Consider the following 111,905-nt stretch of genomic DNA (forward strand, 5'->3'; position numbering starts at 1 on the left):
GACAGCGCGTTTTACACGTGGCTTTACCGCATCGCCATCAACACGGCGAAGAACTATCTGGTTTCACGCGGCCGTCGGCCGCCGGATAGCGATGTCAGTTCCGAAGATGCAGAGTTCTACGATGGCGATCATGGCCTCAAGGATCTCGAGTCGCCAGAACGTGCGTTGCTGCGGGATGAGATCGAAGGCACCGTCCATCGAACCATTCAGCAACTGCCAGAAGATTTGCGTACGGCTTTAACTTTACGTGAATTCGATGGTCTGAGTTACGAGGACATTGCGAGCGTCATGCAATGTCCGGTGGGCACCGTGCGCTCCCGGATTTTCCGCGCTCGGGAGGCCATCGATAAAGCCCTGCAGCCGTTGTTGCAGGAAAACTGAGACAGCGGCGACAGCCAAGAGAGGAACGCCATGAGTCGTGAAGCCCTGCAGGAATCGCTGTCCGCAGTGATGGATAACGAAGCGGACGAATTGGAATTGCGTCGGGTGTTGAATGCCTTCGACGATGTTGAAACCCGTGATACATGGGCTCGTTATCAGATCGCTCGGGCAGTGATGCACAAGGATCTGCTGCTTCCACGCCTGGACATCGCCGCGGCAGTTTCCGCTGCGCTGGCTGACGAAGCCGTACCGGCAAAAGCTTCCCGTGGTCCATGGCGCAGCCTGGGTCGTCTGGCAGTTGCAGCTTCGGTTACCGTTGCCGTACTGGCAGGTGTCCGTCTGTACAACCAGGACGAAATCGCGGGTGTGGAGCTGGCTCAGCAATCCAGCCAACCAGGTCTGGCCGTTCCTCAGGTCAAGGGCCCAGCTGTATTGGCAGGCTATAATGAGAGTTCGGAAGCCACTGGCCCTATGGCCAACGGCGTATTGCAAGGGCAGCCAGGCTGGCATGATCAGCGTTTGCCAGGCTACTTGCGCCAACATGCTCAACAGGCTGCAATGAAAGGTACTGAGAGCGCTCTGCCTTACGCTCGTGCCGCAAGCCTGGAAAACCGTTAAGGAGGATCATGCGCGCCATACCTCTACTTTCGCTTCTGCTCAGTGGCTGGTTCATTGTTCCAGCCCACGCCGATGAAGCCCAAGACTGGTTGATCCGTCTTGGTCAGGCCGAGCAACAGCAAAGCTTTCACGGTACTTTTGTCTACGAGCGAAACGGTAGTTTTTCTACCCATAACATCTGGCACCGCGTCCAGGATGGCAAAGTCAGCGAGCGTTTGCTCCAGCTCGATGGCTCTGCGCAGGAAGTCGTGCGCATTGATGGGCATACTCAATGCGTCAGCGGCGCCCTGATCGCCGGGCTTGGGGACTCCCCCAACTCCGCTGCTCGTGCACTCGATCCCCAAAAGCTCAAGAATTGGTACGACCTTGCCGTCATCGGCAAGTCGCGCGTGGCCGGACGTGCGGCCGTCATTGTTTCCCTGACGCCTCGCGATCAACACCGCTATGGTTTTGAATTGCATCTGGACAAAGAAACCGGTTTGCCGCTGAAGTCTCTGCTCCTGAATGACAAAGGGCAGCTTCTGGAGCGCTTCCAGTTCACCCAGCTGAATACGTCCGACGTCCCTTCTGAAAAGGATCTGCAGCCGGGCAGCGATTGCAAAGCCGTTGTTCTCGAAAGTGACAAGGCTTCAGCCGTCAAGACTGCGCAGGCCTGGCATTCGGACTGGTTGCCCGCAGGCTTTGAGCTTACGAGCAGTTCGTCGCGCAAGGATCCGGAAACCAAAATCCAGGTCAACAGCCTGATGTATGACGATGGCCTGGCCCGTTTCTCGGTGTTCCTTGAGCCGCTGAACGGTGCCCCCCTCACCGATACCCGTACTCAGCTGGGGCCGACCGTTGCCGTATCCCGACGCCTGACCACGCCTCAGGGCGACATGATGGTCACTGTGGTCGGTGAGATCCCTGTAGGTACTGCTGAACGGATTGCGCTGTCCATGCGCACCGATGCCACTGCCACCCAGTAGTGAGCTGATATCGAAATGTTTGGTGAGCATTTCAATTTGCAAATACCCCCGATTTTTTTTATAGGTCAGAGCCCCTCGGCTCTGGCCTTGTTTGTTGTTCCCGGAACAAAAATACCGGCGTATCGTTCCCGGTGTTCCTTGCTCCATATCGCTTAACCATGCTCGTCGTAACGGGAGCCGTATGTCGATACCACGCTTGAAGTCTTATCTCTCTATTTTCGCCACTGTACTGGTGCTCGGTCAGGCGGTCGCTGCTCAAGCAGTCGAGCTGCCTGACTTTACGCAACTGGTCGAGCAGGCCTCGCCTGCGGTGGTGAACATCAGTACCACGCAGAAACTGCCGGATCGCAAAGTCAGCGATCAGATGCCCGATCTAGAAGGGCTGCCGCCGATGTTGCGCGAGTTCTTCGAGCGCGGCATGCCGCCACAGCCGCGATCGCCACGCGGTGATCGTCAGCGTGAAGCCCAATCCCTGGGTTCGGGCTTCATCATCTCGTCTGACGGCTACATCCTCACCAACAACCACGTGATTGCCGATGCCGATGAAATTCTCGTTCGTCTCGCCGATCGCAGCGAGTTGAAAGCCAAGCTGGTCGGCACCGATCCGCGTTCCGACGTGGCCTTGCTGAAAATCGAAGGCAAGGATCTGCCGGTCCTGAAGCTGGGTAAATCCCAGGACCTGAAGGCCGGCCAATGGGTCGTCGCCATCGGCTCGCCGTTCGGTTTCGACCATACCGTGACCCAAGGTATCGTCAGCGCCATCGGTCGCAGCCTGCCGAACGAAAACTATGTCCCGTTCATCCAGACTGATGTGCCGATCAACCCGGGGAATTCCGGTGGGCCGCTGTTCAACCTGGCGGGCGAAGTGGTGGGGATCAACTCGCAGATCTACACCCGTTCCGGCGGCTTCATGGGCGTATCGTTCGCCATCCCTATCGACGTGGCCATGGATGTTTCCAATCAGCTGAAAAGCGGTGGCAAGGTCAGCCGAGGCTGGTTGGGCGTGGTCATTCAGGAAGTGAACAAGGACCTGGCCGAGTCGTTCGGTCTCGAGAAACCGGCCGGTGCGCTGGTCGCCCAGATCCAGGATGATGGCCCGGCGGCCAAGGGTGGCCTGCAAGTAGGCGACGTGATCCTGAGCATGAACGGTCAACCGATCGTCATGTCCGCCGATCTTCCACATCTTGTGGGCGCGCTGAAAGCCGGTTCGAAAGCCAATCTGGAAGTGATCCGTGAAGGCAAGCGCAAGAACGTCGAGTTGACGGTCGGCGCGATCCCTGAAGAGGGCAAGGAGCTGGATTCCCTGGCGAAATCGAACACCGAGCGCAGCAGCAATCGCCTGGGTGTTTCCGTCGCCGAGCTGACTGACGAGCAGAAGAAAACCTACGACCTCAAAGGTGGTGTGGTGATCAAGGAAGTGCAGGACGGTCCTGCTTCCCTGATCGGTCTGCAGCCAGGCGATGTCATCACTCACCTGAACAATCAGGCGATTGGTTCCGCCAAGGAATTCACCGATATTGCCAAGGCGCTGCCGAAGAATCGTTCGGTGTCGATGCGAGTCCTGCGTCAAAACCGCGCCAGCTTCATCACCTTCAAACTGGCTGAATAAACCGGTTGTCGGCTGAATAAAAAACCGCCTCGAAAGAGGCGGTTTTTTTGTGCCTGCCGAAAAGCGTCAGCCCATCATGTCCTTGATCATGCGCTCTTGCTCCATCAGCTCTCGCTGCCGGGCGTCGATGCGCGAGGACAGTGGGAAGTTGGTGCCGGCCTTGCGTTTGGCAAAGTCCAGTTGCTGGATGGCCTGACGGTAATCGCCGACCAGCGCGAAGTACTCGGCGCGAGCCTGATGCAGGCCAATGATGTTGCCGGACAGGCCACGGGTCTCCGCCACCATGTACCAGACGTCCGGGTCATCCGGACGACTCTTGAGCAGGTTCTCCAGGGCTTTTTCCGCTTCCGGCGCACGGTTCTGCTTGAGCAGCAAATCGACGCGCACCTGATTCAGCGGATAGTTGCCCGGATACTGGGTCAGCATCTTGTCGACCCGGGTCTGGGCGTCCGGCAGGCGATTGTTGGTAATGTCGAGATCAATCTGTGCGAGGTTGTAGATGATCTCGTTTGGCGATTTGGCCAGCAGCTGCTTGAGGTTTTCCCGCGCCTCGTTCAACTGGCCGCCCTTGATCTGGGCGATGGCCAGGCCATAGCGAGCGACATCGTTTTTCGGGTTTTCATCCAGCTGAGCGCGAAAGCGCTTGGCGCCCAGGCCTGGGGTTTCTTCGTAGATCAGCTGGACTCGCGCGCGAATCAGCTGATAACGCATGGAGTCTTCGATACCGCCCTGCGGTGCTTGCTCGGCACGGTTGCGGGTGTCGGCGATCCGGGATTCGGTCACCGGGTGCGTCAGCAGGAATTCCGGGGGCTTGGCGTCGAAACGGTACTGGCGCGCCAGCCGCTCGAACATGGTCGGCATCGAGCGTGGATCGTAACCGGCCTTCTCCAGGTTGAGGATGCCGATGCGATCGGCTTCCTGTTCGTTCTGGCGCGAGAAACGACGTTGTTCCTGAATCGCCGCCGCCTGTGTGCCCGCAATCGCCGCGATACCGGCATCACCGGCACCGGCGGCGGCAATCACGATCCCGGCCAGCAGCGCGGCCATCATCGGCACCTGCATGCGTTGTTGCGCTTCGACGCCACGAGCAAAGTGGCGCTGCGACAAGTGAGCCAGTTCGTGAGCGAGTACCGAGGCGTATTCGCCTTCGGTCTGGGCGTTGAGGAACAAACCGCCGTTAACCCCGACAATCCCGCCCGGCGCCGCAAAGGCGTTGAGCTGCGGGCTGTTGATCAGGATGAATTCAAGGCGCCGGTCATTGACCTGGCTGGTCTCTACCAGGCGGTAGACGCTGGACTCGACATAGTCCTTGAGCTGCGGGTCATTGAGTTGGTCAACCTGACTGCGCAACAGCGCCAGCCAGGCACGACCCAACTGGTATTCCTGCTGTGGCGAGACAATGGCAGAACTGGCGTCGCCGAGTGACGGCAAGTCGTCGGCGAAGCTCGGAGAGGCGAGCAGGCAAGCGAGCGTCAGCAGGGTAGGGCGCAAAAAAGTCATGCACAAAGCCTTGAGTCGACAAAGACCTTACTGTAGCCGGACAGTACGCTTCGGACCAGATATTCTAAGCCGCTCGAACACCAGACCCGGAGTGACGCAATGACCGACGCTGTAGCCCATGACGCCGAACTGGACGCCAGTGGCCTGAATTGTCCGTTGCCGCTGCTCAAGGCCAAGCTGGAACTCAATCGCATGGCCAGCGGTGCGGTGCTCAAGGTGATCGCCACCGATGCGGGCTCGCAACGTGACTTCCGCACCTTTGCCCGATTGGCCGGTCACACGCTGCTGCGTGAAGAAGATGAAGCGGGCGTGTACCGCTACTGGTTGAAAAAAGCCTGAAAACTGCTGCGTTCGTTTCTAAGGATTATTGATGTTCAAAGTGTTACGCGACTGGATTCAGCGCTATTTCTCCGATGAAGAAGCGGTGGTATTGGCAGTCCTGCTGTTTCTGGCGTTCACCGCCGTGCTCACCCTTGGCGGCATGCTCGCGCCGGTGCTCGCGGGGATGGTGCTGGCGTACCTGATGCAAGGCCTGGTGGTGACACTTGAGCGGCTGCGGGTGCCGGGCGGGGTGGCCGTGGGAGCGGTCTTTGCCTTGTTCATGGGCGTTTTGCTGGTGTTTATCATCGTGGTGGTGCCGTTGCTCTGGCACCAGTTGATCACCTTGTTCAACGAGTTGCCCGGCATGCTTGCCAAGTGGCAATCGTTGTTGCTGTTACTGCCTGAGCGTTATCCGCATCTGGTGTCTGACGAGCAAGTGTTGCAGGCCATTGAGGTGGCGCGCGGCGAAATCGGCAAGTTCGGTCAATGGGCGCTGACGTTCTCGCTATCGAGCCTGCCGCTGCTGGTCAACATCATGATTTACCTGGTGCTGGTGCCGATCCTGGTGTTCTTCTTTCTCAAGGACCGGGAAATGATCGGCCAGTGGGTTCGCGGCTATCTGCCACGCGAGCGCGCGTTGATCACCCGTGTCGCCCACGAAATGAACCGGCAGATTGCCAACTACATTCGCGGCAAGGTCATCGAGATTTTCATTTGTGGTGGCGTGACCTACATCGCCTTTGTCGTGCTGGGACTCAACTACGCGGCGCTGCTGGCGTTGCTGGTGGGCGTGTCGGTGGTGGTGCCGTATGTCGGGGCCGTGGTGGTGACCGTGCCGGTGCTGTTGATTGCGCTGTTCCAGTGGGGCTGGAGTGATCAGTTCATCTATTTGATGGCGGTCTACGGGATCATCCAGACACTCGACGGCAACGTGCTGGTGCCGCTGTTGTTCTCGGAAGCGGTCAACCTGCACCCGGTGGCGATCATCTGCGCGGTGCTGTTGTTTGGCGGGTTGTGGGGATTCTGGGGTGTGTTCTTCGCGATTCCGTTGGCGACGCTGTTCAAGGCGGTGCTCGACGCATGGCCGCGCAAGGAGCCCGTGGTGGCGCCTCTGCTTTAACAGCCGGATTTCACGGTGAGGCGCGAGGCCTCATCGCTGGCAAGCCAGCTCCCACAGGATTGATGCGGCCCCTGTGGGAGCGAGCCTGCTCGCGAAAGCGTCCGAAAGGACGCTAAAAATGTCAGGCCTTGTTCAATGCCTGCGCCGCAGCCAGCACAGCATCCACATGCCCCGGCACCTTCACGCCGCGCCATTCCTGACGCAGCACGCCATCCTTGTCGATCAGGAAGGTGCTGCGATCAACGCCCATGTATTCCTTGCCATAAAGCTTCTTCAGCTTGATCACATCAAACAACTGGCACAGCGCTTCTTCCTTGTCGCTGATCAGCTCGAAGGTGAACGCTTGCTTGGCCTTGAAGTTCTCGTGGGATTTCAGGCTGTCACGGGACACGCCGAAGACTTCGGTGTTGGCCGCTTTGAAGGCGTCCAACTGATCACGAAAGCCCTGGCCCTGGGTCGTGCAACCCGGCGTGCTGTCCTTCGGATAGAAGTAGATCACCACTTGCTTGCCTTTGAGGCTCGCGAGGCTGACGGTCTGCCCGCTGGTGGCGGGTGCTTCGAAATCGGCAACCGGTTGGTCGATGGCAACAGCCATGAAAGCTTCCTTACATTGGGTTTTGTGGACGCCACGGTTCGATCAGGGCATCCAGGTTCAGCGCATCGGCGAAATCCAGGAACTGATCGCGCAACCAGCTGATCTGCACGCCGGCCGGCAAGGTCACGGTGAACGTGGCGTTAAGCATGGTGCCGCCGGTTTGCGGCGCCTGATACGTATCGCAGGTCAGGTTTTCCAGTTCAACGTTGTGGTCCATGAAGAACTGGCACAGCTCGTTGATGATGTCCGAGCGATACGCCGAGCTGACATAGGCAACGTACGGCAGTGCCTGAGGACGGTTCTCCAGCGCCGCGCTACGCACCACGTTGACCGTGAAGGCGTGCTTCTTGGCGAGGGTCGGCAAGCTGCCTTCCAGGCGTGCCAGGGCGTCCCAGCTACCGGAGATTTCGAGGACCAGCGCACTGCACTCGCCATGACGGGTCAGGCGAGAGGTAACCACGGCGCAGCGGTTTTCATGGCTGGCGCGGCACAGGACGTTAGTCAGCTCCATGGGGTTGGCGCCGAGGGCACTGATGACAAGGAATTGTTCGCGAACTGTGGGGGTGGACATGCAGCATTCCTAAAGCGATGAGCGGTCGGTACTTCTATCGGCTTGTTTTACCGGGTGCGAGCCTGCGGATGCGAATTCAGAAAGCCCCGGGCGCAGGTTGCAACGTGCTCCAGTACGGCAGGAGCGAGTGATATCAACGCTGGAATGGGGCTTGTGATGCCGAAAATGGAGGCTGAAACCCGACGTACGAGCTTATCAGTATCGATCAAAGTCTGAAGGGTAGCGAAAAGCAGCGCCAAGGGGAATGGCGGCAGCGCAGTACTTCGCTTGTGCAAGCATCTTGGCGCCAGTACCATTACGGCTCTCTTTTTCCGGCAGGAGCGGTTGCATGATTGCGGGCAGTATGGTGGCACTGGTCACACCCATGGATGCACAAGGTCGTCTCGACTGGGACAGCCTGAGCAAACTGGTGGACTTTCACCTGCAAAACGGCACCCACGCCATCGTGGCGGTCGGCACTACAGGTGAATCGGCCACGCTAGACGTGAACGAGCACATCGAAGTGATTCGTTATGTAGTCAAGCAGGTGGCAGGGCGCATTCCGGTGATCGCCGGTACCGGCGCCAACTCGACGCGCGAAGCCATCGAGCTGACCACCAATGCGAAGACTGCCGGCGCCGATGCCTGCCTGCTGGTGACGCCGTACTACAACAAGCCGACCCAGGAAGGCTTGTACCAGCACTTCAAGGCCATCGCAGAAGCCGTCGACATCCCGCAGATCCTTTATAACGTGCCTGGCCGTACCGCATGCGACATGCTGGCCGAGACCGTGATCCGCCTGTCGACCGTGAAAAACATCATCGGCGTCAAGGAAGCCACCGGCGACCTGGATCGTGCCAAAGCGATCATCGACGGCGTCAGCGAAGACTTCCTGGTGCTCTCCGGTGACGACGCCACAGCCGTTGAACTGATCCTGCTGGGCGGCAAAGGCAATATCTCGGTGACCGCCAACGTTGCCCCGCGCGACATGGCCGACCTGTGCAACGCTGCCCTGAAAGGCGACGCCGTCACGGCTCGCGCGATTCATGAAAAGCTGATGCCGCTCAATAAAACCCTGTTTATCGAATCCAACCCTATCCCCGTGAAATGGGCACTGCATGAAATGGGCTTGATGCCGGACGGTATCCGTCTGCCGCTCACCTGGCTCAGTGCTGCCTGTCACGAACCGCTGCGGCAGGCCCTGCGCCAGTCCGGCGTCCTGGTTTAATTGAGGAAGCACTACGCATGAAGCGATTGGCCGGACTTTCCGCACTTGCCTTGATTATCTCCAGCACCAGTGGCTGTGGATGGGTCTGGGGCCCGGAAGGTTATTTCCGCGACCGTGGTAGCGATTACCTGGAAGCGCAACAGACTGCACCTATGCAATTGCCACCGGACGTCAGCACTTCCAAGCACCTGGATCCGCTGCTGCCGATTCCGCGCAACGTGGCCGACGACACCGCCAAGGGCGAGTACATCGTGCCGCGTCCGCAGCCTCTGTCTGCCGCCGCCGACGCCAGTGCTTACTCGCTGCAGAAAACCGGTGACTCGCGCTGGATCGTGGCCCAGAACCCACCGGCCGAAGTCTGGCCTGTGGCCGTGCAGTTCTTCCAGGACAACGGTTTCCGTCTGGACGAACAGCGTCCGCAAACCGGCGAATTCACCACCACCTGGCAGCATTCGGATGAACTGTCCGCCGCCATGGCCAAGCGCCTGAGCGCCGCCGGCGTCAGCACCGACAGCGAAACCCGCGTGCGGGTGCGCATCGAGCCGGGCGTGCAGCGCAACACCAGCGAAGTCTACGTGGTCAGCGCCGAACGTCCTGCCGGCAGCACCGCCGATGTGGCCTTCACCAACCGTTCGGTCAACACTGGCCTGGACGCGGCACTGGTCGACGACATGCTGGCGAGCATGAGCCGTATCTCCGAGAAGGGCGGTTCGGTCTCCATGCTGGCTTCCCGTGATTTCGACACGCCGAGCCGTGTCAGCCTGAGCGAAGACGGTAGCGGCAACCCGGTTCTGAACGTCGGCAACGACCTGGACCGTGCCTGGTCGAGCGTCGGTCGTGCGCTGGAGCAAGGCGAATGGCGCGTTGAAGACATCAACCGCAGCCTGGGCCTGTACTACATCAACCTGTCTGAAAAAGCCGAGAAGAAAGACGACAAGCCTGGCTTCTTCGGCAGCCTGTTCGGCAGCGCGCCGAGCAAGGAAGAAGTTGAAGCCCGTGCCGAGCGTTATCAGGTTCGCCTGAGCAAGGTGGGTGACAGCGTCCAGGTCACCGTCGAGAAAAACATCAACACCGTGGCGCCGGCTGACGTGGCGCGCAAAGTGTTGAGCGTGATTCAGGACAACCTGGGCTGATCACATGCGTTTTGCCGTTCTCGGCAGCGGTAGCCAAGGGAACGGCACGCTGATAGCCAGTGCTGACACGTATGTGCTGGTGGATTGTGGTTTCTCCCTGCGGGAAACCGAAAAACGCCTGTTGCGTCTGGGTGTGAACCCGACGCAACTGAGCGCGATACTCGTAACCCACGAACATGCCGACCACGTGCATGGCGTGGGTTTGCTGTCTCGGCGCTACAATCTGCCTGTCTACCTCAGTCGCGGCACCCTGCGCGGGATGCGAAAACCGATTGAACCGGCCGGCCTTCTGGCGGACGGCGAGCAATTGCAGATCGGCGCACTGAGCATCGGCGTCATTGCCGTGGCCCACGATGCACAGGAGCCGACGCAGTATGTCTTCAGCGATGGTGAGCGGCGCTTCGGCCTGTTGACCGACCTGGGTTCGTATTGCGACAAGGTGCTGGACGGCTATCGTGATCTCGATGCATTGATGATCGAGTCCAACCATTGCCGTGACCTGCTGGCTCGCGGTCACTACCCGTACTTTCTCAAGCAGCGGGTGGGTGGTGAACTGGGACATTTGAACAACCACCAGGCGGCATTCCTGGTGTCCGAGTTGGGCTGGCAAGGCCTGCAACACCTGGTCCTGGCCCATCTGAGCAGCAAGAACAACCTGCCGCAGCTGGCCCGGCAATGTTTTGTCGACACCCTCGGGTGCGACCCGGACTGGCTGCAACTGGCCGATCAAGATTCAGGGCTCGACTGGCGACACATCGCCTAGCCCACCTACTTAGCAAGCGGAGCCCATCATGGAAAAACGTGAAGAACTCTACCGCGGCAAAGCCAAATCGGTTTTCAAGACCGACGACGCTGACCGCTTGATCCTGCTGTTTCGCAACGACACTTCGGCGTTCGACGGCAAGCGCATCGAGCAGCTCGACCGCAAAGGCATGGTGAACAACAAGTTCAACGCCTTCATCATGCAGAAACTCGAAGCCGCCGGCGTGCCGACCCAATTCGACAAACTGCTGGGCGACAACGAATGCCTGGTGAAAAAGCTCGACATGATCCCGGTCGAGTGCGTCGTGCGTAACTACGCCGCCGGCAGCCTGGTCAAGCGCCTGGGCGTCGAAGAGGGCATGAAGCTCAACCCTTACACCTTCGAACTGTTCCTGAAGGACGACGCCAAGGGCGACCCGTTCATCAACGAATCCCACGTCGTGGCCTTCGGCTGGGGCACCGCCGAGCAACTGGTTCGCATGAAAGAACTGTCGCTCAAGGTCAATGAAGTCCTGAGCAAACTGTTCGACGACGCCGGCTTGCTGCTGGTCGACTTCAAACTGGAGTTCGGCGTGTTCTCCGACGGCTCCATCGTCTTGGGCGACGAATTCAGCCCGGACGGCTGCCGTCTGTGGGACAAGGCCACCGGCAAGAAAATGGACAAGGATCGCTTCCGCCAGGGCCTCGGTGACGTCATCGAAGCTTACGAAGAAGTCGCCAATCGTCTGGGCGTACCGCTTTAATCGACGCAAGCATCTGATAGCACAGAAATATTTCGCCTAGGGGGTTCGCTTCCAGCAAAAGTGTTGTTATGATGCGCGCCGTTGGAGAGATGCCAGAGTGGCCGAATGGGACGGATTCGAAATCCGTTGTACCTTCACCGGTACCTAGGGTTCGAATCCCTATCTCTCCGCCATTACATAGAAAAAGCCCCGTAGCTGAATAAGCTACGGGGCTTTTTCGTTTGTATGGATTTTTAAGCAGTGAAGCTGCTCAATCAGAGCAGCTTCGTATCAGCCCGCAAATCCTACGGCTGCGAATGCCCCAGTTTCCGCTTGATCAGCTCGTACACATCCTTGTGGGTGGAGTTGTGCAGGGTTTTGTCCTTGCAGGCTGAAGCCAGGAATGTTTTGACCTCTTCCTTCGCATGAGGGTATAGGCCTGCGACGTAGTCGGTTTCATGGGCCTGGGTGCAATTGAAGTGTTTGTCGTCTTTCGCTTTGTCTCTAGCCATTGCAGAGGCTCCTTTTGAGTTTGCATGATTGTCGAGGGGCAGGACCTTCCACCCCGCTCGTTGCAGAGCTTAGGGGGCAAGCCTGATACCGCCAGGGGGTTGGACAAATCAGGAAGGGACTGTCAGACCATGCCGGAGTCTGCTGCTGAACTAAACAAGCGCTTCACCCGGCAAACTCAGCTCATTGACTATCATCCAATACAGCGCATTGATCGAATGACGGGTGATGGGATGAGCAGATGGCGGCGTCTTTGGTTGTCCGTGAAGCTGGTAGCAGCCGCTGCGGCGTGCGTGGCGGTGGCTGTTCAGGCTTTTCTATACATGCTGGACAGCCAGGACGCCGTGCAAATTCATCCGCTGAGTATCATGGTCGCAGGGTTGATTTTTGGCTTTGTCAGCTATGGACTGCTGTCGCTGATCGAAAGGGGAGTAAAGCGTCTCGTGGCTCGTTTTGACACAGCCGCCCCCGAACCTCAGGCAGAACTTGAGGCCGATGTGGAGCTGACACTGGACGAGCCGCTAACCCCGTTATCTGACGCCCCAGTTCATCAGAAAAATCTGTGAGCAGAACTTTTTTGTGAGAATCGTCAGGGTTCCTCCGTAAGAAAAATAAGCCTGTACAGAGGAAAAATTACCCAGCCAAGTAGCTCGAATTACCGCCCTCCGAATTCGCTGGCCGCCCCGGTATTCAAGGCTTTTACCTCGAAATATTCCCTGACACTCAAAAATATCACCGCCAAAAATCCTCCTCTACTCTGGTTTCGCAGGTCACTGATCTGCGGTTATCAGCCATCGCAAGGAGCGATCAATGTATTTTGAGATTTACAGGCAAACCCGTGGCACCCCACAAACCGGCAAGGGTCAATGGCGGTGGCGCTTGCGGGCAGGAAACAACGAAACGATTGCCAGCGGAGAGGCCTACGTCAACAAGGCGGATTGCGTGCATGCCATCAGCTTGATCAAGGGCACTCAGGAACTGACCCCGGTGAAGGAAATCTAGGATTGCAAACAGTGAAGCTGCTCGATCAGGGCGGCTTCGTTTCGATCAGTTGGTTTGATCTGACGCTATCTGCTTCAGTCGCATAGACGCCATTCGCGACAGCTACCTAAACTGTCGGCAGAAATGGAGACCGGGGGCAGTGGATGAATCGTAACGAACTACGCAAGGCAGACATCAACCTGATGGTGGTGTTTGAAACCTTGATGCTCGAACGCAACGTGACCCGGGTGGCGGAGAAGTTGTTTCTCGGGCAGCCGACCATCAGCTCGGCACTCAACCGCTTGCGCACGATGTTCAACGATCCGCTGTTCATTCGGGTTGGCCATCGGATGGAGCCAACGGCTCGGGCCGAAGAGCTGATCCAGTACCTGTCGCCAGCGCTGGATTCGCTGTCAGTCGCCTTGAGCCTGACCCATGATTTCGACCCTGCCAGCAGCACCATGACCTTTCGCATCGGGCTGTCGGACGATGTCGAGTTTGGTTTGCTGCCGCCCTTGCTGCGCGCGCTGCGCCAGGAAGCGCCGAAAGTGGTGTTTGTGGTGCAGCATGTCGATTACTGGCGCATTCCGGATTTGCTGGCCTCCGGCGATATCACCGTCGGCATCAGCCAGACCCGCGGCCTTCCGGCCAATGCCAAGCGTAAATTGCTGCGACACATTCAGCCCAGTATCTTGCGTGCCGATGCCTCTGACACGCCGTTGACCCTCGATGAGTACTGCTCGCGTCCTCACGTGCTGGTGTCGCATACCGCCAATGTCAGTGGCTACGCCGATGAGTGGCTGGCTGAGATTGGTCGTACGCGCCAGGTGGTGCTTTCCGTACCGCAATACAGCTCGCTACCGGCCTTGCTCGCCGGAACCGATCTGATCGCCAGCCTGCCGGATTACACCGCCGAGGCGATGGCCGCCTCCGGGCAGCTGTTCACCGAGCCATTTCCGTTCAAGACACCAACCCTGGATTTGTCCATGGTCTGGCTCAGTCATGTCGACACCGATCCCGCCGAACGCTGGTTGCGCTCACGACTCGAGGCGTTCATGAGTGAGCGTTTAGGGGCGACGCCGGCCCCGTAAGCAGGACCACTCTGTGTTATATGTACGATCTTTCCGCCAACCTTGAGGATCCGCGTCATGCCCCACCTGCACATGGAATACACCGCCAATCTGCCCGAGTTAAACGCCGATGTGGCTCTGATCCGGCTGAACAACACGCTGGTGGCTTCCGGTCAGTTTGCTGCCGAATACGACATCAAGAGCCGTGCGGTGAAGGTTGAGACGTTCAAGGTCGGTACGGCAATGAGCGAGCGGGCGTTCGTGCATGTGAAGCTGGCGTTGTTGAGCGGCCGCTCGCCGGCGATCAAAAAACAGTTGTCCGAAAGCCTGCTCGCGGTGGTGCAGGACCTGTGTGAATGGCCGAAGGATATTGAAGTCCAGCTGGCCGTTGAACTGCTCGACATTGATCGAGAGTCCTACAGCAAGGTCGCCATCAATAACTGAAGCTCAAGCCATTTCCTGCTCGACGCAGGCCTGCACGACCTGCTCGCGCAGCCAGGTGTTGGCGCAGTCCTGATCGGCGATTTGGCTCCACTGCATGTCGAGGGTGAAACCCGGCAAGCCGCTGGGTGCTTCGCAGTGATTGAAGTTGCCCTCGCCGGCCAGCAACTGCTGGATGCGGCGGGGCAGGGTGACGATGAAATCGGTGCCGGTGATCATTTTCAGTGCCGCGCTGTAGCTGTTGGAACGCGCGACGATCTGCCGGCTCAGCGCTTGTTGCGCGAGCCAGCCATCGACCATGTTAGTGGTGGACGTCCAGGGTGTCGGAAACACATGCCGGCGTTCGGCAAAGGCTTGCAGGCTAAGGCGCGGCTCCAGGGGTGTGGCGCGTTTGTCGAAGACACAGACCAGATCATCTTCCAACAGTATTCGGGATTTGAAGTCGGTGTGAGTGCGATGAAAGTTCGGACCGAAGCAAATCACCAGGTCGAAGCTGCCATCGCGCAGCTCCTCGGCGGGGATATCGGTTTCGAACTTGTGCATGTTGACCATCACTGGCCAGTCGGCGAAACCAAAACGTTGCAACAGGCGCGGCAGGATCAGTTGCTCGAAGTATTCCGGTGCGCAGATGTTGAAGGTGACTGGTTGCAGGCTGGGGTCGAACGTTGGTGCGCCGGCGTGGCACAGGTTGACGCTTTCGAGGATCTTCAGCACGTGGGTGTACATGGTGCTGGCTTTGTAGGTGGGCCGCATGCCGGCCCGTGTATTGATGAACAACTCGTCCTCGAACCCGGTGCGCAGCTTTTTCAGGCAGTAACTCACGGTGGACTGGCTGACGCAGAGGGTTTCCGATACGGCGGTGACACTGCTTTGTTCATACACGGCGATAAACACCATGAGGTCCTGCATGTCGAGTTTTCGAAGCAAGTTACTGTTCAGCATCCATTCGTCTCGCTGTGATCCATGCACTGATTGAGCGCAAACTCGTGCGAATGATCCTAGCGGAACGATGGTGCCAGGAGAATGGCTTGTAAGAAGTTTCAACAATAGTTGTGAGGCAATGCTGGTGGACTTCAGCCCTGCACGGTAGCCGGCAATGCGCGGCGACTGGACATCAATAATGTCAGCATGCCGATGCCAACGAGCACTGCGCCGATGATTTCCAGTGGCAAGGGCGGCTGATGCAACCAGAGCCAGTGAAACAGCGTGATGAACAACGTGCTCAGGTAAATGTAGGAAATGACCGAGGACGGGGCGATGACGCCGATGGCCCGGTGCAACAGCCAGAAGGTTGCGAGAGTGGCAAACAGCGCCAGGTAGATCAGCCAGTAGAAGTCGTTCAGGGTCAGCGACAGGCCTGATCGCCAACCACCGCTGAAACCGCAGAACACCAGCAGGAACAGCGCGCCGAACAGCATGTTCCAGAAAGTCATGCCCACCGGTCCGCGGCCCTTGAGGCTGTTGGCCTTGAGTCGCTGGCTCAAGGGTGAGTACAGCGCCATCGCCAGGCAACCGACCCCAAACACCGACACAGCGTAGGGCGACGGCAACTCTTCTGGTCCCGCGCCTTTCAGTACCAGCAACACGGCACCCGCAGCGGCGATCAGCATTGGCAACAGTCGTTTTCTCAGGCTGCTGTCCGGCAGCAGCACGGTTTCAAACAGCATCGTCAGCAACGGCACCAGGGTGAACATCGTCCCGGTGTTGGCGGCGGAGGTGTAGCGCAGCGCCTCGAACAATGAGCCGAAATAGGTCGCCAGTAGCAAGCCGAGTACGGCATGGCCGAGCAGCCCGTTGCGGGTCATGGCGGTATCACCCTTGAGCAGCAGCAACGGCAGAAACACCAGGGCGCAAAACAACAGGCGCAAACCGGTCAGCAGGATCGGGTCGATGGTCTGGCTGACTTGCGCCGCCGCGGAAAACGAAGCGGCGACCAACAATGCCCAGAGCAGCATGCCGAGGTGGGCGGTGGCGAAACCGGTGTGTTTCATGAGGGCTGTTCCGGATCAGTGAAGAGGGCGGGTGGCAAGGAGCCGATTAGGCCCGGGAGGGTTGGAAGCCCGCAAATCAGAAAGTCCGGTGCGGTATCTAAAAATCAAATACCTCTGTCACGACGCAGACCCCCTGTGGGAGCGAGCCTGCTCGCGAAGAGATCTTTCAGTCATCCTTGTTTTTGACTGTCATACCGCCTTCGCGAGCAGGCTCGCTCCTACAGGGGTTCCCCGTTTGGTCTTGTAGAATGTTTAGCCAATCTACAACCAAAGTTCTTCAAATCCCGATTTAACGACTTTTCCAGCCATGTGACGCTGCTGCCCATCTGTTTACTGCGGTCTTCTTTATGGACGGTTGTCCGGTCGCACTTCCTTCTGAACTTGCCTTCTGGGCGTTGTGGCATTGCCGTCACGCGCGCCCGCCGGACTCCTGCCTTTCCCGTCGATAATTCCTTACAGGTCCCGCGCTGTGCGCCGGGATCAAAACGGCAGCGCCTGCGCGTTTGCCTGACGCGGAAACAAGAGAATTCCCATGAGTTGTGCTACGACCTCCTTCGCCACGCAGCAAGAAGCCCTGACGTTTCTGGAACAGAACCCTGATATCGAGATGTTCGAGCTGTTTATCCTCGACAACAACGGCGTGCCTCGGGGCAAGTTGTTGCATCGTGATGAATTGCTGGCGGTGTACCAAAGCGGTCGTCCGCTGCCGAGCACCATCCTGGGCCTGACCATCAACGGCGATGACGTGGAAAACTCCGGGCTGGTCTGGGACGTGGGCGATATCGATTGCCGGGCCTACCCGATCAGCGGCAGCTTGACGCGCATGCCGTGGCGATTGATTCCGACCGCAGCGGTGCAAGTCAGCATGCACCCGACGGAGGGCATGCCGGCGACCATCGCCGATCCTCGGCACTTGCTGGCGAAGGTCATCGAAGGCTTGCAGGCCGACGGTTATTACCCGGTGATGGCGGCGGAGCTGGAGTTCTACCTGCTGGACCAACAGCGCGACAGCAACGGCCGGCCGCAACCGGCGCGAGACGTTGACGGTGGTCGCCCACGCGGTACTCAGGTCTACGGTTTGCGCGAACTGGAGCAGATCGAGCCGTTCCTCGCCGACCTGTACAGCGCCTGCAAACTTCAGGGTATTCCGGCACGCACGGCGATCTCCGAATACGCGCCGGGGCAGGTGGAAATCACCCTCGAACATCGCGCCGATGCCCTACAAGCGATGGATGAAGCCGTGCGCTACAAACGGCTGGTCAAAGGCGTGGCGCACAAACACGGGATGACCGCGTGCTTCATGGCCAAGCCCTTCGACGACCTGGCCGGCACCGGTATGCACATGCACGTCAGTCTGGCGGACAAGGAGGGCAACAACCTGTTCGCCAGCGAAGCCACGGACGGTACGCCGCTGCTGAGGCAAGCGGTTGGCGGGATGCTCAGCACCTTGCTCGATTCGTTGCTGCTGTTCTGCCCGAACGCCAACTCCTACCGACGCTTCCAGACCAACAGCTACGCGCCGCTGGCCGCCACCTGGGGCGTGGACAATCGCACCGTGAGTTTGCGTGTGCCAGGCGGGCCGGCGTTCTCGCGGCACATCGAACATCGCATTTGCGGTGCCGACGCCAACCCGTACCTGGCGGCGGCAGCGATCCTGGCCGGTATCCATCGCGGCATTCGTGAACGCCTTGATCCGGGAGCGCCGGTTGAGGGCAACGGTTACGCCCAAGCCACGGAATTGCTGCCCACCGACTGGCTGACCACCTTGCGCGCACTGGAAGGTTCGAGCTGGGCGCGGGATGCGTTCGGCAGCGAGTTTCTTGGCGTTTACCTCGCGGTAAAACGTGCCGAGTATCGACAGTTCATGGGCGAAGTCGGTGAGCAGGATTGGCGTTGGTACCTGAACCAGGCCTGAACCATTCTCAAATACAACTTAAGTTTTCTTAATAAACTACAAGCCAACTAATCGTTGGCTTCTTTTTCACAAAAAATTGATGGTTGGCTGCCTAAAGTTAGTGCTGTCGCGATTAATGAAATTTTCACATTTATCGACGGCACTTCTTTTCAGGAACAGCCGATCATCATGTTGAAGTTCAAACCCGTGCGCCCCGAGTGGGTGACGCTGATTGCCAGCGCCTTTCTATTAATCGGTTTCAATCTGGTGCTCTGGCAGCACCTGTTCGAGATCACGGCATCCGACGCTAAAGGCGTGGCCATGCGTGTGGCGTTTGGCTTGATGACCCTGGCTGCCTTCAACATTGTGCTGACACTGCTGGCGTTCCGGCCGGTACTGAAACCGCTCTTGACTCTGATCTTCATGATCAGCGCCGGCGTGGCGTATTTCATGGGTCAATACGGTGTGCTGATCGACACCGGCATGTTGCGTAACTTTGCGCAGACCAATGCCACGGAAGTGCGTGACTTACTTTCTATAAAGATGCTTGTTTATATTCTGCTGCTCGGTGTGTTGCCATCGTGGTTGTTGTGGAAAACTCCGGTTAGTTATCGTCGCTGGCACCGTGAGTTGTTAAGTAAAGTGCTGGTGAGTGTTGCCTCGGTTGCTGTTATCGGTGGCGTAGCGCTGGTTAACTATCAAGGTCTTTCGTCGTTGTTTCGCAATCACCATGAATTGCGTTTGATGGTGGTGCCCAGCAACTACATTGGTGCGTCGGTCAGCTACCTGCGCGAGCAAGTCGCTTCGGCCCAGCAACCCTTCGTCAAGATTGGTGAAGACGCCGAGCGCAATCCCGCCTGGCAAACCCACGGCCGCAAATCCCTGACCGTGCTGGTGGTGGGGGAAAGTGCCCGGGCCGAGAACTTTGGCGTGTTGGGTTACGACCGTGACACCACGCCAAAGCTGGACAAGGAATCGGGTCTGATCGCCTTTACCGATGTGCACTCCTGCGGCACGGAAACCGCCGTGTCGGTGCCGTGCATGTTTTCCAACATGGGCCGCAAGGACTACAACGCGAGCAAGGCAAAGAATGAAGAAGGCTTGCTGGATGTGCTCAAGCGGGCGGGGCTGGATGTCATCTGGCGTGATAACCAGTCGGGCTGCAAAGGCACGTGCGACCGGGTCACCCTCGACGATGTCAGCAACCTGAAAGACCCGGTGCTCTGCGCCAACAGCGAATGCCGCGACGAGATTCTCCTGCAAGGCTTGCAGCACTTTATCGACAACCTCGATAAAGACACGGTGCTGGTGTTGCACCAGATGGGCAGTCACGGCCCGGAATACTTCAAGCGCTACCCGAAAGAATACGAACGCTTTACCCCGGTTTGCGAAAGTAACGCCCTGAACAATTGCAGTCGCGAAAGTATCGTCAACGGTTACGACAACACGCTGGTGTATACCGATCATGTGCTGTCGACCCTGATCGACCTGTTGCGCAGCAACCAGGACAAAGTTGATACCGCGATGTTGTACCTGTCGGACCACGGCGAATCACTGGGCGAATACAACCTGTTCCTTCACGGCACGCCTTACATGATGGCGCCCGATCAACAAAAGCATGTCGCCATGCTGGCCTGGTTCTCCGACAGCTATCAGAAGTCGTTTTCGGTAGACACCCATTGCCTGCAAATGAGCCGTGACAAACCGTTGAGCCAGGACAACCTGTTCCATTCGATGCTCGGATTGCTGGAAGTGAACAGCAAGGTCTACAACCAGGACCTGGATATGTTCGCGGGTTGCCGTGGCGCCGTGATTGACGGTGTGTTGGCCAAAGAGTGAGGCCCACGACCTTTTTTTCACCTGGTGGCCGCTAACCTGCGGCCCGTTGGATTTTTCCCTGCAAGAGCCATCGTCCATGTCTGCTCAGCCTCCATCCGCCATCGAGCTTGAGTTCGCCCGGCGCCACGATCAGGAACACGCCCGCGTCTGTCTGCAACCGCGCCCGCGTGGTCTCGGCGGGCGCCTGGCATTCTGGCGCGACGAGCAGTTGGTGCGCCATGCGCTCAAAGTGGCGGGCGAGCCGGGGCTGATTCTCGACGTCGCCTGCGGTGCGGGGCGTTTCTGGCCGGTGCTGGCCGAGCACGCAAACCGGGTGATCCTGGCGTCTGACCCATCGCAGGAAATGCTCGATCACGCCCCGACGCACCACCCGCAACACCTGTTGAGTCGGGTCAAGACCTTTCAGAGTTCGGCGTTCACACTCGGCTTGTCGGCCAATGCGGTGGACTGCATTTTTTGCATGCAGCTGTTTCAGCACATCGCCAGCCCCGAGCATCGACTGGCCATGCTCGGCGAGTTCCATCGGGTCAGCCGCGATACGGTGATTGTCGCGGTGCGGGTCGATGCCGGTTTAAAGCGTCGGCAGCCGATTGTGGATGGCGCTGCACCTCAGCCGCTGGCCGCGAAGGCGCAAGTGGAGGCCGAGTTCAAACAGGCGGGGTTTCGTGTACTCAGCCATCAGGATTTCCTGCCGGGCTGCGCGCGAATGCGTGTCTACGTGTTGCGTAAGGCCCGATAACCTCCCTCCGTCAGACAATTCTTGCTATCAGGCAGGTGTTTTCGCTAAAGCTCTTGTTCAGTGGATGCGCGGAAATCGCCGGGGGCGATATATACTGCGCGCCATTCTTCAAGGGAGAGCCGTGTGGCCATCGATATTCACTGGATTCGCGACAACGATAGCCTCGGCCGGTTTTGCGCCGAATGGCAGCAGCTGCCCTACGTTGCCCTCGACACCGAATTCATGCGGGTCGACACCTTTTATCCGATTGCAGGCCTGCTGCAGATCGGCGATGGCGTACGCGCTTACCTGATTGACCCGCTGACCATCGACAACTGGCAGCCTCTGGCCGCGTTGCTGGAAAACCCGGCCGTGGTCAAAGTCGTCCACGCCTGCAGCGAAGACCTCGAAGTGTTGCTGCGCCTGACCGGCAGCCTGCCGGCGCCGCTGTTCGACACGCAACTGGCCGCCGCTTACCTGAACCTGGGTTTTTCCATGGGCTACTCGCGGCTGGTGCAGGAAGTGCTCGGCATCGACCTGCCCAAGGGCGAGACCCGTTCCGACTGGCTGCAACGCCCGCTGTCCGACACCCAGATCAGCTACGCCGCCGAAGACGCCTTGCACCTTGCGGAAGTTTTCGTACGGCTTCGTCCGAAGCTGTCTGACGACAAATACGCCTGGGTCCTGGAAGACGGCGCCGAACTGGTGGCCAACCTGCGCCGTGAGGTGGATCCGTACGAGGTCTATCGCGAAGCCAAGCTGGCCTGGAAACTTTCCCGCGCGCAACTCGCCGTGCTGCGTGAACTCTGCGCCTGGCGCGAGCGCGAAGCCCGTGCCCGCGACCTGCCGCGCAATCGCATCATCCGCGAGCACTCCCTGTGGCCGCTGGCCCGGACGCAACCGGACAACCTCGGCGCGTTGGCGAAAATCGAAGACATGCACCCGCGTACCGTGCGTCAGGACGGCGAATTTCTGCTTGATCTGATCAAGCGCTCTGGCAGTGTGTCGCCAGACCAATGGCCGCCCGCCGTGCCGGAGCCGTTGCCGGTGGATGCTGCCGCGCTGATCAAACAGTTGCGTGCACTCGGCCAGGCCGAAGCCGAACGACTGAACGTTGCGCCGGAACTCATGCTGCGCAAGAAAACCCTGGAAGCGCTGCTCAAGAGCGGCTTCCCCAACGGTCCTTACCAATTGCCTGATTCGCTGCGTGGCTGGCGCCGCGAATTGATGGGCCAGGCGCTGCTCGACAGCCTGGCCACCGCCGGAGAACAGCCTTGAAACGTATTTGCTCCATCTATCGCAGCTCGAAGAAAAACGAAATGTACCTCTATGTGCTCAAAAGTGATGCACTGGAGCGCGTGCCCGAAACTCTGATGGCGGCCTTCGGCAAAGCCATCCACGCCTTCGATCTGGTGCTGAGCCCGGAGCGCAAGCTGTCGCGCGAGGACATTACCGTGGTCCTGGAAAACCTCGACAAGCAGGGCTATCACCTGCAGATGCCGCCGGCCGAGGACGAGTACATCGAACACTTGCCGGAAGAGTTGCTGCGTCGCAACGATCCGATGTGATCGGCAGACAGGCTCTGTTCAGAGTCTGCATGAAACACTGGAATGATTTTGGCGATGGCCGCGACGAGGGAGCGATACTCCTTCGGCGGCTGTCTGCCCTGCTTTTGAAAGGTTTGAAACATGCGCGTTCTGATTGCTGAACACGACCACCCTGTCTATGCCCAATTGTTGCGTCAGGCAGCGCCCGATCTGGAGGTGCTGACCAGCGGCGATTCGGCCGAACTGGCCCGTCAGGCTGCCGATTGCCCGATCTGGCTGGGTCAGCCGGACCTTCTGGCCACCCTGTTGCGTCAGGGCCATCAGCCGCAATGGCTGCAATCGACCTGGGCTGGCATCACGCCGCTGCTGGCCGACGGCCTGCCACGGCACTATCGCCTGACCCGCGCGGTAGGGATTTTCGGTCAGGTCATGGCCGAATACGTGTTGACCTACATGCTCGGTCACGAACGCGAGGTGTTGCCGCGCCTGGTCAGCCAGGTCGAGCGCAAATGGGACAGTCGCCAGGGCCAAAGCCTGGCGGGACGCAAAGTATTGATCGTTGGCACCGGCGATATCGGCCAGACCGTGGCGCAGTTCCTGCTGCCGTTTGGCGTCGAGTTGTATGGCATTGCCAGCGAAGCCCGTACTCAGGCGCCATTCATCGAAGTGGCCGCCCTGGCGGACTTGCCGCGTCTGGTGGGTGAAGTGGATTACGTGATCAATCTGCTGCCAAACACTCCGACGACCCACGATCTGTACGACGCGGCGTTGTTCAAGCAGTTCAAGTCGACCGGGTTGTTCATCAACGTCGGGCGCGGCGTGGCGGTGGTCGATGCGGATCTGGTGGAGGCCCTGAAGGAAGGGCATCTGGCGGGGGCGGTGATCGACGTCTGCCGTCAGGAGCCATTGCCGCAACGTCATCCGTTCTGGACGGCCTGGGGCTTGCTGCTGACCGGGCACAGCTCGGCACCGACTTCGCCGACGATGATGGTCAAATTGTTCGTCGAGAACCTGCGGGCGTATCAGGCGGGAGAGGGGTTGCGCGGGGAAGTGGATTTCAATCGCGGGTACTGAACCCACTGCAATAAAAAATGTGGGAGCGAGCCTGCTCGCGAAAGCGGTCTGTCAGTCAACAGTGATGTTGAACGTGACGGCCCTATCGCGAGCAGGCTCGCTCCCACATTGGTTTCTATGTATGGCTTAGAGAGTGAAATCGCCTTCCGCCGCCAGCTCGCTCAACGGACGACGCGGGCTCGGTTCTTCACGGGCTTGCAGGTAGTCGGCCAGTGTCGCTTTATCCCCCAGCTTGCCCACGGCAACCGCTGCGTGCAGCGCGTAGCCTTCAGGAATGTTCAGCTCTTTGCGGGTCAGTTCCTGGTCGAAACCGGCCATGCCATGGGTGTGCCAGCCGCTGATGCTCGCTTGCAGCGCCAGATGGCCCCAGGCGGAACCGGTGTCGAAGGTGTGCCACAGCGCCGGAGTTTCTTCGGTGGCGCCCGGCACCGCGAAGGTGGTTTTCGAAATCACGATCACCAGCGCCGAGGCGTGTTGCGCCCAGCTGCGGTTGAACTCGTTCAGCAGGCCCAGGTAACGCTCCCAGTTCGGCGTATCGCGGCGCGCGTAGAGAAACCGCCAAGGCTGCGAGTTGTAGGCCGATGGCGCCCAGCGTGCGGCTTCGAAAAAGCTCAGCAGGGTTTCTTCTGGGATCGCTTCGCCGGTGAAGGCGCGAGGCGACCAGCGATCGGTGAATTGCGGGTGGATGGCATATTCGGCAACGCGGGGATTGGCACTCATGCAGAGATTCCTTGCGACGTTTAAGTGAGAGATTCGATTGAAAACCGGCGGGCACAGTTAGGCTGGGCGATGAGGTTTTTCGTGAGCCTGGCACTTCATCTGAATGCAACGCAGTGGGGCGTTAATGGCATGCAGGTCTGGCTCCTTGCGACTGGCAAAGCTACTGGGCGGCGCCATTTCTGACAAGTCCCGTTCTACCGGCAGTCGCCAATGCTTGGCCCACAAGGGGCTTGGCACTAGACTGGCGGCCTTTTCACCACCTGATGTTGATACTCGAGCCATGGCCGCCAAAGTCGAACCGTTCTGGATACGCAAAACCCTCGATCAACTCGATCAGCAGGAATGGGAATCGCTGTGCGACGGTTGTGGCCTGTGCTGCCTGCAAAAGCTCGAGGATGAAGAGGACAACAGCGTTTACTACACGCGCATCGCCTGCAAGTTGCTGGACCTGAAAACCTGCCAGTGCACGGATTACCCTAACCGCCGCGAGTTCGTGCCGGACTGCATTCAGCTCACGCCGGGCAAGGCCGATGAGTTCAAATGGCTGCCGCCGACCTGCGGGTATCGCCTGGTCAGCGAAGGCAAGGATTTGCCCCTGTGGCACCACCTGGTGTGCGGGGATCGCGACGCCGTGCATCATGAACGCATCTCCCAGTCCGGGCGCATGCTCGCCGAAGGCAGCGTGCCCGAGGACGATTGGGAAGATCATCTGATTTTCCGCGCAGGTTAGTTTTACAAAGGAGTGTGTATGGCTGTAGGACAGCGGCTGGCGTTGGCCTTTGGGTTGTTGGCCCTGAGTTCCTCGGTGTGGGCGGCGAAGAAAGTCGATCTGGATTATCACGTGCGCCTGTTGCCGCAGAGCGATCAGGCGGAAGTACGCCTGACTTTGGCCCAGGGTTCGGCGGTACGCAGCCTGGATTTCGACCTCGGCGACGGCAGCCACTACAGCGATTTCAAGGCTGACGGCCAATGGCAACTCACGCCGGGCGCGCAGGCTCGCGGTGTCTGGCACCCGGCTGCCGACAAGGCCAGCCTGACCTACCGCGTGCGCATCAGCCATGGCCGCAAGAACGGCAGCTTCGACACGCGCATGACGCCGACCTGGGCGCTGATGCGCGGTGACGATCTGGTGCCCGCCGCCAAGCTCGACCAGCAGGACGGCATCGAGCTGGTGTCACGCCTCGAATTCGAATTGCCCAGCGGCTGGAAAAGCGTCGAGACCGCCTGGCCGCGGATCGGCAAGAACAAATTCCGCATCGACAACGTCTCGCGCCTGTTCGACCGGCCCACGGGCTGGATGCTCGCCGGTCACCTCGGCAGCCGTCGTACCCGGCTTGGGGAAACCGAAGTCACCGTCGCCTCGCCTCAGGGCCAGGGCATGCGTCGCATGGACGTGCTGACGCTGCTGACGTTCGTCTGGCCGCAAGTGCAGGCGGTGTTTCCGCGTCATCCCGCCAAACTGCTGATTGTCGGTGCCAACGACCCGATGTGGCGGGGCAGCCTGGGTGCTCGGGAGTCGATCTACCTGAATACGCGTTTGCCGCTGGTCAGCGAAAGCGGCAGCAGCGCGCTGGTGCGTGAGCTGGCCCAGGTGTTCGGGCGGATCAACGACAAGCAGCGCAGCGACTGGATCAGCGAAGGGTTTGCCGAGTATTACGCGATCGAACTGGTGCGGCGTGCAGGCGGGATGAGTGACGAGCGGTACGCGAGCTTGCAGAAGAAACTGGCCAAGGACAGCCAGAAGGTCACGACGTTGCGGGGCGAGCAGATCAGCCCGGCGCAGATTGGCAAAGCGGTATTGTTACTGGGTGAGCTGGATCAGGAAATCCGTATCAAGACCCGCAACAAGCGCTCACTGGATGATGTGTTGCGCGGGGCGATGCACCTGGAGAGCGTGGATACCAAGGAGTTTGTCCAGCTGGCCGAGAGTGTGATCGGCGAGTCTTCCAAGGTGCTCGATACCGGGTTGCTTCAGTAACACCGCTATCGTCGGAACGCCGCCCGCAGCAAGCCGGCTCCTACAATTTGGAATGCATTCCCCTGTAGGAGCCGGCTTGCCGGCGATGAGGCCCTCAGCCGCAACACAAATCCCGGATCAAACCCCGGCTTTCGGCGACTTCAACGAATCATTCCCGGTCACGGTGGCGGTTTTGGTCGCCGCCTCGGCATTCGCTTTCAACCGTGCCAGATCTTCCCCGGCACGCTCGATCTTCGCCCGCACGTTGTCCATGTCCTGACGGCTTTTTTCCAGCAGACTCTTGGCCGAGCTGTGGCCGGTAATGCCACGGGCGAGCGCCACGCCGCCGATGGCCACCTGGATCAAGCCGAAAATCCCGCCGCGACGCAGGCCTTTGCCGACCATCACCAGGCCACCGGCCAGTGAGCCGGCACGTTCCCAGCCATGGACGTTATGGTCGGAATGGCTCTGGAACGGGGTGGATTCGATGCGCTCGACGCGTTTGAGTTCGCTCATGATCTGTCTCCTGTCGGGTATGACGGCTTCAAGAATAGATAATTAAGCTGACTGCCGAGGCGGGCGGCTTGTTCCATCGAATGTGTGTCGGTTCAGCGGAATTTCGGGCCGGAGCGGGTGTTGAGCCCTTTGGCCATGCGGTCGTAAAGCACGACGTTGACCGTGGCGGCGAGGTTCATGCAACCAGTGGTCGGGATGTAGACCACGTCTTCGCACCAGTCGCGAATCTCTTTATCCAGCGAACCGTCTTCCGGACCGAAGATGTACAGGGCGCGATCCGGGTGGGTGTATTCGGGCAGTGGCCGCGCGCCTTCTACCAGTTCCACGGCGACAGGGACGCAGTTGAGCGGCAGGATTTTCTTCAGGTCGTCGATGCCGATCAGCGGAATGTCGTAGTGAACGCGCTTGGTGTCGGTGACGAAATCGGCGGCGCGTTCATAGCGCTTGCCGGTGTAGAACACGGACGCCACGTTGTAGCAGCCGGCGGCGCGCATGACCGAGCCGACGTTTTCCGGTGATTTGGGGTTGAACAAACCAATGCAGCTGTACCGTTTGTCTGCCACGAGCGGGGTGCCTTCGGGGGAAAAACGGCGATTATACGGGGATTGGGGGAGGGGGTGTCTGGTTTGAGATTGGTGGTGTTCGGGCGATTGCTATCGCGAGCAGGCTCGCTCCCACAAGGTTTTTCAGTGACTACAGTATTTGTGATCGCCGTAAATCAACTGTGGGAGCGAGCCTGCTCGCGATGAGGCCAGATCAGTCGCTATGACTATTCGTCTTTCTTCATCAACCCTGCCAACGCCGCAAACGGGTTGTGCGTCGCCTTGGCAATTTTCGGCGTGCTCAACGAGCCTTCATCGAAATACTGCTGGTCGGTATACCGCGAGTGTTCGTTATCGTGGCAATACAGGCACAACAATTCCCAGTTCGAACCGTCCTGGGGGTTGTTGTCGTGGTTGTGGTCGCGGTGGTGCACGGTCAGCTCGCTCAGGCGCTTGCCGGAGAATTCACGGGCGCAGCGGCCGCATACGTGCGGGTACATTTTCAGGGCCTTGTCGCGGTAACCCATTTCCTTGTCGCGCTGGTTGTCGGCGAGGATGCGGTCCAGCTTCGAGGTGTTGGTCGGTGTTGACGAACTCATGGGTTCACCTTTGTAAAAGACTGATGACGGTTATGGCACAAGTTTAGCCTAGCCCTTGAGCTTCTCGGCAATCCAGATGGTGTGGCGGGTGCCCTTGTTGCCGTGGGCGAAGACCTGGACTTCCTCGGCCTTGAAGCCGGCTTTCTTCAGTTTGTCGGAAAACTGCTTGTCGGCGCTGGCCGACCAGACGGCGAGCACGCCTTTTGGCCGCAGGGCTTTGGCGCAGGCACTCAGGCCGCCGGCGGAGTACAGCCAGCTGTTGGCCCGCTGGGTCAGGCCTTCGGGGCCGTTGTCGACGTCGAGCATGATCGCGTCAAAACCTTGCGGTTCGGCCTGCAGCACCTTGGCCACGTCTTCCATGCGAATCACCGTGCGCGGGTCGAGCAGCGGGTTGCCGGCTTTCTCGCCCAACGGCCCGCGATTCCACTCGACCACGCCGGGCACCAGTTCGGCGACCACCACTTCAGCGGTTTTACCCAGATGCTTGAGCGCCGAGGCGAGGGTGAAGCCCATGCCCAGGCCGCCAATCAGCACCCGTGAATTCGGTCGCCCGGCGACCTTTCGGCAGGGGATCTCGGCCAGTGCATCTTCGGAGCCGTGCATGCGCGTGTTCATCAGCTGCCCGCCGTCGCCGCCCTGGATCTTGATGACGAAATCCTCGCCGTATTCGAACAGGCACAGGGCACCGCCGTTTTCAGGGATAGGCGCGGTGTCGAGCAGAACGAAACGTTTCATGGGGTTCTCTTGAGGACGATGGGCAGGGGGGAGGCAAACGAACGCAGTTGGGAGTAGCCTGCAAACAGACAACAAGGCCAACGGAGCCATTGATGAAGCGCACCATTCTAACGGTCATTGCCTTGGCCGCGCTCTCGATAACTGCAGGGCAGGCTCAAGAGCTGCAAACCATTCCGACCAGCCCGGCGCCGCTGCCCGGTTCGCCCGGCACGGCAACGCCGACGCCGTACCCGCAAATCACCCCCAACAGCGTGCCCAAGGTCGGGCCTGGAAGTGGCGGGCCACCGCTGTTGCCGCCGATCGAAGTGCCCAGCCCGCCCAAGGACCAGACCCTGCCGGGGCTTGAACAGAACAGCACGAAGATCAAGTCGCCGGGCGGTTAAACCTGCTGCAGCGCCAGTTGCCCATCGGCCATGCGCAGGCGCTTGGACAGCGAGACGGCGAGGGCACGAATGATCTTGGCGGCGATTTTCGGCGCGTCGTTGAGCATCTTTTCCAGCGAGTCCTTGCCCAGGTTCAGCAACTGGCAATGGCTCGCGGCCACGCAACTGGCGGAACGGCGTTCGCCATCGAGCACGGCCATTTCGCCGAACGCCCGACCGCTGCGCAAGGTGGCCATGGTCACCAGTTGCCCGTCGCCGTTGGTTTTCTGCACCGCCACCTGACCGCTGTGGATGATGCACATGAAGCTGCCGGCATCGCCTTCGTGGAAAATCTCTTCGCCTTCGGCCACCGAGGTGATACTGAAGTAGCCTGACGCTGCGGCGAAGTCGGCGGGCAGCAGTTGATCGAACAGGCCGCAGTCCATCAGCCAGTCACGGATTTCGTTGTTCAGCAGGGTCGGTTCTGACATGTCGGCACGGTCTTTTTCTTGTGTCTGGTTCCGGTTTTTTGGGGTGTCCCCAATCCCCTGTGGGAGCGAGCAGGCTCGCTCCCACATGGAAATGATGTACAGCTTATGACCGAGCCATTAGCCCAAGTTCCTCAAGCAATCCCCAAAACCTTAAAAACAAATGCATATTCGAGTGCTACGTCACGCAATCCCTGGTACCGGCCGCTCATCCCGCCATGGCCGGCGCCCAGTTCGGTCTTGAGCAACAGCGGGTTGTCGTCGGTTTTGGTCGCACGCAATTTCGCCACCCATTTCGCCGCTTCCCAGTACTGCACGCGACTGTCGTTGTAGCCGGCGATCACCAGCGTCGCGGGATAGGCCTGGGCGGTCACGTTTTCGTACGGGGCGTAGGCCTTGATCCGATCATAAACGTCCGGTTCTTCAGGATTGCCCCATTCGTCGTATTCCGTGACGGTCAGCGGCAGGTCCGGGTCGAGCATGGTGTTCAACACATCGACGAACGGCACTTCGGCAATCGCCGCGCCGAACAGCTCCGGGCGCATGTTGAGCACCGCGCCGATCAGCAAGCCACCGGCGCTGCCGCCGCTGATCGCCAGTTGCTTCGATGTGGTGAAACCATGGGCGATCAGGTGCTCGGCGCAGGCGATGAAGTCGCTGAAGGTGTTGTGCTTGTGTTCCTGCTTGCCGGCGCGATACCAGGCTTCGCCCAGTTCACCGCCGCCGCGCACGTGGGCGATGGCAAACGCCACGCCGCGATCCAGCAGGCTCAGGCGCGCGTGGGAGAACCACGGGTCGAGGCTTTCGCCATAGGCGCCGTAGCCGTACAGATAAAGCGGCGTTGGTTTGCCGAGGGCTTCGCGTTTGACCACCAGGCTGATCGGCACCTGCGTGCCGTCCGGCGCAGTCGCCCAAAGCCGTTGGCTGACGTAGGCATCGGCGTCGAACGGGCCGAGTACCGGGGTTTCCTTGAGCACTTTCTGCTCACCGCTGACCAGCTCCAGTTGGCGGATTTGCGCCGGGCGGTTCAACGCCTCGTAACGCAGGCGGATCCGCTCGCTGACGAACTCCAGGCTGTTTTGCACGTGCAGGCTGTAGGCCGCGTCCGGCAATTGCACACGGTAGCTCGGCAGGTCTTGCGGGTGGACTTCGATGATCGGCAAGCCGCCTTCACGCAGGCTCAACGTCATGGCGCCGGCGTTGAGGCTCATGCCGTCGATCATGGTCGCGTCGCGATGGGGAATCAGGTTCTGCCAGTTGGCCTCGGTCGGCGCGACGCCGGTATCGACGGCCGTGTACAGGGCAAAGTTGATGCCGTCGCGGTTGGTGCGAATGAACCAGGTCCACTGGCCATCGAGCGCGCCGTGATCGACGTCGTACTCGTGGTCCTCAACCCGCGGCGCGATGCAGGTAAACGCCTGCTGCGGCTGGTAGGCGTCGAGCACCCAGACTTCGCTGGTGGTCTTGCTGCCCAGGGCCAGGAGCAATTGCTGCTCCGAACTCGACCGATAGCAATGCATGAAGAATCGACCGTCCGGCTCATGGAACACTTCTTCGGCCGCCGTGCCGTCCAGCCGATAGCGGAACAGTTTGTGCGGACGGTGGGTGTCGTCCAGCTCGCCGAAGAACAGCGTCAGGCTGTCGTTGGCCCAGGTCATGCTGCCGTCGCAATCGGCGAATTCCAGTTCGCTGACACGACCGCTGGATAATTCCTTCACGAACAGGGTGTAAATCTCGTCGCCGGTCGAGTCGATGCTGTAGGCCAGACGCTGGTGGTCCGGGCTGATGCTGAACGCGCCGAGGGAAAAGAAGCCACCATTGGCCAGTTCGTTCGGGTCCAGCAGCAGTTGTTCGCGGGTTTCATCGAGTTGCAGGCTGTCATCCGCCGGGCGCGGGCAGCGGTAGTGACGGGCGTATTCGTCACCAGCGGTGGTGCGCGTGTAATACAGGTACGGCCCCCACGGCGAGGGCAACGACAGGTCGGTTTCGAGAATCCGGCCCTTGATCTCTTCGAACAGGGTTTCGCGCAGCCCGGCCTGATCGGCGGTTTGCGCCTCCTGGTAGCTGTTTTCAGCCTTGAGGTAATCGAGCACCGCGTCGGTGTCGCGTTCCTGCAGCCAGGCATACGGGTCAGAACCTTCAGCCTTGCGGGCAATCGGGGCGCTGGTGATGTTGGCGGATTCGGGCATGAATGGCTCTCGGGCGATATTCGGAATAAAGGGCTTCGCAGACTTTTGGCAAATACGCAAATCCCTGTAGGAGCGAGCCTGCTCGCGAAAGCGGTGTGTCAGTCGCCTTCGATGTTGCCTGACAGGACGCTTCGCGAGCAGGCTCGCTCCTACAGGGGTTATGCATAGCCGGCCGGCATTGGGGCAAGCCTGATGTGCGAAAAGTCGTTACTATAAGCGCCTCTTTGCCTGCCTTGCCATGGACACCATGACCGAGAACGACTATCTGATCGCCTGGGGCCTCTACGCCTTCGCCGCTTTAGGCTGCCTGTTGGTGTGGATGCGCATGACCCGCTGGATGTGGCGCTGGCTGCGCGAGCCGCTGCGGCTGCTGGTTGCGGTGTTGCTGTTCAGCCCGACGATCATCGATCCGGTGAAGGAAAAGGTCGCCCCGGCCATCGCCATTACCGCCCTGGACCTCGCGTTCAAGGTCGGCAACAACGCCTGGCGGGCGATTTCCGACCTGTTCATGTACGGCATGATCGCCTTCGGTATTTATCTGGTGCTGGTGGCGATCCGGTTCCCGATCGAACGTGCCGCCAATGCCCGCAAGGAACGCACGGCCGCCGCCAAGGCTGCGGCCAAGGCCGACGACCCTGACGAGGAACATCCCTTCGGCGGTGCCGGCGATGATCGCTACGGTCGTCCGCCGGTTCCGAGCAACCCTCAGCGGATGCGCGTCGAACCGCGTTTGTAACCTTGCCCCTGCCTTACAGAGAGTCCGAGCATGTGTGAGTTATTGGGCATGAGCGCCAATGTGCCGACCGATATCGTGTTCAGCTTCACCGGGCTGATGCAGCGCGGCGGCCGTACCGGTCCGCACCGTGACGGTTGGGGCATCGCCTTCTATGAGGGCCGTGGCCTGCGCCTGTTCCAGGACCCGGCGGCGAGCAGCGAGTCGGAAGTCGCGAACCTGGTGCAGCGTTATCCGATCAAGAGCGAAGTGGTGATCGGGCATATCCGCCAGGCCAACGTCGGCAAGGTCTGCCTGTCCAACACCCACCCGTTCGTGCGCGAACTGTGGGGGCGCAACTGGTGTTTCGCCCACAACGGCCAACTGGCGGACTTTCAACCGATCAACAGTTTTTACCGCCCGGTCGGCGATACCGACAGTGAAGCGGCGTTCTGCGATCTGCTGAACCGTGTGCGCGCAGCGTTTCCCGAACCGGTAGAGATCGAGGAACTGTTGCCGGACCTGGTGGCCGCCTGCGCCGAATACCGCAGCAAAGGCGTGTTCAACTGCCTGCTCAGCGACGGCGACTGGCTGTTCTGCTATTGCTCGACCAAACTGGCGCAGATTACCCGTCGCGCGCCGTTCGGCCCGGCGCGCTTGAAGGATGTCGACGTGATCGTCGATTTCCAGGCCGAAACCACGCCCAACGACGTGGTCACGGTAATCGCCACCGAACCCCTGACCGAAAACGAAACCTGGACCCGCTACGAACCGGGCCAATGGAGCCTGTGGCGACGCGGTGAATGCGTCAGCCAGGGCAAGACCGAATAAGGATTCTCCCCCATGTTGCTCAGTTATCTACGGCTGGTGTTGTTCGCGGCGGGCCTGTTGATCGGCGTCCAGGTGCCGGGGTTCATCAATGACTACGCCCAGCGGGTCGAAGCGCACCTGATCGAGGCGCAGACCGGCCTGAGCGGTTTTCAGGGCACCGCCAATCAATTCTTCAAGGGCGACATGCAGGCGCTGGTCGCCCATTACCGCGCCAGCGAAGACCCGATCTTTCGCAGCGATGCCGACAGCCTGAGCAACCTGCTCACCCGTCAACTGGCCCTCGATAAGCAGTACCAGGCCATGCAAGGCCCGTGGTACATCCGTTTCCTGCAAGTGGTGCTGGCCGCCGACCCGGATATCCGCAAGGAAACCTGGAACGGCTACAGCTACCAGATCCTGCTGACGCCGGAAGCGATGATCTGGGGCATGAGCGGCGCGCTGCTGTTGTCGTTCGGGATTGAATGCCTGTTCCGCCTGATCGACTGGGTGGTGCTGGGCGGCAAACGCCTGCGCCAGAGCCGGCCGATCGAAGACCGGGACGTACGCGGGTTGTAAGTGATCAGCGCGCAAGGACGATGTAGTTTTCGCCGACCTTGCGCGCATACCCCGCCAGCACCTGCTGACACAACGCCACAATCTCCTCGACCCACTCCACCCCCGTCCGCCAGGACACCACCACCTGCAGATCCGGCGGCCGTTGATCAATGGCCAGCAAGGTCAGCTCACCACGTGCCAGCTCCTCGGCCACCAGCACCGGTGGCAGCGCGCCAATGCCGAAACCGTCGCGCAGCAAACGGGTAATCGCCGACACCGAATTCACGCAGTTCAGCCGTGGCGCCATGACGCCGTTGGCCTGCATCAGCGCGAGCACTTCCTGATGCGGGTGTGAGTTTTTCGAGTAGGTAATGATCCGTTCCCGCGCCAGATCGGCGACGCCTGCGTACTCACGGTTGTAGATCGAATTGCTGGCCGCGATCCAGCCCATGGGGTGGCTGGCCAGCTCCAGGCTGCGCACGCTTTCCTGACGCAGCAGATCGGTTTGCAGGATCAGGTCGAGGAAGCCTTTTTGCAGCTGATCGCAGAGGTTGAGCGAGGTATCCGCCACCAGCTCGATTTCCACCAAGGGATAGTGATCGGTCATCTGCGCCACCAGCGGGCTCAGCCAGGTATGAATCACCGTGTCCATCACGCCGATCCGCACTCGCCCGACCTTGCTGGAGCGGGTCTCGATCGACTGCTTGAGCGCTTGCATGGTGTCCAGCATCTGCTCGGCGTGTTCGAGCACTCTCAAGCCTTCGGGCGTCAGGCTCACGCCACGGGAATCACGCAGGAACAGCTTCACCCCCAGCTCGCCTTCGAGCACGGCGATGCGGCTGGAAATAGACGCCTGGGTGGTGAAAAGCTTGTCGGCGGTCAGGCGAAAACTTTTGAGTCGGGCGACCCAGACGAAGGTTTCGAGAAACTTCAGGTTCATATGATCGGCTTGTGTGACAAAGTTTTCTTATGCCTAAGGCGGGTTTTTATTAGTTGGACGCAATAGGGCCCAGCGCCCAAAAATCAGGCCATCCGGTTCCCACGATAGGCGTCGTCGGGGCTCAGAACAATACCAATAAATTTGTACGGAGAGTTGCCATGAGTGCGCCCGACACCACTGCCATCCCGAAAGCCACGGCTCGCCCGGGACCTTTCGACTGGTACCGCAACATCAATCAGCAGGAGCGCCGCACGTTCTGGAGTTGCAAGATCGGCTACGGCCTGGACGGCATGGACACCCAGATGCTCAGCTTCGTGGTGCCGACCCTGATTGCGATGTGGGGCATTACCACTGGCGAGGCCGGGCTGATTCACACCAGCACCCTGATCGCCTCGGCCATCGGCGGCTGGGTCGCGGGCATTCTCTCCGACCGCATTGGCCGCGTGCGCACCCTGCAACTGACGGTGCTGTGGTTCGCCTTCTTCACGTTCCTCTGCGGCTTCGCGCAAAACTATGAACAATTGCTGATCAGCCGCACCTTGATGGGCTTCGGTTTCGGTGGCGAATGGACCGCCGGCGCAGTGCTGATGGGCGAAGTGATTCGCGCCAAGGACCGTGGCAAAGCGGTAGGCATGGTGCAGTCGGGCTGGGCGCTGGGCTGGGGACTGACCGCGATCCTCTATGCGTTGCTGTTCTCGGTGTTGCCACCGGAAGACGCCTGGCGTGCACTGTTCATCCTCGGCATCGTCCCGGCGATTTTCGTGATCTTCGTTCGTCGCCTGGTCAAGGACCCGGAAATCTACCGTGAAGCCAAGGCCAAACAGGAGCCGAGCAACCCGGCGAAGTTCTACGAGATCTTTGCCCCCGGCATCCTGTTCACCACGATTCGCGCGTCGATACTGACCACCGGCGCGCTCGGCGGTTACTACGCGATTACCTCCTGGCTGCCGACGTTCCTGAAGAACGAGCGCGGTTTGAGCGTACTCGGCACGGGCGGTTATCTGGCGATGGTGATCATCGGTTCCTACGTCGGTTACGTCATCAGCGCGTATCTGACTGACATCCTTGGCCGTAAGAAGAATTTCATTCTGTTCGCGGTCGGCTCGTTCACGATCGTGCTGCTTTACACCCAATTGCCGGTCAGTAATGGCGTGATGCTGTGGCTGGGCTTTCCCTTGGGCTTCTTTGCCTCGGGGATCTTCAGCGGCATGGGGGCGTTTCTGACCGAGCTGTTTCCGACGCGGATTCGCGGTTCGGGCCAGGGCTTTTGCTACAACATCGGTCGGGCGCTGGCGGCGTTGTTTCCGCTGTTGATCGGTCTGCTCAGCCAGAAAGTGCCTTTGAGCGTCGGCATCGGGGCGTTTGCGGCGGTGTCCTACGGGGTGGTGATCCTGGCGGCGTTGAGCCTGCCGGAAACCCGTGGCAAACAACTGGATGCGCAGTAATCTGCTCACATCTGACAAGAACAAAACCTACAGGAGTGTTCACCGTGAGCCGCCTGCTATTGAACTGCGACATCGGCGAGAGCTACGGCAACTGGACCATGGGTCTGGACGCCGAGGTCATGCCCTTCATTGATTGCGCCAACATCGCCTGCGGCTTCCATGCCGGCGACCCGAGCATCATGCGCAAGACGGTCAGCCTGGCGCTGAGCAACGGCGTAAAGATCGGCGCGCATCCGGCCTATCAGGACCTGGTGGGGTTTGGCCGTCGTTCCATGGCGTACACCGCCCAGGAACTTCAGGACATTCTGCATTACCAGATCGGCGCCCTCGACGGCCTTTGCCGGGCCCAGGGCGGGCGTGTCAGCTACGTCAAACCCCACGGCGCGATGTACAACGACATGATGGCCAACCCGGCGCAATTGCGCGCCGTCCTGCAAGCCGTGGCGTCCTATGACCGGACGTTGCCGCTGATGCTGATGGCCACCCGCGACAACAGCGCCGCACAGCGACTGGGCGAGGAGTACGGTGTCACGCTGTGGTTCGAGGCCTTCGCCGACCGCGCTTACGACAGCGCCGGCATGCTGGTTTCGCGGCAACTGCCGGGTGCGGTGCATCACGATCCGGAAAAAATCATCGAGCAAGCGCTGACCATCGCCCGTGGCGATCACCTCACCGCCAGCGACGGCAGCGCCCTGCGCCTTGAAGCCAACACCCTGTGTGTGCACGGCGACAACGCCAGTTCGGTCGCGGCAGTGCGACGGATTCGCGAAGCCCTCGACCAGCAGAGTGCACCATGAAACCGCGCGTTGAAGTGGTCGCACTGGATTGCCTGATGGTGCGCTTGTTCGATGAGATTGCCGAGGCCAACATGCCATGGATGCTCGCGGCCAGCGAAAACCTGCGGGCGGCGTTTGGTGCACATCTGATTGATCTGGTGCCGTCCTACACGACGTTGATGGTGCATTACGATCTGAGCGCATTGAGCCCGGCCCAGGCCCGGGAATTGATCGCCCTGGCCTTGATTGATCTCACCCCCAACGCCCGTGCCGGCGGCAAATGCCATGTGCTGCCGGTCTGGTATGACCTGAGCGTCGGCCCGGAACTGAGCCTGTTGTCCCGTCGCAGCGGGCTGGCGGTGGATGACGTGATCCGCTGCCACAGCGAGCGCGAGTATCAGGTGTTCGCCCTGGGCTTCGCGCCAGGGTTCGCCTTCATGGGGCTGGTGGAGGAGGTGCTCGCTGCACCGCGCCTGAATACCCCGCGCAAGAAGGTGGCGGCCGGCAGTGTCGGCATTGCCGAGCGGCAGACGGCGGCGTATCCGGTGGTGTCTCCCGGCGGCTGGAACCTGATCGGCCGCACGCCGGCCAGGCTGTTCGACCGCGAGCGCGACGGCTACAGCCTGATGCAACCGGGCGATACGGTGCGTTTCGAAGCGGTCAGCCACGCCGAGTTCATCAACCTGGGCGGTGACGACACGCCACTGGAGGCGCAGGCATGAGCCGTCTATTGATTGAAGCAAGTACCCCGTTGTGCCTGTTGCAGGACGCGGGCCGATTTGGCGTGCGGCATCTGGGCGTGACCCAGGGCGGCGGGCTGGACTGGCGCTCGATGTCCTGGGCCAACTGGTTGCTGGGCAATGGCCTCGACGCCGCCGTGATCGAAATCGCCTTGGGCGGGTTCAGCGTTGTCGCCGAAGAGGATTGCCTGCTCGCGTTGGCGGGGGCGGACCTTGGCGCGCAACTGGACGGTCAGGCGCTGGCGCCGTGGCGCAGTTTCAAGCTGCGCAAAGGCCAGCGTTTGCAATTCACTCAGCCGCTGCTAGGCGCGCGTGCTTACCTGGCGGCGCCGGGCGGTTTTGATGCGCCGAAAGTGTTGGGCAGCAGTGCGACGGTGGTGCGTGAGGAGCTGGGTGGGCTGGACGGCATGGGGCGTGCGTTGGCCAAAGGCGCTTCGTTGAGTTACTCGGCGGATACGCCGTTGCTGGTGCGGGCGCTGCCTGATGAACATGTCCCCGACTTCACGCTCGATGCGCCTCTGGACCTGGTGTTGGGCGCGCAGATCGGCGAATTCAGCGGGCAGAGCCTGTTCGATGCGTTCAACAGCGCCTGGACCCTCGACAGCCGCGCGGATCGCATGGGCATCCGTTTGCTGGGGACGCCGTTGGCGTACCAGGGCAAACCGATGATTTCCGAAGGTATCCCGCTGGGCGCGGTGCAGGTGCCGCCGGACGGGCAGCCGATTGTGCTGCTCAATGATCGGCAGACCATTGGCGGTTATCCACGATTGGGGGCGTTGACGCCGTTGGCGCTGGCGCGGCTGGCGCAGTGTCTACCGGGAGCGACGGTGCGGTTGCGGCCGGTGGTGCAGGAGGTTGCGCATCGGGAGCAGGTCGAGTATCTGCGGCGTTTTCAAAACCGCTAAAAGCATCGCGAGCAGGCTCGCTCCCACAGGTGATCTTCTGCGAACACATAGTTTGTGTGCACGGAAAATCCAGTGTGGGAGCGAGCCTGCTCGCGATTGCGCCCGGACAGGCAACGAAGATTACTTGGAGAGAAACCTCATCCCTTCCTCAAGCCCCCGCAACGTCAGCGGGTACATCTGGTCATCGATCAGATCCCGCACGATATTGGTCGACGACGTATAGCCCCACGTATCTTTCGGGTACGGATTGATCCAGATGAGCTTCTTGTACTTCTCCTTGAACCGTTGCATCCACACGTAACCGGCTTCCTCGTTCCAGTGCTCGACGCTGCCGCCGGCCTGGGTGATTTCATACGGCGCCATCGCCGCGTCGCCAATGAAGATCACTTTGTAGTCGGCGCCATACTTGTGCAGCAGGTCCTGGGTGGAAGTGCGTTCGGAAGTGCGGCGCATGTTGTTCTTCCACACCGATTCGTAAATGAAGTTGTGGAAGTAGAAGTACTCCAGGTGCTTGAACTCGGTCTTGCAGGCCGAGAACAACTCCTCGCAGATCTTCACGTGCGCATCCATCGAACCGCCGATGTCGAACAGCAGCAACAGCTTGACGGTGTTACGCCGCTCGGGGCGCATCTGGATACTCAGCAGCCCGGCATCCTTCGCGGTGTGGTCGATGGTGCCATCGATGTCCAGCTCTTCCGCCGCACCCTGGCGTGCGAACTTGCGCAAGCGACGCAGGGCGACCTTGATGTTGCGCGTGCCCAGTTCCACCGAATCGTCGAGGTTCTTGTATTCGCGCTGGTCCCAGACCTTGACCGCCTTGCCCTGGCGCTTGCCGGCGTCGCCGACCCGGATGCCTTCCGGGTTGAAGCCGCCGGAGCCGAACGGGCTGGTGCCGCCGGTGCCGATCCACTTGTTGCCGCCGGCGTGGCGTTCCTTCTGTTCTTCCAGGCGTTTCTTGAATTCTTCGATCAGCTTGTCCAGACCGCCCAGGGACTGGATCGCCGCCCGTTCTTCATCGGTCAGCGAGCGCTCGAATTCCTTGCGCAGCCAATCTTCGGGAATCAATGCCTGAAGGTGATCGTCGAGTTTTTCCAGGCCGTTGAAATACGCCCCGAAGGCCCGGTCGAATTTGTCGAAATGCTTTTCGTCCTTCACCAGAATCGCCCGGGACAGGTAGTAGAACTCGTCCATGTCGGCGAAGGTCACGCGCTGTTTCAGCGCGTTGATCAGGTCCAGCAGTTCGCGCACCGAGACAGGCACCTTGGCTGCGCGCATTTCATTGAACAGGTTGAGCAGCATGGCGTTAGCCCCTACTTGATCAGCGCTTAGCGGGTGCCGCGACGGCTCATGAACGCCAGACGCTCAAGCAATTGCACGTCCTGTTCGTTCTTCACCAGCGCCCCGGCCAGCGGCGGAATCGCCTTGGTCGGATCGCGCTCGCGCAGCACCGCTTCGCCGATGTTGTCGGCCATCAGCAGCTTCAGCCAGTCCACCAGTTCGGACGTCGATGGCTTCTTCTTCAGGCCGGGCACCTTGCGCACGTCGAAGAACACGTCCAGCGCTTCGCTGACCAGGTCTTTCTTGATGTTCGGGTAGTGCACGTCGACGATCTTCTGCAGCGTGACGCGATCCGGGAAGGCGATGTAGTGGAAGAAGCAGCGGCGCAGGAACGCGTCCGGCAGCTCTTTTTCGTTGTTGGAGGTAATGATGATGATCGGGCGCTTCTTGGCCTTGATGGTCTCGTCGATCTCGTAAACGTAGAACTCCATCTTGTCGAGTTCTTGCAGCAGGTCGTTCGGGAATTCGATGTCGGCCTTGTCGATTTCGTCGATCAGCAGGATCACCCGCTCTTCAGACTCGAAAGCCTCCCAGAGCTTGCCCTTTTTCAGGTAGTTGCGAACGTCGTGGACCTTTTCCGTGCCCAGCTGCGAATCGCGCAGGCGACTGACCGCGTCGTACTCGTACAGGCCCTGATGCGCCTTGGTGGTGGACTTGATGTGCCAGGTGATCAGCTTGGCGCCGAAGGACTCTGCCAATTGCTCGGCCAGCATGGTCTTGCCGGTGCCCGGCTCGCCCTTGACCAGCAATGGACGCTCCAGGGTGATGGCGGCGTTGACCGCCAGCTTCAGGTCATCGGTGGCGACGTAGGCCTGGGTGCCTTCGAACTTCATCTGCTAATCCTCGAACGGTAACACCGACCTGACGGGGCAGGGCGGGGCGGGCGAATTGATGTTGATGCCCGACTATAACGCGCAGCCCCGTCGACTGTGAACGCAGACGGCTTATTCAGTCTCTGAATGGAGCGTCACATCTTGACTCAGTCTTGGCGGCTGGCCAGTATTGAGCTATCGCCATTTTGGCGATAGCTTGCGGAGCATGTCTACTAAATACCGATTTCGCGATACGTACCGCATTCAGTTGCGTGAAAAGGATCATCCGCCGCCCCACGTTCACCTGACCGGTGGCGGGCTCGATGTGATGCTCAGCCTGGAGACCGTCGAGGTGATGGTCGGCAAGGCGCCACCGCTGATTATCAAGGAGGCACTGGAATGGGTCAGGGCCCATCAGGTGCAACTGCTGGAGGACTGGAAACGATGCTACCCATGAAAAGACCGCGGCTATCAGACGTACAGGTGTTGGCGGATTATCGTTTGCTATTGAGCTTTATCGACGGCCAACAACTGACCCTTGATCTGAGCCACGACCTGCAAGCCTATCCGGGGTTGCAACCGTTGCGCGAGGCGCGTGCTTTCAAGGGTGCAACCCTCGGTGATGACGGCTGGAGCGTCGAGTGGCCTGAACAGGACATCCAGATCGGTGCCGATACGTTGTACCTGGACGCACTCGCGCAAAACGCAGCGGATGAAAACACGCGGATCTTCATCGACTGGCGGGCGCGTACCGGGTTGCCGCTCAATCAGGCAGCCGAAGCGTTGGGGGTGAGCACTCGCAGCATCACGCGCTACAGCAGTGGCCGTGAGGCCGTACCCCGATCGCTGGCCCTGGCCTGTCTCGGCTGGGATTTTCTGCAACAGCAGGCGAACCCGGCACGGGCCGCCGAAGATACCGGGCGCTATACGGTCACGCGCAAACCCTAACCGGCTTCCGGCTTCGGCCGTTCATAACGGGCATTGAACGCCTGAATGAAACCATTACGTAAAATCTGCAAAAACGCCTGGAACGCGCTGATATCTTGCCGGTGCACGCTGCCACTCAGCTCCACGCGCGTCGCAAACTGGTTCTTGCCCTGGTTTTTCAGTACGGTTTCGGAGCCACCGACAATGGCTTCCCAAATGGACCGGAACAGCCCTTTATCCTTGTTTTCGACATCCTGTTGCCAGTTGAACACGTCGACGTCTTTCAGCAGCGGCTTGATGTAACCGGTCAACTGAGCCTTCTTGGCCTGGGCTTCGATGACCACATCACCATGCCCGGCATTGAAGTCGAACTTGCCGTAAGCCGAGGCGAAATCATTCATGCGCTTGAGTTCGATGTCCTTGGCACGTAGACGGAACTGGAAGTCTTCGAAGTTGCTCAAGGGATCGAATGTTGCGCTGGTTTCCAGTGGCGCGTGGCCCAGTAACAGCGCTTTGCCATCGAAACGTGCATCGCGCTTGCCTTCCTTGTCGACGACGTTGGTCAGGTTGTAGATGCTTGCGTTGACCTGGGTGGCGTTCATGTTGACGGGCGGCTTGGAATTGAAATTCCGAAAGCTGATCTTGCCGTCGAAGATTCGCACCTCATCGAGAGTGATCGGTGCCAGTTTGCCCAATTGTGCACGCCAGTCGGTGCCCTGACCGGTCTGCGAGTTCTGCTTGTTGGCGCCACCGTCGACGAAGTTCACTTCTGGGTTGAAGAACTGCACCTTGGCCACCACCGCATGGTCGTACAACAGTGAGTGCCAACTGACTGACAAGTCGATCAGCGGTGCGTTGACGAAGGGCACCGGGACCTTGCCGTCGACCTTGACGATTTTCAGCCCGTTGATTTTGTAGGCGCCGCGCCACCAGGCCAGGTCGACGTCGGCGATCTGGCCACGGTAGTCGCCCATGTCGGCGAGCTTTTCGTTCAGGTAGTCACGCACCATGTAGGGCAGGGCAATGTGCAAGGTAATCAGCAGAACAACGAGACCGACGAAGATCCAAAGGGGCCAGCTGTATCGACGTTTCATGGTGGCAAATCTCTGGCGATGTAAACCATTGACTGCGGTGGTCAGCGGACGTTCGACCTGACTGGACGAGCACGGGCAACAGGCATACCGTGGAGGGCTAATTCAATGCTGCATAAGGACCCAGCCATGAGTCGTATTTTCGCTGACAACGCCCATTCCATTGGCAATACGCCGCTGGTGCAGATCAACCGCATCGCCCCGCGCGGGGTCACCATCCTGGCCAAGATCGAGGGGCGCAACCCCGGTTATTCGGTCAAGTGCCGGATCGGCGCGAACATGATCTGGGATGCTGAAAGCACTGGTAAACTCAAGCCGGGCATGACCATCGTCGAACCGACCTCCGGTAACACCGGCATTGGCCTGGCGTTCGTCGCCGCTGCTCGGGGTTACAAGCTGATGCTGACCATGCCGTCGTCCATGAGCATCGAACGTCGCAAGGTGCTCAAGGCGCTAGGTGCCGAGCTGGTGCTGACCGAGCCGGCGAAAGGCATGAAGGGCGCGATCGAAAAGGCTACCGAGATCGTCGCCAGCGATCCGTCCCTCTATTTCATGCCAGCGCAGTTCGAAAACCCGGCCAACCCGGCCATTCACGAGAAAACCACCGGTCCGGAAATCTGGAACGATACCGACGGTGCTGTCGACGTATTGGTGGCGGGTGTCGGAACAGGCGGAACCATTACCGGGGTTTCGCGGTATATCAAGAATACCCAGGGCAAACCGATCCTTTCGGTGGCGGTCGAGCCCGTGGTTTCGCCGGTGATTACCCAGGCGTTGGCGGGTGAGGAGATCAAGCCGAGTCCGCATAAAATCCAGGGTATCGGCGCCGGTTTTGTGCCGAAGAACCTGGACCTGTCGATCGTCGATCGGGTTGAACTGGTCACCGACGACGAATCGAAGGCGATGGCCCTGCGCTTGATGCAGGAAGAAGGGATTTTGTGCGGCATTTCCTGTGGTGCTGCGATGTCGGTGGCTGTACGTCTGGCGGAAACACCGGAAATGCAGGGCAAGACGATCGTGGTGATTTTGCCTGACTCAGGCGAGCGTTACCTGTCGAGCATGCTGTTCAGCGACCTGTTTACCGAGCAGGAAAATCAGGCGTAAACGACCAGGGTTTTTGGGTCTTGTTTTTGAGGGGGGAATGGGGCTGATTCAGGTCAGCCGCCGTTCAGGAGACTTATGGTAAGAAGTGCTTTATTGCACAATCGTCAACACTGAATGTTGAGTTATGCGGGTTTTTCCCGAGGCCGGTAATGTTTATCATGGCGGCCTGCCACGTCGGGTAAATGGCGTTGTGCAAAGTTGTTTATTCTCAAGGAGTTGTGGATGACCTTTTCCTTTGCCGCGAAGGCCTCGCTGTTGCTGCTGTTCCTCGGCAGTACCCTCTATGTGCATTTGCGTGGCAAGGCGCGTTTGCCGGTCCTGCGTCAGTTCGTCAACCACTCGGCGCTGTTCGCGCCCTACAACGCCTTGATGTACCTGTTCTCCAGCGTGCCCTCCAGGCCGTATCTGGACCGCAGCAAATTTCCTGAGCTGGATGTGCTCAAGGACAATTGGGAAGTCATTCGCGACGAAGCGATGCACCTGTTCGATGAGGGCTACATCCGCGCCGCCGAAAAGAACAACGACGCCGGATTCGGCTCGTTCTTCAAGAAAGGCTGGAAGCGTTTCTACCTCAAGTGGTACGACAAACCACTGCCTTCGGCCGAAACCCTGTGCCCGAGAACCGTGGCACTGGTCAGCAGCATTCCCAACGTCAAAGGCGCCATGTTCGCCTTGTTGCCGGGCGGCAGCCATCTCAACCCGCACCGCGATCCATTCGCCGGATCCCTGCGTTATCACCTGGGGTTGTCGACCCCTAATTCCGATGATTGCCGGATCTTCGTCGATGGTCAGGTCTACGCCTGGCGCGATGGTGAGGATGTGATGTTCGACGAGACCTATGTGCACTGGGTCAAGAACGAAACCGAGAAAACCCGGGTGATCCTGTTCTGCGACATCGAACGTCCGTTGAGCAACCGCCTGATGACGCGCATCAACCGCTGGATCAGCGGCTGGCTGGGCCGTGCTACCGCACCGCAGAATCTCGATGATGAACGGGTTGGCGGGATTAACAGAGCCTACGCCTGGAGCAAGAATTCCAGTGACAAGGTCAGCGGTGTGGTCAAACAGTGGAAGCGTCGCAATCCGAAGGCTTACCGCGTGCTGCGGCCGGTGCTGGCGGTGGTGGTGCTGACGTTGTTGGGGTATTGGTTGTTTGGGTGAGGTCGTTCCCCGAGGAAAAAACCGCTCTTTATCGAGCGGTTTTTTTTGCCCCGACTTTCATCGACGTCTGGCGAGCACGTCAGGTTGTTCAGCGTTGATTCCCGTCGCGACTGTCGTTGTCCAGGTCGTTGCAATTTATGTCGGGCGCTGGTTATAGTCGGCGCTCGGTGATGTCCATTCACCGTCCACCTCATCAAAAAAGATCAGCCCATGCCAGCTTCTCTCATCAACGCGGTAGTCGATTCAGCGGTCAACGCTGGCGTCGTGCCGTGCGGGAATCAGCAGCCTGTGCAGATCAGTCATTACCCCCCACCTGTCCGTAGCACGCCGGTGTACGCAGTCGTATCACCGCCGGGCGTTGGCGTTTCGGGCTGATCAGCTTTCTCTGCTGTTCCCTGCCTGACGTTCGCCTGAAAAAACTACTGGATTTCAGCTTCGGCTGAGTTGGCTTTTTGCCTGACTACAGGTGGTCTTCATGTTTGTCCTTTCGAAAAAATCCGCGCTCGCGGCGGCGTCCACGAGCCTGTTTGTCCTGCTGTGGAGCAGCGGGGCGATCTTCTCAAAATGGGGCCTGGCCCACGCGTCACCGTTTGCCTTTCTGCTGATCCGCTTCGCCATCGCGTTGTGCGGGCTGGTGCTGCTGGTGCCGTTACTCAAGCTGAAACTGCCCAAGCGCGGCAAACCGATGCTGTATGCCCTGGCCACGGGGGTGGTGTTGCTGGGGGCTTATCAGATTTTTTATCTGCTGGCCCTGGACCTGAAAGTTACGCCGGGTGTGATGGCCACCATCATGGGGGTGCAGCCGATTCTCACGGTGGTGATCATAGAGCGACAGCGATCCGCCAGTCGTTTGTTTGGCCTGATGCTGGGGCTGGCTGGGCTAATCATGGTGGTTTACCAGGGGATTGGTTTGGCTGGCATGTCTCTGGCTGGGATGCTCTTTGGTTTGCTGGCGCTGGGGAGCATGACGCTGGGTTCAATCATGCAGAAACGCATCACGGAAAATCCCCTTGGCACGTTGCCGGTGCAGTACCTCGCGGGGATGTTGCTGTGTGGGGTCTTTGTGCCGTTCCAGCCTTTTCATTTCGAGCACAGCAGTGGCTTTATCGTGCCGGTGTTGTGGATGGGGTTGGTGGTGTCGGTGTTGGCGACGTTGTTGCTGTACCGGTTGATTGCTCGGGGCAATCTGGTGAATGTCACCAGTCTGTTCTACCTGGTGCCAGCGGTGACGGCGGTGATGGATTATCTGTTTTTCGGGAATCGGCTGGCGGTGTTGAGCATGCTTGGGATGGTGTTGATCATTGTTGGGTTGGTGTTTGTTTTTCGTAAGAGTGGGTGAGGTGGTTGGGGGGGCATATCCGTTTTTGGGGTGATGGCTGAGATTGTTTTCGCCCTTACGGCGAGTTACTTGGAGAAACGGAACGCCGCCCGGCGCCAAGTAACCAAGCGCTTTTGCCCCTTTCGTTCGGTGCCTCGCTAATGCTCGGCATGCCCTCGTTCCGGTCCTGCTCCGTGGGCCCGCCGCCATCGGCCATCCATGGCCGGGGGCGGCTACCGCGGCATCCCTGCCGCGGTGCCCACTGCGCAGAACCTCCACTCGGCCTCTCGAGGGGGCGACCACCGCCACAGCCGCCGAGGCGGCCTTAAAGCCGACCTGGCTCTTCGGTGTCCGCGTTCCCCTCCGGATCTGTACACCAATCCCCTGTAGGAGCCGGCTTGCTGGCGATGGACGTCAACGATGTCGCGGGCTGTCTGGATGAACGCGGTGCCTGGGCGTTTTTCGCCAGCAAGCTGACTCCTACAGGGGATCGGGTTCGCACGGTCAAAACTGTAGGAGCCGGCTTGCTGGCGATGGACGTCAACGATGTCGCGTGCGGTCTGGATGAACGCGGTGTCCGGGCGTTTTTCGCCAGCAAGCCGGCTCCTACACGGGGATTGGGTTCACACGATTCAAAACTGTAGGAGTCAGCTTGCTGGCGATGGACGTCAACGATGTCGCGGGCTGTCTGGATGAACGCGGTGTCTGGGCGTTTTTCGCCAGCAAGCTGGCTCCTACAGGGAATCGCGTACGCTTTTGATCTCCACCACTCATCAGGCCGAGCGTTAGCTCGCCTTGGCTTTTGATCTTGCGATGCACGCCCCCTCGAGAGGCCGAGTGGAGGTTCTGCGTAGTGGGCAACCCGGCATGGATGCCGGGTTAGCCGCCCCCGGCCATGGATGGCCGATGGCGGCGGGCCCACGGAGCAGGACCGGAGCGCGGGAACCCTGAGCGTTAGCGAAGGGCCGAACGAAAGGGGCAAGAGCCCTTGGTTACTTGGGGCTTTTCCAAGTGACTCGCCGTAAGGGCGAAACCAATAGCCGCCGTTACCGAAACAACGGATATGTACACAGACCCAAAGGCCTACTTGCCAAGCGCATGCTCAGCCCGCACCGAATTCATGAACGCCTGCATCGCCGATGACTGAATACGATGCCGCCGGGTAATCAACCCATACGGCGGCAACCGCGCTTCAAACTTGATCGGCAATACCGCCAGCAAATCACGCCCCGGATAATCCTCGACCACCGACACCGGCGTGACGCCAAGCATGTCGGTCTGCTGGATCAACGACAGCAAGGTCATGATCGATGTGGTCTCGACGATGCTGCTGGGAATGTCGACCCGCGCATTGTGGAACACCTGATTGATGATCGCGCGCATCGGGCTCGGTTGCTGTTGCAGCACCCAGGTCATGTTCTGCAGTTCCGCCCAACTCAGGTTTTTCTCCTTTGCCAACGGATTATGCGCACCGGAAATCACGCACAGCGCTTCCTCGCCCAGGCTGTCGAACAGCAATTCTTCCGCCCGCGCGCCCGCTGGAATCCGCCCCAACACGATGTCGAGTTGGTCCTGCAAAAGTGCCTGGACCAGCACGTCGCTGGTGTCGACCTGGATGCTCATCGATAACCGTGGGTGGCTCTGTTTCAAGGTGGCGATGGTGCGGGTCAACAACCCCGAGGCCAGCGCCGGAATCGCCCCGACCGCAACCCGCCCGAGGTTGCCGGATTCGAGCGCAACCAGTTCTTCACGCATGCCGCTGAGTTCGGCAAACACCATGCGCGCGTAGTAGATGACCGTCTCGCCGAACGGGGTGGAGCGCATGCCCCGCGGCAGGCGTTCGAAGAGTTCGACGCCGAGCAGATCCTCGGCCTCGTGCAGCATTTTGGTCGCCGCCGGTTGGGTCATGCCGATGTGATCGGCGGCGCGGCGCAAGGAGCCGAATTCCTGCAGCGCCAGCATCAGCCGTAATTGGCGCAGACGCAGTCGACTGTGGATCACGTTGGCTTCTGGAATTCGGGTCATGGGCTCGACTCGCAAAAAAGACTGCGGCAAGCCTGACAACAAATGTCAGGCGTTGCCAGCATTGCTGTGTCACAGCACCGATTTGGTCTTGGCGACGTGAGGTTTGCGCAGGCCCATCAGGCCGCCCAGGGCTTTGGAAATCAGCGGCCAGAACAGCATCAGCAGCGCCGCCGTGGTCAGGCTGCCCACCAGCGGGTTGGACCAGAAAATCCCGATGTGCCCGTCAGAGAACAGCATCGACTGACGGAACGCATCTTCAGCCTTGTCGCCCAATACCGCCGCCAATACCAGCGGGGCAATCGGATAGCCGAGTTTCTTGAACAGATAACCCAGCGCGCCGAAGCCCAGCATCAGCACCACGTCGAAGAACGAGTTGTGCACCGAGTAGGCACCGATGGCGCAGACCATGATGATGATCGGCGCGATGATCGAAAACGGAATGCGCAGGATCGAGGCGAACAGCGGCACGGTAGCCAACACCACGATCAAACTCACCACGTTGCCGAGGTACATGCTCGCAATCAGGCCCCAGACAAAATCGTGCTGCTCGACGAACAGCGTCGGCCCAGGGTGCAGGCCCCAGATCATCAAGCCGCCGAGCATCACCGCCGCCGTGGCAGAACCTGGAATCCCGAGGGTCAGCATCGGCAGCAGGGCGCTGGTGCCCGCCGCATGGTCAGCGGTTTCCGGAGCGATCACGCCTTCGAGTTCGCCCTTGCCGAAGTTCTCGCGATTCTTCGAGAAACGCCGCGCCAGGCTGTAGCTCATGAACGAAGCCGCTGTCGGTCCGCCGGGCGTGATGCCCATCCAGCAGCCGACCAGCGTGCTGCGCAAAATCGTCCACCAGTAACGCGGCAACTTGGCCCAGGTGCGCAGGATGACCATCGGTGTAATGCGCGCATGTTCGCCGCGAAACACCAGGCCTTCCTCGACCGTGCAAAGGATTTCGCCGATGCCGAACAGGCCGATCACCGCCACTTCGAAACTGATGCCGGTCATCAGGATCGGCTGGTCGAACGTCAGGCGCAGATTGCCGGACACGGTGTCCATGCCGACCGCCGCCATGGCGAAACCGATCATCATCGCCACCACGGTTTTCAGCGGCGGGTTCTTGCTCATGCCGATGAAGGTGCAGAACGCCAACAGGTACACCGCGAAGAATTCCGGTGAACTGAACGACATGGCGAAGGCAGCAATCTTGGTCGACAGAAAGGTCAGCAGCAGCACACCAGCCAGCGCGCCGAGCAGGGCCGAACTGAACGCCGCGGTCAGCGCTTCCGCCGCACGGCCTTCGCGGGCCATCGGGTAGCCGTCGAACGTGGTCGCCACCGATGAGGGTTCTCCGGGGATGTTGAACAGGATCGAGGTGATCGAGCCGCCAAACAGTGCACCCCAATACATGCACGACAGCAGGATGATCGCCGACACCGGCGACATGGTGAACGTCAGTGGCAGCAACAGGGCCACGCCATTGGGGGCACCGAGGCCGGGCAATACGCCGACCAGGATGCCCAGCAGCACGCCGATCACCATCAGGCCGATGTGGCCCGGGGTCAGGATCAGGTTCATGCCTTGCAGCAGGGAATCGAACTCGCTCATTTGAAATATCTCCCGGCCAGGGCAATCCAGTCGCCCAGCGGGCCGGCATCCAGCGGCACCTTGAACCACAGCGCGAAAATCAGGTAGCTGGCCAGCACCGCGCCGAGGGCTACGGTGGCGATCATCCACTTGCTGTAGGGCTTGTCGCGGACCTTGTCACGCCACATGAACCAGGCGATGAAGCAGGCCGAGGCCACGTAGATGCCGGTGAACGGCATGGCACCGACGAACAGCGCAATCGGGACGAACACCGACAGCACTTGCTTGAACGCGCTGCGGCTGACGAATGAAATGCTCAGGGCTTGCCAGCGCACCAGGGTCAACACGCCGTTGGCCACGCTTGCGGCGCTGAGCATCAGGCCGATGTAGAAAGGGAAATAACCCGGCTCGGGGCCGGAATCGCCCCAGCCGATACCTTGTTCGACACTGCCGAACATCACCACCACGCCGATCAGCGCGGTGAAGAGTGTCAGGCCGAGCTCGACCCAGCGGGTACCGACCAGCGCCGGTGAATCCGAAGAATGGGACATGAAGACACCTCCAGAGGTGACGGCCGTGCGCAGGCGCACGGCCGTGGGCAACTCAGTTTTTCAGCCAGCCGGCTTCTTTGAACACCGGGGTGACGCGGGCGGTGTCTTTCTCGATGTAGGCGGTCAGTGGCTCGCCTTCGAGGAAGGTCGGCACCAGCGCGTTCTGCTTCACGTAGGCCTTGAACTCAGGGGTCTCGGTGACTTTGCGCATCAGCTCGACATAGAACGCGCGCTGTTCGGCGGTGACTTCGCCGGGCATGAACACGGTGCGCGGGAAGCGGTACTGATCGATGCCCAGGCCCTGTTCGTGACAGGTCGGCACGTCGGCCCAGGATTTGTCGCCGGCGACTTTTTCGGTGTAGCTCATGCGTTCTTTACTGAACACGCAGAGCGGCTCGACCTGGTCACCGCGCCATTGGCTGATGCTTTCGCTGGGGTTGTTGACGTTGGCGGCGATGTGTTTTCCGGCCAGTTGGGTCGCGGCTTCGCTGCCGCTCTTGAACGGGATGTACACCAGTTTGCTGTGGGTGGTCTGGTTCAGCAGCAGGGTGAGGGTCTGGTCGACATCCTTGGACTGGCTGCCGCCCATGCGCAGGTTCGACGGGTCAGCCTTGACCGCCGCGTAGAAACCTTTGGCGTCCTTCCACGGCGCGTCCTTGTAGCTCCAGAGAATGAAGTCGTCCTCGGCGACGGCGGCGACGGGGGTCAGTTCCTGCCATTGGTAACCGAGCTTGGACACCAGTGGCAGCAGGTAGATGTTGTTGGTGCCGATCACCAGTTTTTCCGCATCGCCCTTGTTCATTTTCAGGTCGAGGAACGCTTCGGCGCCATTGCCGCCGCCCTTGTTGAGGACGATGGTATTGACGTCGAGCAGCTTGTGGGTGGTGATGATCGACTGGATCAGACGGCCGAGCTGGTCAGTGCCGCCACCGGGGCCACCGGCCACGACGATTTCGACGTTCTTGTCGGGTTGCCAGGCGGCCTGAGCGAGAGCGGGAAGGGCGCCGGCGGCGATCAGCGAGCAACCAAGAAACAGACGGGATGTGCGACGGACGAATGCATTTCGCATGGAAGGGCCTCGTTTTTGTAGTTGTTATGAGTGACTTGTCGGTGCGGTAAAGCTGCAAGCCTGGCCTGAGTGTGGGAAGCGTCCGTCGCCGCGTCTAGTCAAAACAATACATACACCGATAGCCTGGGGTTATCGCTCGGACAATTTCACGCGATCCTTGTAGGAGCGAGCTTGCTCGCGATGAGCTCAATGACACCGCGGGGAGTCAGGTTCCCCACGTAATCGTTGACGACCATCGCGAGCAAGCTCGCTCCTACAGGGAAATGTATTTCTGCTTGCAAGGCCGCTGAAAGCAGACTGTGACATAACCCAAGGCTATCGCCTTATTTCAAGTTTTGATTAGACGGTTATCAGTGAGCCTTCGATAGTGCTCGCCAATGCCGAAAAAAACGCAGCGCAACTGTAGGAGCCGGCTTGCTGGCGATCGCGGTGGGCCAGGCGCTATCAATGTTGACTGATACACCGCAATCGCCAGCAAGCCGGCTCCTACAGGTCAGTGTTTGCAACTTCACAAAAATAATAAATAGAGGTACGCACCATGGCCCGTCCCAGTGCTTCCCTGCAATTGCCCGGCGCAGTTGCCCAGCCCGTCACCGCGGCCACACCGCTGACCGGCACCACCAAGGCCAGCAGCGTGCGCTGGCGGATCTTCGCGATCATCTTCGCGCTGACCATGGTCAACCTGATCGACAGGGTGTCCCTGTCCATCGCGATGCCGACCATCGCCCATGAATTTTCCCTGTCACCGAGCATGCAAGGCCTGATCCTCAGCAGCTTTTTCTGGGCTTATGCGCTGTTGCAGATTCCCGGCGGCTGGATGATCGACCGCTTCGGCCCGCACCGCGTGATCAGTTGGTCCACCGGGTTGTGGGGGACGTTCCAGGTGCTGGCGGCATTCGCTACCGGCGGCTTGTCATTGCTGTTCGCCCGCGTCGCTCTCGGTGCCGCCGAGGCGCCTTTGTTCCCGTCCGGCGGCAAGCTGATTTCGCTGTGGCTGGCCCCGAGCGAACGCAGTCGCGGCGCGGTGCTGATGGACAGCGGCAGCCCGTTGGGCGTGGCGCTCGGCGGTTTGATCATCGCCTACCTGATTGCCTCGCTGGACTCATGGCGCCTGGCGTTCGTGATCGCTGGCATCGCGACACTGGTGCTGGCGTGGCTGGCGCGGCGTTACCTGCGGGATGACCCGGCCAGCCATCCGCAAGTGAATGCCGAAGAGCTGGAGAAGATCAACGCCGGGCGTGCCACGCCGGCTGCCGAAGCCGCGCGAGTGCCGGTCAAGGGCCTGGGCATTGCCGCGCGTTCCCTGAGCGGTTTGCTGATCGGCCGCGCCAGTTGGGCGATGGTGTATTTCGGCCTGCTGACCTGGGGCCCGAGTTACCTGGCACAGGCTCGCGGCTTCGATATCAAGGGCATCGGCGCCGCCACCTTCGTGATTTTCGTTTGCGGTGCGCTGGGCTCATTGACCGGTGGTTTCCTCTGCGACGGGCTGATCCGCAAAGGCGTCAGTCGGGGTGTCGCGGTCAAGAGCCTGCTGGCGTTTTCCGGCCTGGTTGCCCTCGGCGCGTTCCTGTTGCTGCCGACCTTGAGCAATCCTTTTGCCGCCGTGGCGTTGTTGGCCATGACTGCATTTTTCCTGATGTGGGGCAGCCTCTACTGGAGCTTCCCGGCGTTGCTGGCGGCGCCGGCGCGGGTCGGTCTGATCGGCGGCGTGATGAACATGGCCGGTAGCACCGGCGGGATTGCGGTGCCGATCCTGGTCGGCGTGATCCTGCAAATGGCTGGAGGTTTTGCGCCGGTGCTGGGGTTCTTCGCGGCGTGTTCGGCAGTCTTCGTATTCGCCACATTGTTCATCAGTCTCGACGAGGTGCGGCATGACTAAGCTGTATGACGGTCCGATCATCGATGCCCATCACCACTTCTGGGACCCGACGATCAATCACCACCCGTGGCTCGCGCCCGAAGCCGACATCCCGTTTCGCTACGGTGACTACAGCGCGATCAAGCGGCGCTATTTTCCCGACGATTATTTCGCCGACGCGGGCGCGCATAAGATCGTGCAGACGGTATATGTCGAGACCGAGTGGGACCCGCGGGACCCGATTGGCGAAACCCGTTTCATCGAAGGTCTGGCCGCGCGGTACGGCGTCCCCAATGCCATCGTTGCGCAAGCCTGGCTCGATCATCCGGACGCCATCGCAGTGCTCACCGAGCAGGCCAGTTTCAAGGGCGTGCGCAGCGTTCGCCACAAGCCGGGCGGGCCGACCTCGACCGCGCAGGTCGGCCATGTGCGTAGCCTGATGAGCGATGAACGCTGGCGCCGCAGTTACGCCGCGCTGCAAGGGTTGGGGTTGCATTTCGATTTGCAGACGCCTTGGTGGAACCTGTTCGAAGCCGAACGCCTGGCCCGGGACTTTCCCGGCACCACGCTGATTCTCAACCACGCCGGTTTGCCCAATGACCGCAGCGCCGAAGGCCTGGCGGGCTGGCGTCTGGCGATGGCACGGTTGGCCGAGTGGCCGAACGTGCAGGTGAAGATTTCCGGGCTGGGCCTGCAAGGGCGGGCGTGGCGCGCCAAAGACAACGCGTGGATCGTGCGCGAAGTGATTGCCATGTTCGGCACCGATCGCGTGATGTTCGCCAGCAACTTCCCGGTGGACAGCCTGTGTGGCTCGTTCGACGACATCTACAGCGGTTTCAAATCCATCGTTGCTGACCTGCCACGGGCGGATCAGGAACGCCTGTTCTACAGCAACGCGCAGCGGGTCTATCGCTGCGAGCCTTGCGCCATTGACCGTACGTGGCCCGAACCTTTGAGGAGTGAAGCATGAACAAGACAACCATCGCCATGGTCCTGGGCGACCCGGCCGGTATCGGCCCGGAACTGATCGCGCGCCTGCTCGCGGAACCTCAGGTTCGCGCCCAGGCCAACGTGATCCTGATCGCCGACGAAGCGGAAATGCGTCGCGGCATGCGCATCGCCGGGGTGGAGTTTCCGTACCGGCGTGTCGAGTCGCTGGACCAGCTGTCGTTTGTCGATGACACGCCGCTGTTCTATGACTTTCGTGGCGACACCGTCGGTGAATTCCCGCGCAGTGAAGCCAGTGTCATTGGCGGCCGCTACAGCCTCGACACCCTGGAAAAAGCCCTGCGCCTGACCGAGGCCGGCACCACCGGCGCGGTGTTGTTCGGGCCGCTGAACAAGACCTCGCTGCACATGGCCGGCATGGCGCACAACGATGAACTGCACTGGTTCGCCGAGCTGCTGGATTTCCACGGGCCGTTCTGCGAGTTCAACGTGCTCGACAACCTCTGGACCTCGCGGGTGACCTCCCATGTGGCGCTGTCAGAGGTGCCGGGGATGTTGACGCAAGCGCGGGTGGTGGAAGCGATCCAGTTGATCGACACCGCGCTCAAACGCAATGGCCTGGAGAAACCACGCATCGGCGTGTGTGGCTTGAACCCGCACAACGGCGACAACGGTTCGTTCGGTCGCGAAGAGCTGGACATCATCGGCCCGGCGGTGCGCTCAGCGCAGGCGTTGGGTATCGCAGCGGAAGGGCCGTATCCGGGCGACACGATTTTCCTCAAGGTCCAGGGCGATGCGAGCGCGTTTGATGCGGTGGTGACGATGTATCACGACCAAGGGCAGATCGCGATCAAGTTGATGGGCTTCTCCCGCGGCGTGACGGTCCAGGGCGGCCTGCCGATCCCGATCACCACCCCGGCCCATGGCACCGCGTTCGATATCGCCGGCCAGGGCAAGGCGAACGTCGGCGCGATCCGCCAGGCCTTCGAAATCGCCTGCCGGATGGGCACCAACAACTACTGACCCCCCGCAAAACCAACTGACACACCGCAACCCTTGTAGGAGCCGGCTTGCCGGCGATAGCGGTCCGACAGACACCCATGAAGTGCCTGGCGGACCGCCATCGCCGGCAAGCCGGCTCCTACAGTTTTCGGTGGTGTAGCCAAAATTTGTGGACCATGCAAAACCCTGTAGGAGCTGGCTTGCCAGCGATTGCGGTCTGACAGACACAGGTGAAGTGCCTGTCAGACCGCTATCGCCGGAACGCCGCCCGCAGCAAGCCGGCTCCTACAGTTTTGTGTGGGCTCTGATAACTCGATCTAGGCAATAAACGCACTTACCTATCACCCCAGGTTATCGATGGATGCGCATAAGTGATTATCCGTCGCCCCATGCGCTGGCTAAAGTCGCTCCATCGAATGACCAGAGCCAGCCACCCGAGCCGCCTCGATCGCACGATTCAACAACTACAAAAAGCCCGCCTTGTCACTTCCGCAAGGCACATACCGGCAGCAAAGGAACCTTCACATGACCCGTCCAGATTTCGCCCTGGCTCTGTCCAGTGCCATCTCCAAAAGCCGGCTGCGTTTGCTGCCGTTTCTGATCCTGATGTACATCCTCGCCTTCATCGATCGCTCCAACGTCGGCTTCGCCAAAGCGGCATTGCAGGCCGACACCGGTCTGGGCGATGCGGCGTTCGCGTTCGGCGCGAGCATCTTCTTCATCGGTTACGCGTTCTTCGAAGTGCCGAGCAACTACATGCTGCACCGCCTCGGCGCGAAGGTCTGGCTGTGCCGGATCATGGTCACCTGGGGCCTGGTGTCGGCGGCGATGATGTTTGCCCACAACGCCGAAACTTTCTACGTCCTGCGCTTCCTGCTGGGCGTCGCCGAAGCCGGTTTCTTCCCGGGCATCATCCTTTACCTCACCTACTGGTTCCCGGCACAGAGCCGTGGCCAGGCGCTCGGCCTGTTCTACTTCGGACTGCCGTTGGCGCTGGTGTTGGGCAGCCCGCTGTCGGGCTGGTTGCTGGACTTCCACGGTGTGTTCGGCCTGACCAACTGGCAGTGGCTGTTCGTCGTCGAAGGCCTGATGGCCTCGGTGGTCGGCATCGCCGCGTACTTCTACCTGGTCAACCGTCCGGCCGATGCCCGTTGGTTGAGTGTCGATGAAAAACACGCGCTGCAAACCGCGCTGAGCGAAGAAGACGCACAGAAAAAAGACAGCAGCCCCCACGGTTTTCTCAGTGCGCTGCGTAACCCTCGGGTGCTGCAATTCTGCCTGGCGTATTTCACCATTCAGATGAGTGTGTACGGCGTGGTGTTCTACCTGCCGACCCGCATCGCCGGTCTGCTCGATGGTCATGTCGGCCTCAACGTCGGCCTGATCACCGCCATCCCGTGGATCTGCGCCCTGATCGTCACTCGCCTGGTCACTCGCTACGCCGACCGCACCGGCCAGCACCGTCGCCTCGCCGTGTGCATGCTGACCATGGCCGCCCTCGGCATCGCCGCCTCGGCGCTGGGCACCAGCATGGTTCCGGTGGTCCTCGCGTTCTGCTTCGCCGCTGCCGGTTTCGTCTCGGTGCAGCCACTGTTCTGGACCATTCCCACCAGCTACCTCAGCGGCGCCGCCGCGGCCGGCGGGATCGCCCTGATCAACTCCATCGGCAACCTTGGCGGCTTCGTCGCACCGAACCTGAAAACCGTGATGGAAACCAGTTTCGCCGACCCTCGCGCCGGCATGTTCGCCCTGGCCCTGGTCGGCATCGTTGGCGCCGTCCTGCTGTCCCGACTTCGTACCACCCACACCCCCAAATCACCCTCGCAGCTCACACCGGCTCAGGTTGGCTGATCACTACCCAAGCGTTAGCAAGGAATTGAATTCATGAAAATCAAAGCAATCCGTACCCGCGTTTTCGAGTGGAAAGGCAAAGTCGTTCCCCCACAAGCGCACTTCTGCACCAACGCCAGCGACATCCTGTTCGAGCGCGGCGACGCCATGGGCTCGTTCCGTTTCCACGGCTGGCTGGTGGTGGAAGTCGAGACCGACACCGGTCTCGTCGGCATCGGTAACTGCGCCCTGGCGCCACGTGTTGCCAAGGAAATCATCGACACCTACCTGGCGCCGATTGCGATTGGCGAAGACCCGTTCGACAACGAATACATCTGGCAGAAAATGTACCGCCAGAGCCACGCCTGGGGTCGCAAAGGCATCGGCATGGCGGCGATCTCGGCGATCGACATCGCGATCTGGGACATCATGGGCAAAGCGGTCAACAAGCCGGTGTTCAAGTTGCTGGGCGGGCGCACCAAGGAAAAGATCTGGACCTACGCCTCCAAGCTCTACGCCAACGACAACCTCGACCTGTTCCTCGAAGAGGCCCAGGGCTATCTGAACCAGGGTTTCACCGCGCTGAAAATGCGCTTCGGCTACGGCCCGAAAGACGGCCCGGCGGGCATGCGCAAGAACATCGAACAAGTGCGCGCACTGCGTGAACTGGCCGGCCCGGACATCGACATCATGCTCGAATGCTACATGGGCTGGACCTTGGAATATGCGCGCCGCATGTTGCCGAAACTCGCCGAGTTCGAGCCGCGCTGGCTCGAAGAACCGGTGATCGCTGATGACATCGAAGGCTACATCGAGCTGAAAAAAATGGGGATCATGCCGATCTCCGGCGGCGAGCACGAGTTCACTTCCTATGGCTTCAAGGACCTGCTGGAACGGCGCGCCGTCGACGTGATCCAGTACGACACCAACCGCGTCGGCGGCATCACCGCCGCGCGCAAGATCAACGCCATGGCCGAAGCCTGGTCGGTGCCGGTGATCCCGCATGCCGGGCAGATGCACAACTACCACCTGACCATGTCCACCACCGCCTCGCCGATGGCCGAGTTCTTCCCGGTGTTCGACGTCGAAGTCGGCAACGAACTCTTCTACTACGTGTTCAAGGGCGAGCCGCAACCGGTCAACGGCTACATCCAGCTCGACGACAACAAGCCGGGCCTGGGCCTGGAAATCTCCGATGAATACCTGAGCGACTTCAACATCATCGAGTGACCTTGAGGCGCCGCTCACGGGCGGCGCCATTCACGACTTTCTGGAGGGCCGACATGCGCCTGATTCAATTTGAAAACACTGCCGGTGAGCGTCAGGTCGGCGTCGTCGAAGGTTCGCAGGTCCAGGTGCTCAAAGGCACCCGCAGCACCCGTGAACTGGCACTCGCGGCGATCCGTGCGCAACGCAGCCTGCAAGAAGAAGTGGCCCAGCGCGGCACTGAACCGGGCCCGGATTACGCGCAGCTGTTGCAGCAGGGCAACGTCCTGCCGCCGCTGGACCACGAAGACCCGGCCCACTGCCTGATCAGCGGCACCGGCCTGACTCACCTGGGCAGTGCCTCGGCGCGAGACAAGATGCACCAGCAGGACGGTGCGGTCGAAGCCGGCATGACCGACACCATGCGCATTTTCAAGTGGGGCCTTGAGGGCGGGAAACCGGCGGCCGGTCAGGTCGGTGCGCAGCCGGAGTGGTTCTACAAGGGCGACGGCAGCATCGTCGTGCGCCCCGGTGCCGATTTCCCGGTGCCGCCGTTTGCCGAAGACGCCGGCGAAGAGCCGGAGCTGACCGGCCTCTACGTGATCGGCGACGACGGGCAGCCGTACCGCGTCGGTTATGCCTTGGGCAACGAGTTCTCCGACCATGTCATGGAGCGCCGCAATTACCTGTACCTCGCGCATTCGAAACTGCGCTACTGCGCCTACGGTCCGGAACTGCGCGTCGGTGAATTGCCCCGGCATCTGGCGGGCACCAGCCGCATCATCCGCAACGGCGAAACCCTCTGGGAAAAAGAGTTTCTCAGTGGCGAAGACAACATGTGCCACAGCCTCGCCAACCTCGAATTCCACCACTTCAAGTACGCGCAGTTTTTGCGTCCCGGCGATGTCCACGTGCACTACTTCGGTACCGCCACGCTGTCGTTTGCCGACGGCGTGAAAACCCAGCCGGGGGATCGCTTCCAGATCAGCCTCGACGCCTTTGGCGCACCGCTGGAAAACGGCATCGGCGAGAGTGCCCAGCCGTTGGCCATCGGCCAGATTCGCGCGCTCTAAAAGCAGCCGGAACATCCGCCCTTGTAGGAGCCGGCTTGCCGGCGATTGCGTCCGAGAGATCGATGCAAGGCTTGAAGGCCAATCGCCGGCAAGCCGGCTCCTACAGGTCTGTGCCAATCGATCAGGAATACTTTTATGACTACGCAATCTGGATACAACTACATCGGCGGCCAGCGCAGCGCCAACGGCACGCTGCAACTGCAAAGCCTCGACGCCACCACCGGTGAGCCGTTGCCCGGCACCTTCTTCCAGGCGACCGAAGCCGAAGTGGATGCCGCCGCGAAAGCCGCCGCTGCCGCGTACCCGATCTATCGCAACCTGAGCGCAGAAAAACGCGCCACGTTCCTTGACGCCATCGCCGATGAAATCGATGCGCTGGGCGATGATTTCGTCGCCACCGTGTGCCGCGAAACGGCGTTGCCGGCAGGACGCATCCAGGGCGAGCGCGGACGCACCAGCGGCCAGATGCGCCTGTTCGCCAAGGTCCTGCGTCGCGGTGATTTCTACGGCGCGCGGATTGACCGGGCACTGCCGGATCGTCAGCCGCTGCCGCGTCCGGATCTGCGCCAGTACCGCATCGGTCTCGGCCCGGTGGCGGTGTTCGGCGCGAGCAACTTTCCGTTGGCCTTTTCCACGGCGGGCGGCGATACCGCCTCGGCCCTGGCCGCCGGTTGCCCGGTGGTGTTCAAGGCGCACAGCGGCCACATGGCGACGGCCGAACGGGTCGCGGACGCGATCATCCGCGCCGCCGAACGAACCGGCATGCCGGCCGGTGTGTTCAACATGATTTATGGCGGTGGCGTCGGTGAGTGGCTGGTCAAGCACCCGGCGATTCAGGCCGTGGGTTTTACCGGTTCGCTCAAGGGCGGCAATGCCCTGAGCCACATGGCCGCGACCCGGCCGCAACCGATCCCGGTGTTCGCCGAGATGTCGAGCATCAATCCGGTGTTCCTGTTGCCCGAAGCACTCAAGGTGCGGGGCGAGCAGATCGCGGCGCAACTGGCCGGTTCGGTGACCCTGGGTTGCGGGCAGTTCTGCACCAATCCGGGTCTGGTCATCGGTTTGCGTTCGCCGCAGTTCAGCGCCTTTCTTGAACAGTTCTGCGCCAACATGAACCAGCAGCCGGCGCAAACCATGCTCAACGCCGGCGCGCTGGTCAGCTACAGCAAGGGCCTGGGCGAGCTGCACGAGCATCCGGGGCTGACGCACCTGGCGGGCCAACCGCAGCAGGGTAATCAGGCGCAACCGCAGGTGTTCAAGGCCGATGTCAGCCTGTTGCTCAAGGGCGATGAACTGCTTCAGGAAGAAGTGTTCGGGCCGACCACCATCGTCATCGAAGTCGAGGACCAGGCACAGCTCGCGGCCGCGTTGCACGGCTTGCGCGGGCAACTGACGGCTACGCTGATCGGCGAGGCCGAAGAGTTGCTGGAACACCGCTGGCTGGCCGAGTTGTTGCAGGAAAAGGTCGGGCGGATCTTGCTCAACGGCTACCCGACCGGGGTCGAAGTCTGCGAGGCGATGGTGCATGGCGGGCCGTATCCGGCGACGTCGGATTCGCGCGGGACGTCGGTGGGGACGCTGGCGATCGATCGATTCCTGCGGCCGGTGTGCTTCCAGAATTATCCGGACGGGTTGCTGCCCGAGGCGTTGCAGAATGCCAATCCGCTGGGGATTCGGCGGTTGGTGGATGGTGAAGTGAGTCAGTCAGCCTTGTAGTGCCTGAACCACCGCCATCGCCGGCAAGCCGGTCTCGCTCCCACAGTTGACCGAGTTGTCTGGGCGAACTCGGCCTAATGTGGGAGTGAGCCTGCTCGCGATGGCGTCATCCCAAACGCCACAAAACTATCTGGCCACCACCTCAACCTTCTTCATCACCGAAGGCTTCAACACCAGCCACAACGCCGCCGCAATCAACACCCCGCCATACACATGGGCCATCGACAGCGGCTCATCCAGCAGCAACGCCCCCCACAACACCCCGAACGGCGGAATCAGGAAGGTCGTGGTCATCGATTTCAAAGGCCCGATCGAGGTGAGCAGGCGGAAGTAGATGATGTACGCAAACGCCGTGCACCCCAGGCCCAACCCCAGCAGCGAAAGCCACACGCTCCAGCCGCCCCAGCTCGCCGGTGGCTGACTGATCACGCTGTAGCCGAACAGCGGCAGCAGGAACAAGGTCGCCCCGAGCATGCTGCCCAGCGCCGAAAGACGACTGTCGAGACCGCCGGCCTGGTCGAGCCAGCGGCGGGCGAGGAAACCGGCGAAGCCGTAGCAGGTGGTGGCGAGCAGGCAGGCGAGGGCGCCCATCAGCAGGGGCAGGTCGAAGGCCACCGGGCCGGCACGGGTCAGAATGCCGACCCCGAACAACCCGAGAAACACCCCGCCGAGCTTGGCCGCCGTCAGCCGTTCACTGAAGAACAGGCCGCCGATCAACACCCCCATCAACGGTGTGGTGGCGTTGAAAATCGCCGAGTAACCGGCGGGCAGCACCTGGGCCGCCACGGAATAGAGGGTCGCCGGAATCCCGGAGTTGATCACCCCGAGCAGCATCACGGTTTTCAGTTTGCCTTTGAAATCCCAGCTGATGCGCATCAGGCCGACAATCACCAGCAGCCCGACCGCCGCAATCGAGACACGGAAAAACGCAGTGGGGATGCTGCCAATCACCGGGGCGATGATGCGCATGAACAGAAAGCTCGCACCCCAGATGGCCGCCAGCGACAGTAAACGAACGATATCGACAGGGCTCACGGTGCACTCCTTCCTTGATGGGGACGAGAGTGTTGCCGAGAGCCTTGCCTATGGCAACCGAAAAACCGGCATCAAATTACGAAACGGGTCACCAGGCCGTTGAGGTCGACCGCCAGCCGCGACAGTTCCTGGCTGGCGGCCGACGTCTGGGTGGCACCGGCGGCGGTCTGGGTCGAGAGATCGCGGATGTTCACCAGGTTTTGATCGACTTCCCGCGCCACCAGCGCTTGCTGTTCGGCGGCACTGGCGATGACCAGGTTGCGTTCGTTGATCTGCGAAATCGACGCGGTGATTTTCTCCAAAGCGCTGCCGGCGCTGTTGGCCCGGCGCAACGTCTGGTTCGCCTGCTCGGCACTGCTTTGCAACGCGCTGACCGTCGCCCCGGTGCCTTGCTGGATGTTGTTGATCATCAGCTCGATTTCTTCGGTGGAGTTCTGGGTGCGTTGCGCCAGCGAGCGCACTTCATCGGCGACCACGGCGAACCCGCGTCCGGCCTCACCGGCGCGGGCGGCTTCGATGGCGGCGTTGAGCGCCAACAGGTTGGTCTGCCCGGCGATGCCGCGAATCACCTCCAGCACTTTGCTGATGTCCTGCGCCTGAACCGCCAGGCCCTCGGCCTGTTTCGAGGCGTCGAGCACTTCGCTGACCAGGCCCTGAATCGAGGTGATGGTTTCGCTGACCTGGACGTGGCCGTGCTTGCTGTCCTCGTTCGACGCCTGGGAGGCCTCGGCGCTGGACACGGCGTTCGCGGCGACCTCGTCCACTGCGGTGCTCATTTCGGTGACGGCGGTGGCGGCCATCTCGATCTGGTCGTTCTGCAGCTGCAGGCCACGGGTGCTTTCTTCCATCACCGAACTCATTTCCTCGGCGGCGGAGGCCAGTTGCCGCGCCGATTCGCTGATGCCGCGAATGGTCGAACGCAGGTTGCCTTGCATCTCGGCGAGGGCGTCGAGCAGTTGCGCGGCTTCGTCCTTGCCGTCGCTGGCAATCTGGCCGCTGAGGTCGCCCGAGGCGATCCGGCGCGCGACGTTCAACGCCTGATTGATTGGCGAGGTGATGCTGCGGGTCAGCATCCAGGCCAACAGCAAGGTGGCGATCAACGCGAAGACGATGATTGCACCGACGATCCATTGCGCCCGCTGGTACATCGCCGCCGCAGCGTCGGCGGCCGCATCGGCCCCTTGCTGATTGAAGCTGATCATCGACTCCAGGGATTTATCCAGCACGCTGCCCTGAGGGGCCAGTTCATTGTTGAGACGGGCGTAGGCCTGTTCATCCTGGCCGGCATCGATCTGGATAATGATCTGGTCGAGGATCGCCAGGTACTTGCCGACGGCCGCACTCAGGCTGTCGAGCATGGCCCGTTCCTGGTCGTTGGACAGCAGCGTCGTGTGGTCATTGAGGCGTTTGAGCAGTTCCTGGCGTTGGGCGCTCAGGATCCCTTTGCTCTTTTCCCGGACGGCACTCTGGTGGTTGGCGATCATCCGCAACGATTCCAGGCGGATGGTGGCGATGTTGGCCGCGCTGTCGTGGATGCTTTCGATGCTCGGCATCCACGATTCCTCGATGACCGTCGCGCTCTCGCGCAGGGTTGCCATCTGACCGAGGCCAAACAACCCGACCAGCACCAGAAGGCCGGCCAGTACCGCAAAACTCAAGCTTGCGCGCATACCGATGCGCAGATTCCTTATAGACATGCAAAGTGCTCCTTAGGCGTATTGGGAGGTAGTCCTCGTGTACCGGGGATCTTGTTTTTAGGCGGGGAAACGCGGCGTGTATATCAAAGTGCCACCTTTTTGGTAAGACCAATCCGTAAGGTGTTTTCAGGGGAGCGGGTACTGAAGGGAGGCCCGGAAATATCACGGTGCTCGACGGAGGGGTGGGCAGATTGGATCCGAAACCCAATCAATCCAAGGGCTGTAGATGAATCGATTCATTGTGGAAAGGATGACTGAAGAGGTTTGTTACTGACCGATCGGTCGAATTAAAAAAAACCGAAAAACATCTGTAACCAAATGAATCTTTCGCCTGTGGGGCAAAAAATTACGCTTCTCCTGCACCCGGTTCACTGGCTAAGCTCAGGCGATCCGAATTCCCGCAGAGGTCTCACCATGCCGCAGCAATGGCCAGCCGCCGACATCGCCCGAATGATCCTCGATGGCTTTGACGATTACCGCGAGCATTTCCGGCAGATCACCGACGGTGCCCGGGCGCGTTTCGAGCAAGCCCTGTGGCAGGAGACACAAGTCGCCTCGGCGGCGCGGATCAACCTCTACGAAGAAAAGGTCAGTGAAACCGTCGGCCGGCTGCGCATCGCATTCGACGCCGACACCCTGGATGTCAGCTGCTGGCCACTGGTCAAAAGCGCGTACATCACGCTGATCGACCTGCGCTTCGACGATGAGCTGTCCGAGACCTGGTACAACTCGATCTTCTGCGGGCTGTTCAGCCATGACCTGATCAGCGACGGCTGCATGTTCATCCACACCACCCGGCCAAGCCTGCGCCGGGCGCGCGCCGCGCAAACCCGGACCTACAAACCCCAGGGGCAGCTGTCCGGGATGCTGGCGAGCATTTTTGCCGACTACCGTTTCAGCGAGGATTACGCCGACCTGCCGGGCGACCTGCGCCGCCTCGAAGCGCAACTGCGCGAGAACCTGCCGGACTGGGTGTGCAAGGACCCGGAGCTGAGCGTCGAGCTGTTCTCCTCGGTGCTCTACCGCAACAAGGGCGCGTACCTGGTCGGGCGCATCTACACCACCGATGAGCAGTGGCCGCTGGCGATTCCGCTGTTGCACCTCGAGGGGCGCGGCATCCAGATCGACGCGCTGATCACCGACGAAGCCGACGTGTCGATCATCTTCTCGTTCACCCGTTCGTACTTCATGGTCGACGTGCCGGTGCCGGCGGAGTTCATCGGCTTCCTGCGGCGCATTCTGCCGGGCAAGCACATCGCCGAGCTGTACACCTCGATCGGCTTCTACAAGCACGGTAAATCCGAGTTCTACCGCGCGTTGATCAACCACCTGGCCAACACCGACGACCAGTTCATCATGGCCCCCGGCGTGCGCGGCATGGTCATGAGCGTGTTCACCCTGCCGGGTTTCAACACCGTGTTCAAAATCATCAAGGACCGGTTCTCGCCCTCGAAAAACGTCGACCGCGCCACGGTGATCGAGAAGTATCGCCTGGTGAAAAGCGTCGACCGCGTCGGGCGCATGGCCGATACCCAGGAGTTCGCCGACTTCCGTTTCCCGCTGAGCAAGTTCGAACCGGCGTGTCTTGAAGAACTGCTTGAGGTGGCGCCGTCCACCGTGTCGGTCGAAGGTGACACGGTGCTGATCCGCCACTGCTGGACCGAGCGGCGGATGACCCCGTTGAACCTGTACCTGGAACACGCCAACGAAGCGCAGGTGCGTGAAGCGCTGGAAGATTACGGCCTGGCGATCAAGCAACTGGCGGCGGCGAATATTTTCCCCGGCGACATGCTGCTGAAAAACTTCGGCGTCACCCGCCACGGCCGCGTGGTGTTTTATGACTACGACGAGATCTGCTTCCTGACCGAAGCCAACTTCCGCCACATCCCGCAACCGCGCACGCCGGAAGACGAAATGGCCTCCGAGCCGTGGTATTCGATCGGGCCGCTGGACGTGTTCCCCGAAGAGTTTCCACCGTTTCTGTTTGCCGATTCCGGGCAGCGCCGGTTGTTCGACCAATTGCATGGCGAGCTGTACAACGCCGATTACTGGAAAAGCCTGCAAGAGGCGATTCGCGCCGGCAAGGTGATCGATGTGTTCCCGTATCGGCGCAAGGGCCTCGATACCGAGTAGTTCTCTGCGATTGCGTACAATCGAATCGCGAGCAGGCTCGCTCCCACATTTAATCGTGGTACCCGCGATTTTGTGGTCGCTGGAGATCCACTGTGGGAGCGAGCCTGCTCGCGATTCGGCCGCGCAGCGGTCGTAAAATCTGCGACAATCCGCCCCCTGCGCCACTAGACGACTTATTGCGTACCTGATGACTGACGAATCGCCTGCAATCGACAAACTGTTGAAAAACCTCGATCACGCCATGCTCGCCGACCGCCACCGGCTGCGGCGGCAGTTGCTTGAGCTGCGCAAGAAACCCGACGAGGCCAAGCTGGCCCAGTGGGTCACGCGCATGCAGGCGTCCTGCGATCAGGTGCTGGCGCGGCGTGCCAGCCTGCCGGTGATTCGTTACGACGACAGTTTGCCGATCGCCGCCAAGCGCGACGAAATCAAGGACGCGCTGCTCAAGCATCAGGTGCTGATCATTGCCGGCGAAACCGGCTCGGGTAAAACCACCCAGCTGCCGAAGATCTGCCTGGAAATCGGTCGCGGCCAGCATGGCTTGATCGGCCACACCCAGCCGCGTCGAATCGCGGCGCGCAGCGTGGCGAGCCGGGTCGCCGAAGAACTGGCGACGCCGTTGGGCGCGCTGGTCGGCTATCAGGTGCGGTTCGAGGATCAGAGCGATTCCAACACCCTGATCAAACTGATGACCGACGGCATCCTGTTGGCGGAAACCCAGAACGACCGCTACCTCGAACGCTACGACACGATCATCGTCGACGAAGCCCACGAACGCAGCCTCAACATCGACTTCCTGCTCGGTTACCTGAAAACTTTGCTGCCCCGTCGCCCGGACCTGAAAGTCATCATCACCTCGGCGACGATCGACCTTGAGCGCTTCTCCAAGCATTTCGACGACGCGCCGATTGTCGAGGTTTCGGGCCGTACGTTCCCGGTAGAAACCTGGTATCGCCCCTTGACCCTGGAGCAGGACGAGGAGGGCAACCGCGTCGAGGATGACCTGACCGTGGATCAGGCGATCCTCGCCACCCTCGACGAAATCGCCGCGTTCGAACGCAGCGAGCGCAAGAGCCCCGGCGATGTGTTGGTGTTCCTGCCCGGCGAGCGCGAGATTCGCGACGCCGCCGACATGCTGCGCAAGGCCCAGCTCAAGCACACCGAAATCCTGCCGTTGTACGCGCGGCTTTCGCCGGCCGAACAGCAGCGAATTTTCCAGTCGCACCCCGGGCGTCGCGTGGTGCTGGCAACCAACGTCGCCGAAACCTCGTTGACCGTGCCGGGCATTCGTTATGTGATCGACAGCGGCACCGCGCGAATCAGCCGCTACAGCTACCGCGCCAAGGTCCAGCGCCTGCCCATCGAAGCGATTTCCCAGGCCAGCGCCAATCAGCGTAAAGGCCGCTGCGGTCGGGTCGAGCCGGGCATTTGCGTGCGCTTGTTCAGCGAAGAGGATTTCCTCGGTCGTCCGGAATTTACCGACCCGGAGATTTTGCGCACCAACCTTGCGGCGGTGATCTTGCAGATGCTGCATCTGCGTCTCGGCGAGATCACTGATTTTCCGTTCATCGAACCGCCGGATGGCAAGGCCATCAGCGACGGTTTCAACCTGCTGCAAGAGCTCTCGGCGGTGGACCGCAACAGCCAGCTGACCCCGCTCGGCCGCAACCTGGCGCGCCTGCCGGTGGACCCGCGCATGGGCCGCATGCTGCTGGAAGCGGCGAAACTCGGCAGCTTGCAGGAAGTGCTGATCGTCGCCAGTGCCATGTCGATCCAGGACCCGCGCGAGCGTCCGCCGGAGCGTCAGCAAGCGGCGGATCAGGCTCATGCGCAATGGAAAGACGTGGACTCGGACTTCGCCGGGCTGGTCAATCTGTGGCGCGGTTTCGAAGAGCAGCGCCAGGCGCTGACCGCTAGCCCGCTGCGTAACTGGTGCCGCAAGAATTTCCTCAATTACCTGCGTCTGCGCGAGTGGCGCGACTCGCACCGTCAGCTGAGCCTGATCTGCCGCGACATGCAGTTGAGCCTCAACAAAGAGCCGGCGGATTATCCGAAGCTGCACAAAGCCGTGCTCTCCGGATTGCTCAGCCAGATCGGCCAGAAAACCGAGGACGGCGATTACCTCGGCGCCCGGCAGCGGCGGTTCTGGATTCACCCGTCGTCGGGGCTGGGCAAGAAGCGTCCGCAATGGCTGATGACCGCCGAGCTGGTGGAAACCACCAAGCTCTATGCGCGCATGGTCGCCAAGATCGACGCCGACTGGATCGAGCCGCTGGCCGGGCACTTGATCAAGAAAAACCACTTCGAGCCCCATTGGGAGAAGAAGCGCGGCCAGGTCGTGGCGTTCGAGCAGATCACCTTGTTCGGGCTGATCGTGGTCGGGCGCCGGCCGGTGCACTACGGGCCGGTCGATCCGGTGGTGTCCCGCGAGCTGTTCATTCGAGAAGCGCTGGTGCGCGGCGAGATTCAGTCCAAGGCCAAATGCCTGACCGCGAACCAACAATTGCTGGAACAGCTCGACGAACTGGAAGCCAAGGCCCGACGTCGCGACATCCTCGCTGACGAAGAAACCCTGTTCGCCTTCTACGACGCGCGGCTGCCGGCGGAGATTCACCAGACCGCGACCTTCGACAGCTGGTATCGGATCAACAGCCAGAAAGATCCGCAGTTGCTGATCATGCGCGAAGAGGACGTGCTGGCCCGCGAAGCCAGCGAAGTGACGGCCGCGCATTACCCGGACACCTTGCACATCGGCGATCTGGAGCTGGCGCTGAGTTACCACTTCGAACCGAATCACCCGCGTGACGGCGTGACCTTGCGCGTGCCGGCCCCGCTGTTGCCGATGCTGCCGCCGGAACGCCTGGAGTGGCTGGTGCCCGGCGTGATCGAGGCCAAGTGCATCGCGCTGGTGCGCAACCTGCCCAAGGCGCTGCGCAAGAATTTCGTGCCGGTGCCGGACTTCGTCAAAGCCGCATTGCAGCGCATGACCTTTGCCGAAGGTTCGTTGCCGCAGGCACTCGGCCGCGAACTGCTGCGCATGACCGGTGCGCGGGTCAGCGATGAAGCCTGGGCCGAAGCGGCGCAGCAGGTCGAAAGCCATTTGCGGATGAACCTGGAAATCGTCGACGGCCAGGGCAAGTTCCTCGGCGAAGGGCGTGATCTGGCGGAGCTGACTGCACGTTTCGCTGAAGCCAGTCAGGCCGCATTGGCGGTCCCGCAAACTGCGAAAAGCCAGCAACCGGTGGAGGCGAAAGTCTTCGCGGCGGTGGCGGAAAAAACCCAACAGAAGATCGCCGGGCTGTCGATGACGGTCTATCCGGCGCTCGTGGAAGAGGGCGGGACGGTCAAGGAAGGGCGGTTCTCGACACCGGCCGAAGCCGAGTTCCAGCACCGTCGTGCCTTGCAGCGTTTGCTGATGCAGCAACTGGCGGAACCGGCGAAATTCCTGCGCGGCAAGTTGCCGGGGCTGACCGAGCTGGGCCTGATGTACCGCGACATGGGCCGCATCGACGCGCTGGTGGAAGACATTCTTCTGGCCAGTCTCGATAGCTGCATTCTCGACGGCGAAGACCCGTTGCCGCGCGACGGTGCGGGGCTGGCGGCACTGGCCGAACGCAAGCGCGGTGGCTGGACCGAACACGCCGAGCGTCTGGCGAAGCTGACCCTGGAGATTCTCAAGCTCTGGCACGGTTTGCAAAAGCGTTTCAAGGGCAAGATCGACCTGGCGCAAGCCGTGGCCCTGAACGACATCAAGCAGCAGCTCAGTCATCTGGTGTACCCGGGTTTTGTCCGGGAAACGCCGATGCAGTGGCTCAAGGAACTGCCGCGCTATCTGAAAGCCATCGAGCAGCGCTTCGAGAAGCTCGGCGCTCAGGTGCAGAAGGATCGGGTCTGGAGCGGTGAGTTGTCCGGTCTCTGGACGCAGTACCAGACCCGCGCCAGCAAACATGCGCAGGAAGGCAAGCGTGATCCGCAGCTGGAGCTGTATCGCTGGTGGCTGGAGGAATACCGGGTGTCGCTGTTCGCCCAGCAACTGGGGACCAAGGTGCCGATCTCCGACAAACGCCTGAACAAGCAATGGACCCTGGTCGAGCCGTAGCGCCACACCACCTGTGGGAGCGAGCCTGCTCGCGAAGGCGTCAGAACAGTCACCCTTCACGGTGACTGACACACCGCTTTCGCGAGCAGGCTCGCTCCCACGGGTACAGTGTTGTTCTCGCAAATAGGGCCAAACCCCAACGTTTATGGCAAACTTCGCGCCTATAAACGCCGGAACCGCGGTTTTGAGCCTCTACAGGTTCGGGCGGTGCGGAATAAAGCGATGCCTGGTTTGCTTCCTGTGACGGGAACAGACCCTTTATGTATTGGTACGTCGGTGCCAATGCTTTCTGCCTGAACAGATTAGAGAAACGACCATGCATAACGTCGTCATCAGCGGCACCGGCCTGTACACCCCGGCCAACAGCATCTCCAACGAAGAGCTGGTGCAGTCTTTCAACGCTTACGTCGCGCAATTCAACGCCGACAACGCCGACGCCATCGCCCGTGGCGAAGTCGAAGCCTTGACCGAATCCAGCGCCGCGTTTATCGAAAAAGCCTCCGGTATCAAAAGCCGCTTTGTCATGGACAAGGACGGCATTCTCGACCCGCAACGCATGACCCCACGCCTGCCGGAACGCTCGAACGACGAGTGGTCGGTTCTTTGCCAGATGGCCATCGGCGCGGCCGAGCAAGCCTTGCAGCGCGCCGGCAAAACCGCCGCCGACATCGACGGCGTGATCGTTGCCTGCTCCAACCTGCAACGCGCCTACCCGGCCATCGCCATCGAAGTCCAGGAAGCCCTGGGCATCCAGGGTTTCGGTTTCGACATGAACGTGGCGTGCTCCTCGGCCACCTTCGGCATCCAGGCCGCCGCCAACAGCGTGCAACTGGGCCAGGCCCGGGCCGTGCTGATGGTCAACCCGGAAGTCTGCACCGGTCACTTGAACTTCCGCGACCGCGACAGCCACTTCATCTTCGGCGACGCCGCTACCGCGGTGATTATCGAGCGTGCGGACCTGGCGACGTCCAAGTACCAGTTCGACGTGGTCAGCACCAAATTGCTGACCAAGTTCTCTAACAACATCCGCAACAACTTCGGCTTCCTCAACCGCGCTGCGGAAGAGGGCATCGGTGCCAAGGACAAACTGTTCGTGCAGGAAGGCCGCAAGGTGTTCAAGGAAGTCTGCCCGATGGTCGCGGAGCTGATCGGTGCGCATCTGGAAGAGAACCAGCTCAACGTCGCCGACGTGAAGCGCTTCTGGTTGCACCAGGCCAACCTCAGCATGAACCACTTGATCGTGAAGAAACTGCTGGGTCGCGAAGCCACCGAAGAAGAAGCGCCGGTGATTCTCGACACCTACGCCAACACCAGCTCTGCCGGTTCGGTGATTGCGTTTCACAAGAACCAGGATGACCTGGCCGCGGGTTCGCTGGCGGTGCTCAGCTCGTTCGGTGCTGGTTATTCGATTGGTAGCGTGATTCTGCGTAAACGCTGATCCGACCCGGAGCCTGAACCCTGTGGGAGCGAGCCTGCTCGCGATGGTCGTCAACGATAACGCTGGGTACCTGATAACCCGCAGCGGTATCGAGATAATCGCGAGCAGGCTCGCTCCTACAGGTTAACGCCGGAAACAAAAAAACTCGCGCTGCAGTATCGGACGGATGATGGGGACCGATACGGCAACGCGAGTTTTTAAAATCAGCTCAGGCTTCCTTGCCCGAGTCGTGTAGCGTGAAAATCAGAACTTGGCTTCGGCATCCAGTTGCAGGGTGTTGATGTTGGTGTCCTTGCGATTGGCGCTGGCAGTGTTGCTGAAGTAGTCGGTCTTCGCCAGGAAGTAAGTCGCACCCAGGGTGAAGTTCTTGTCGAGCTCGTAGCTCACTTTCAGCTTGCTGCCACGCGAACCGGTGAAACCGTTGGCGAAGTCAGAGTCGGTGAAGGCACCGACCACAGCGTTACGCTGTACGTCGCGGTAGTTGTAGTCCAGGCCAAAGCCGTAAACCTTGGTCTTCACACCGGCCAACCAGCCCATGTCTTGATCGTTGCTGGCGCTGTCGTTGTTGACGACCTGGCCGTACAGCGACAGCGGCATTGGCAGGCCGCCGATGTCGAGTTGACCAAAACCTTCGTACAATTTGAACTCTTCACCCAAGGTGTTGCCGTTGGTGGCCAGTTGGCTTGGGTTGGTTGCGGTTGATGGTGGCGCGAGTTCCGGGCTGTTTTCGTCGTTGTCGTAGGCGTAAACGCTGCCGCCCAGGGTCATTTTCAGGTTGTCAGTGATCGCGAAGCGAGCGCCCAACTGGCCAGCGTACAGACGCAGGTCGTGTTTGAACTGCACGCCTTCACCGTCAACGTTGTCCTTGAGGGTGTAGTGGCCGGCGCTACCGAACAGCTCGGTGCTGCTGCCCAGTGGGTATTTGTAGGTTACTGCCAGACCTTCCGGGTTGATGTCGCTATCCCAGATGATGTCGCCCATGCTGACCCATTGTTGTGGCATCTTGCCGCCAACGAAGTGCAGGTTCTTGATGGCGTCAGGGTGGTAGTCGACATAGCCCAGGTCCAGCCAGATCGACTTCTTGTCGAAGTAGTTGTTCAAGTCCTGGTTGGTGGAGCGAGCGTCATCGTTGCTGCCAGTAGCGATACGGATACCGGTGTCAACTTGTGGGTTGATTTCGGAGTAGGCACCCAGGCGGGCACGAATGCGCTGGCGACTCTGGTCGCCGGTGTTGGATACGCTGTCGTTGTGGACGTTTTCCTGACGGAAACGCACGTCACCCTTGAACTGGGTCTTGGCAGCCCACGCCAGTTTCTGGTCGAAGGTGCTCAGCGCTTCGGTTTTCTTCGCGGTGGCCGCGATCTGCTCGTTGGTCTCTTGTTGAGCCTGACGAGCGATTTGCTGGTCTTTCTGATCCCGGGCCAGTTCGGCTTGCAGTTCGCTGTACTGCGCGTTGGTAATCGAACCGTTAGCCTTGAGCATGTCGAGCAGTTTGGCGTCGACTGCGGCGCTGGCCGGTACACTCATGGCCAGCAGCAGACCGCCACACAGGGCCGCCGCAGTTTTCGTGGAAGCAAGACGCATATCAATCTCCGAAGATGAGAGGGGATGACTGAGCCATCCAGGGCACAACCGACCGTTGAAGGACGGAAAACAGTGGCCGGGCTAGAACCCGACGCTCTAAAAACTGGCGCCAGTATCGCGATGGTTTATGACAAAGCAGTGGCAATGTGATGGCGTCTCGATGACGATACAAAGATGGGATGAACTTTTTATTGGCACGTCTGTCGGCGGTTTGCGGCGTGTGGAAACGCCAGCGATCAGCGATACTCGCAGGGCTCTACCCCGCTAACCGGAGAGAAGTGGATGCCGTTGCAACGTCTGGAAAAACTGTCTGAGATCGCACCGCACACCTGGGATGCCCTGGTGCCGGAGGCTCAGCCGTTCCTGCGCCATGCCTTTCTCAGCGCGCTGGAGGACAGTGGCAGCGTCGGTCCGCATTCCGGGTGGCAGCCCGAACATTTGCTGCACATGGAAGGGGGCCGGTTGATCGCCGCATTGCCCAGCTATCGCAAGTGGCATTCCTACGGCGAGTACGTGTTCGATCACGCCTGGGCCGATGCCTGCGAGCGTGCCGGTATCGACTATTACCCGAAACTGTTGACCGCCGTGCCGTTCAGCCCGGTCAGCGGACCGCGCCTGCTCGCGGCCAGCGTCGAAGACGGTTTCGAACTGCTGAAGAGTTTGCCCGGCTACCTTGAGATCGAAGAACTCTCCAGCGCGCACATCAACTTCACCGATCCGTTCACCGACGCGGCGCTGGCGGAACAACCCGGCTGGCTGCAGCGCGTCGGCTGTCAGTACCACTGGCAAAATCGCGGTTATCGGGATTTCCAGGACTTCCTCGACGTTCTCAGTTCCCGCAAGCGCAAGCAGATGCGCAAGGAACGAGAGCAGGTGGCGGGGCAGGGTTTCGAATTCGAATGGCTGGAAGGTCGGCAGCTGGATCAGGCGCAGTGGGATTTCGTTTACGCCTGCTACGCCAACACTTATGCGGTGCGTCGGCAACGGCCTTATCTGACGCGGGAGTTCTTCAGTCTATTGGCTGAGCGCATGCCGGAATCGATTCGGGTGGTGCTGGCGAAGCAAGGCTCACGACCGGTGGCGATGGCCTTCAGTCTGGTGGGCGGTGACAGTTTTTATGGCCGTTACTGGGGTTGCCTGGCGGAGTTCGACCGCCTGCATTTCGAGACGTGTTTCTACCAGGGCATGGACTATGCGATCGCCAACGGCTTCCAGCGTTTTGATGCCGGCGCTCAAGGCGAGCACAAGCTGATTCGCGGCTTTGAACCGGTGATCACCCATTCCTGGCATTACCTGCGCCATCCGGGCCTGAAGGCTGCGGTCAAGGATTTCCTGCAACAGGAGCGGCTGGGCGTGCTGGCGTATGCCGAGGACGCGAGGACCGCCTTGCCTTATCGACAAGGCTGATCCTCGTCCGTGGGTTCAGGTGCCTTCCTTGCCCAGCCATCGGTAGGTCACGCCACCGATCACCGCGCCCAGCAAAGGCGCGACCCAGAACATCCACAATTGCGCGATGGCCCAGCCGCCAACGATCAGCGCCGGGCCGGTGCTGCGCGCCGGGTTGACCGAGGTGTTGGTGATCGGGATCGAGATCAGGTGGATCAGCGTCAGGGCCAGGCCGATGGCGATCGGTGCCAGCCCGGCGGGTGCTCGTTTATCCGTTGCGCCGAGGATGATCAGCACGAACATCGCGGTCATCACCAGCTCGCAGACAAAGCCGGCGGCCATCGAGTATTTCCCCGGGGAGTGTTCGCCGTAGCCGTTGGAGGCGAGGCCGGCGGAGAGGTCGAAGCCTTCCTTGCCGCTGGCGATGTAGTAGATCAACGCGGCGGCGATGATCCCGCCGATGACCTGGGCGATGATGTAGGCGGGCAGTTCCCTGGCGGGAAATCGACCACCGACTGACAAACCGACCGATACGGCGGGGTTGAGGTGGCAACCGGAGATGTGGCCGATGGCGAAGGCCATGGTCAGCACGGTGAGACCAAACGCGATGGCCACCCCGAGGACGCCGATTCCCAGCGGAGAAGACGCGGCCAGAACCGCACTGCCGCAACCCCCCAACACCAGCCAGAACGTACCTAACAACTCAGTGACTGAACGTTTGAACAGAGACATGAGGGTGTCCTTGATAGGTTTCCTATCGAGACTGTATCGAGTTATGCATCCTGCAGATTTACGACAGGCTCATCTCCAGAACCTTGGCTGAGTACAGCAGGGTTTTTCTGGAAATCCAGTGGGTTCGAAACTGCCAGAGCCTGTTGGGGACGGGGTTTGGTGGAGTTTTGGACGGGCGGTGTTGGGGGCATATCCGTTATTTTTTTGATGGCGACTGGCGGTTTCGCTCTTACAGCGAGTCACTTGGAAAAGCCCCAAGTAACCAAGGGCTCTTGCCCCTTTCGTTCGGTGCCTCGCCAAGGCTCGGCATACCCTCGCTCCGGTCCTGCTCCGTGGGCCCGCCGCCATCGGCCATCCATGGCCGGGGGCGGCTAACCCGGCATCCATGCCGGGTTGCCCACTGCGCAGAACCTGCGCTCGGCCTCTCGAGGGGGCGTGCACCTCAAAAGCCAGATCAAAAGCGAAAGGCGAGCTAGCGCTCGGCCTGATGAGTGGTGAAAGTCAAAAGCGAACGCGATTCCCTGTAGGAGCCAGCTTGCTGGCGAAAAACGCCCAGACACCGCGTTCATCCAGACAGCCCGCGTCTTCGTTAACATCCATCGCCAGCAAGCTGGCTCCTACAGTTTTGACCGTGTGAACCCGATCCACTGTAGGAGCGAGCCTGCTCGCGAAAAATGCCCGGACACCGCGTGCGATCAGACAACCCGCGTCATCGTTGACGTCCATCGCCGGCAAGCCGGTCTCGCTCCCACAGGGAAATGCGGTCAAGCGGAGAGCCAGGTCGGCTACCAGGCACGCTCAGACACCGCGTTCATCTAGACAGCCCGCGTCTTCGTTAACATCCATCGCCAGCAAGCTGGCTCCTACAGTTTTGACCGTGTGAACCCGATCCACTGTAGGAGCGAGCCTGCTCGCGAAAAATGCCCGGACACCGCGTGCGATCAGACAACCCGCGTCATCGTTGACGTCCATCGCCGGCAAGCCGGTCTCGCTCCCACAGGGAAATGCGGTCAAGCGGAGAGCCAGGTCGGCTACCAGGCCGCCTCGGCGGCTGTGGCGGTGGTCGCCCCCTCGAGAGGCCGAGTGGAGGTTCTGCGCAGTGGGCAACCCGGCAGGGATGCCGGGTTAGCCGCCCCCGGCCATGGATGGCCGATGGCGGCGGGCCCACGGAGCAGGACCGGAGCGAGGCACCGAACGAAAGGGGCAAAAGCGCTTGGTTACTTGCCGCTTTTGCAAGTGACTCGCCGTAAGGGCGAAACCAATAACGGCCGTTACCGCGGCAACGGATATGCCCCCCAATCAATCAATCAATCAATCAATCCCAACAAACCCCCCAGTCTGATGCTGCCACAACCGCGCATACAACCCACCTTGCGCCAGCAACTCAGCATGAGTCCCAGTTTCCGCAATCTTGCCTTTCTCCAGAACCACCAACCGATCCATCCGCGCAATGGTCGAAAGCCGGTGAGCAATGGCAATCACGGTCTTGCCCTGCATCAGCGTTTCAAGGCTTTCCTGAATCGCCGCTTCGACCTCCGAATCCAGCGCCGAGGTGGCCTCGTCCATGATCAGGATCGGCGCATCCTTGAGCAGCACCCGGGCGATGGCGATCCGCTGACGCTGGCCGCCGGAGAGTTTCACCCCGCGTTCACCGACATGAGCATCGAAACCCGTGCGGCCTTCAGCGTCCGACAACAACGGAATGAACTCATCAGCCCGCGCCTTGTGCACCGCTTCCCAGAGTTCGGCATCGGTGGCATCGGGATTGCCATAGAGCAAATTGTCACGGATCGAACGATGCAGCAGCGACGTGTCCTGGGTGATCATGCCGATGCGCGCCCGCAGGCTTTCCTGGCCGACCTCGGCAATGTTCTGACCATCGACCAGGATGCTGCCGCCCTGCACGTCATACAGACGCAGCAACAGGTTGACCAAGGTTGATTTGCCAGCGCCGGACGGGCCGATCAAGCCGATTTTTTCCCCGGGTTTGATCGTCAGGTTGAGGTCGCCGATGATCCCGCTCTTCTTGCCGTAGTGGAAATCCACGTGCTCGAAGCGCACCTCGCCACGGCCAACGGCCAGCGGCCTGGCTTCCTCGCGGTCGGTGACGCTGACCGGTTGCGCGATGGTCTGCAGGCCGTCCTGAACCATGCCGATGTTTTCGAAGATGCCCGTGACCACCCACATGATCCAGCCGGACATGTTGACGATGCGAATCACCAGGCCGGTGGCCAGGGCAATGGCGCCGACGGTGATCAGCGACTGCGTCCACAACCACAGCGCCAGGCCGGTGGTGGTGACGATCAGCAAGCCGTTCATGCTGGTGATGACCACGTCCATGCTGGTGACCACACGGCCGGCCAGCTGGGCTTTCACGGTCTGCTCTTCGATCGCTTCCTTGGCGTATTGCTGTTCGAAGTTGGTGTGGGCAAACAGCTTCAGCGTGGTGATGTTGGTGTAGCCGTCGACGATCCGGCCCATGAGTTTGGAGCGCGCGTCCGAAGACACCACGGAGCGTTCCTTCACCCGTGGCACGAAGTAGTAGAGCGCGCCGATGTAGGCTGCGATCCAGGCCAGCAGCGGGATCATCAGGCGCCAGTCGGCCTCGGCGAACAGCACCAGCGCACTGATCGCGTAGATCAGCACGTGCCACAGCGCGTCCACGGCCTGCACGGCGGAATCGCGCAACGAGTTGCCGGTCTGCATGATGCGTTGGGCGATGCGTCCGGCGAAGTCGTTCTGGAAGAAATTCAGGCTTTGCTTGAGCACGTAACTGTGGTTTTGCCAGCGGATCATGCTGGTCATGCTCGGGCTCAGGGTCTGGTGCACCAGCAGGTCATGCAGGCCCACGAACACCGGGCGCAGGACCAGCGCCACGACGGCCATCCAGGCCAGTTCGAGGCCATGTTCCTGGAAGAAATTGACGTTCGGCGTGCCCTGGGCCAGGTCGATGATGCGGCTCAGGTAGCTGAACAGCGCCACTTCGATCAGTGCGCCGAACAGGCCGACGGTCAGCAGGGCGGCGAAACTCGGCCAGACCTGCTTCAGGTAATAGGTATAGAAAGGGAAAACACGGTCGGGCGGGGCCGCCGTCGGGGCGTCACGGAATACGTCGATCAGTTGTTCAAAACGGCGATAAAGCATCAGTTCTCCGCCCGCGTGCGGGCTCTCCTTTAAACGCTATGAGCGGCGCCGAAGGCCGGCGGCCGCTCAACATCCCTGTGCTCGTGGATCTCAGTCGATACGCTTGGCCGACTTGATCAGCACCGGGTCGATGGGCACATTCTGCATGCCGCTTTTGGTAGTGGTTTGCGAGTTGACGATGATGTCCACCACGTCCATGCCCTTGACCACTTTGGCGAATACCGCGTAACCGGCATCACGGCCCGGATCGAGGAAGGCGTTGTCGGCCACGTTGATGAAGAACTGGCTGGTAGCCGAATCCGGGTTCGACGTACGCGCCATCGACAGCGTGCCACGCACGTTGTGCAGGCCGTTGCTGGCTTCGTTCTTGATCGGTGCCTTGGTGTCTTTTTGCGCCATCTGCGCGGTGAAACCGCCGCCCTGGGCCATGAAGCCCGGGATCACACGGTGGAAAATCGTGTTGTTGTAAAAGCCGCTGTCGACGTACTCAAGGAAGTTCTTGGTACTGATCGGCGCCTTGACCGGGTCCAGTTCGATTTCGATCTGGCCGTTGGTGGTCTCCAGCAGAACGTGCGGCGCCTTGGTGGGCGTGGCAGCCATCAGGTTGGCGGCAAACAGAACGGAGCCAGCGACGAGGGCGATTTTTTTCAGCATGGGTCAGTGATCCTGAGTGTGGTGGTGTCGACTGCGGTGAGAAACTCGAGCAGGGTTTGGTTGAAGCGTTCGGGTTGATCCAGCGGGGTGGCGTGGCGCGAATCGGCGATCACCACCAGCCGCGCATCAGGCAGCAGTTTTACGTAAGTCTCTTTCAGCGACACCGGTGTGTAGTCACGGTCGGCGCTGACGATGAGGGTTGGACAGGACACTTTGGAAAGTCGTTCCTGAACACCCCAGCCAACGATAGCGTCGAAGCTGGCGAGATAAGCATGTTTGTCGTTTTTTGCCCAGCGCTCGGCCATCTTTTGACGCAATTCGGCCTGCTCCGGCTTGGGAAACAGTTTGCCTCCAAGGGCCTTGCCGATGGTGCCCAGGCTGAGTGCGCGCATCAGGCTCCAGCGCTTGAACCACTGCCAATAGTCGTCGCGGCTGCGCAGTTTGACCTCGGGCGCGCTGTTGACGATGCACAGGCTTTTGAGCAGTTGCGGCTGATCCACCGCCAGTTGAAAGCCGATCATGCCACCCATGGAAAGTCCCACATAATGTGTCGGGCCGAGGTGCAAATGTTCGATCAGGGCGACCAGATCAGCGCTGAACCCGGCGATGCTGTAGCGCTCGCGGGGCTTGTCGGAACGACCGTGACCGCGCACATCCGGCACGATCACCCGATAGCGGGCGGACAGCACCGGGATCTGTTTTTCCCAGTCCAGGGTGCTGGAACCCAGGCCGTGCACCAGCAGCAGTGGCTCGCCGTGGCCATATTCCTCGTAGTGCAGGTTGCAACCTTCGTGTTCGAAATAAGCCATGGGTTCACTCCGTGTCAGGCTTGTTCAGGGGCGGCGAAAGGCGCATCCAGCGGCGCGGTGTCGAACGTGCGCAGCAGTTCGATGAGGATTTGCGTGGCCGGGCCCAGCGGTTTGTCCTTGTTCGAGTACAGGTAGAAGCTGGGGTTACGGCTGCCGCCCTGATCCAACGGTAGCAGCTTGAGCGTTCCTTCCCTGAGTTCGCGCTCGATCATGTGCCGGGGCAACCAGGCGAAACCCAGGCCGCTGCTGACAAACGTCGCGGCGGTGGCCAGGCTGCCGACGGTCCAGCGCTGCTCGGCGCCGAGCCAGCCGACATCCCGTGGCTGTTGGCGGCCGGAGTCGCGGATCACCACTTGCATATGGGTTTCCAGGTCCTGGAAATTCAGCGCGCGGTTCAAGCGATGCAGGGCATGTTCGGGGTGGGCGACGGCGACGAATTCGACGTCGCTCAATTCCGCACCCAGATAGCCCGGAATGCTGAACCCGGTGATCGCCAGGTCGGCCACGCCTTCTAGCAGGACTTCCTCCACGCCCGACAATACTTCTTCGCGCAAACGCACCCGGCAGCCACGGCTTTGCGGCATGAACGCGGTCAAGGCGCGGACGAGGCGGGCGCTCGGGTACGCGGCGTCGACCACCAGCCGCACTTCCGCTTCCCAGCCTTGCTCCATGTGATGGGCGAGATCTTCCAGCTGGCTGGCCTGTTTCACCAGTTGCCGCGATCGGCGCAACAGTACGCCACCGGCTTCGGTCAGCACCGCTTTGCGGCCGTCGATGCGCAGCAGCGGCACGCCGAGCTGATCCTGCATGCGAGCGACGGTGTAGCTGACTGACGATTGCGAGCGGTGCAGCGCTTCGGCGGCCTGGGCGAAACCGCCGTGGTCGACCACGGCCTGCAATGTTCGCCATTGATCAAGGGTCACGCGGGGCGCTTTCATGTTGAGCTCCTCTTGTCCTAAGCTGGCGGTCCCTATTGGAGACTGCCGAATGAAAAAATTCTGTGTTTTGGTGCTGGCGATGTTGCCGTTGACCGCGTTTGCCTACCCGATCGACGTCCAGAAGCAGCTGAACGGCTTGAGCATCGACTACAACGCCTTCGACACGGATACCGACATCGCCTCCATTCAGGTCAACAACTACGGCAGCACCGACGCGAGCTGCAAGGTGGTGTTCAACAACGGGCCGGAAGCGCCGCGCACGCGCAACATCGAAGTCGCCGCCGGCAAGCACAAAACCGCCACCGCCAAGTTCAACCGTTCCATCATCAAGATGCGCATCAACCTGAGCTGCACCCCGAAATAACGCCAAACCTTGTAGGAGCGAGCCTGCTCCCGATAGCAGCGCATCAGGCGAATGAGAAAGTGCCTGACCCACCGCTATCGCGAGCAGGCTCGCTCCTACAGAAGGGCATGCTCAGCTTATAAACGAATTTATTGATGGGTTATAGCAGTTATTTGCGCTTTTTCATCGATATGACTCTGTTTAACCTTCACTCCATCGACTTACAGCATTCTCAGATGGAGGCTACATCCCATGTCCCGCGTTCTGATCATCGAAAGCAGCGCCCGCCAGCAAGACTCGGTATCCCGTCAACTGACCCAGACCTTCATCAACCAGTGGAAAGCCGCGCACCCCAACGACCAGATCACCGTACGTGACGTGGCGGTCAACCCGGTGCCACACCTGGACATCAACCTGCTGGGCGGCTGGATGAAACCCGCCGAGCAGCGCAACGACATCGAACAGGCTTCCCTGGAACGCTCCAATCAGTTGACCGATGAGCTGCTGGCCGCCGACGTGCTGGTCATGGCCGCGCCGATGTACAACTTCGCGATTCCCAGCACCCTGAAAGCCTGGCTCGACCACGTGCTGCGTGCCGGCGTGACCTTCAAGTACACCGACACCGGCCCGCAAGGCCTGCTGAGCGGCAAGCGCGCCTACGTGCTGACGGCTCGCGGCGGGATCTACGCCGGTGGCCCGGCGGATCATCAGGAACCGTACCTGCGTCAGGTCATGGGCTTCATCGGCATCCACGACGTGACCTTCATTCACGCCGAAGGCATGAACCTGGGCGGTGACTTCCAGGAGAAGGGCCTGAACCAGGCCAACGCCAAGCTTTCCCAAGTGGCCTGAGGCTTTAATCGCCAGATAATCCCTTGATGTTCAAGTGACCTGGCGCAACCCCTTCAAGCTTTACGCGCATCGAACCTCCCTTTGCACTTGTTGCTCCTGAGTGCCGTAGCCCGATTGAACGCATTGGCGAGATCGGGCTTTTTTTTGCCCGCGATTTAATGAACACGCATCCCTCTGTAGGAGCCGGCTTGCTGGCGATAGCGTCCGTTCAGTCAATAAATAGATTGGCTGACCCACCGCCATCGCCAGCAAGCCGGCTCCTACAGGGTTCCGTGTTCTCGCGATCGAGGGCAAAAACAGCTATCGTCGCCGCCATTCGAAAATGAGGCGAGCATGGGCTATCTACTTTTTGTCACGCTGATCCAGGCGTTTTCCTTCAGTCTGATCGGCGAATACCTGGCCGGGCATGTCGACAGTTACTTCGCGGTGCTGGTGCGCGTGGTGCTGGCGGGGCTGGTGTTCATTCCGTTGACCCGCTGGCGTTCGGTGGAGCCGGCGTTCATGCGCGGCATGCTGCTGATCGGTGCATTGCAGTTCGGCGTGACTTACGTCTGCCTGTACCTGAGCTTCCGCGTGCTGACGGTGCCGGAAGTGTTGCTGTTCACCATCCTCACGCCGTTGCACGTGACGTTGATCGAAGACGCGCTGAACCGCCGGTTCAATCCATGGGCCTTGATCGCCGCGTTGGTGGCGGTACTCGGTGCGGCAGTGATCCGCTATGACCGGATCAACCCGGATTTCTTCATGGGCTTCCTGTTGCTGCAACTGGCCAACTTCACCTATGCCGCCGGGCAGGTGCTTTATAAACACCTGGTGGCGCGCCACCCAAGCGACCTGCCACATTATCGGCGCTTCGGTTACTTCTACCTGGGCGCACTGGCGGTGGCACTGCCGGCGTTCCTGCTGTTCGGTAAACAGAACTTCCTGCCTGAAGCGCCGCTGCAATGGGGCGTTTTGCTGTTCCTAGGCCTAGTCTCGACCGCATTGGGCCTGTACTGGTGGAACAAGGGCGCGTGCCTGGTGAATGGCGGGACGCTGGCGGTGATGAACAACCTGCATGTGCCGGTGGGGTTGTTGATCAATTTGCTGATCTGGAATCAGCATGAAGAGCTGGGGCGGTTGTTTCTTGGCGGTTCGGTGATCTTGATGGCGGTGTGGATCAGCCGCTTGGGCATACGCCGACCGGCCGTCGCACACTGAACCTTGTGGGAGCGAGCCTGCTCGCGATAGCGGTGTGACAGGCAACATTTAAGTCGACTGACACACCCTCGCGAGCAGGCTCGCTCCCACAGGTATTGCGGGGTTACATGAGGTGTTTTTCCTGCTCGGGAATGTGGCTCGCGCCCAACACCGCCGGCAGCAACCCGGCCCGCAGATCCCCGCCGCTCGGCTGCTGATAGAGGCTCAAGCCAAACTCCGGCAACACCGCCAGCAGGTAATCGAAAATATCCCCCTGAATCCGCTCGTAATCCGCCCACGCCGTGGTGCGGGTGAAGCAGTAGATTTCCAGTGGAATACCCTGCGCCGTGGTCTGCATCTGCCGGACCATGCAGGTCATGTTCGGCTGGATCTCCGGATGGCTCTTCAAATACGCCAGGGCATAGGCGCGGAAGGTGCCGATGTTGGTCATCCGCCGCCGGTTGGCCGACATCGCCGCCACGTTGCCCTGCGCCTCGTTCCAGGCCTTGAGTTCAGCCTGTTTGCGGCTGATGTAGTCGGTCAGCAGGTGCACCTGGGACAGCTTCTGCTCTTCGTCATCGCGGATGAATCGCACGCCGCTGGCATCGATGAACAGGCTGCGCTTGATCCGGCGCCCGCCGGATTGCTGCATGCCGCGCCAATTCTTGAACGACTCGGACATCAGGCGCCAGGTCGGAATCGAAACGATGGTCTTATCGAAATTCTGCACTTTGACCGTGTGCAACGTGATGTCCACCACGTCGCCATCGGCGCCGACTTGCGGCATCTCGATCCAGTCTCCGACCCGCAGCATGTCGTTGCTGGTCAGCTGCACGCTGGCGACGAACGACAGCAAAGTGTCCTTGTAGACCAACAGAATCACCGCCGACATGGCGCCCAGGCCGGATAGCAGCAACAGCGGTGAACGGTCGATCAGCGTGGCGACGATGATAATCGCGCCGAACACGTACAAAACCATTTTCGCCAGTTGCACGTAGCCTTTGATCGAACGGGTGCGGGCGTGTTCGGTGCGGGCGTAGATGTCCAGCAACGCGTTGAGCAGGGCGCTGATGGCCAGCACCAGGAACAGAATGGTGAACGCCAGCGCGACGTTGCCGAGGAAGATCAGGCTGGTTTTGCTCAGCTCCGGCACCAGGTGCAGGCCGAACTGGATCACCAGCGACGGCGTCATCTGGGCCAGGCGATGAAATACCTTGTTCTGGCGAAAGTCATTGATCCAGTGCAGGGACGGTTGGCGACCGAGCATTTTGGTCGCGTGCAGGATCAGATAGCGCGCCACTCGTCCGAGGGCCAGCGCCACCATCAGCAACAACAGCAGCCCGAGGCTGGAATGCAGGAGCGGGTGCTGGTCGAGCGCACCCCAAAGGTCTTGGACGTTGAGCCAGAGCTGTTTGATATCCATGGGTAAAATCGTTTCTTCTGTAGGACGCGTCGGGGCGATTAGAGCATTTAAGCCGCTTTGGATGACGTTTGAGGACAAATGACGCAACAAAAAAGCCACTGTTTGCACTCGTTTGCATAAAGAAACTCGGCCTCGGCGCTCGAAACCGTTACCCTATGCAGCTGTTTTTTTGTATTTCTTCGAGGTAGCACCCGTGTTTTCCCAATTCGCCCTGAACGAACGCCTGCTCAAAGCCGTGGCCGAGCTTAAATTTGTCGAGCCAACGCCTGTGCAAGCAGCGGCTATTCCGCTGGCGCTCCAAGGGCGTGACCTGCGGGTGACAGCGCAAACCGGCAGCGGCAAAACCGCCGCTTTCGTTTTGCCAATCCTCAACCGTCTGATCGGCCCGGCGAAAATCCGCGTCAGCATCAAGACCCTGATCCTGCTGCCGACCCGCGAGCTGGCCCAGCAGACCATCAAGGAAGTCGAGCGCTTCGCTCAATTCACCTTCATCAAGTCCGGCCTGATCACCGGCGGTGAAGACTTCAAGGTCCAGGCCGCCATGCTGCGCAAGGTGCCGGACATCCTGATCGGTACGCCGGGGCGGATGATCGAGCAACTGAACGCCGGCAACCTCGACTTGAAAGAAGTTGAAGTGCTGGTCCTCGACGAAGCCGACCGCATGCTCGATATGGGCTTTGCCGAAGACGTGCAGCGTCTGGTGGAAGAGTGCTCCAACCGTCAGCAGACCATGCTGTTCTCGGCCACCACCGGTGGTTCGGGCCTGCGCGAAATGGTTGCCAAGGTGCTGAACAACCCTGAGCACTTGCAGCTGAACAACGTCAGCGATCTGAATGCGACCACCCGTCAGCAGATCATTACCGCTGACCACAACCAGCACAAAGAACAGATCGTGAACTGGCTGCTGGCCAACGAGACCTATCAGAAGGCCATCGTGTTCACCAACACCCGTGCCATGGCTGACCGTATCTACGGCCGTCTGGTCGCGCAGGAATACAAAGCGTTCGTCCTGCACGGTGACAAGGACCAGAAAGACCGCAAACTGGCCATCGATCGCCTGAAGCAGGGCGGCGTGAAAATCCTCGTCGCCACCGACGTTGCCGCTCGCGGCCTCGACGTGGATGGCCTGGACCTGGTGATCAACTTCGACATGCCGCGCAGCGGCGACGAATACGTTCACCGTATCGGTCGTACCGGCCGCGCCGGCAACGATGGCCTGGCCATCTCGCTGATCTGCCACGGCGACTGGAACCTGATGTCGAGCATCGAGCGCTACCTCAAGCAGAGCTTCGAGCGCCGCACCATCAAGGAAGTCAAAGGCACCTACGGCGGACCGAAAAAGGTCAAGGCCTCGGGCAAAGCCGTTGGCGTGAAGAAGAAAAAGGTCGACGCCAAGGGCGACAAGAAGAAAACCGGCGCCAAGGCACCGACCAAGCGCAAGATCGCCAACCGACCAAAGACCGACGCCCTGTCGCTGGTCAGCAAGGACGGCATGGCCCCGCTCAAGCGCCGCAAGCCGGAAGCGCCGGCCGCTGAATAAAGCGCCGTAGCGACCCCATAAAAAAACCGGACAAATGTCCGGTTTTTTTTCGCCCGTGAATTGCGACGCGATCCCTTGTAGGAGCCGGCTTGCCGGCGATCCTGGCAACACGGTGCATCTGGATAACCAAATCGCCAGCGAGCTGGCTCCTACAAATCAGCTCTCGGCTTTTTTGTCCGCCGTTTCCAATTCCTTCATACGCTGATCAATCAACTGGCACTTGTCCGGCAGATCCGCGCTGGCCGTGCCCAGATCCATCTTCTGCAACTCATCGTTGATCTCCTTGGCCTTCTTCGGATTCTGTTCGGTGAGCTTGGCCACTTCCTTGGCCAGTTGTTCGCGTTTGACGTTGGCTTCATCAGGCGTGCAAGCCCAGGCGGGGAGGGCGCACGCGAGGGTGGCGACGAGGGTAAGTTTCAGCAGGTTTTTCATGGAGTGGGCCTCGGTTCCGGTAAGGCGGGATATCCGGTTGAGGGGTGTGATCGCGGGAAAGTTCAGCGCAGCGGATTGTTCGCACATGCGAGGTGCTGTTTACGGATCGTTCAATTGACCGAGAAACGGCGTCAAATTACTATGGCGCCATTATTTTGATATCAATTTTTCAGGGATTGAACATGCTTCCCAGAGTCGCCCTCGCTGGCCTTTTGCTCACAGTTTCCGGTTGTACAAACATCAAGGTCGACCCCGTCGCCCCGCAATACAAAATCACCCAACTCTGCATCGAAGAAAACCCGAAAGTGGTGGTGGGTGATTTCGTCGATGGCCTGCAGACGCTTCTGCGCAAGCACAACATCGAGAGCCGGCTTTATGCCGCGCCCGTCCCGAGCAGCTGTGAGTATCGTCTGACCTATACCGCCATTCGCTCGTGGGACTTTTCCGCGTATTTGTCCGATGCCAGTGTCCGGCTTTACAAGGGAGATCAACAGATCGGTTTCGGCCAATACCATCTGACGGGCGAGGGTGGATTTGATCCTTCAAAAATCGCGTCGGTAGAGGAAAAAATGGCACCGGTGATCGGTCAATTGCTGGGGCAAAACAAATGAGCAAAGCGATGAAAAGTATTCCGGTGCTGTTGCTCATGCTGTTGTTGAGCGGGTGCGGTCACACCAGCTCCAGCCAGCCCTACTTCGAGCCGCCGGCGCCACCGCAGGGCAAGGCGCGGGTTTATATGATGCGGACCCAGGTCATTCAAGGCAGCTTTTATGACAGCGTGTTCAGCATCAATGACAGTGCGGTGGTCGGGCTGAATGACCAGACCTATTCCTGGGTGTTGGTGACGCCAGGTTTGCACAAGGTTTCCGCCGGTGTGCGTCCCGACCCCCGAAACGTTCGCCTGACCCTGCCGGTGGAAGAAGGGCAAGATTATTTCGTTGAGTACACCCAGGAGAACATGGTCGAAATGGTTCGGGTGAAAAGTGCGAAGGACGGCAAGGCCATGGTGAAGCGGTATTCGTATATTCCGGTGAAATAGTGGTGCCGGTGTAAAGCACAACATAAGAAACGGGCGACCTTTGGGGTCGCCCGTTTTCATTTTGGTGCAGTGATATGAGTGGCGAAGCCTTTATCCCCCGTGGCAGCAACTCGAAGTTGCCTTGTCTTCATATCGATCGTGATGCCTGATCCATTCCATGATCTGCTCTTCATTACGGCCCTTGGGCATGAGGTCGAGATAGTTGTAGGTGCCAACCAGCATGTCCAGGCCACGGGCATAAGTGGAGTAGGTGTGAAAAATCTCGCCGGCCTCGTTGCGATAAAACACGCTGAGGCCTGGGAGTTCTTCTTCGGCGCCGTCGGACTTTTCGTAGTTGTACGTCGCCTTGCCGGCGGCGACGTCTTCTGCCCGGGCCGTGACGCCAAAGTCGTAGTTGAAATCGCAGCCTTCTGACGACACCCAGTCGAATTTCCAGCCCATGCGCCGTTTGAATGCCTGGAATTCGGCGAAGGGGGCGTGGGAAACCGCTACCAAGGCGACGTCATGGTGAGCCAGATGCTGGTTCGCGCCGTCGATATGGTCAGCGAGGAACGAGCAACCGGGGCAGCCTTCATCCCAGCCGTCGGCGAACATGAAGTGGTAGATCACCAGCTGACTGCGGCCGCCGAACAGGTCGGCCAGTTTCAACTCACCGTGGGGGCCCTGGAAGTGGTAGTCCTTTTCGATTTTCACCCAGGGCAGGGCGCGACGTTCGGTGCTGAGTTTGTCGCGTTCGCGGGTGAAGGCTTTTTCGTGGGCCAGGTGTTGTTTGCGGGCAGCGAGCCATTCTTCTCGCGACACAACCGGATGGTTCTGAATGTTCATCGGGTGTTCTCCTGCGCAACGCTGGGAGGTGACTGACACAATTTGTCGATTGACCTGTAGCGAATTCGACATACCGCCGGTCAGCGCCGTTCAAAACCTGCGCTGAACGGCTGCGAGCGCTGTCGGTCACAACCATTGAAGGCCATCTCACTTACGGCTTTGGAGGTTGAACAGGATGACGACTTATAACTGGGATTTGATCGAACGTTTGCTGCACGAAGTGCAGAAAGAAGAACCCAGCTTCACGCCGCGGGCCTATGCCGAGCAATATGCGGCGCAGAAGGCCACGGAAGGTGAGCAGACCGAGAACCTGGACCATCTGAAAGCGGTAGCTGGCGAGTACGAAAAGTTACTGTTGGCGCGGGGTTATATAGAGCCTCTGCCTGAAGAGCAGGGTGGGACCGGTTCGAATTATCGGCTGACCCTGCGTGGTTCCAGTTTGTTGAGCCTGATCGACAGCAGCATTCCCGGTAATGATCATCCGCGGCAGGTGCTGGATGAGCAGCACGATGCGCTGGATGAAGTGACGTTCGATGAAGTGGCGTCCAAAGCACAGATTGCCTGATCGGCACAGAACCCTTGTAGGAGCTGGCTTGCCAGCGATGGCGGCCTGACAGCCAACATTGATGTCGGATGTCAGGCCGCCATCGCCGGCAAGCCGGCTCCTACAGTGAGGAGTGGTGGAGTCACTACTCGTGTTTCGCTGCTTTTAGGCACTTCAAGTCGTTGAAGTCCTTGCGCACCCCTTCGATTTTCTTCAACAACCGCTCACGCTGAGTCGGCGTGCTTTCCGCCATCAAATCGACAAACAGGCTGCGCGCCTGCGCCTCGGTGTTGGCGTAGGCCTTGCGGTAATCGGCTGTCCATAAACTCTCGCGATTCACCAGAAGCGTCTCGATCCTCTGTGGGAATTCCGGGCTCTGTCGTTGCGCGACCGCCGCACTGAATTGCTTCTGCCAATGAGCCCGGTTGGCGATCCATTGGGTGTTCTGATCGCCCAAGGCGTTGGACCAGCTGACAACGCGTTGTTGCTGGGTCGGGCTGAGTGGACCGAGCCAGTCATTCAGGCGTTTATCCATGCGCTCGGCGCGCTCCTTGATCTGCTGGTCGAGGGACGGCTTCACGTAATCCTGCTGGCGTTTGCGCTGGTCCTTGGCAAAGGCGTCATTCATCTCCGCGACTTGTTTGTCGTCCAGCCCCTGCAACAACTCGATAGCCGACGGGGTGATTTCCCGCGCAGTCTGGGCGATTGCCTGTTTGGCTTCCTGGGTACGGGCCTGCAGGGCGGCGTCGGTGACCTGGTTGGTCTCGACCATCACTTGCAAGCGGTCCAGCCAGTCGAGGTAACCCGGCAGTTGCGTGGTGCAGTGCCAGCTCAGGTGTTCCCTGAGGCGCTCGTTGAACCAGCCTTTCTGCTCGCCATTCATGTCCAGGTAATCGCTGAGCGTCCACGGGATGATCACGTCGAGGTTGCGATAGGCCAGTCCCATGCGGCTGCAGGCACCGAGGGCAAGACTGAGGGTGAGGACGACGGCGAGACACTTCAACCAGCGCGACATGGGCGAGTCCTTGCGAAAGCGTAGGTTCTCATGTGAACGCAGGATGAGCCCGCCAGTTCAGCCGATCAATAGAAGGCGCGTTCGGCCTTGAGGGTGACCAGGCCGTCGCACTGACTGTTGTGCCCGGAATAGGCGGAGCAGTCGCTGCCACTGAGGCTCGAGTCGCTGTAGATCAGGTCCAGGTCGATGCCCATGAATGGCCGGGAAAATGTCAGCGACCAGTCAGTGAAATTGCCTACGTAGCCACCGTCCACCGACACCGGGGTGTTGAGCTGATGAGTGGTGTATTTCATGCTGATCCCGATGCCGAACGGCTGATTGCCCCGCAGGTCGGCGAACACGGTGCTGTTCCGTTTGTCCGGGTCGTTACTGAACGCGGCGCCGAAACGGCTGCCCAGCAAGGTCAGGCCGCCGAAGAATTCCTGGGTGTCGAGGGTGTCCACCTTCGGGTAGCTGTAGTGGATCATCCCGACTTCGTAGCCGAGGGTTTGATCGAAGGGCTGTTTAAAACCCGCGTAGGAATCGACTTCAAGGTTGTTCCCCGGGCTTAGCCCCATGCTCGGTGACCATTGGCCAAAATAGAAGCCGCTGTCGTGGCTGAGATCGAGCCCGCCGTGGAAGGAGCCAGTGGTCGAAGGTTTGACCAGCCCCTGGGCCATGCTTCTGCTGGGCGCGGTGCCGAGTTTGAGGTCGAAATCCCCCAGTTCACGCTGGAAGATTTGCGCGTTGGCAGCCGGGCACAGCAGCAGGCCGACGAGCAAGAAAACAAAGGGTTTGAGCATGCGTCACTCCATGACAGCGGGAGCAGAAACGAAAAAACTGCTGAAACGCTTGATCTAGACGTGTGCAAGCATACCGGCGAATGCTCGGCATCGAGGGCCGTTCGTCGATTTTTGGAATATTGGATTTTGAGGTGGGGTGTAGCGGGAGGGTTCCAGTCCAAGCGCTTCGAAGCTCAAAGCGCCTAGGGACCAGGTGATGCGGGTATTACTTTTTGCCCAAGGTAATCTGCTTGGACGGGCCGAACGTCTGGCCGCTGACGCCTTTGGCAATTTGCTGGATCTCGCCGCCGGACTTGAGGAACGCTGCGATCTGGTTGTTGATCGACTCGCTGGTTTCAACGGCTGGAGCTGGCTTTGCTTTGCTGGTGGATGCTTTTACGCGCATGGCGGCCATTAACCTGTAGAAAATTAACTTGGCCACGCATCGTACAGGAAATACTTGACAATTGCTTGGCAAATATCCCCCTGAAATACAGATCACAAAAGCGCTATTTATCGCAAGTTATTATTCGAGATAAGTCCCTAAGCTGCTGTTTTAAATAAGAACATTGGCGCTGATATTTGGCTTTTTGCCGGGTTCGAAGGGCCAGGATTCGGCAGGCTGGCCTGACGAGCGGCCAGGCCTGTGCGACAAATCCCTGAAAAATTAAGGGCTTCAGAGGATTTTCTTCGGTCGCCGGGCCGGGCACCGAACGTGGCCCGCAAAAACGGGTAGAATGCCGCCCACGCAATGAGGGTATTGGAAATGGCTTTAGTCGGGCGTTACAACAGTTTGCAAGTGGTTAAACACACTAACTTCGGTTTATATCTGGACGGTGGTGCGGACGGCGAAATTCTTCTGCCTAATCGTTATATCCCCAAAGATATTCCCAGCGAAGATGAAGACTGGCTCAACGTTTTTGTTTATCTGGACAGCGATGACAAACTCATCGCAACTACTGAAAAGCCGAAAGTTCAAGTCGGTGAATTCGCCAGTTTGAAAGTCGTTGAAGTCAACAGCATCGGGGTTTTCCTGGATTGGGGCCTGCCGAAGGATCTGTTGCTGCCGTTCTCCGAAGAAAAGCGCCAGATGACGGCGGGCGAGTACGTCGTGGTTCATGTCTACCTCGACAAGCACACCCGCCGCATCACCGCGACGGCGCGTCTGGACCGTTACCTGGACAAGACCCCGGCGAACTACACCCCCGGCCAGGAAGTTGATTTGCTGGTCGCCGAAGCCACCGACATGGGCTTCAAGGCAATCATCAACAACAAGCACTGGGGCTTGATCCACAAGAACGAAATCTTCAAGTTCATGCGCGCCGGCAAGGAAGAGAAAGGCTTCATCAAGGAAGTGCGGACCGACGGCAAGATCAGCCTGAGCCTGCAACCGGTGGGCGAAGAAGCCGCCACCAGCCTCAACTCGAAGATCCTCGCCAAGTTGCGTGAAAACAACGGCACTCTGCCGGTGAGCGACAAGAGTGATCCGGCCGTGATCACCAGCCTGTTTGGCGTTAGCAAAGGCAACTTCAAGAAGGCCATCGGCGCGTTGTACAAGAACGGCCAGATCGTCATTCATGCCGATCGCATTGAACTAAGCTGACCTCGCGCCGGCCCCATGTAGGTCGATCACATGGGGTTGGACTGCTATGAAAAAAGTGCTGTTGGCCTACGTTGGCACCTTGCTGGCGTTTCTTGTGCTCGACGGCCTCTGGCTTGGCGTGCTGATGGCCCCGACCTATCGGGCGCTGCTGGGATCGTTGATGCTCGACCAACCGCTGCTGGCCCCGGCAGCGGTGTTCTATCTCCTTCATACAATCGGCTGCGTGGTGTTCGTGGTGCTGCCGGCATTGAGCTGGCAGCGGGCTGCTTGCCTGGGTGCGCTTCTGGGGTTGGTGGCCTACGGGACTTATGACCTGAGCAACTGGGCGACGTTGAACGGGTGGTCGGCGCGGTTGGCGTTGATGGATATGGCTTGGGGCACCTTTGCCACGGCTGTGGCTTGTACTGTTGGTTACTGGGTGGCGAACAGGCGGGGGCGGGTTGATCCGTAATCTTCGCTGTCCGGGAAAAAGCTATCGCGAGCAGGCTCGCTCCTACAGGGGAAAGAGCACCTCGCAGGCTCCGCTGATCACCTGTAGGAGCGAGCCTGCTCGCGATTGACTGCGCAGCAGTCACCCATTCAGGTTGTATACAGAAAAACCTTGCACCGTTAGCAGGCAACAGCGCCCTGTTCATGGGCACTCCCTGCGCCGATACCTACCTGAAACCTCCAAAGCCATAGCCTGAAAGCCTTGATCTGTCACATATTCAACGTCTATGGCACGCATTCTGCGTAGCAACTCGTATACAAACCATGCCAGCTCCCGTACGCAGTGTGGTCGCCGCATCAACGTCGGGAGTCGCACCTGTATTTTCGAGGAGCCCTGCGATGACCGAGCAATTACCCAACGGCTACAGCCCCCGCCTGTATAACCAGGACCTGGGGCCGCTGCCGCAGAAATGGAATTGGTACAACATCTTTGCCTTCTGGATGAGCGACGTGCACAGCGTCGGCGGTTATGTGTTTGCCGCCAGTCTGTTCGCGTTGGGGCTGGCCAGTTGGCAGGTGTTGATCGCGTTGCTCGGCGGCATCTGCATCGTGCAGGTGATCGCCAACCTGGTGGCCAAGCCGAGCCAGCAAGCGGCAGTGCCGTATCCGGTGATCTGCCGGTTGGCCTTCGGGGTGTTCGGGGCGAATATTCCGGCGGTCATTCGCGGCCTGATCGCGGTGGCCTGGTACGGCATTCAGACTTACCTGGCGTCCAGTGCGCTGATCATTGTGGTACTGCGTTTCTTCCCTTCGATGGCCGTTTACGCCGAGCCGCATTTCGCCGGTTTGTCCTACCTGGGCTGGTTCGGTTTCCTCAGTCTGTGGTTTGTTCAGGCGCTGGTGTTCTGGGCCGGCATGGAATCGATCCGACGCTTCATCGATTGGGCCGGGCCTGTGGTTTACGGCGTGATGTTCATGCTGGCCGGTTGGATCGTCTGGAAGGCTGGCTGGAGCAATATCAGTTTCACCCTCGCGGAAAAATCCCTGTCCGGTTGGGAAGCATTCGGCCAGGTGATCGTCGCCACGGCGCTGGTGGTGTCGTACTTTTCCGGGCCGACCTTGAACTTCGGCGATTTCAGTCGTTACTGCCGGAGCATGAAGGACGTACGTCGCGGAAATTTCTGGGGCCTGCCGGTAAATTTTCTGGCGTTCTCCCTGGTGACGGTGGTGATCGTCTCCGGCACCTTGCCGGTGTTCGGTGAAATGCTTCACGACCCGATCGCCACCGTGGCCCGCATCGACAACAGCGTGGCTGTGCTGCTCGGCGCCTTTGCGTTTGTCACCGCAACCATCGGCATCAACATCGTCGCCAATTTCGTGTCCCCGGCCTTCGACTTCGCCAACGTCGCCCCGAGCAAAATCAGCTGGCGCGCCGGCGGCATGATTGCCGCGGTGGCCTCGATCTTCATCACCCCGTGGAACCTGTTCAACAACCCCGAGGTGATCCATTACACCCTCGATGTGCTGGCGGCGTTCATCGGTCCTTTGTTCGGGATTCTGTTGGTGGATTACTACCTGATCAAAAAGCAGCAGATCGACGTGGATGCTTTGTTCAATGACGGCCCGAGCGGTCAGTATTACTACAGCGGCGGGATCAACTGGACGGCGGTGAAAGCGCTTGTTCCCGCAACCCTGATGGGCGTCGCCATTACCTTCACCCCGGTGCTGCAACCGATGGCGAACTTCGCCTGGTTCACCGGCTGTTTCCTCGGCGGCGTGATTTACGCGGTCCTGGCCTGGCGCGAGCAGACATCGCCGGCGAGTGCCGTGGCCACGGCCAGATGACGCAAGCGGGTACTTAAAGGTCTCTGGCGGGCGGCAATTTCTGCCCGTGTGGTTGATAATCGACAGCATAATTTTTCGCCCCGGCACCGTTTGTTCAACAAGCGGGCCGGGGCTTTGCTTTTTACTGTCGAGTCACTGCCATGGATTGTGTTGTCGAGGTGTTCCGGTGAGCGCCACCCGGCGTAGCGCCGATAAATTTGCCCTGCAAGTGATGATCGGCCTGTGCCTGATCTGGGGCGTACAGCAAGTAATGATCAAATGGGCGGCGCCTGACATTGCACCGGTCATGCAAGCGGCGGGGCGGTCGGGTATTTCTGCGTTGCTTGTAGGATTGCTGATCTGCTGGAAGGGCGGTTGGAACCAGGTCGGCCACACGTGGCGCGGTGGACTACTGGCCGGTGCGTTGTTCGGTCTTGAGTTCTACTTCATTTCCGAAGGCCTGCAATTGACCACCGCCGCGCACATGTCGGTGTTCCTCTATACCGCGCCGATCTTCACCGCGCTGGGCGTGCACTGGTTGTTGCCGAGTGAGCGTCTGAGAGCGGTGCAATGGTTCGGGATTTTCCTGGCGTTTGTCGGGATTGCAATCGCGTTTGCGGGTGGCGTGTCGTGGGACAACCTCGACCGCCGCATGTTGATGGGCGATGCCTTGGGCGTGTTGGCCGGTGCATCCTGGGGCGCAACCACTGTCGTGGTGCGTGCTTCGCGGCTGTCGGAAGCACCGGTGACGCTGACTTTGTTCTATCAGCTGATTGTCGGCTTCGTCGGCCTGTTGTTGATCGCGATGCTCAGCGGCCAGATCACCCATGTCAGCCTGACTGCCGTGGCTGTGGCCAGTGTGCTGTTCCAGGGCCTGGTGGTGTCGTTCTTCAGCTACCTCACCTGGTTCTGGTTATTGCGGCGCTACCTGGCGGCCAACCTTGCGGTGTTTTCGTTCATGACGCCGTTGTTCGGCGTCACGTTTGGCGTGGTGTTGCTGGGGGAGGCGCTGAGCCTCAACTTTGTCATCGGTGCTGTGCTGGTGTTGCTCGGCATCACGTTCGTCAGCGCTGAACAGTGGGTGCGCCGTCGTTTGCGCAGAGCCCTCGGCCAGCACTGACCGGCCCGAGCAACAGGCCGCCAGCGATGAGCAGGCCACTGCCGGCGACGATCAGCGCCGGTTGCAAACCACCGCTGAAATGGCTGCTCGACGCCGCCAGCAACGGCCCGGCGAGCTGACCCACGGCGAAGCACGCGGTCAGCAGCCCGGCGTTGCGTTGAGTGGCGTGGGGCGCCAGTTCCCGGGAGCGTTGCATCACCAGCTGCATGCAGGCCAGGAACGGCGTGCCGCACAAAATCACCCCCAGCGCCAGGCCGGAACCACTGCCCAGCAGGCAGGCGAACACGCCGGCCGCCTGCAGCCACAGCGTTGCCATCAACCAGTGGCGGGTGGCATTCGGGTTGTGTCGGCGCAGGCTCACCAGAACAACGCCGAGGGCGGACGCCAGGCCGAAGCATGGCCAGAACAGGTCGGCTTGCCATTGGCCATGGAACTGCGCGCTGGCCATCTGCGAAAGGAACGTGGCCGGGATGATGTAGCCCAAACCGTACAGGGCATAGATCACCCCTAAACGGCCTATGCCTCGATTGCCGGCGTTCGTGGCGCTGGGTGCAGCGGCGACGCTCGTGGCCGGTTGTGGCAGAAACGGCAGAATCACCAGCAACATCACCAACCCGACGCCGGCATAAACCAGCCACAAGGTGGCGGAGGTCTGGCCCAGCAGGTTCGAGCCCAAGGCCAGCAAGCCTGTCAGAAAAATCCCCAACCCCGGTCCGGCAAATACCAGCGCGCCAAGACGAGGCCGACCGGCCGCCACGGCGAGGGGCTGACTGAGCGCGGTGATCATCACCAGCACCCAGGCGCTGGCCACGCCCGTGCCGAAACGCAGCAGCAGATGCGGCCAGAACCCGTTGGCCCAGAACGACGCCAGGGTCAGCAACACGCACAGCCACAACCCGCCCAGCAACCGCCGCCGGACTTGTTCGGGGCGACGGGAAAACATCGCGTCCACCGCACCGACGAAGTAACCGAGGTAGTTGGCGGCGGCAATCAGACCGGCGGCGGTCAGGTCGATCTGGCCTTCGCTGAGCAGGTGCGGTAATTGCGGCGTGAGGGCGAAACGGCCGATGCCCATGGCCATCATGAGCGCGATGAAACTGGCGAGTAAGCGAATCAGAGGGGACATGGTCTGAATTCCGGCAGAGGATCAATGACCGTCAGGCTAGAGCTGATTGACTTTCTTTAAAAATGAATAATAGTGAGTAACTTGTTCTGATTTGGAGAATGTCGTGGAATTCAGCCAATTGCGGATTTTCCAGGCCGTGGCGGAAGAGGGCTCGATCACTCGCGCTGCCGAGCGTTTGCACCGGGTGCCGTCGAACCTGTCGACACGACTTAAACAACTCGAAGAGCAACTCGGCGTAGAACTCTTCTTGCGCGAGCGTCAGCGTTTGCAGTTGTCGCCGGCGGGAAAAGTCTTGCTGGACTACACCGCAAAGCTGTTCAGCCTGCACGATGAAGCACAAGCGGCGGTGCAGGGCGGGCAACCGGCGGGCGATTTCGTCCTGGGGACGATGTACAGCACCGCCGCCATCCACCTTCCAGGGCTGCTGGCCCGTTATCACCGCACTTACCCGGCGGTGAACCTGCAAGTGCAGTCGGGCCCCAGCGGCGAACTGCTGGAAGGTCTGCTCACCGGCCGTCTCGATGCGGCGCTGGTGGACGGCCCGCTGGAACTGGCCGGGCTCGATGGCGTGCCGTTGTGCGAGGAAAAACTGGTGTTGATCAGCGAAGCCGATCACCCGCCGGTGCGCAGCGCGCTGGATGTGGAAGGGCGCTCGGTGTTCACCTTCCGCCAGGGCTGTTCGTACCGGATGCGCCTGGAAGCCTGGTTCGCCCATGATCACGCGGCCATGGGGCGGGCGATGGAGATCGAGTCGTATCCGGGGATGCTCGCCTGCGTGATTGCCGGCTCGGGTGTGGCGCTGATGTCCGAGTCGATGCTCGCCAGCCTGCCGGGTCGCGAAAGCGTGGCGGTGCACCCGTTGGCCGAGCCATTTGCCAGGGCGACGACTTGGCTGATGTGGCGCAAAGGCATGGTCGGTGCCAATCTGAATGCGTGGATCGAGCAGCAACAGATGGCCTTTCCGTCGGACTCGTTTGCAGACCGGGCAATTGCCTGAACTAATGGTCAGGTATTCGGATCAATTCAGTAACAGATCATTGCGGATTTTGCCGAGCATTGCGTAGGACTTCGGACTATTATCAGTGCGAAGGGGCTACAGAATTTCAGCCGCTCGGCACTACCCTGAAGGGGGCACCATGAAAGAGAAAATCCAAAACTGGCTGCATGACCTGGGTGTCGCACTCGGTTTGATCGAACCGCCTCTGCAACCTGTGCCTATTCGCACTGACGACGAACAGCGTCGACGCCAGCAGCGCCGTCGGTAACGCGTCAAGGTCCGGTAGATCGCAGCCGTGTGGTAGCAGCTGTCGAAGCTGCATTCGGCTGCGTAGCAGACGTACATGCAAAACCGGGCGCCATCAGTGCCGCCCGATCTCCATCAAAAATCGACTCAGATCATTCGCCGTCCTGGCGCTCCTGAGCATCCGGTCTTCCTCCGCGGTAAACGCCGTCAATCCCAACTCATCTTCCAGGTGGAAGATCAGGTCTTCGATGTCCGCTTTATCCAGGCCCAGTTCCGCCAGGCTGGCGTCATCGTCAAAGTCATCCCGGCCCTCCAGCAAGCGGCTGATGAACTGATGGACGGCGGCACGTACGGCGGCTCTTTTCATGGCGGTTCTTCTAGGGCGTTATTGTTGTTGTCCCTGGCGTTGAGTACAGCAGGCTTCAGGCGTGGGAGCGCTGCCGCTCGTCAATCATCCTGCGCAGATGTTCCCCGGAAAAACTGCCGAAATGCCCACCGTGGACGGTGCGAATCGGTAGCTCGCGCAAGCGTTGCAGGCTGCGGGCGTAGTCATCGAGGTTGGAGTGGTAGGCGTCCTCGATCAGCGGGCCGTCGTAGATGATGTCGCCGCTGAACAGGGTTTCGGTCGCGGCTTCGTACAGGCTGATGCCGCCCGGCGAATGGCCCGGTGTGTGCAGCACCTGCAACACGCGGTCGCCCAGGTCCAGCACGTCACCTTCTTCGATCAGGCCCGTGGCGGGGGCGGCTTTGACCCGGTATTCGGCGTAGCACAGCGGACAATCGGGGTGCGCCTCGAACATGTCATCGCCGACGAATGCACGGCTCAAATCGTTTTCGCCGTCCGGTGCCGCCAGGATGTCGGCCTCGGCGGGATGCACCAGGCGTTCGCCAAACTCATGATGGCCGGCGATGTGATCGAAATGGCAATGACTGGCCACCGCCACCAGCGGCCGTTCGGTGATCCACGGCAGTTGCTCGCGCAGGCTCACCAGGCCGGAGCCGCTGTCCAGCAGCAGGTCCTTGTCGCGACCCTGAACGTGCCAGAGGTTGCAGCGATAGAAGGGGCGGATGTACGGCTCGTGAATCAGGCGAATGCCGTCACTGAGTCGCTTGACCTCAAACCACTGATCGCGAGAAACAATCTTCATCAAGGGTTTTCTCCAGACGAAAAAAAACGGGTGTGGCAACCGACGCCACACCCGTCGAAGAAAGCATCAAGTCGTTATGTTCAGCTTAGATGGCGCTCGCCACCACAGCTGGGCGGCGAGACATCAGGCTCACCACAATGAAGCTCACCAGACCTGCAAGCAGGCTGTAGTAGATCGGGGTGTTGGCATCCAGACCGTCCTTGACCATGAACAGCAGTGCCGTGGCGAAGCCCAGGCTCATGCTGGCGATGGCGCCGGCGGTGGTGGCGCGTTTCCAGAAAATCGCACCCATCAACGGGATCAGCATGCCGCCGACCAACAGGTTGTAGGCCAGGGTCAGGGCGCTGATCACATCGTTCACCACCAGGGCGATACCCAGCACGACAATACCGGTCAGCAGCGTCACCAGACGGTTCATGCCCAGGCTCGACTGTTTACCGCCACGCAGTTTCGGCAGCAGGTCTTCGCTCAGCGTGGTGGCGGCAGCCAACAGGCCGGCGCTGGCGGTGGACATCATGGCGGCCAGTGCCGCGGCGATGACCAGGCCACGGATACCGTCCGGCAGCGACAGTTTGACGATGGCGGCGAAAGCGTTGTTGACGTTGTCCAGATCCGGGATCAGTACGTGAGCGGCCATGCCGATCAGGGCGCACGCCAGACCGTAGATGATGCAGTAGAGGCCTGCGGCAGTACCGGCGTATTGCGCGACCTTGGCGGTCTTGACGGTGAACACCCGTTGCCAGATGTCCTGACCGATCAGGATGCCGAAGAAGTAGATCACGAAGTAGGTGATGATGGTGTCCCAGCCGATGGTGGTGAAGCTGAAGCTCGCCTCCGGCAGTTTGGCCACCAACTGATCCCAGCCGCCGACGCGGTACAGGCAGATTGGCAACAGGATGAACATCAGGCCCACGGTCTTGATGACGAACTGAACGATGTCGGTCAGGGTCAGGGACCACATGCCGCCGATCGCCGAATAAATCACCACCACGCCACCGCCGACCAATACCGACAGCCAGAACGGCAGGTCGAACAGCACTTGCAGCACGGTGCCAATGGCCAGGATCGAAACCACGCCGATCATCAGTGCATACGCCAGCATGATCACCGCGCTCGCAGAGCGGGCCATCGGGTTGTAGCGTTTTTCCAGCACCTGGGTAACGGTGTAGATCTTCAGTTTCAGCAGCGGTTTGGCGAGGAACAGGTTCAGCGCCACGATCCCGCAACCCAGTGCGGCGCAGAGCCAGAAACCGGAGATGCCGTGCACGTAGCCCAGACGCACGGTGCCCACGGTGGACGCGCCGCCGAGGACGGTGGCCGCCATGGTGCCCATGTAGAGGGTGGGGCCGAGGTTACGACCGGCGACCAAAAACTCCTCGTTGGTCTTGGCTTTGCGCATGCCGTAATAGCCGAGTATCAGCATCGCGGCGGCGTAGATGAGAACGACGAATAAATCCAATGCCATGATGGCGTGTCTCCGATTGTCTTTTTTATGTGAAACAAATGCGTTTCTGTGGTGCTGCTTTCTGTAGGCGTGAGCCTGCTCGCGATCGCGGTCTGTCAGTCACATCAATGTTGGATGTGCTGCCGTCTTCGCGGGCAAGCCCGCTCCCACAGGTAATGCGTTGTTCTTGATTCAGGCGGCTTGTCGCAATGCCGCTTTATCGAGCGAGTCCGTGCCCTTGCTGCGTGGATCATTCGGCCCGAACACCGCAGCCGATTCCGGGAACAGGCTCAGCAGCGCCAGGTACACCACCGAGGCCAGGCCCAGGGTCACCGGCAGGCTGATGTCGATGCCATCGGCCAGATTTCCGAGCACACCCACGAATTGCCCCGGCAGGTTCACAAAGCACAAACCAACCAGTGCACTCGGGATCCAGGCACCCAGCCCACGCCAGTTCCAGCCGTGGGTGAACCAGTAGCGGCCGCCTTTCTCGCCGCGGGTGAACACTTGCAGGTCATCCGGGCAGTAGAAGCCGCGGCGGACCAGCAGGCCGATGATCATGATCACCATCCATGGGGTGGTGCAGGTGATGATCAGCACGGCGAAGGTCGACACACTCTGCACCAGGTTCGCCGCGAAGCGACCGATGAAGATGAACGCAATCGACATCACACCGATCAGCAAGGTCGCCTTGACCCGCGACAGCACCCGTGGAAACACGCTGGACATGTCCAGCCCGGTGCCATACAGCGAGGTGGTGCCGGTGGACATGCCGCCGATCACCGCAATCAGGCACACCGGCAGGAAGAACCAGCTCGGCGAAACAGCCAGCAGACCGCCGACGTAGTTGTTGGCGGCGATGTAGTCCGGCGCCTTGATCGCGACGATGGTGGCGGTGGCCAGGCCGAACAGGAACGGGATGAACGTTGCGACCTGCGAGATCACCACGGCGGCCATGATCCGGCGCTTGGAGGTTTCACGCGGGATGTAACGCGACCAGTCGCCGAGGAACGCACCGAAGGAAATCGGGTTGCTCATCGCGACCAGTGCTGCGCCGATGAAGGCCGCCCAGAAACCCGGTTGCCCCATGTTCACGGTGCCGGCGTAGTTCACATCGAATGGACCGGCGAAGGCGAACACGCCCAGCAGGAACAGCAGGCTGGCGCTCCACACGGCGATCTTGTTGACCCACAGCAAGAAACGGAAACCATAGATGCATACAGTCAGCACAAGAATCGCGAACAGACCGTAGGCCAGGCCCAGGGTCAGGTCGGTTTCCGGCAGGCCGATCAGGCGTTTCGCACCACCGATCAGCGCATCACCCGAACTCCACACCGAGAGCGAGAAGAACGCGATGGCGGTCAGCAGCGACAGGAACGAACCGACGATCCGCCCGTGCACGCCGAAGTGTGCACCGGAAGACACGGCATTGTTGGTGCCGTTGATCGGACCGAACAGGCCCATCGGCGCGAGGATCAGCGAACCCAGCAGCACGCCCAGCACAATCGCCCCGACGCCCGCCTGGAAGGACAGGCCGAAGAGCACCGGGAAACTGCCGAGCACGGCGGTGGCAAAGGTGTTCGAACCACCGAAGATCATCCGGAACAAGTCCGTCGGGCCTGCGGTGCGTTCGTTGTCCGGGATCTGTTCGACCCCGTAGGTTTCGATTTGCGTAAGGCTTTGGTCGTTGTTGTTGTTATTCATGATCTGCTCCGATCATAAAGGCGCGCTCATCGTGTGTGAGCGTCACCTGTTTTGGCTAAGGGGTTGGCAGCCCTTCCGGCATTGCGGACAAATGTTCATGGCAGGCCAGCCATAGGCCTTGTTGTTCTTGGCCAGACGGCTGTTTTTTGAAAACAATCGTCTCGCGCTCCTGGCTGAAGTGTTGCTCCCCTTGCATGCGCAGCTCGGTGGCCACGTCATGGATGAAAATCGCTACGTCACCCTGCAGGCTGACGAAAGCGTTGCTCGACGTGCACGACAGCACTTCGAAGCCATCCTCCGAGCGCCAGCTGTCCCACATCGCCTGATAGGCGTCGCGCGACAGCAGAGGCTGCTCGAGGGTGTAGAAAACGAAGCTGGCATCGGCGCTGAACGCGCCGAAGTAGGCTTCGCGATCGTTACGGGCAAACGCGGACACCAGATCGGCGGCCGCTTGCAAAACCTGATCACGTTCGTTCATGACCGATCCTCAGCGGTGGACCACGCCAGGCAGTACGCAGAGCATTTCGTACAGCAGGTTGGCGGCCAGCAGCGAGGTGTTGCCGGTGGTGTCGTAAGCGGGCGAGACTTCTACCAGATCGCAACCGATCAGGTCGAGGCCTTGGCAGCCACGCACGATCTCGATCGCCTGAATGGTCGTCAGACCACCGATTTCCGGGGTGCCGGTGCCAGGCGCCCAGGCCGGGTCGATGCCGTCGATGTCGAAGCTCAGGTACACCGGACCGCCGCCGACTTTCTCGCGAACTTCGGCCATCAACGGGGCCAGGGACTTGTGCCAGCATTCTTCGGCCTGAACCACACGGAAGCCCTGGTTACGGCTCCAGTTGAAGTCGTCGGCGGTGTAGCCCTGGGCACGCAGGCCGATTTGCACGACGCGGTCCGGGTCGATCAGGCCTTCTTCGACGGCGCGACGGAAAGTGGTGCCGTGGGCGATTTTCTCGCCAAACATGTGATCGTTCACATCGGCGTGGGCGTCGATGTGCACCAGGCCGACCTTGCCGTGCTTCTTGTGGATGGCACGCAGGATCGGCAGGGTGATGGTGTGGTCGCCGCCCAGAGTCAGGGGGATCACGTCGTGTTCGAGGATGTTGTCGTAGGATTCTTCGATGATCCGTACGGCATCCAGCAGGTTGAAAGTGTTGATCGCCACGTCGCCGATGTCGGCCACCGACAGCGAGTCGAACGGTGCAGCACCGGTCGCCATGTTGTACGGGCGGATCATCACCGATTCGGCGCGGATGTCACGCGGCCCGAAACGGGTGCCCGGGCGCAGCGAAGTACCGATGTCCAGGGGCACGCCTACGAAGGCAGCGTCCAGACCGGCAGCGGTAGGAACATGGGGGAGTCGGAGCATGGTGGCGATGCCGCCGAAGCGCGGCATTTCGTTGCCGCCCAGTGGTTGGTGAAGAATCTTGTCCACGGGTAGGGCCTCATCGTCGTTGTTTTATTTATGTCGGTTGCGCGGATCCGGGGAGGATCGGGCACCGTTAGGGGCCGATTCTGCGAAATGTAGTGGCCGGGAAGAATCGCTACGGGCAAATACTTAGTTCAGAATTTTCTAAACTAATGGCGGTAGGGGCGATAGACTTCCCGGCTTGAGGGATGGGTTGTCCATGCAACCGAATCGCCGGCAAGCCGGCTCCTACAGGTTGAGCGTAATCGTCAATGCTGCACGACCCTGTAGGAGCCAGCTTGCTGGCGATCGGTTGCGCAGCAACCGCTCGTCAAACAACGCGGACTCACCGATATTCGCAACGGAGCCCCCATGGCCAACGCTTTACCCGACCTGAAACTGTTGCGCATCTTCGTCAGCGTGGTCCGTCACCAGGGGTTCGCCAACGCCCAGCAAGAGCTCAACCTCTCCACGTCGGCGATCAGCACCTACATGAGCCAGCTCGAAGCGGCCCTTGGCCTGGTGCTCTGCCATCGCGGGCGCGGCGGTTTCAGCCTGACCAGCAAGGGCGAGCTGTTCCATCAGGAAACCCTGCGCCTGCTCGGCGAGCTCGAAGGTTTCGAGCAGTACGCGGCGGCGCTGAAGGGCGAATTGCGCGGCACGCTGAACCTCGGCGTCATCGACTCCACCGTCAGTGACAAGGCCCTGCCGTTCGCCGAAGCCATCGGCGCCTACAGTCAGGAACACCCGGCCGTGCATTTGCACCTCTCGGTGATGAGCCCGTACGAACTGCAACTCGGCGTGCAGGACAACCGCCTCGACCTGGCCATCGGCGCGTTTTCCACGCGCATGAGCGGGCTGGTCTACATGCCGCTGTACCGCGAGCAGCACTGGTTGTATTGCAGCAGCCGCCATCCTTTGTTCACCGAACGGCGCATCCCCGAGCAAGTCATCACCCAGCAGCGCATGGTCGGTCGCGGCTACTGGAGCCAGGCGGAACTGGCGCGTCACGGTTTCAAACACAGCGCCGCGACCGTGGAAAGTATGGAGGCGCAGCTGATCCTGGTGTTGTCCGGCGCCTACATCGGTTACCTGCCGGAACATTACGCCCAGGCCTGGGCGGACAAGGGCGATTTGCGCGTGCTGCTGCCGGCAACCTTCGGCTATCAGGCGCCGTTTTCGATGATCGTGCGCCGGGGACGCAGCCGTGAGCCGCTGATCCAGACGTTTCGCGACTTGCTTAAAGCCCAACTGAATCAGGTTTGAGTTGATGTCCAGAATCCAATGCCCGCGCTGCCTGCGTCCACAAACCCACTGCTTGTGCCCGTTGATCCCGAACCTCGACAGCCGCACCCGCGTCTTGCTGCTGCAACATCCGAGTGAAGTGAACCATGCGCTGAACACCGCACGATTGGCGGCGCTGGGGTTGAAGAATGCCGAGCTGGTGGTGGGTGAGGTGTTCGAGGATTTGCCGGCGCTGTTGAATCAGCCGGGTTATCAGGCGCGGCTGCTGTTTCCCGGGGAGGAGGCGCAGCCGTTGCAGGTGTACGCCGCGAATGATCAGCCGCTGCTGCTGGTGGTTCCGGATGGCACCTGGCGCAAGGCGCGCAAAATGCTGCACCTCAACCCGCTGCTGGCGGCATTGCCCCGGGTGACATTGGCGGATGGCGGTGTGTCGCGGTATCGGTTGCGCAAGGCACCCGGGCCGGGAGCATTGTCGACGGTGGAAGCGATCGTGCAGGCGTTGCAGGTGCTGGAGGCACCTGTCAGTTTTGAGCCGTTGTTGAAACCGTTCGAGGCGTTGATCGAGGGGCAGATTGCGGCGATGGGGGAGGCCGTTTTCCAGCGCAATCATGGTCCGAAATAAGTGGTGTTATTGAGGGCCTCATCGCGAGCAGGCTCGCTCCCACAGTTGACCGCGTTCTTCCTGAAGAAACGCGATCCCTGTAGGAGCGAGCCTGCTCGCGATGACGGTAGAACAATCAAAGAAAATCCTGGCGAAGACTACCGCTCCCGCATCGCCTCAGTCCGCGCTTTAAGCACCGGTTTCAGCAGGTAATCCAGCACGCTCTTCTCCCCGGTAATGATATCCACCGTCGCCACCATCCCCGGAATGATCAGCAACGGCTTCACATCCCCGCCCAAGTGGTTCTTGTCGGTGCGCACCTGGATCAGGTAGAAGCTGTTGCCCTTGTCATCGGTAATCGTGTCCGCACCGATCAACTCCAGCTTGGCGCTCAGCCCACCATAAATCGTGTAGTCATAGGCGCTGAACTTCACCATCGCTTTCTGCCCCGGGTGCAGGAACGCCACGTCCTGTGGCCGCACCTTGGCTTCGATCAGCAGGTTGTCTTCGATCGGCACGATTTCCACCATGTCGTTGCCCGGTTGAACCACACCGCCGATGGTGTTGACCTTCAGCGTTTTGATAATCCCGTGCACCGGCGACACCACCGTCGTACGGCTCACCCGGTCATCGATGGCGATGCTGGACGCGGTGATCTTCGACAGGTCGGTGCGTTTCTCGTTCAGGTCCTTTGCGGCCTCCGAGCGGAAGGTTTGCTCAGACTCGTCGATCTTGCTTTTGATCTCGTTGATCGCCGACTCGGCGCGAGGAATCGCCAGCGTCGTGGCGTTCAGCGAACCGCGAATCTCCACCGCGCTGCGTTTGAGCCGAAGGATTTCCACCGGTGAAACCGCCCCGGTGCCCACCAGCGGCGCCGACATGTTCATTTCTTCCTGCAGCAGCGCCAGGCTTGAACTGTATTGCCCCTGTTTGGAGCGGAACTCTGCCAGCTCCTGGGTTTTTTGCCGAAGTTGTTCGCTCAGCGTGCGCTGCTCGCTGGACAGACGACGTTGCCGTTGTTCGTACAGTGCACGCTCGTCCTCGGCCACTTGCGGTGCCTTGGCGATCACCTCTGCCGACAACTTGAAGGGTCGGCCCTCGGCCTCGGCGGACAGACGTTCGACCTGCGCGGTCAGCGCATACCGGTCGGCTTCGCTTTCGCCCTTGTTCGACAGAAACCGCGTGTCATCCAGGCGCAGCAGAGTGTCGCCCTTGTTCACCATTTGTCCTTCGCGCACGAAGATCTCGGTGACGATGCCGCCCTCAAGGTTCTGGATCACCTGGACTTTGCTCGACGGAATCGCCTTGCCTTCGCCCATGGTGACTTCCTGCAACACCGCGAACTTGGCCCAGACCACAGCGCTGATGATCAGCGCGGCGGCGAGCCACACGGTGATCCGCGACCAGCGCGGAGAATCCTGCAACGAAGCGCCGGCGGTTTCCGGCATGAATTCGCTTTCGGCGCTTTTGCTGAAGCTGTCGAAGTAACCACGTGAACTTTGTGAAGATGCCATGGCGGCCTCCTAGACGGCCGCAGAGCCGACACGGCCCTTGCGCAATGCATCGATGACAGCTTCTTTCGGACCGTCGGCGACGATCTTCCCGTTGTCCAGCACCACCAGCCGATCTACCAGGCTGAGCATCGAGGTGCGGTGCGTGACCAGCAGCAGGGTTTTGCCCTGGACCCAGCTGTGAAGCTTTTGCCGCAGAACGTCTTCGCTGCTGTTGTCCATGGCGCTGGTGGGTTCGTCGAGCAGCATGATCGGCGGGTCGAGCAACAACGAGCGCGCCAGCAATACCGCCTGACGTTGGCCGCCCGACAGCAACTGCCCGCGTTCGCCGACAGGCCGGTCAAAGCCTTGCGGATGTTGACGCGCCAGTTCGGTCACACCGGTCAGTTCTGCCACTTCCAGCATCCGCGCATCGCTGATGTAGCGCGCGCCGAGGGTCAGGTTGTCGCGCAGGCTGCCGGCCAGCAGTGGCAGGTCATGGGCGACATAACCAATCTGTTGGCGCAGGTCGGCGACGTCCAGTTGCCGCAGGTCCAGGCCATCGAGCAGCAACTGGCCTTCCTCCGGTTCCAGGAACCCCATCACCAGCCGTCCCAGGGTACTTTTGCCCGAGCCGCTGCGCCCGATGATGCCGACCCGTTCACCGGCTTTCATGCTGAAACTGATGTTGGACAGCGCCGCGGCGCTCTGGCCGTTGTAGTGAAACGTCACGCCGCTGACGTCGAGGGCGCCTTGCAGTTGCGTGCGCTCCAGCGGACGCTGTTTCGCATCGCGCTCCTGCGGCAGGCCCATCAACGCATCGGTGCTTTTCATGGTCAGTTGCGCTTGCTGATAGCGGGTGATCAACCCGGCGATCTGCCCCAGCGGCGCAAGTACGCGGCTGCCGAGCATGTAGGTCGCCACCAGAGCGCCGACGCTGAGGTTGCCGGCGATGATGCTGTAGACCCCGGCAATGATGGTCGCCATGCCGGAGAACTGCTGGATGAACAGCGTGCCGTTGGTGGCCAGCGCCGAGAGATTGCGCGCGTGGCTGTCGAGGCGGGTGAGGGCGCCGTGGGTGCTTTCCCATTTGTGCTGGCGCTCGCTTTCGGCGCTGCAGGCCTTGAGGGTTTCCAGGCCGCCGAGGGTTTCGATCAGCAGGGCCTGGCGCTCGGCACCGAGGGCCAGGCTTTTTTGCACGGTGTCGCGCAGACGCGCCTGGATGATCATCGCGAACATGATCGTGATCGGGAACGCCAGCACCGGAATCACCACCAGCCAGCCGCCGAGCAGACCGATCACCACCAGCATCAGCACGGCGAAGGGCAGGTCGATCAGGCTGGTCAGCGTGACCGCCGTGAGAAATTCACGCAGGCCCTGGAAGTCATGGATGCTTTGGGCAAAACCGCCGATGGTCGCCGGCCGCGCTTTCATCGACATGCCGGTGATGCGTTCGAACAGCGTTGCCGAAAGAATCACGTCGGTTTTCTTGCCGGCGGTGTCCAGCAAGTGCGCACGAACCACCCGCAGCGCCAGTTCGAAACCGGTGCCGATGAGCAGGCCGATGGACAGCACCCACAAGGTCGACGTGGCCTGGTTCGGCACCACGCGGTCGTAGGTTTGCATGACGAACAGCGGCACCATCAACCCCAGCAGGTTGATCAGGAAGCTCGCGAGGATCGCATCGCTGTACAGCCATTTCGACAGTTTCAGCGTGTCTCGAAACCATGCCTCCACCCGTGGCACCAGGGGTGAACGCAAGTCTTCGAGTTCATGCCGTGGCCGGGCGAACAACGCCTGGCCGCTGTAGGTTTCGCTGAGTTCTTCACGGCTGACCCATTGCTCGCCGCCGTCGGCTTCGCTCGGCAGGATCAACAGCCGGCCGTCATCGCCGAAACGGCGCAGGACGGCGGTACGGCCCTTGTCGAGGATCAGCAGCACCGGCAAGTTGAGCGGGGAAATGTCTTCCAGGTCACGGCTCAACAACCGCGCCTGCAAACCGGCCCGGGCCGCTGCGCGGGGCAGCAGGTCCAGGCTCATGCGTTGGTGTGCCATTGGCAGCCCGGCACTCAGGCTGGCGCGACTGACCGTCGCGCCATGAAGTTTGCAGAGAATCAACAGACCATCGAGAAGCGGGTCATCGAAGCTCAGCCGCGGATCGACACCGGTGTTGCCGGGTTCCATGCTGGTCACATTCTCGCTCCGTGGCGTTACTTCAGTTCAGGCAGACGGGCTTCGTTTTTCACTTCGCTGCGGGCGATCGCGTCGGCGGGCAACACGACCCGCTGTTTGCTCAGCAGCTCACCCATGTTCGCCAGTACACGGTACATCGAAAACTCTTCGGTGTAGCGCACTTCGGTGTAGCGGCGGTTGGCGTTGTAGAGTTCGTTTTCGCTGTCGAGCACGTCGAGCAGGGTCCGCTGGCCGAGGCCGAACTGGTCCTGATACGCCGCCCGCACACGGGTGGTGGTTTCGGCGTATTCGCGCGCGGTCGGGGTCTGTTTGCGCGCATTGAGCATGGCGTTCCACGCCAGGTGGATGTTCTCGTTGAGCTGGCGCAGGGCGTTGTTGCGGATGTCCATGGCCTGGTTGATCTTGTGCGCATCGGAGGCCAGTCGTGCCTTGTCGCTGCCGCCGCGGAACAGGTTGTAGTTCATCACGATGCCGACGCGCCACTCGTTGTCGTGGCCCTCTTCACCGGCGATGTTGTTGTTCGCCCCCACGGCGGCTTCAGCGTCGAAGCGTGGGTAGAACGGCGACTTGGCGACTTCGTACTGGCTCTCGGCCGATTGCACGTCGGCCTGGGCGGATTTCAGGTACGGGTTGTTCTCGACCATGCTCTGCTGGGCATCCTGGATCGTGGCAGGCAACTCACCCTTGATCGATGGCAGGGTTTCCAGCTCATCGGGCATGCGCCCGGTGACCGCATAGAAGTTCGCCTCGGCATCCGCCAGATCGACTTCGGCGGTATCGAGGTTGTTTTCCGCGAGTGCCCGGCGAGCCACGGACTGATCGGCGTCGGCGTTACTGCCGATGCCGCGCTGGGTGCGCAGGCCGATCTGGTCGTTGACCCGCAAGTGCGCCTGCAGGTTGTTCTTGGCCAGCGTCACCAGTTCGCGGCGCTTGAGCACTTCGAGGTAGACCTCGATGGTGCGCAGGGCCAGGTCCTGGGCGGTGCCCTGAGCGTAATAGGCCCGGGAGTTGACCACGCCTTTGGTGCGCTCGACTTCGTTGGAGGTGTTGAACCCGTCGAACAGCATCTGCCGCAGGCGCAGTTCCGATTGGGTGTAGTTCAGGGTCTCGGTGTTGTGATTGCCCAAGGCCCGGGTGTTGGTGTTGTCGCTGTACCCGCGCCCGTACGAGGCATTCAGATCCACGGATGGATAAAACCCGCCTTTGGCGACTTTCACGTCTTCATCCGCAGACAGGCGGCTGTCCACGCGCGAGGCCAGTTCCGGGTGGGTTGCGATGGTGCTTTGGATCGCCTCGGTCAACGACATGGCTTGAACCTGAGACGTGCAGGCCATGGCCAATAAAATCGCACTGCAAAGGGGGGTCAATTGGCGCATGGGTACATCTCCCTGAAATCCTAATGGTGCTTTATCAGTCGCCAAATATTTGACGGCATTTATAGGTGAAACCGTTTCATACTTGTAACATCAGAGCTAAGAACATTCTTCAAAGAAGCTTAGAAGTATTTCTCATAAGTGTTATTCCAAAAAAAACTTATGCGCTCTGCGAAATCCAGCACATTGTTCACTCCGAAAGCCTTTGATTTAGGAGCTTTAGGGAGCTTCTCGAGGGTACAGGAAAGTTCAGTCCACTTATCGAAATTGGGCGAAGGAGTGCTGGAGGGGAGGGACGCGCAACGGTTTTGAGTGACGGTTTTTTGTCACTTGCTGCTTCAAAACCGTTACGCATCGCCCGCAGGTAAGGTTGTTTCGCAACGGGAACCCAATGTGATTGATTGCATTGGGTTTTGTGCCGAATCGGACGCTTTGCCCGCGAGCGACATGCTTGGCGAGATTGTCGCCAGGGCAGCGGCTTGGTCAGGCAAGCCGCTGCCCGGTAGACGATCCGCCGGTTACCCGCTCACGCCATGAGCACGTTCTTCGCAATCAACAGGATGCCGACAGCAGTTGGCAGCGGAGGAAATGCACATGGCAACGCTCATCGGTATCGTCAGTAAGGTCATTGGTCAGGTGTTCGCCGAAGCGAGCAATGGCACCCGGCGGGCGCTGGTCGAAGGGGATCGGCTGTTCGCCGGCGATCAACTGGTGACCGGAGCCGAAGGCGCGGTGGCGGTGAAACTGGAAAATGGCCAGGAACTGACCCTCGGGCGTGGCAGCAGCCTGCAGATGACCAGCCAGTTGCTGGCGGATCATGCCTCCCATGTGAATACACCCGAAGCGACCACGCCGACCCAGGCGCAGTTGACCGATGTCGAACGCGTACAAAAAGCCATCGCGGCGGGCGATGACCCGACGCAAACCGCGGAGGCCACGGCGGCAGGTCCGGGAGCACCGGGCGGCACCGGTGGTGCTCTGGGTGGCGGTCACAGTTTTGTGATGCTGGAAGAAACGGCCGGTCGGGTCGATCCGAACATCGGTTTCCCCACCGCAGGCTTCAACGGTATTCCCGAACTCCCGGAGGAACGTCTGGCCGGTGACCCGGACAATGGCGCTAATGTCCCGGTTGTCACGGGCACACCGATTGTCCCTGATACCCCGGATAATCCCGTCACCCTG

The 111,905-nt window shown here is 60.4% G+C and carries 108 protein-coding genes, 1 tRNA gene and 1 pseudogene (2 of these 110 cut by a window edge); 64 read left to right on the plus strand and 46 right to left on the minus strand.

Annotation, left to right across the window (positions count from 1 at the left end):
* The 4 genes from rpoE to ACF6ZU_RS19595 form a co-directional block, all read left to right on the plus strand.
* On the plus strand, positions 1–381 hold the 3' portion of the coding sequence (gene rpoE / locus ACF6ZU_RS19580; protein WP_003172477.1) for an RNA polymerase sigma factor RpoE. The gene continues 201 nt to the left of window position 1, outside the view; 381 of the gene's 582 nt are visible here — the last part of the coding sequence; the start codon falls outside the window, past its left edge; it ends in the stop codon at positions 379–381.
* Between the two features lie 30 nt (positions 382–411).
* Positions 412–999 carry a sigma-E factor negative regulatory protein gene (locus tag ACF6ZU_RS19585; RefSeq protein WP_392886167.1) on the plus strand — a complete coding sequence of 196 codons (588 nt, stop codon included), beginning with the start codon at positions 412–414 and terminating at the stop codon, positions 997–999.
* An 8-nt stretch (positions 1,000–1,007) separates the two neighbouring features.
* Positions 1,008–1,964, plus strand: coding sequence for a MucB/RseB C-terminal domain-containing protein (locus ACF6ZU_RS19590; protein WP_392886169.1), 957 nt, complete (start codon positions 1,008–1,010; stop codon positions 1,962–1,964).
* Between the two features lie 181 nt (positions 1,965–2,145).
* Positions 2,146–3,573: a DegQ family serine endoprotease gene (locus tag ACF6ZU_RS19595; RefSeq protein ID WP_392886171.1), complete on the plus strand. Its 1,428-nt coding sequence runs from the start codon at positions 2,146–2,148 to the stop codon at positions 3,571–3,573.
* A gap of 66 nt (positions 3,574–3,639) precedes the next feature.
* Here the strand turns inward: ACF6ZU_RS19595 and ACF6ZU_RS19600 are convergent, their stop codons facing one another.
* Positions 3,640–5,073, minus strand: a complete 1,434-nt coding sequence (locus tag ACF6ZU_RS19600; protein WP_392886173.1) for a M48 family metalloprotease — start codon at positions 5,071–5,073, stop codon at positions 3,640–3,642.
* Positions 5,074–5,172: 99 nt separating this feature from the next.
* Between ACF6ZU_RS19600 and ACF6ZU_RS19605 the strand changes: the two genes are divergently transcribed.
* Positions 5,173–5,412 carry a sulfurtransferase TusA family protein gene (locus ACF6ZU_RS19605; protein WP_028621876.1) on the plus strand — a complete coding sequence of 80 codons (240 nt, stop codon included), beginning with the start codon at positions 5,173–5,175 and terminating at the stop codon, positions 5,410–5,412.
* 31 nt (positions 5,413–5,443) lie between these two features.
* Positions 5,444–6,514 (plus strand): AI-2E family transporter, encoded by a 1,071-nt coding sequence (locus ACF6ZU_RS19610; protein WP_392886174.1) that lies wholly within the window; start codon positions 5,444–5,446, stop codon positions 6,512–6,514.
* A gap of 121 nt (positions 6,515–6,635) precedes the next feature.
* Here ACF6ZU_RS19610 and ACF6ZU_RS19615 read toward each other — a convergent pair whose 3' ends face one another.
* Positions 6,636–7,109, minus strand: coding sequence for a peroxiredoxin (locus ACF6ZU_RS19615; protein ID WP_028621874.1), 474 nt, complete (start codon positions 7,107–7,109; stop codon positions 6,636–6,638).
* 10 nt (positions 7,110–7,119) lie between these two features.
* Positions 7,120–7,680 (minus strand): glycine cleavage system protein R, encoded by a 561-nt coding sequence (locus ACF6ZU_RS19620; protein ID WP_150579860.1) that lies wholly within the window; start codon positions 7,678–7,680, stop codon positions 7,120–7,122.
* A 328-nt stretch (positions 7,681–8,008) separates the two neighbouring features.
* Between ACF6ZU_RS19620 and dapA the strand changes: the two genes are divergently transcribed.
* From dapA to ACF6ZU_RS19645, 5 genes are all read left to right on the plus strand, one after another.
* Positions 8,009–8,887, plus strand: coding sequence for a 4-hydroxy-tetrahydrodipicolinate synthase (dapA, locus tag ACF6ZU_RS19625; RefSeq protein ID WP_392886176.1), 879 nt, complete (start codon positions 8,009–8,011; stop codon positions 8,885–8,887).
* 17 nt (positions 8,888–8,904) lie between these two features.
* Positions 8,905–10,020: an outer membrane protein assembly factor BamC gene (gene bamC, locus ACF6ZU_RS19630; RefSeq protein ID WP_392886178.1), complete on the plus strand. Its 1,116-nt coding sequence runs from the start codon at positions 8,905–8,907 to the stop codon at positions 10,018–10,020.
* Between the two features lie 4 nt (positions 10,021–10,024).
* Positions 10,025–10,783, plus strand: a complete 759-nt coding sequence (locus tag ACF6ZU_RS19635) for an MBL fold metallo-hydrolase (protein WP_392886180.1) — start codon at positions 10,025–10,027, stop codon at positions 10,781–10,783.
* 28 nt (positions 10,784–10,811) lie between these two features.
* The gene (gene purC, locus ACF6ZU_RS19640) at positions 10,812–11,525 is read left to right on the plus strand and encodes a phosphoribosylaminoimidazolesuccinocarboxamide synthase (protein ID WP_008034929.1); all 714 of its coding nucleotides are present in this window, start codon (positions 10,812–10,814) and stop codon (positions 11,523–11,525) included.
* Positions 11,526–11,608: 83 nt separating this feature from the next.
* Positions 11,609–11,698, plus strand: a tRNA-Ser gene (locus ACF6ZU_RS19645).
* A 111-nt stretch (positions 11,699–11,809) separates the two neighbouring features.
* On the opposite strand, the gene ACF6ZU_RS19650 is transcribed toward ACF6ZU_RS19645, so the two are convergent.
* Positions 11,810–12,016, minus strand: a complete 207-nt coding sequence (locus ACF6ZU_RS19650) for a hypothetical protein (protein WP_392886183.1) — start codon at positions 12,014–12,016, stop codon at positions 11,810–11,812.
* A 129-nt stretch (positions 12,017–12,145) separates the two neighbouring features.
* Here ACF6ZU_RS19650 and ACF6ZU_RS19655 point away from each other — a divergent pair, with 129 nt between their 5' ends.
* The 4 genes from ACF6ZU_RS19655 (at position 12,146) to ACF6ZU_RS19670 (ending at position 14,509) form a co-directional block, all read left to right on the plus strand.
* Complete coding sequence (locus tag ACF6ZU_RS19655) at positions 12,146–12,580, plus strand: hypothetical protein (RefSeq protein WP_392886185.1); 435 nt, start codon at positions 12,146–12,148, stop codon at positions 12,578–12,580.
* A gap of 244 nt (positions 12,581–12,824) precedes the next feature.
* Positions 12,825–13,016 carry a YegP family protein gene (locus ACF6ZU_RS19660; protein WP_392886187.1) on the plus strand — a complete coding sequence of 64 codons (192 nt, stop codon included), beginning with the start codon at positions 12,825–12,827 and terminating at the stop codon, positions 13,014–13,016.
* A 143-nt stretch (positions 13,017–13,159) separates the two neighbouring features.
* The gene (locus ACF6ZU_RS19665; protein WP_392886189.1) at positions 13,160–14,086 is read left to right on the plus strand and encodes a LysR family transcriptional regulator; all 927 of its coding nucleotides are present in this window, start codon (positions 13,160–13,162) and stop codon (positions 14,084–14,086) included.
* Positions 14,087–14,143: 57 nt separating this feature from the next.
* On the plus strand, positions 14,144–14,509 hold the full coding sequence (locus tag ACF6ZU_RS19670) for a 5-carboxymethyl-2-hydroxymuconate Delta-isomerase (RefSeq protein WP_392886191.1): 366 nt from the start codon (positions 14,144–14,146) through the stop codon (positions 14,507–14,509).
* Between the two features lie 3 nt (positions 14,510–14,512).
* Here the strand turns inward: ACF6ZU_RS19670 and ACF6ZU_RS19675 are convergent, their stop codons facing one another.
* Positions 14,513–15,448 (minus strand): LysR substrate-binding domain-containing protein, encoded by a 936-nt coding sequence (locus tag ACF6ZU_RS19675; RefSeq protein ID WP_392886193.1) that lies wholly within the window; start codon positions 15,446–15,448, stop codon positions 14,513–14,515.
* Between the two features lie 131 nt (positions 15,449–15,579).
* Positions 15,580–16,497 (minus strand): DMT family transporter, encoded by a 918-nt coding sequence (locus tag ACF6ZU_RS19680; RefSeq protein ID WP_392886195.1) that lies wholly within the window; start codon positions 16,495–16,497, stop codon positions 15,580–15,582.
* Between the two features lie 532 nt (positions 16,498–17,029).
* Here ACF6ZU_RS19680 and ACF6ZU_RS19685 point away from each other — a divergent pair.
* The 6 genes from ACF6ZU_RS19685 to ACF6ZU_RS19710 all read left to right on the plus strand — a co-directional run bounded on the left by ACF6ZU_RS19685 (position 17,030) and on the right by ACF6ZU_RS19710 (position 23,569).
* Positions 17,030–18,412: a glutamine synthetase family protein gene (locus ACF6ZU_RS19685; RefSeq protein WP_392886196.1), complete on the plus strand. Its 1,383-nt coding sequence runs from the start codon at positions 17,030–17,032 to the stop codon at positions 18,410–18,412.
* 168 nt (positions 18,413–18,580) lie between these two features.
* Complete coding sequence (locus ACF6ZU_RS19690) at positions 18,581–20,230, plus strand: phosphoethanolamine transferase (RefSeq protein ID WP_392886198.1); 1,650 nt, start codon at positions 18,581–18,583, stop codon at positions 20,228–20,230.
* A 76-nt stretch (positions 20,231–20,306) separates the two neighbouring features.
* Positions 20,307–20,969, plus strand: a complete 663-nt coding sequence (locus tag ACF6ZU_RS19695) for a class I SAM-dependent methyltransferase (protein WP_392886200.1) — start codon at positions 20,307–20,309, stop codon at positions 20,967–20,969.
* Between the two features lie 123 nt (positions 20,970–21,092).
* Entirely contained in the window at positions 21,093–22,226 is a 1,134-nt protein-coding gene (gene rnd, locus ACF6ZU_RS19700; protein ID WP_392886201.1) for a ribonuclease D, read from the plus strand.
* On the plus strand, positions 22,223–22,516 hold the full coding sequence (locus tag ACF6ZU_RS19705) for a YcgL domain-containing protein (protein WP_392886203.1): 294 nt from the start codon (positions 22,223–22,225) through the stop codon (positions 22,514–22,516). Before rnd ends, ACF6ZU_RS19705 begins: the two co-directional genes overlap by 4 nt.
* A 120-nt stretch (positions 22,517–22,636) precedes the next feature.
* Positions 22,637–23,569: a D-2-hydroxyacid dehydrogenase gene (locus tag ACF6ZU_RS19710; protein ID WP_392886205.1), complete on the plus strand. Its 933-nt coding sequence runs from the start codon at positions 22,637–22,639 to the stop codon at positions 23,567–23,569.
* A gap of 126 nt (positions 23,570–23,695) precedes the next feature.
* Here ACF6ZU_RS19710 and ACF6ZU_RS19715 read toward each other — a convergent pair whose 3' ends face one another.
* The gene (locus ACF6ZU_RS19715) at positions 23,696–24,289 is read right to left on the minus strand and encodes a nitroreductase family protein (RefSeq protein ID WP_392886207.1); all 594 of its coding nucleotides are present in this window, start codon (positions 24,287–24,289) and stop codon (positions 23,696–23,698) included.
* 280 nt (positions 24,290–24,569) lie between these two features.
* Here ACF6ZU_RS19715 and ACF6ZU_RS19720 point away from each other — a divergent pair, with 280 nt between their 5' ends.
* Both ACF6ZU_RS19720 and ACF6ZU_RS19725 read left to right on the plus strand, forming a co-directional pair.
* Positions 24,570–25,019: a YcgN family cysteine cluster protein gene (locus tag ACF6ZU_RS19720; RefSeq protein WP_392886209.1), complete on the plus strand. Its 450-nt coding sequence runs from the start codon at positions 24,570–24,572 to the stop codon at positions 25,017–25,019.
* A gap of 18 nt (positions 25,020–25,037) precedes the next feature.
* Entirely contained in the window at positions 25,038–26,267 is a 1,230-nt protein-coding gene (locus tag ACF6ZU_RS19725) for a hypothetical protein (RefSeq protein WP_392886211.1), read from the plus strand.
* A 117-nt stretch (positions 26,268–26,384) separates the two neighbouring features.
* Here ACF6ZU_RS19725 and ACF6ZU_RS19730 read toward each other — a convergent pair whose 3' ends face one another.
* The 4 genes from ACF6ZU_RS19730 to ACF6ZU_RS19745 form a co-directional block, all read right to left on the minus strand.
* Positions 26,385–26,762: a DUF2892 domain-containing protein gene (locus ACF6ZU_RS19730; protein WP_392886212.1), complete on the minus strand. Its 378-nt coding sequence runs from the start codon at positions 26,760–26,762 to the stop codon at positions 26,385–26,387.
* A 92-nt stretch (positions 26,763–26,854) separates the two neighbouring features.
* Positions 26,855–27,325 carry an RNA methyltransferase gene (locus tag ACF6ZU_RS19735; protein WP_392886214.1) on the minus strand — a complete coding sequence of 157 codons (471 nt, stop codon included), beginning with the start codon at positions 27,323–27,325 and terminating at the stop codon, positions 26,855–26,857.
* A 206-nt stretch (positions 27,326–27,531) separates the two neighbouring features.
* Entirely contained in the window at positions 27,532–27,903 is a 372-nt protein-coding gene (locus tag ACF6ZU_RS19740; RefSeq protein ID WP_084323260.1) for a YajD family HNH nuclease, read from the minus strand.
* A 48-nt stretch (positions 27,904–27,951) separates the two neighbouring features.
* A complete protein-coding gene (locus ACF6ZU_RS19745; RefSeq protein ID WP_027925870.1) occupies positions 27,952–28,638 on the minus strand; it encodes a spermidine synthase in 687 nt (228 codons plus the stop codon).
* Between the two features lie 92 nt (positions 28,639–28,730).
* Here ACF6ZU_RS19745 and ACF6ZU_RS19750 point away from each other — a divergent pair, with 92 nt between their 5' ends.
* Positions 28,731–29,021 (plus strand): hypothetical protein, encoded by a 291-nt coding sequence (locus tag ACF6ZU_RS19750; RefSeq protein WP_392886216.1) that lies wholly within the window; start codon positions 28,731–28,733, stop codon positions 29,019–29,021.
* Here the strand turns inward: ACF6ZU_RS19750 and ACF6ZU_RS19755 are convergent.
* Positions 29,018–29,491, minus strand: a complete 474-nt coding sequence (locus ACF6ZU_RS19755; RefSeq protein WP_392886217.1) for a cyclic nucleotide-binding domain-containing protein — start codon at positions 29,489–29,491, stop codon at positions 29,018–29,020. The two genes, ACF6ZU_RS19750 and ACF6ZU_RS19755, sit on opposite strands and share 4 nt — an antisense overlap.
* Positions 29,492–29,622: 131 nt before the next feature.
* Positions 29,623–31,677 (minus strand): S9 family peptidase, encoded by a 2,055-nt coding sequence (locus ACF6ZU_RS19760; protein ID WP_392886219.1) that lies wholly within the window; start codon positions 31,675–31,677, stop codon positions 29,623–29,625.
* 238 nt (positions 31,678–31,915) lie between these two features.
* Between ACF6ZU_RS19760 and ACF6ZU_RS19765 the strand changes: the two genes are divergently transcribed.
* From ACF6ZU_RS19765 to ACF6ZU_RS19775, 3 genes are read left to right on the plus strand one after another with little or no spacing between them, the layout of a single operon-like run.
* Positions 31,916–32,413 (plus strand): MFS transporter, encoded by a 498-nt coding sequence (locus ACF6ZU_RS19765; RefSeq protein WP_392886221.1) that lies wholly within the window; start codon positions 31,916–31,918, stop codon positions 32,411–32,413.
* 30 nt (positions 32,414–32,443) lie between these two features.
* Positions 32,444–33,220, plus strand: coding sequence for a class II glutamine amidotransferase (locus ACF6ZU_RS19770; RefSeq protein WP_392886222.1), 777 nt, complete (start codon positions 32,444–32,446; stop codon positions 33,218–33,220).
* 12 nt (positions 33,221–33,232) lie between these two features.
* Entirely contained in the window at positions 33,233–33,775 is a 543-nt protein-coding gene (locus tag ACF6ZU_RS19775) for a DUF2937 family protein (RefSeq protein ID WP_392886223.1), read from the plus strand.
* A gap of 4 nt (positions 33,776–33,779) precedes the next feature.
* Here the strand turns inward: ACF6ZU_RS19775 and ACF6ZU_RS19780 are convergent, their stop codons facing one another.
* On the minus strand, positions 33,780–34,694 hold the full coding sequence (locus tag ACF6ZU_RS19780) for a LysR family transcriptional regulator (RefSeq protein ID WP_392886225.1): 915 nt from the start codon (positions 34,692–34,694) through the stop codon (positions 33,780–33,782).
* A 158-nt stretch (positions 34,695–34,852) separates the two neighbouring features.
* Here ACF6ZU_RS19780 and ACF6ZU_RS19785 point away from each other — a divergent pair, with 158 nt between their 5' ends.
* The 4 genes from ACF6ZU_RS19785 to ACF6ZU_RS19800 are packed head-to-tail and all read left to right on the plus strand — an operon-like array spanning position 34,853 to position 38,560.
* Positions 34,853–36,139, plus strand: a complete 1,287-nt coding sequence (locus tag ACF6ZU_RS19785; protein ID WP_392886227.1) for an MFS transporter — start codon at positions 34,853–34,855, stop codon at positions 36,137–36,139.
* A 44-nt stretch (positions 36,140–36,183) separates the two neighbouring features.
* The gene (locus ACF6ZU_RS19790) at positions 36,184–36,936 is read left to right on the plus strand and encodes a 5-oxoprolinase subunit PxpA (RefSeq protein ID WP_392886228.1); all 753 of its coding nucleotides are present in this window, start codon (positions 36,184–36,186) and stop codon (positions 36,934–36,936) included.
* Positions 36,933–37,637: an allophanate hydrolase subunit 1 gene (locus tag ACF6ZU_RS19795; protein WP_392886230.1), complete on the plus strand. Its 705-nt coding sequence runs from the start codon at positions 36,933–36,935 to the stop codon at positions 37,635–37,637. The genes ACF6ZU_RS19790 and ACF6ZU_RS19795 overlap by 4 nt, the downstream gene beginning before the upstream one ends.
* Entirely contained in the window at positions 37,634–38,560 is a 927-nt protein-coding gene (locus ACF6ZU_RS19800; RefSeq protein ID WP_392886232.1) for a biotin-dependent carboxyltransferase family protein, read from the plus strand. Before ACF6ZU_RS19795 ends, ACF6ZU_RS19800 begins: the two co-directional genes overlap by 4 nt.
* A 120-nt stretch (positions 38,561–38,680) precedes the next feature.
* On the opposite strand, the gene ACF6ZU_RS19805 is transcribed toward ACF6ZU_RS19800, so the two are convergent.
* Both ACF6ZU_RS19805 and ACF6ZU_RS19810 read right to left on the minus strand, forming a co-directional pair.
* Positions 38,681–39,859, minus strand: coding sequence for a VWA domain-containing protein (locus tag ACF6ZU_RS19805; RefSeq protein ID WP_008035063.1), 1,179 nt, complete (start codon positions 39,857–39,859; stop codon positions 38,681–38,683).
* A gap of 26 nt (positions 39,860–39,885) precedes the next feature.
* Positions 39,886–40,731, minus strand: coding sequence for a MoxR family ATPase (locus ACF6ZU_RS19810; RefSeq protein WP_010462104.1), 846 nt, complete (start codon positions 40,729–40,731; stop codon positions 39,886–39,888).
* 205 nt (positions 40,732–40,936) lie between these two features.
* On the opposite strand from ACF6ZU_RS19810, the gene ACF6ZU_RS19815 reads away from it, so the two are divergent.
* Positions 40,937–41,167 (plus strand): DUF4160 domain-containing protein, encoded by a 231-nt coding sequence (locus ACF6ZU_RS19815; protein ID WP_033047627.1) that lies wholly within the window; start codon positions 40,937–40,939, stop codon positions 41,165–41,167.
* The gene (locus ACF6ZU_RS19820) at positions 41,155–41,658 is read left to right on the plus strand and encodes a DUF2442 domain-containing protein (protein WP_392886235.1); all 504 of its coding nucleotides are present in this window, start codon (positions 41,155–41,157) and stop codon (positions 41,656–41,658) included. Before ACF6ZU_RS19815 ends, ACF6ZU_RS19820 begins: the two co-directional genes overlap by 13 nt.
* On the opposite strand, the gene ACF6ZU_RS19825 is transcribed toward ACF6ZU_RS19820, so the two are convergent.
* A complete protein-coding gene (locus ACF6ZU_RS19825; protein ID WP_392886237.1) occupies positions 41,655–42,731 on the minus strand; it encodes a DUF748 domain-containing protein in 1,077 nt (358 codons plus the stop codon). The genes ACF6ZU_RS19820 and ACF6ZU_RS19825 overlap by 4 nt on opposite strands.
* A gap of 126 nt (positions 42,732–42,857) precedes the next feature.
* On the opposite strand from ACF6ZU_RS19825, the gene cysK reads away from it, so the two are divergent.
* From cysK to ACF6ZU_RS19845, 4 genes are all read left to right on the plus strand, one after another.
* Complete coding sequence (cysK, locus tag ACF6ZU_RS19830) at positions 42,858–43,832, plus strand: cysteine synthase A (RefSeq protein WP_392886238.1); 975 nt, start codon at positions 42,858–42,860, stop codon at positions 43,830–43,832.
* Positions 43,833–44,054: 222 nt separating this feature from the next.
* Positions 44,055–44,993, plus strand: coding sequence for an aspartyl/asparaginyl beta-hydroxylase domain-containing protein (locus ACF6ZU_RS19835; RefSeq protein WP_392886240.1), 939 nt, complete (start codon positions 44,055–44,057; stop codon positions 44,991–44,993).
* Between the two features lie 475 nt (positions 44,994–45,468).
* Positions 45,469–46,332 (plus strand): DMT family transporter, encoded by an 864-nt coding sequence (locus ACF6ZU_RS19840; RefSeq protein ID WP_392886242.1) that lies wholly within the window; start codon positions 45,469–45,471, stop codon positions 46,330–46,332.
* 386 nt (positions 46,333–46,718) lie between these two features.
* A complete protein-coding gene (locus ACF6ZU_RS19845) occupies positions 46,719–46,955 on the plus strand; it encodes a hypothetical protein (protein ID WP_392886244.1) in 237 nt (78 codons plus the stop codon).
* A gap of 439 nt (positions 46,956–47,394) precedes the next feature.
* Here ACF6ZU_RS19845 and ACF6ZU_RS19850 read toward each other — a convergent pair whose 3' ends face one another.
* The 4 genes from ACF6ZU_RS19850 to ACF6ZU_RS19865 form a co-directional block, all read right to left on the minus strand.
* On the minus strand, positions 47,395–48,336 hold the full coding sequence (locus ACF6ZU_RS19850) for a LysR family transcriptional regulator (RefSeq protein ID WP_392886246.1): 942 nt from the start codon (positions 48,334–48,336) through the stop codon (positions 47,395–47,397).
* A 69-nt stretch (positions 48,337–48,405) separates the two neighbouring features.
* Positions 48,406–49,935: a tripartite tricarboxylate transporter permease gene (locus tag ACF6ZU_RS19855; RefSeq protein WP_392886247.1), complete on the minus strand. Its 1,530-nt coding sequence runs from the start codon at positions 49,933–49,935 to the stop codon at positions 48,406–48,408.
* Complete coding sequence (locus tag ACF6ZU_RS19860; RefSeq protein ID WP_392886248.1) at positions 49,932–50,465, minus strand: tripartite tricarboxylate transporter TctB family protein; 534 nt, start codon at positions 50,463–50,465, stop codon at positions 49,932–49,934. The genes ACF6ZU_RS19855 and ACF6ZU_RS19860 overlap by 4 nt, the downstream gene beginning before the upstream one ends.
* A gap of 52 nt (positions 50,466–50,517) precedes the next feature.
* The gene (locus tag ACF6ZU_RS19865; protein WP_392886249.1) at positions 50,518–51,534 is read right to left on the minus strand and encodes a Bug family tripartite tricarboxylate transporter substrate binding protein; all 1,017 of its coding nucleotides are present in this window, start codon (positions 51,532–51,534) and stop codon (positions 50,518–50,520) included.
* A 538-nt stretch (positions 51,535–52,072) separates the two neighbouring features.
* On the opposite strand from ACF6ZU_RS19865, the gene ACF6ZU_RS19870 reads away from it, so the two are divergent.
* The 7 genes from ACF6ZU_RS19870 to ACF6ZU_RS19900 all read left to right on the plus strand — a co-directional run bounded on the left by ACF6ZU_RS19870 (position 52,073) and on the right by ACF6ZU_RS19900 (position 61,167).
* Entirely contained in the window at positions 52,073–53,413 is a 1,341-nt protein-coding gene (locus tag ACF6ZU_RS19870; protein WP_392886251.1) for an MFS transporter, read from the plus strand.
* Positions 53,406–54,362, plus strand: coding sequence for an amidohydrolase family protein (locus ACF6ZU_RS19875; protein ID WP_392886253.1), 957 nt, complete (start codon positions 53,406–53,408; stop codon positions 54,360–54,362). Before ACF6ZU_RS19870 ends, ACF6ZU_RS19875 begins: the two co-directional genes overlap by 8 nt.
* A complete protein-coding gene (locus tag ACF6ZU_RS19880) occupies positions 54,359–55,363 on the plus strand; it encodes a 4-hydroxythreonine-4-phosphate dehydrogenase PdxA (RefSeq protein ID WP_392886255.1) in 1,005 nt (334 codons plus the stop codon). The genes ACF6ZU_RS19875 and ACF6ZU_RS19880 overlap by 4 nt, the downstream gene beginning before the upstream one ends.
* A 504-nt stretch (positions 55,364–55,867) precedes the next feature.
* Complete coding sequence (locus ACF6ZU_RS19885; protein WP_392886257.1) at positions 55,868–57,193, plus strand: MFS transporter; 1,326 nt, start codon at positions 55,868–55,870, stop codon at positions 57,191–57,193.
* Between the two features lie 33 nt (positions 57,194–57,226).
* A complete protein-coding gene (locus ACF6ZU_RS19890; RefSeq protein WP_008043480.1) occupies positions 57,227–58,402 on the plus strand; it encodes an L-rhamnonate dehydratase in 1,176 nt (391 codons plus the stop codon).
* 53 nt (positions 58,403–58,455) lie between these two features.
* A complete protein-coding gene (araD1, locus tag ACF6ZU_RS19895) occupies positions 58,456–59,451 on the plus strand; it encodes an AraD1 family protein (RefSeq protein ID WP_392886260.1) in 996 nt (331 codons plus the stop codon).
* A 135-nt stretch (positions 59,452–59,586) separates the two neighbouring features.
* On the plus strand, positions 59,587–61,167 hold the full coding sequence (locus tag ACF6ZU_RS19900) for an aldehyde dehydrogenase (NADP(+)) (protein WP_392886262.1): 1,581 nt from the start codon (positions 59,587–59,589) through the stop codon (positions 61,165–61,167).
* 126 nt (positions 61,168–61,293) lie between these two features.
* Here the strand turns inward: ACF6ZU_RS19900 and ACF6ZU_RS19905 are convergent, their stop codons facing one another.
* Together ACF6ZU_RS19905 and ACF6ZU_RS19910 are read right to left on the minus strand one after the other, a co-directional pair.
* Complete coding sequence (locus tag ACF6ZU_RS19905; protein ID WP_392886264.1) at positions 61,294–62,202, minus strand: DMT family transporter; 909 nt, start codon at positions 62,200–62,202, stop codon at positions 61,294–61,296.
* Between the two features lie 71 nt (positions 62,203–62,273).
* A complete protein-coding gene (locus ACF6ZU_RS19910; protein WP_392886266.1) occupies positions 62,274–63,899 on the minus strand; it encodes a methyl-accepting chemotaxis protein in 1,626 nt (541 codons plus the stop codon).
* 414 nt (positions 63,900–64,313) lie between these two features.
* On the opposite strand from ACF6ZU_RS19910, the gene aceK reads away from it, so the two are divergent.
* The 3 genes from aceK to ACF6ZU_RS19925 all read left to right on the plus strand — a co-directional run bounded on the left by aceK (position 64,314) and on the right by ACF6ZU_RS19925 (position 71,569).
* Positions 64,314–66,032 carry a bifunctional isocitrate dehydrogenase kinase/phosphatase gene (aceK, locus tag ACF6ZU_RS19915; protein WP_392886268.1) on the plus strand — a complete coding sequence of 573 codons (1,719 nt, stop codon included), beginning with the start codon at positions 64,314–64,316 and terminating at the stop codon, positions 66,030–66,032.
* A gap of 187 nt (positions 66,033–66,219) precedes the next feature.
* Entirely contained in the window at positions 66,220–70,131 is a 3,912-nt protein-coding gene (hrpA, locus tag ACF6ZU_RS19920; protein WP_392886269.1) for an ATP-dependent RNA helicase HrpA, read from the plus strand.
* Between the two features lie 316 nt (positions 70,132–70,447).
* Positions 70,448–71,569, plus strand: coding sequence for a beta-ketoacyl-ACP synthase III (locus tag ACF6ZU_RS19925; protein ID WP_392886270.1), 1,122 nt, complete (start codon positions 70,448–70,450; stop codon positions 71,567–71,569).
* 243 nt (positions 71,570–71,812) lie between these two features.
* Here the strand turns inward: ACF6ZU_RS19925 and ACF6ZU_RS19930 are convergent, their stop codons facing one another.
* Positions 71,813–73,153 carry a putative porin gene (locus ACF6ZU_RS19930; RefSeq protein WP_392886271.1) on the minus strand — a complete coding sequence of 447 codons (1,341 nt, stop codon included), beginning with the start codon at positions 73,151–73,153 and terminating at the stop codon, positions 71,813–71,815.
* Between the two features lie 282 nt (positions 73,154–73,435).
* On the opposite strand from ACF6ZU_RS19930, the gene ACF6ZU_RS19935 reads away from it, so the two are divergent.
* The gene (locus ACF6ZU_RS19935; RefSeq protein ID WP_392886273.1) at positions 73,436–74,560 is read left to right on the plus strand and encodes a GNAT family N-acetyltransferase; all 1,125 of its coding nucleotides are present in this window, start codon (positions 73,436–73,438) and stop codon (positions 74,558–74,560) included.
* A 15-nt stretch (positions 74,561–74,575) separates the two neighbouring features.
* Here ACF6ZU_RS19935 and aqpZ read toward each other — a convergent pair whose 3' ends face one another.
* The 6 genes and pseudogenes from aqpZ to ACF6ZU_RS19965 all read right to left on the minus strand — a co-directional run bounded on the left by aqpZ (position 74,576) and on the right by ACF6ZU_RS19965 (position 80,816).
* A complete protein-coding gene (aqpZ, locus tag ACF6ZU_RS19940; RefSeq protein ID WP_392886275.1) occupies positions 74,576–75,271 on the minus strand; it encodes an aquaporin Z in 696 nt (231 codons plus the stop codon).
* A gap of 501 nt (positions 75,272–75,772) precedes the next feature.
* Positions 75,773–76,039, minus strand: coding sequence for a hypothetical protein (locus ACF6ZU_RS19945; RefSeq protein ID WP_392886276.1), 267 nt, complete (start codon positions 76,037–76,039; stop codon positions 75,773–75,775).
* A 543-nt stretch (positions 76,040–76,582) separates the two neighbouring features.
* Positions 76,583–78,415, minus strand: a complete 1,833-nt coding sequence (locus ACF6ZU_RS19950) for an ABC transporter ATP-binding protein (protein WP_392886278.1) — start codon at positions 78,413–78,415, stop codon at positions 76,583–76,585.
* Between the two features lie 90 nt (positions 78,416–78,505).
* Positions 78,506–79,069 carry a peptidylprolyl isomerase gene (locus ACF6ZU_RS19955; RefSeq protein WP_392886279.1) on the minus strand — a complete coding sequence of 188 codons (564 nt, stop codon included), beginning with the start codon at positions 79,067–79,069 and terminating at the stop codon, positions 78,506–78,508.
* Positions 79,070–79,072: 3 nt separating this feature from the next.
* Positions 79,073–79,878, minus strand: a pseudogene (locus tag ACF6ZU_RS19960) (alpha/beta fold hydrolase).
* Between the two features lie 14 nt (positions 79,879–79,892).
* On the minus strand, positions 79,893–80,816 hold the full coding sequence (locus ACF6ZU_RS19965) for a LysR family transcriptional regulator (protein WP_392886281.1): 924 nt from the start codon (positions 80,814–80,816) through the stop codon (positions 79,893–79,895).
* 49 nt (positions 80,817–80,865) lie between these two features.
* Here ACF6ZU_RS19965 and ACF6ZU_RS19970 point away from each other — a divergent pair, with 49 nt between their 5' ends.
* From ACF6ZU_RS19970 to ACF6ZU_RS19980, 3 genes are all read left to right on the plus strand, one after another.
* Complete coding sequence (locus ACF6ZU_RS19970; protein ID WP_392886283.1) at positions 80,866–81,180, plus strand: 3-phosphoglycerate kinase; 315 nt, start codon at positions 80,866–80,868, stop codon at positions 81,178–81,180.
* A 231-nt stretch (positions 81,181–81,411) separates the two neighbouring features.
* Positions 81,412–82,011, plus strand: coding sequence for an FMN-dependent NADH-azoreductase (locus ACF6ZU_RS19975; RefSeq protein ID WP_392886285.1), 600 nt, complete (start codon positions 81,412–81,414; stop codon positions 82,009–82,011).
* Between the two features lie 333 nt (positions 82,012–82,344).
* Positions 82,345–83,211, plus strand: coding sequence for a carboxylate/amino acid/amine transporter (locus ACF6ZU_RS19980; protein ID WP_392886286.1), 867 nt, complete (start codon positions 82,345–82,347; stop codon positions 83,209–83,211).
* Between the two features lie 103 nt (positions 83,212–83,314).
* Here ACF6ZU_RS19980 and ACF6ZU_RS19985 read toward each other — a convergent pair whose 3' ends face one another.
* Complete coding sequence (locus ACF6ZU_RS19985; RefSeq protein ID WP_392886288.1) at positions 83,315–84,613, minus strand: mechanosensitive ion channel family protein; 1,299 nt, start codon at positions 84,611–84,613, stop codon at positions 83,315–83,317.
* Between the two features lie 193 nt (positions 84,614–84,806).
* Here ACF6ZU_RS19985 and ACF6ZU_RS19990 point away from each other — a divergent pair, with 193 nt between their 5' ends.
* Complete coding sequence (locus ACF6ZU_RS19990) at positions 84,807–86,153, plus strand: DEAD/DEAH box helicase (RefSeq protein ID WP_392886290.1); 1,347 nt, start codon at positions 84,807–84,809, stop codon at positions 86,151–86,153.
* Positions 86,154–86,309: 156 nt separating this feature from the next.
* On the opposite strand, the gene ACF6ZU_RS19995 is transcribed toward ACF6ZU_RS19990, so the two are convergent.
* Positions 86,310–86,585 carry a hypothetical protein gene (locus ACF6ZU_RS19995; protein ID WP_392893851.1) on the minus strand — a complete coding sequence of 92 codons (276 nt, stop codon included), beginning with the start codon at positions 86,583–86,585 and terminating at the stop codon, positions 86,310–86,312.
* A 92-nt stretch (positions 86,586–86,677) separates the two neighbouring features.
* On the opposite strand from ACF6ZU_RS19995, the gene ACF6ZU_RS20000 reads away from it, so the two are divergent.
* Positions 86,678–87,196, plus strand: a complete 519-nt coding sequence (locus ACF6ZU_RS20000; protein WP_392886292.1) for an Sbal_3080 family lipoprotein — start codon at positions 86,678–86,680, stop codon at positions 87,194–87,196.
* Between the two features lie 8 nt (positions 87,197–87,204).
* On the plus strand, positions 87,205–87,624 hold the full coding sequence (locus ACF6ZU_RS20005) for a DUF2846 domain-containing protein (protein ID WP_392886294.1): 420 nt from the start codon (positions 87,205–87,207) through the stop codon (positions 87,622–87,624).
* 90 nt (positions 87,625–87,714) lie between these two features.
* On the opposite strand, the gene ACF6ZU_RS20010 is transcribed toward ACF6ZU_RS20005, so the two are convergent.
* Complete coding sequence (locus ACF6ZU_RS20010; protein ID WP_392886295.1) at positions 87,715–88,449, minus strand: DUF899 domain-containing protein; 735 nt, start codon at positions 88,447–88,449, stop codon at positions 87,715–87,717.
* Between the two features lie 175 nt (positions 88,450–88,624).
* On the opposite strand from ACF6ZU_RS20010, the gene ACF6ZU_RS20015 reads away from it, so the two are divergent.
* The gene (locus tag ACF6ZU_RS20015; protein ID WP_392886297.1) at positions 88,625–89,014 is read left to right on the plus strand and encodes a transcriptional regulator; all 390 of its coding nucleotides are present in this window, start codon (positions 88,625–88,627) and stop codon (positions 89,012–89,014) included.
* Between the two features lie 124 nt (positions 89,015–89,138).
* On the opposite strand, the gene ACF6ZU_RS20020 is transcribed toward ACF6ZU_RS20015, so the two are convergent.
* The 3 genes from ACF6ZU_RS20020 to ACF6ZU_RS20030 all read right to left on the minus strand — a co-directional run bounded on the left by ACF6ZU_RS20020 (position 89,139) and on the right by ACF6ZU_RS20030 (position 91,184).
* On the minus strand, positions 89,139–90,008 hold the full coding sequence (locus ACF6ZU_RS20020) for a DUF6279 family lipoprotein (RefSeq protein WP_392886299.1): 870 nt from the start codon (positions 90,006–90,008) through the stop codon (positions 89,139–89,141).
* A gap of 65 nt (positions 90,009–90,073) precedes the next feature.
* A complete protein-coding gene (locus ACF6ZU_RS20025; protein ID WP_392886301.1) occupies positions 90,074–90,790 on the minus strand; it encodes a TorF family putative porin in 717 nt (238 codons plus the stop codon).
* 205 nt (positions 90,791–90,995) lie between these two features.
* On the minus strand, positions 90,996–91,184 hold the full coding sequence (locus ACF6ZU_RS20030; protein ID WP_028621608.1) for a hypothetical protein: 189 nt from the start codon (positions 91,182–91,184) through the stop codon (positions 90,996–90,998).
* Between the two features lie 351 nt (positions 91,185–91,535).
* On the opposite strand from ACF6ZU_RS20030, the gene ACF6ZU_RS20035 reads away from it, so the two are divergent.
* The 4 genes from ACF6ZU_RS20035 to ACF6ZU_RS20050 all read left to right on the plus strand — a co-directional run bounded on the left by ACF6ZU_RS20035 (position 91,536) and on the right by ACF6ZU_RS20050 (position 95,745).
* On the plus strand, positions 91,536–92,372 hold the full coding sequence (locus ACF6ZU_RS20035; protein WP_392886303.1) for a S1 RNA-binding domain-containing protein: 837 nt from the start codon (positions 91,536–91,538) through the stop codon (positions 92,370–92,372).
* A gap of 46 nt (positions 92,373–92,418) precedes the next feature.
* The gene (locus ACF6ZU_RS20040; protein ID WP_392886305.1) at positions 92,419–92,823 is read left to right on the plus strand and encodes a DUF2177 family protein; all 405 of its coding nucleotides are present in this window, start codon (positions 92,419–92,421) and stop codon (positions 92,821–92,823) included.
* Between the two features lie 377 nt (positions 92,824–93,200).
* A complete protein-coding gene (locus ACF6ZU_RS20045; protein WP_392886307.1) occupies positions 93,201–94,646 on the plus strand; it encodes an NCS1 family nucleobase:cation symporter-1 in 1,446 nt (481 codons plus the stop codon).
* A 166-nt stretch (positions 94,647–94,812) separates the two neighbouring features.
* Entirely contained in the window at positions 94,813–95,745 is a 933-nt protein-coding gene (locus ACF6ZU_RS20050; RefSeq protein WP_392886308.1) for a DMT family transporter, read from the plus strand.
* Here ACF6ZU_RS20050 and ACF6ZU_RS20055 read toward each other — a convergent pair.
* Complete coding sequence (locus ACF6ZU_RS20055; protein ID WP_392886310.1) at positions 95,690–96,871, minus strand: MFS transporter; 1,182 nt, start codon at positions 96,869–96,871, stop codon at positions 95,690–95,692. The two genes, ACF6ZU_RS20050 and ACF6ZU_RS20055, sit on opposite strands and share 56 nt — an antisense overlap.
* A gap of 103 nt (positions 96,872–96,974) precedes the next feature.
* Between ACF6ZU_RS20055 and ACF6ZU_RS20060 the strand changes: the two genes are divergently transcribed.
* The gene (locus ACF6ZU_RS20060) at positions 96,975–97,868 is read left to right on the plus strand and encodes a LysR substrate-binding domain-containing protein (RefSeq protein WP_392886311.1); all 894 of its coding nucleotides are present in this window, start codon (positions 96,975–96,977) and stop codon (positions 97,866–97,868) included.
* 139 nt (positions 97,869–98,007) lie between these two features.
* Entirely contained in the window at positions 98,008–98,136 is a 129-nt protein-coding gene (locus ACF6ZU_RS20065; protein WP_007914492.1) for a PA1414 family protein, read from the plus strand.
* Positions 98,137–98,229: 93 nt separating this feature from the next.
* Here the strand turns inward: ACF6ZU_RS20065 and ACF6ZU_RS20070 are convergent, their stop codons facing one another.
* The 6 genes from ACF6ZU_RS20070 to speB all read right to left on the minus strand — a co-directional run bounded on the left by ACF6ZU_RS20070 (position 98,230) and on the right by speB (position 103,848).
* Positions 98,230–98,481 (minus strand): acyl carrier protein, encoded by a 252-nt coding sequence (locus ACF6ZU_RS20070; protein ID WP_392886315.1) that lies wholly within the window; start codon positions 98,479–98,481, stop codon positions 98,230–98,232.
* 55 nt (positions 98,482–98,536) lie between these two features.
* Complete coding sequence (locus ACF6ZU_RS20075; protein ID WP_392886317.1) at positions 98,537–99,262, minus strand: MBL fold metallo-hydrolase; 726 nt, start codon at positions 99,260–99,262, stop codon at positions 98,537–98,539.
* Between the two features lie 85 nt (positions 99,263–99,347).
* On the minus strand, positions 99,348–100,727 hold the full coding sequence (locus ACF6ZU_RS20080; protein ID WP_392886319.1) for a sodium:solute symporter: 1,380 nt from the start codon (positions 100,725–100,727) through the stop codon (positions 99,348–99,350).
* A gap of 171 nt (positions 100,728–100,898) precedes the next feature.
* On the minus strand, positions 100,899–102,410 hold the full coding sequence (locus ACF6ZU_RS20085) for a purine-cytosine permease family protein (protein WP_392886320.1): 1,512 nt from the start codon (positions 102,408–102,410) through the stop codon (positions 100,899–100,901).
* Between the two features lie 55 nt (positions 102,411–102,465).
* Positions 102,466–102,888, minus strand: coding sequence for a YybH family protein (locus ACF6ZU_RS20090; RefSeq protein ID WP_392886322.1), 423 nt, complete (start codon positions 102,886–102,888; stop codon positions 102,466–102,468).
* Positions 102,889–102,897: 9 nt separating this feature from the next.
* On the minus strand, positions 102,898–103,848 hold the full coding sequence (gene speB / locus ACF6ZU_RS20095) for an agmatinase (RefSeq protein ID WP_056853080.1): 951 nt from the start codon (positions 103,846–103,848) through the stop codon (positions 102,898–102,900).
* Positions 103,849–104,193: 345 nt separating this feature from the next.
* On the opposite strand from speB, the gene ACF6ZU_RS20100 reads away from it, so the two are divergent.
* Together ACF6ZU_RS20100 and ACF6ZU_RS20105 are read left to right on the plus strand one after the other, a co-directional pair.
* A complete protein-coding gene (locus ACF6ZU_RS20100; RefSeq protein ID WP_017337108.1) occupies positions 104,194–105,087 on the plus strand; it encodes a LysR family transcriptional regulator in 894 nt (297 codons plus the stop codon).
* A gap of 4 nt (positions 105,088–105,091) precedes the next feature.
* A complete protein-coding gene (locus tag ACF6ZU_RS20105) occupies positions 105,092–105,688 on the plus strand; it encodes a tRNA-uridine aminocarboxypropyltransferase (RefSeq protein WP_392886325.1) in 597 nt (198 codons plus the stop codon).
* 137 nt (positions 105,689–105,825) lie between these two features.
* Here ACF6ZU_RS20105 and ACF6ZU_RS20110 read toward each other — a convergent pair whose 3' ends face one another.
* Genes ACF6ZU_RS20110 through ACF6ZU_RS20120 form a run of 3 tightly spaced genes read right to left on the minus strand, consistent with a single transcriptional unit; the run spans position 105,826 to position 110,726 of the window.
* The gene (locus ACF6ZU_RS20110) at positions 105,826–107,181 is read right to left on the minus strand and encodes an HlyD family type I secretion periplasmic adaptor subunit (RefSeq protein WP_392886327.1); all 1,356 of its coding nucleotides are present in this window, start codon (positions 107,179–107,181) and stop codon (positions 105,826–105,828) included.
* Between the two features lie 9 nt (positions 107,182–107,190).
* Entirely contained in the window at positions 107,191–109,350 is a 2,160-nt protein-coding gene (locus ACF6ZU_RS20115) for a type I secretion system permease/ATPase (RefSeq protein ID WP_392886329.1), read from the minus strand.
* 17 nt (positions 109,351–109,367) lie between these two features.
* Positions 109,368–110,726, minus strand: coding sequence for a TolC family outer membrane protein (locus ACF6ZU_RS20120; RefSeq protein WP_392886331.1), 1,359 nt, complete (start codon positions 110,724–110,726; stop codon positions 109,368–109,370).
* Positions 110,727–111,317: 591 nt separating this feature from the next.
* On the opposite strand from ACF6ZU_RS20120, the gene ACF6ZU_RS20125 reads away from it, so the two are divergent.
* Positions 111,318–111,905 carry the 5' portion of a retention module-containing protein gene (locus tag ACF6ZU_RS20125; protein WP_392886332.1) on the plus strand. Its footprint extends 6,537 nt past the window's final position, so only the first 588 of its 7,125 coding nucleotides appear in the window; it begins with the start codon at positions 111,318–111,320; its stop codon lies beyond the right edge, outside the window.

It is taken from the genome of Pseudomonas migulae (assembly GCF_043225285.1).
In the GTDB taxonomy this organism is placed as follows: Bacteria; Pseudomonadota; Gammaproteobacteria; order Pseudomonadales; family Pseudomonadaceae; genus Aquipseudomonas; species Aquipseudomonas migulae_C.

Excerpts from the sequence above, each read along its gene's own strand:
- ACF6ZU_RS19590 (WP_392886169.1), top strand. The coding sequence starts at position 1,008 with ATGCGCGCCATACCTCTACTTTCGCTTCTGCTCAGTGGCTGGTTCATT.
- ACF6ZU_RS19650 (WP_392886183.1), bottom strand. The coding sequence starts at position 12,016 with ATGGCTAGAGACAAAGCGAAAGACGACAAACACTTCAATTGCACCCAG.
- ACF6ZU_RS19680 (WP_392886195.1), bottom strand. The coding sequence starts at position 16,497 with ATGAAACACACCGGTTTCGCCACCGCCCACCTCGGCATGCTGCTCTGG.
- ACF6ZU_RS19710 (WP_392886205.1), top strand. The coding sequence starts at position 22,637 with ATGCGCGTTCTGATTGCTGAACACGACCACCCTGTCTATGCCCAATTG.
- ACF6ZU_RS19740 (WP_084323260.1), bottom strand. The coding sequence starts at position 27,903 with ATGAGTTCGTCAACACCGACCAACACCTCGAAGCTGGACCGCATCCTC.
- ACF6ZU_RS20055 (WP_392886310.1), bottom strand. The coding sequence starts at position 96,871 with ATGTCCCCTCTGATTCGCTTACTCGCCAGTTTCATCGCGCTCATGATG.
- hrpA (WP_392886269.1), top strand. The coding sequence starts at position 66,220 with ATGACTGACGAATCGCCTGCAATCGACAAACTGTTGAAAAACCTCGAT.
- ACF6ZU_RS20030 (WP_028621608.1), bottom strand. The coding sequence starts at position 91,184 with ATGGCCGCCATGCGCGTAAAAGCATCCACCAGCAAAGCAAAGCCAGCT.
- ACF6ZU_RS19775 (WP_392886223.1), top strand. The coding sequence starts at position 33,233 with ATGTTGCTCAGTTATCTACGGCTGGTGTTGTTCGCGGCGGGCCTGTTG.
- ACF6ZU_RS20075 (WP_392886317.1), bottom strand. The coding sequence starts at position 99,262 with ATGAAGATTGTTTCTCGCGATCAGTGGTTTGAGGTCAAGCGACTCAGT.
- ACF6ZU_RS19925 (WP_392886270.1), top strand. The coding sequence starts at position 70,448 with ATGCATAACGTCGTCATCAGCGGCACCGGCCTGTACACCCCGGCCAAC.
- purC (WP_008034929.1), top strand. The coding sequence starts at position 10,812 with ATGGAAAAACGTGAAGAACTCTACCGCGGCAAAGCCAAATCGGTTTTC.
- ACF6ZU_RS19675 (WP_392886193.1), bottom strand. The coding sequence starts at position 15,448 with ATGCTGAACAGTAACTTGCTTCGAAAACTCGACATGCAGGACCTCATG.
- aqpZ (WP_392886275.1), bottom strand. The coding sequence starts at position 75,271 with ATGTCTCTGTTCAAACGTTCAGTCACTGAGTTGTTAGGTACGTTCTGG.
- ACF6ZU_RS19585 (WP_392886167.1), top strand. The coding sequence starts at position 412 with ATGAGTCGTGAAGCCCTGCAGGAATCGCTGTCCGCAGTGATGGATAAC.
- ACF6ZU_RS19610 (WP_392886174.1), top strand. The coding sequence starts at position 5,444 with ATGTTCAAAGTGTTACGCGACTGGATTCAGCGCTATTTCTCCGATGAA.
- bamC (WP_392886178.1), top strand. The coding sequence starts at position 8,905 with ATGAAGCGATTGGCCGGACTTTCCGCACTTGCCTTGATTATCTCCAGC.
- araD1 (WP_392886260.1), top strand. The coding sequence starts at position 58,456 with ATGCGCCTGATTCAATTTGAAAACACTGCCGGTGAGCGTCAGGTCGGC.
- cysK (WP_392886238.1), top strand. The coding sequence starts at position 42,858 with ATGAGTCGTATTTTCGCTGACAACGCCCATTCCATTGGCAATACGCCG.
- ACF6ZU_RS19975 (WP_392886285.1), top strand. The coding sequence starts at position 81,412 with ATGTCCCGCGTTCTGATCATCGAAAGCAGCGCCCGCCAGCAAGACTCG.
- ACF6ZU_RS19760 (WP_392886219.1), bottom strand. The coding sequence starts at position 31,677 with ATGCCCGAATCCGCCAACATCACCAGCGCCCCGATTGCCCGCAAGGCT.
- ACF6ZU_RS19880 (WP_392886255.1), top strand. The coding sequence starts at position 54,359 with ATGAACAAGACAACCATCGCCATGGTCCTGGGCGACCCGGCCGGTATC.
- ACF6ZU_RS19995 (WP_392893851.1), bottom strand. The coding sequence starts at position 86,585 with ATGAAAAACCTGCTGAAACTTACCCTCGTCGCCACCCTCGCGTGCGCC.
- ACF6ZU_RS20065 (WP_007914492.1), top strand. The coding sequence starts at position 98,008 with ATGAAAGAGAAAATCCAAAACTGGCTGCATGACCTGGGTGTCGCACTC.
- ACF6ZU_RS19670 (WP_392886191.1), top strand. The coding sequence starts at position 14,144 with ATGCCCCACCTGCACATGGAATACACCGCCAATCTGCCCGAGTTAAAC.
- ACF6ZU_RS19890 (WP_008043480.1), top strand. The coding sequence starts at position 57,227 with ATGAAAATCAAAGCAATCCGTACCCGCGTTTTCGAGTGGAAAGGCAAA.
- ACF6ZU_RS19750 (WP_392886216.1), top strand. The coding sequence starts at position 28,731 with ATGAAGCGCACCATTCTAACGGTCATTGCCTTGGCCGCGCTCTCGATA.
- ACF6ZU_RS20085 (WP_392886320.1), bottom strand. The coding sequence starts at position 102,410 with ATGAATAACAACAACAACGACCAAAGCCTTACGCAAATCGAAACCTAC.
- ACF6ZU_RS19870 (WP_392886251.1), top strand. The coding sequence starts at position 52,073 with ATGGCCCGTCCCAGTGCTTCCCTGCAATTGCCCGGCGCAGTTGCCCAG.
- ACF6ZU_RS19600 (WP_392886173.1), bottom strand. The coding sequence starts at position 5,073 with ATGACTTTTTTGCGCCCTACCCTGCTGACGCTCGCTTGCCTGCTCGCC.
- ACF6ZU_RS20010 (WP_392886295.1), bottom strand. The coding sequence starts at position 88,449 with ATGAACATTCAGAACCATCCGGTTGTGTCGCGAGAAGAATGGCTCGCT.
- ACF6ZU_RS19780 (WP_392886225.1), bottom strand. The coding sequence starts at position 34,694 with ATGAACCTGAAGTTTCTCGAAACCTTCGTCTGGGTCGCCCGACTCAAA.
- ACF6ZU_RS19930 (WP_392886271.1), bottom strand. The coding sequence starts at position 73,153 with ATGCGTCTTGCTTCCACGAAAACTGCGGCGGCCCTGTGTGGCGGTCTG.
- ACF6ZU_RS19850 (WP_392886246.1), bottom strand. The coding sequence starts at position 48,336 with ATGACCCGAATTCCAGAAGCCAACGTGATCCACAGTCGACTGCGTCTG.
- aceK (WP_392886268.1), top strand. The coding sequence starts at position 64,314 with ATGCCGCAGCAATGGCCAGCCGCCGACATCGCCCGAATGATCCTCGAT.
- ACF6ZU_RS19875 (WP_392886253.1), top strand. The coding sequence starts at position 53,406 with ATGACTAAGCTGTATGACGGTCCGATCATCGATGCCCATCACCACTTC.
- ACF6ZU_RS19605 (WP_028621876.1), top strand. The coding sequence starts at position 5,173 with ATGACCGACGCTGTAGCCCATGACGCCGAACTGGACGCCAGTGGCCTG.
- ACF6ZU_RS19985 (WP_392886288.1), bottom strand. The coding sequence starts at position 84,613 with ATGGATATCAAACAGCTCTGGCTCAACGTCCAAGACCTTTGGGGTGCG.
- ACF6ZU_RS19745 (WP_027925870.1), bottom strand. The coding sequence starts at position 28,638 with ATGAAACGTTTCGTTCTGCTCGACACCGCGCCTATCCCTGAAAACGGC.
- ACF6ZU_RS19980 (WP_392886286.1), top strand. The coding sequence starts at position 82,345 with ATGGGCTATCTACTTTTTGTCACGCTGATCCAGGCGTTTTCCTTCAGT.
- ACF6ZU_RS19815 (WP_033047627.1), top strand. The coding sequence starts at position 40,937 with ATGTCTACTAAATACCGATTTCGCGATACGTACCGCATTCAGTTGCGT.
- ACF6ZU_RS19655 (WP_392886185.1), top strand. The coding sequence starts at position 12,146 with ATGCCGGAGTCTGCTGCTGAACTAAACAAGCGCTTCACCCGGCAAACT.
- ACF6ZU_RS19900 (WP_392886262.1), top strand. The coding sequence starts at position 59,587 with ATGACTACGCAATCTGGATACAACTACATCGGCGGCCAGCGCAGCGCC.
- ACF6ZU_RS19885 (WP_392886257.1), top strand. The coding sequence starts at position 55,868 with ATGACCCGTCCAGATTTCGCCCTGGCTCTGTCCAGTGCCATCTCCAAA.
- ACF6ZU_RS19855 (WP_392886247.1), bottom strand. The coding sequence starts at position 49,935 with ATGAGCGAGTTCGATTCCCTGCTGCAAGGCATGAACCTGATCCTGACC.
- ACF6ZU_RS19620 (WP_150579860.1), bottom strand. The coding sequence starts at position 7,680 with ATGTCCACCCCCACAGTTCGCGAACAATTCCTTGTCATCAGTGCCCTC.
- ACF6ZU_RS20100 (WP_017337108.1), top strand. The coding sequence starts at position 104,194 with ATGGCCAACGCTTTACCCGACCTGAAACTGTTGCGCATCTTCGTCAGC.
- ACF6ZU_RS20110 (WP_392886327.1), bottom strand. The coding sequence starts at position 107,181 with ATGGCATCTTCACAAAGTTCACGTGGTTACTTCGACAGCTTCAGCAAA.
- ACF6ZU_RS19825 (WP_392886237.1), bottom strand. The coding sequence starts at position 42,731 with ATGAAACGTCGATACAGCTGGCCCCTTTGGATCTTCGTCGGTCTCGTT.
- ACF6ZU_RS19720 (WP_392886209.1), top strand. The coding sequence starts at position 24,570 with ATGGCCGCCAAAGTCGAACCGTTCTGGATACGCAAAACCCTCGATCAA.
- ACF6ZU_RS20025 (WP_392886301.1), bottom strand. The coding sequence starts at position 90,790 with ATGCTCAAACCCTTTGTTTTCTTGCTCGTCGGCCTGCTGCTGTGCCCG.
- ACF6ZU_RS19910 (WP_392886266.1), bottom strand. The coding sequence starts at position 63,899 with ATGTCTATAAGGAATCTGCGCATCGGTATGCGCGCAAGCTTGAGTTTT.
- ACF6ZU_RS20045 (WP_392886307.1), top strand. The coding sequence starts at position 93,201 with ATGACCGAGCAATTACCCAACGGCTACAGCCCCCGCCTGTATAACCAG.
- ACF6ZU_RS19950 (WP_392886278.1), bottom strand. The coding sequence starts at position 78,415 with ATGCTTTATCGCCGTTTTGAACAACTGATCGACGTATTCCGTGACGCC.
- ACF6ZU_RS19715 (WP_392886207.1), bottom strand. The coding sequence starts at position 24,289 with ATGAGTGCCAATCCCCGCGTTGCCGAATATGCCATCCACCCGCAATTC.
- ACF6ZU_RS20105 (WP_392886325.1), top strand. The coding sequence starts at position 105,092 with ATGTCCAGAATCCAATGCCCGCGCTGCCTGCGTCCACAAACCCACTGC.
- ACF6ZU_RS19860 (WP_392886248.1), bottom strand. The coding sequence starts at position 50,465 with ATGTCCCATTCTTCGGATTCACCGGCGCTGGTCGGTACCCGCTGGGTC.
- ACF6ZU_RS19955 (WP_392886279.1), bottom strand. The coding sequence starts at position 79,069 with ATGCTGAAAAAAATCGCCCTCGTCGCTGGCTCCGTTCTGTTTGCCGCC.
- ACF6ZU_RS19785 (WP_392886227.1), top strand. The coding sequence starts at position 34,853 with ATGAGTGCGCCCGACACCACTGCCATCCCGAAAGCCACGGCTCGCCCG.
- ACF6ZU_RS20090 (WP_392886322.1), bottom strand. The coding sequence starts at position 102,888 with ATGAACGAACGTGATCAGGTTTTGCAAGCGGCCGCCGATCTGGTGTCC.
- ACF6ZU_RS19840 (WP_392886242.1), top strand. The coding sequence starts at position 45,469 with ATGTTTGTCCTTTCGAAAAAATCCGCGCTCGCGGCGGCGTCCACGAGC.
- ACF6ZU_RS20020 (WP_392886299.1), bottom strand. The coding sequence starts at position 90,008 with ATGTCGCGCTGGTTGAAGTGTCTCGCCGTCGTCCTCACCCTCAGTCTT.
- ACF6ZU_RS19835 (WP_392886240.1), top strand. The coding sequence starts at position 44,055 with ATGACCTTTTCCTTTGCCGCGAAGGCCTCGCTGTTGCTGCTGTTCCTC.
- ACF6ZU_RS20080 (WP_392886319.1), bottom strand. The coding sequence starts at position 100,727 with ATGGCATTGGATTTATTCGTCGTTCTCATCTACGCCGCCGCGATGCTG.
- ACF6ZU_RS19865 (WP_392886249.1), bottom strand. The coding sequence starts at position 51,534 with ATGCGAAATGCATTCGTCCGTCGCACATCCCGTCTGTTTCTTGGTTGC.
- ACF6ZU_RS19820 (WP_392886235.1), top strand. The coding sequence starts at position 41,155 with ATGCTACCCATGAAAAGACCGCGGCTATCAGACGTACAGGTGTTGGCG.
- ACF6ZU_RS19595 (WP_392886171.1), top strand. The coding sequence starts at position 2,146 with ATGTCGATACCACGCTTGAAGTCTTATCTCTCTATTTTCGCCACTGTA.
- ACF6ZU_RS19615 (WP_028621874.1), bottom strand. The coding sequence starts at position 7,109 with ATGGCTGTTGCCATCGACCAACCGGTTGCCGATTTCGAAGCACCCGCC.
- dapA (WP_392886176.1), top strand. The coding sequence starts at position 8,009 with ATGATTGCGGGCAGTATGGTGGCACTGGTCACACCCATGGATGCACAA.
- ACF6ZU_RS19805 (WP_008035063.1), bottom strand. The coding sequence starts at position 39,859 with ATGCTGCTCAACCTGTTCAATGAAATGCGCGCAGCCAAGGTGCCTGTC.
- ACF6ZU_RS20005 (WP_392886294.1), top strand. The coding sequence starts at position 87,205 with ATGAAAAGTATTCCGGTGCTGTTGCTCATGCTGTTGTTGAGCGGGTGC.
- ACF6ZU_RS19725 (WP_392886211.1), top strand. The coding sequence starts at position 25,038 with ATGGCTGTAGGACAGCGGCTGGCGTTGGCCTTTGGGTTGTTGGCCCTG.
- ACF6ZU_RS19660 (WP_392886187.1), top strand. The coding sequence starts at position 12,825 with ATGTATTTTGAGATTTACAGGCAAACCCGTGGCACCCCACAAACCGGC.
- ACF6ZU_RS19845 (WP_392886244.1), top strand. The coding sequence starts at position 46,719 with ATGGACGTCAACGATGTCGCGGGCTGTCTGGATGAACGCGGTGCCTGG.
- ACF6ZU_RS20015 (WP_392886297.1), top strand. The coding sequence starts at position 88,625 with ATGACGACTTATAACTGGGATTTGATCGAACGTTTGCTGCACGAAGTG.
- ACF6ZU_RS20035 (WP_392886303.1), top strand. The coding sequence starts at position 91,536 with ATGGCTTTAGTCGGGCGTTACAACAGTTTGCAAGTGGTTAAACACACT.
- ACF6ZU_RS19665 (WP_392886189.1), top strand. The coding sequence starts at position 13,160 with ATGAATCGTAACGAACTACGCAAGGCAGACATCAACCTGATGGTGGTG.
- ACF6ZU_RS19795 (WP_392886230.1), top strand. The coding sequence starts at position 36,933 with ATGAAACCGCGCGTTGAAGTGGTCGCACTGGATTGCCTGATGGTGCGC.
- ACF6ZU_RS19800 (WP_392886232.1), top strand. The coding sequence starts at position 37,634 with ATGAGCCGTCTATTGATTGAAGCAAGTACCCCGTTGTGCCTGTTGCAG.
- ACF6ZU_RS20120 (WP_392886331.1), bottom strand. The coding sequence starts at position 110,726 with ATGCGCCAATTGACCCCCCTTTGCAGTGCGATTTTATTGGCCATGGCC.
- ACF6ZU_RS19635 (WP_392886180.1), top strand. The coding sequence starts at position 10,025 with ATGCGTTTTGCCGTTCTCGGCAGCGGTAGCCAAGGGAACGGCACGCTG.
- ACF6ZU_RS19770 (WP_392886222.1), top strand. The coding sequence starts at position 32,444 with ATGTGTGAGTTATTGGGCATGAGCGCCAATGTGCCGACCGATATCGTG.
- ACF6ZU_RS19690 (WP_392886198.1), top strand. The coding sequence starts at position 18,581 with ATGTTGAAGTTCAAACCCGTGCGCCCCGAGTGGGTGACGCTGATTGCC.
- ACF6ZU_RS19935 (WP_392886273.1), top strand. The coding sequence starts at position 73,436 with ATGCCGTTGCAACGTCTGGAAAAACTGTCTGAGATCGCACCGCACACC.
- ACF6ZU_RS19965 (WP_392886281.1), bottom strand. The coding sequence starts at position 80,816 with ATGAAAGCGCCCCGCGTGACCCTTGATCAATGGCGAACATTGCAGGCC.
- ACF6ZU_RS19730 (WP_392886212.1), bottom strand. The coding sequence starts at position 26,762 with ATGAGCGAACTCAAACGCGTCGAGCGCATCGAATCCACCCCGTTCCAG.
- ACF6ZU_RS19685 (WP_392886196.1), top strand. The coding sequence starts at position 17,030 with ATGAGTTGTGCTACGACCTCCTTCGCCACGCAGCAAGAAGCCCTGACG.
- ACF6ZU_RS20070 (WP_392886315.1), bottom strand. The coding sequence starts at position 98,481 with ATGAAAAGAGCCGCCGTACGTGCCGCCGTCCATCAGTTCATCAGCCGC.
- ACF6ZU_RS19970 (WP_392886283.1), top strand. The coding sequence starts at position 80,866 with ATGAAAAAATTCTGTGTTTTGGTGCTGGCGATGTTGCCGTTGACCGCG.
- ACF6ZU_RS20040 (WP_392886305.1), top strand. The coding sequence starts at position 92,419 with ATGAAAAAAGTGCTGTTGGCCTACGTTGGCACCTTGCTGGCGTTTCTT.
- ACF6ZU_RS19695 (WP_392886200.1), top strand. The coding sequence starts at position 20,307 with ATGTCTGCTCAGCCTCCATCCGCCATCGAGCTTGAGTTCGCCCGGCGC.
- ACF6ZU_RS19755 (WP_392886217.1), bottom strand. The coding sequence starts at position 29,491 with ATGTCAGAACCGACCCTGCTGAACAACGAAATCCGTGACTGGCTGATG.
- ACF6ZU_RS19810 (WP_010462104.1), bottom strand. The coding sequence starts at position 40,731 with ATGAAGTTCGAAGGCACCCAGGCCTACGTCGCCACCGATGACCTGAAG.
- ACF6ZU_RS19765 (WP_392886221.1), top strand. The coding sequence starts at position 31,916 with ATGGACACCATGACCGAGAACGACTATCTGATCGCCTGGGGCCTCTAC.